The organism is Pleurocapsa sp. PCC 7327, assembly GCF_000317025.1.
Lineage (GTDB): Bacteria > Cyanobacteriota > Cyanobacteriia > Cyanobacteriales > Microcystaceae > Hydrococcus.
Window position 1 is genome coordinate 346,030 of sequence record NC_019689.1, and the last position, 96,471, is coordinate 442,500.

Genomic DNA, 96,471 nt, shown 5'->3' on the forward strand with positions numbered 1-96,471 from the left:
TCTTCAGCAATGACACAACTCACCTTTACCTCGGAAGTCGAAATCATCTCGATATTGACGTTTGCTTCGGCTAAGGCTTTGAACATCCGGGCGGCAATCCCCGGACGGCCGATCATGCCTGCCCCCGCGATGGAAATTTTGGCAATGCGTTTTTCTACCATGACTTCGGCTTCTTCAGAATTTGTCGGATGGGAGCGCAAAGCGGGGGCGATCGCTTCTGCTACGGCTTCGGCTTTGACGAGCATGTCTTTGACGACGGTAAAGGCAATGTCGTTGCTATTGCCTTCGTGAATTGACTGGATGATGAGATCGACATCGACGTTTTGACGGGCAATTTCGCCAAATAACCGCGCTGCAATGCCGGGGCGATCGGGCACTCGTAGGAGCGCGACTTTTGCCTGATCTGCGTCGAACCCGACTGCATCGACTGTCTTGGTAATTTCTAATCCGACTAAGGGACGAGGTTTTGGTATGGGCGAGATAACTTTCGTTCCCGGTTCGTCACTCCAACTCGAACGGACGACTAGGGGCACGCCGTAATTTTTGGCTATCTCAACTGCCCTCGGATGGAGAACTTTTGCGCCCAAGCTGGCCAACTCCAGCATTTCGTCGCAGGTAATTTCGTCCATTAACTTCGCCTGTGGTACGATGCGAGGATCGGTGGTGAGAATGCCGGGAACGTCGGTATAAATTTCGCACAGATTGGCTTTTAAAGCGGCAGCCAAAGCAACGGCTGACGTGTCCGATCCCCCGCGTCCCAGGGTCGTGATTTCTAGGTCGTCAATGCTGCTAATGCCCTGAAAACCAGCTACGACGACGACTTTTCCTCGTTCGAGATGGTGCTGGAGACGTTTTGTCTTGATTTCTAAGATTCTGGCACGGCTGTGTTCGGCTTCGGTGACGATGCCAACTTGGGCACCCGTTAGCGAAATGGCAGGCTGTCCCAATTCCTGCAATGCCATACTCATCAGCGCGATGGATACCTGTTCCCCAGTCGAGAGAAGCATGTCCATCTCCCGGCGACAGGGATTAGGGGAAATTTGCTTGGCTAAGTTGACCAAACCATCGGTGGTTTTTCCCATTGCAGAAACGACAACGACGACTGCGTTGCCGTCTTGGACGCTTTGCCGTACCCGTCGGGCTACTGCTTGAATGCGATCGACCGAACCAACGGAAGTTCCACCGTATTTTTGGACAATGAGTGCCATGCGTTTTCCTTTTTAGACCCAGGGTAGTCTATCCTATCAATTTTCTAAATTATCAAACTTGTGGAAACAAGTAGAAAAGGACAAAATAAGAAATCAAGCGATCGCCCGACTCAATTATTCCAACTTTTCTCTCCTGTTAGCTATTTGCATCTACTAACCGAGAAGTCTTGAAGCGATTCATCCATCTTTCTAGATAAGCCCGATTGGCTTTTTTCTTTTCTGGATCGGTAGTATCTAATGGATAGGGTGCCAATCCCTTAATGGCTGCTGTCGTCACGCAAAACATAGCCTTTTGGAAACTTTGACAAATTTGCACTAATAAGTCATCTTCTTTACGGAAACTCTGGCGGTAGATTTCATGGAGATATTCCGGCAGAAAATGACGCATATCCTGCATTAGCAAGGTTGGCGGGATGCCTGCACCTCCGGTTGGCAAAGGATCGGCATACAGTGCCCCATAAGCAAACATCTCTTGGTCGTAGGGAATTTGATAAGCTTGAGCATTGTAAGAAATCGTGCCGGGGAAGGGCGTTCCCCTAAAAAATACTGACTCTACATAAGGAACTGCCGTATCGGGAAGAAATGTTAAGCCTGCCGATTTGGGAATCAGATCGTAAACCTGACCTTTAAGTTTAACTTGATAAGTAATCGGTTTATTGGCAGCGGCGACTAAACCATCCAAGATGTGTTGTACTACTTGCGGGATAGATTGAATTTCGCCGCGATCGTAGCGATCTGATAGATTGAGAAAAATATCGGCCATCACTCGCCAAAATTGTCCCAATCCGCTATAATAAGCCATCTGCCGCATTTGTTCGGGCAAAAACTCCGGGAAGATTTTGTGTAGTCCTAGCATCGCTACATTGCCCCTGAATTTAGCTTGGATGACTTTTTCTGCGGCTTTCCTAAAGGCTGGCGTATCGCAATAGGCATCTAATCCGCCGCCGCCGTGCCAGAACATCACTTTCATGCAGTATTCGGCATACTCGAAGTTAATGCGATCGTGCCACCAATGACGCAGTAACTTGGCAAACGTGATTTCTCCATTGAAATATTTGAAAAAAGGAAATAGTACCAAAAACTGATTTTCGGCAATATAAATTAAATTGCGCGAATAGGCATCTAGCACGACCCCGTAACTTTTGAGAATGCCGACCACTTCGGTGACGTTTTCAGGAGAGTCTTTCAATAGCGCGTCTCCTGACTCTAGGCGATAGATATATTTGGCTAGGGGATGTTTGGATGGCTCTAGTTGAGTGCTAACCATGACAGGCTCTTATTTTAGGGATGGGGATCGAATTTTGTTATCAATTACTGTTATTATTGCCGATTATCTGAGTGGCGATCGCGTCTTCAGTACCAGTCAACAAGATCGCTGCCTGGGGTTCGCTCCAACGCACCATCCAATTTGGCTGAACGCCTAAAATAACGATAAATAAGGCGAGAACGATCGCAGGCATCCGTTCCGACCACAAAACTTGCGGTAATTGAGATAATTCTGGGGTAAGGCGACCAAAAAAGACGCGGTTAACCATCAGCAAGAAATAAACTGCCGTCAACCCGCTACCTATCAGGCAGAGCAAAGTTTGTAGGGGAAAAATGGGGAAACTGCCTCGAAAGACCAGAAATTCTGCAATAAATCCTGCCATTCCCGGAATTCCCGCACTCGCCATCACGCCCAAAATCATCAGACTTCCAGCGATGGGCAACCCCCGTTCGGGGTTAAGCAATCCTTTTAAGAAATAGACATCGCGACTTCCAGTTTTTTTATACACTACCCCTACCAGCAAGAACAGCAAAGCAGAAATCAAACCGTGACTGACCATTTGGAAAATTGCAGCGGTGATGCTGAGGCGAGTAGTAGCTGCCGCCGCCAAAAGAATATACGCCATGTGAGCGATGGAGGAGTAGGCAACCACTTTTTTCATGTCTTGTTGAGCGATCGCGCAGGAAGCCCCATATAATGCACTAATTGCAGCTAAAGTTGCCATAGCGGGTGCTAAAATCGCCCAAGCATCTAAGAATAACCCTACGCCAAACCGCAGCAAGCTATAGGTTCCCAGCTTCAACAATACCCCGGCTAACAGCACAGAAACCGGAGTAGAGGCCTCCACGTGAGCATCTGGCAGCCAAGTATGGAACGGGAAAATCGGAATCTTGATCGCTAAACCAACCAGAAGTGGGGCGAGTAAGAGGAGTTGCGTCCCTACGGGTAAAGTATGCGATCGCAACGGTGCATAATCAAAACTAGAAGCTCCCGTCAGCCATACCAGTCCTAAGAAAGAGACTAGCACCAAAAAACCCGAAATCGCCGTATACAGAAGAAATTTCATCGCTGCATAGCCTCGGCGTTCTCCTCCCCAAATGGCAATTAAGAAGTATAAGGGAATAATTTCTAGTTCGTAGAACAGGAAAAATAGCAGTAAATCCTGTGCCAAGAAAGCGCCAGCAATGCCGCTACTGAGGAGAAGTAACAGAGAATAGTAAAATCGGGGTCGATGGATGGACTGACTCGTGCTGTAGATAGCAATTAAGCTCAGCAGGCTATTCAAGAAAATCAAAGGAAATGACAGCCCATCAATTCCCAAATGGTAACTCAAACCGAGCCAGCTAATCCAAGGAAGATATTCGGATAGTTGAATGTCGGGGTTGGTTGGATCGAACTCAAATCCCAAAACTAAATTCAGAAATAATACGCAACTGGCAATCGCCAAAGCTATCGTCCTGGTATGAAAAGCCTCTAGCTTCCCCGGATAAAATGCAATTAGTACTGCTCCTAATAAAGGCACCCAGATTAAGGCACTGAGCATTGTCTTTTAACTTATCTCCTTATAAAAATGATGGTTTGATTGGTTGCTAGTCGTTAGTAGTTAATCGCTCCTTGACTTATTAACTACTATCCACTAACCGCTAATTATTGACTGAGAAGCGACGACCAATAATTTGTTACGATCGTCCACTGACCGCTAAGCACCGACCATAGCAAGAAACTTACGCCTAGCACAATGGTCAGCAGATAAAACTGAGACTGACCGGAAACGTTGTATTTAAGGGCATTGCCGCCAAAAATGGTAGCCAGACTGACAAAGTTAACGACTCCGTCGATAACGTAGCGATCGAACCAAGATGCTAATTTCGATAGCGACGCTACTAGCCAAACTACAGTGAAATTATAAATTTTATCGACGTAAAAGTCGTAAGCAAACAAATCTTGGAAAAACCGCAGGTAAAGTTGCGTCGGTCTTGCCCATGACCTACGCAGTTCCATGGTAGCTCCCATAATACAGCCAAATAAACCCGATGCCACCAATAAGGGGATTGCATATTGAAAAATAGCGCGATCGCTATTGGCTAGGGGAGTTGTCGGACTCAACCACAACGGCCATCGAATCGGAGCTAAGGGAGTCAGTAGGACAATAACCGTCAAAACGACCATTGGTAATGCCATCGGCCAAGGCACTTCTGGCGCTCTGCGGGTTTTGCTTTGCGCTTGAGAGAGAAACACTAAACGAAAGACGCGAGTCAAATTCAATGCACTCAGGAAATTAACGAATAGCAGTACCCCTAACAACCACCAATCCACTTTCCAAGAGCCATTCAACCAACGCTGCCACGTCCAAAACATCCCCATCGGCATCAGCGCGATTAAACCAGAAGCTCCCACGACGAAAGCAGAGGTTGTAGCGGGCATCCGCGACCACAGACCGCCAAGTTCTGTAATATTTTGGTTGCTGGTAGTCATAATAATCGACCCCGCACTCATAAATAAGAGGGCTTTAGCAACCCCATGGGTTAATAGCAGCAAAAAGGCAATGTCTACGTGCCCCAACCCTACCGCAATAAAGACCAACCCCAAATAAGCGCTCGTAGAATGGCAGAGCGTTCGCTTGATATCGATTTGTGCGAGAGCAATTAACGACGTGCCAATCGCCGTGATCGTACCGATCGCGATTAAGGCATCTGAGGCAATGGGCGATAAAGTAAATACAGGCTGGAGTTTAATCAATACATATGCTCCAGCAGATACGACGATCGAATTTCGCATAATCCCTGCGGGGTTCGGTCCCTCCATTGCCTCATCCAGCCAAAGATTAAGGGGAAATTGAGCGCATTTCCCCGTCGGTCCTGCAATCAGAGATAGTCCTACCAGCGCTGCTGTCAGTGGCGCTAACGGCGAAGTAGACGCCCAATTTTCGAGTTGGGAGAAAGAAAGCCCAGCGCCGTAACTAGAAAGTGCCACTAATCCCATCAGCAAAATAATGTCTCCGACTCGTTTGGTTAAAAAGGCATCTCTGGCGGCAGTGACGACTAAAGGTTGTGCATACCAGAAGCCCACTAACAAGTATGTAGACAAGGTGAGCATTTCCAGGAGAGCATAACTGAGAAAGAGAGAGTCGCTTAAAGCAATGCCCCCTAGTGCCGCTTCAAAGAAGCCCATCAGACTATAGAATCTAGCCAACGACCAGTCTTTTTCCATATAGCCGAGAGCATAGATTTGCGCTAGCAAGCTGATACCCGTGACTACTTCTAATGCTCCCAGACTGACGGGAGACAGCTCTATCGACAAGGTCAGATTTAAGTCTGCAACTTGAAGCCAGTGAAAAACTAATTGTTCTGTCTGTCGTTGCCAAATGAAATAAAAGGCTATCGAGCCGTGCACAAAGCCGATAGCTGTCATCAATAAATTGAGGTAGGCTGCTGGTCGGGGTCCCGTCTGACGAACGATTCTCATCGACCATGGCAGCGTTAAAAAAGAGCCTATCAAGCTGTAAAAAGGAATAAACCAACAATGTTCGAGAAGGAAATCGCTCATTAAAATTGCCCTTGGACTCAAAGCGAGAAAAACACCCGCTTAAGCGGTTTTTTGATTCGATCTGTATTGCCGTTCTAAAAAGTGTTACGTCAATTGAGTTGCTTAATTTAGCCTAACCTTAGAGATTAAGCCATAAACTTTTTAACTCAATAGATAATCTTATGAGAATGGTAATTTTTTCTAATCATACCGAATCAGTTCGGTATGATTACCTAGCAAATCTGAAGAAACTCTCTTTGGGATAGAAGAATCGTCTCTCTAGATAAATTTTGCGAAAATAGACTTATTGCTTCGCCCGATCGAGACAATAGTCAAACCCTTATCCTGCATTACTTTTGCCGATCTAAGTCCTGTTTTCTAAATCGATTAGTATAAAAAGATTATAAAACAGTCTTAACCCCTCAAGGAGTTTTCTGCTTGCGATGGCTTGATAGAGTCCAATCAATCCTTAGGATTAACTTTTATTAACTATAATATTAAAAAATATCATCGCGATTTATATTGTCAAAGGGAACAAGGTTTCCTATGCTTGATTTTAAGGGCTGATAAGTTAGCCAATCCCGTCAAGTTTTTCAACCAGCTAAGTGGAGTGGGATAGTTCAGACGTAAGGCATATCAGCGATCGGAGCTAGTAGCGGCTCGGTCCGCCGCAGCCCTAAAAGAAGCCGGAGTCGATCGTTGTCCTTCCCAAGTTGGAAAAGAAGCAAGGTAGGAATTTGTTTTTGCTTACTTATTTCAGTTTGTAAATCGGTTTAATTTGGCTTGATAAGCGAGGAAATCAAAAATGCCAATTGCAGTAGGAATGATTGAAACTCTAGGTTTTCCAGCCGTTGTAGAAGCAGCCGACGCGATGGTTAAAGCTGCCCGCGTGACTTTAGTGGGTTATGAAAAAATTGGTAGCGGTCGCGTGACGGTTATCGTTCGCGGAGATGTTTCTGAGGTGCAAGCTTCAGTCTCCGCAGGAATCGATGCAGCTAATCGCGTTAATGGCGGTCAAGTTCTCTCTACTCACATTATCGCTCGTCCCCACGAAAACCTAGAGTACGTGCTGCCAATTCGCTATACAGAAGAAGTGGAGCAGTTCCGAACGTATTAGATTTAGTCATTAGTCATTAATTATTGGTCATTCGTCCTTAGTCAAAGGATAAATGACAAACAACAAAGATTCTGGAGTAGAGATTTATGTCAATTGCAGTTGGAATGGTGGAAACCTTGGGTTTCCCAGCCGTCGTAGAAGCAGCCGACGCGATGGTTAAAGCTGCCCGCGTCACCTTAGTCGGTTATGAAAAAATCGGCAGCGGTCGGGTTACGGTAATTGTTCGAGGCGACGTTTCTGAAGTGCAGGCTTCTGTATCCGCAGGCATCCAAAATGCTAAGCGAGTCAGGGGCGGAGAAGTTCTTTCTCACCATATCATTGCTCGTCCTCATGAAAACTTGGAATACGTGCTGCCAATTCGCTATACCGAAGCAGTAGAGCAGTTTCGTGAGAGTGTTAATCCCCAACCGCTGAGAAGAGTATAGAGCAACTGAACTAGGAATGCAAATTGCTAAAGTTCGGGGCACGGTTGTTAGCACCCAAAAAACCCGCAGTCTGACGGGAATGAAGCTCTTGCTGTTGCAGTTTATCGATGCCGACGGACAACTTCTCCCTAAATATGAGGTCGCCGGAGATACGGTAGGCGCAGGGATTGATGAATGGGTGCTAGTTTCCAGAGGCGGCGCAGCCCGCATTGAGAGTGACTGCGAAAGTCGTCCGCTAGATGCAATGGTGGTTGGAATTATCGATACGATAACGGTAGAAAATCGCCTACTTTACAGCAAAAAAGACGAATATAGAAGACTGGCACTCGGCGCTCAGTGACCAATACAAGCTTGGAGTTATCGTTCTTAATTGGGAACTCCAAATCCTAACAACTGGTAATTGACAATGGGCAACTAATGTACAGACACGGACGCGATAAGAGCGCGTCTTTACCACTGATAAGTGACATTGGGAGGAATGAGTAAAAATGGTAGTCCGCACTAAGGCGGCTCCCCCGACTCCTTGGTCGAAAAGTTTAGCTGAACCGCAAATAGATGAAAGCGCCTACGTACATTCCTTCTCGAATTTGATCGGGGATGTCAAGGTCAATGCCAACGTGTTAATCGCTCCCGGAACGTCCATTCGCGCCGATGAAGGAACGCCATTTTATATCGGCGAAGGCACAAATATTCAAGATGGTGTCGTCATTCACGGTTTAGAAAAAGGACGGGTTGTCGGGGATGATGGCAGAGAGTATTCGGTCTGGATTGGCAAACAGGCATGTATTACTCACATGGCATTGATTCACGGACCAGCTTACGTCGGCGATCGCTGTTTTATCGGCTTTCGCTCGACGGTGTTTAATGCCAGAGTAGGCGAAGGCTGTATCGTTATGATGCACGCCTTGATTCAAGATGTGGAAATTCCGCCAGGAAAATACGTTCCATCGGGGGCGACGATTGTCAACCAGCAACAGGCAGATCGACTGCCGGACGTGCAGGAGAGCGATCGCGCTTTTGTCTATCACGTGGTGGAAGTTAACGACGCCCTGCGAGAAGGGTATCAATGTGCGGAAAGTGCTGCTTGTATTGCTCCCATTCGGCAACAGCTAAAGCGATCTGAACAAGACACTAATGAAACTAACTATATAAATTCAATGGAGAGTATGGGTTTAAGTTCGGATATCAGAGCACAGGTACGTTCCTTGTTGTCTCAAGGCTATACCATCGGTGCGGAACACGCAGACAAGCGCCGCTTCAAGACTAGCTCTTGGCTCACCTGCGGCACGATTTCAGGTAAGCGCGAAGACCAAGTTATGCAAGAGTTGAATGCTTACCTAAACGAGTATGAAGACGAGTACGTGCGCTTGATCGGTATCGATCCCAAAGCCAAGCGGCGCGTATTAGAGATGATTATTCAACGCCCTGGAGATGCGCCCGCTCCCGTTGCTAGCGCTAAAACAACCAGTTACAAGGCGGCAACTAACGGAACGGCCGTCAGATCGGGGGACGGCAACGGAAGTATCAGCGGCGATATAGCGTCTCACGTGCGATCGCTACTTAACCAAGGCTACAAAATCGGCACTGAATTTGCCGACCAACGTCGTTTCAAGACTGGCTCTTGGCTGACGGGTTCTACCATCGATGCCAGACAGGAATCGGAGGCTATCCGTGCCTTACAAGCAACGATGAGCGAGCATGAAGGAGAATACGTGCGTCTGGTAGGAATCGACCCCAATGCCAAACGGCGCGTTTTAGAATTAATTATTCAAAGACCCGGCGAAACAGCAAGCATTAGCTCAAATGGCTCGTCAGTCAGGGGAGCTAGCAACGGCACTAAAGCTGGTGTTGCCACCAGTAACGGCGGCTTGAGTGCCGAAGCAATTGCCCAAATTCGCTCCCTTTTGATGCAAGGCTATAAAATCGGCACCGAACACGCCGATAAACGCCGCTTCAGAACAAGTTCTTGGCAGAGTTGCGCTCCCATCGAGAGCAATCGCGAATCTGAGGTCATTGCTGCTCTGGAAGCTTGTCTGAGCGAACACCAAGGCGAATACGTCCGCTTGCTGGGCATCGATCCAAAGGCAAAACGGCGCGTACTGGAAACTATCATTCAACGCCCAGGAGATAGCGCTCAAAACGGTTACAACTCTACAACAGCAGCCTCAACTTCTAGCGACTCCAGCTACAGCACATCAAATAGTGCGAATGTAAAAGTTAGCAGTAGCTTAGATGCCGAAACCATCTCCCAAGTGCGCTCCCTTTTGATGCAAGGCTATAAAATCGGCACCGAACACGCCGATAAACGCCGCTTCAGAACAAGTTCTTGGCAGAGTTGCGCTCCCATCGAGAGCAATCGCGAATCTGAGGTCGTTGCTGCTCTGGAAGCTTGCCTGAGCGAACACCAAGGCGAATACGTCCGCTTAATTGGCATCGACCCCAAAGCTAAGCGGCGTGTACTGGAAACCGTTATTCAACGCCCATAACAAAGTAAAAGGGCAAAAGGAAAAAGGCAAAAGTATTTCTTTTTTCCTTTTTCCTTATTCCTTTTTCCTTTACCAAGTATGCATTTACCGCCCTTACAACCTGTCAGTTATTCAGAATTTTATGTGAGTGGGGATGTCACTATTCACGAGAGTGCGGTAGTTGCTCCAGGCGTTATCCTCAACGCCGCTCCCAATAGCCGGATTGTCATTGGAGCCGGAGTCTGCGTTGGTATGGGCACTGTTCTTAATGCTTGCCATGGCGAGATCGAAGTGGGAGAGGGTGCCGTTTTGGGAGCGGGAGTGTTGACGATCGGTCGAGTTAAAATTGGCAGCAACGCCTGTATTGGTTCGGCAACAACTATCTTTAACGCCTCCGTAGATAAGATGGCTGTGATTCCAGCGGGTTCCTTAATTGGAGATCCTTCTCGTCAGGTCGCTATTGTTGTAGAAGCCCAGACAGATAACTTGAAAACGTCAGTAGCTGATAACAACTCCTCTACTTCAGTACAGGAATCCAAGAAATCTCCCCTCAAACCGAAAAGGAAATTGGAGAGCGAGGAACGTCCAGAGAAAACTAAATCGCCTTCTGAAGTAGAAAGTGGTAAGTCCGCTGTAGAATCAACCGTTGAAGTCGATACTCACCAGACTAAGCCCGAATCGTCTTCCCAGACCTCAAAGCCTCCCGTTATCGGTCAAGTATATATCAACCAGCTATTGGTATCGCTTTTTCCAGAACGCAACTCTTTTAAGCGCTCTCAACCAGATAAAGATTAGAGAGATTTATAGCCATTTTTTGCAAAAATTCTGGAGCTATTCCAAGAACTTCTCTAAAGCTAGATTTTGAGAGACAATTAGTGTTATTTTTAGTTAACTTTACCCATAAAGATAATTGAAGAATAAAAAAGTTTTTCTTCAAAAAATCAACAAAGTTAAAGAGCGAGAAAATTATCAAAACTGTGAGTGAGTAATTAAACTAAAGGAAACAATTGAATAAAGCTTTTTGCGCTCTGAACAGTAGCTTGAGAGCGATAGGGCTTCTATTGTCGATCAGTTTTTAGACAAAAATCTTAATGCTCAAGTATTGATAGATAACGTTTTATTAATTTTTTTAACAAAGAAAAATTGCGATTAGCTGAATTAATAGACCTGAAAAAATTTTCTAATCAGAAATTTAAAAAAATCAGAAAAAATTTTGTCTGAATAATCTAAAATTTATGTTAAGATGAGAACTCGAAAAACAGATAGTCAAACTGGATGGTTGGCTTCAGAATTTTCTAGAAGCTTAAGAGTTTACTATAAAGAATTTCTCAGAGAGACCGTGGCGATCGCACCCCGGCGCTCGACCTTAAAGAGTGAGAAATACAAATGACATTTATGGAGGAATGACCTAATGGTACAAGCCAAATCAAAAGGGTTCCAGGCTGGTGTAAAGGATTACCGCCTGACTTACTATACTCCCGACTACACCCCTAAAGATACTGATGTTCTTGCCTGTTTCCGCGTAACGCCCCAACCTGGCGTTCCTCCTGAAGAAGCAGGAGCGGCAGTAGCGGCAGAATCTTCCACCGGAACTTGGACGACGGTTTGGACGGACAACTTGACCGACCTCGATCGCTATAAAGGTCGTTGCTACGACATCGAGCCAGTTCCCAACGAAGATAATCAGTATTTTTGCTTTGTCGCCTATCCTTTAGATCTATTTGAAGAAGGGTCAGTCACCAACATGCTGACCTCTATCGTTGGTAACGTTTTCGGATTCAAAGCGCTACGTGCCTTGCGCCTAGAAGACCTGCGCATTCCCGTTGCCTATCTGAAAACCTTCCAAGGTCCTCCTCATGGTATTACTGTAGAGCGAGATAAGTTGAACAAATACGGTCGCCCTCTACTCGGCTGTACCATTAAACCCAAACTGGGTCTATCGGCTAAAAACTACGGTCGTGCCGTTTACGAGTGTCTGCGCGGCGGCTTAGACTTAACCAAAGACGACGAAAACATCAACTCTCAACCCTTCATGCGCTGGCGCGATCGCTTCCTCTTCGTACAAGAGGCGATCGAAAAAGCCCAAGCCGAAACCAACGAAATCAAGGGTCACTACCTCAACGTAACGGCTCCTACAGTCGAAGAAATGCTCAAGCGGGCGCAATTCGCCAAGGAAATCGGCACGCCCATTATCATGCACGACTATCTCACGGGTGGTTTCACCGCTAATACTACCCTGGCGAAGTTCTGCCGCGATAACGGTTTGTTGCTTCATATCCACCGTGCGATGCACGCCGTAATCGACCGTCAGAAAAACCATGGCATTCACTTCCGCGTATTGGCGAAGTGCTTGCGCATGTCTGGTGGCGATCACCTGCACTCCGGTACTGTCGTTGGTAAACTCGAAGGCGAACGCGGTATCACGATGGGCTTCGTCGATCTGATGCGCGAAGACTACATCGAAGAAGATCGCGCTCGCGGGATCTTCTTCACCCAAGACTGGGCTTCCATGCCTGGAGTATTCCCCGTCGCTTCTGGCGGTATTCACGTATGGCATATGCCTGCGCTGGTAGAAATCTTCGGCGATGATGCTTGCTTCCAATTCGGCGGCGGTACGCTCGGACACCCCTGGGGGAACGCACCTGGTGCAACGGCTAACCGCGTGGCTTTGGAGGCTTGTATTCAAGCTCGTAATGAAGGTCGTTCGCTAGCTCGCGAAGGTAACGACGTGATCCGCGAAGCCGCTCGCTGGTCTCCCGAACTCGCTGCTGCTTGCGAACTGTGGAAGGAAATCAAGTTCGAGTTTGAGGCAGTGGATACACTCTAATCCTTAGATGATTGTTAGTTTTGAAGGAAAACAAATCTTTCATAACTAACAACACAGCCCTGTTGGGACAGGTAGGCATTAATGTATCCTAAAAAAATTGCTCGCGATACGGCAAAAGTTTTACAGAGTTACCTGACTTACCAAGCAGTTCGTACCATCATCGATCAGTTATCGGAAACGAATCCGACTCAGGCAATTTGGCTCTCGCAGTATTCCTCTACTAATAACATTCAGGATAGCGAGGCTTACCTTGAAGGCTTGATGGCAGAAAACAAGGAATTAGTCTTGCGGATCATGACGGTAAGAGAACACCTTGCTGAAACCGTATTAGACTTCCTGCCAGAAATGGTACGTACGGGTATTAGTCAGGCGAATATGGAACGCCGTCGCCAGTTATTGGAACGCCTTACTCAGACCCAATCTACCACTTCAAGGCCTCATTCAGAATCCCCCGATTCGGAGCCAAACGAATCTTCAGACTCACAACCATAGATTTTAGATTGATAGAAAGACAGAACCCATGAAAACATTACCCAAAGAGCGCCGTTACGAAACTCTCTCCTATTTGCCTCCCATGACGGATCAGCAAATTGCCAAGCAGATCCAGTACATGTTAGACCAGGGATATATTCCTGCGGTTGAGTTTGAAGAAAATCCCCAACCTAGCGATCACCACTGGACTTTGTGGAAGTTGCCGCTATTTAGTGCGACTTCTCCCCAAGAAGTTCTTAATGAAGTGCGCGAATGCCGTGCTGAGTATTCCAACTGCTACATTCGCGTCATTGGCTTTGACAACATTAAGCAGTGCCAAACGATGAGCTTTATCGTTCACAAGCCTAATTCCAGCCGTTACTAAAACGAAAAAGCTATAGTGTAAGCACGACGAGCGAGGTGATGCGTTTCTGCGTCACCTCTTTTATTTGATAGGCGATGTAATCTTAGCGGATATGCAACTCGACTACGCTATCTCTAATCGTTACATCGTGACCGCCAAAGAAATTTTGTCCCAGAAGTCCTATGGGAAGATGGGGAGAAACTAGGACATCTAAGTCTCTAATAACCATTCCGCCAGCTTGAACTGAAGCAACGCGTCCTATACCCGCTTGAACGACTCCACCAGCAGTTGCTACGGGGATTTCTCTATCTATGTTAACGCCAAGTGCTTTAGCCATTTCGGGACTAATTGTCGTCGCGCTTGCCCCGGTATCTAAGAGCATCTCGAAGCGTTGTTTTCCATTAAATGTCACGTCAATAACGGGAATTCCAGCATCTCGGCGTTTAATTGGGACGCGAAACGTTCCCGATGCAGAGGTTTGAGGTTGAACGGTAGTGTCTGCGCAGACATATCCGAGGTCAACTAACTGACCATTGGAACCGCGCATGAAACAGCCTGAATGTTCTTGAGGACGGACAGCTAGGGGAGTCAGAACAACCCCCGATACAACAACTAAGGCACTTAGAATCGTCTTCATCGGAGTAGCTATCGATCGATAAGGGAGTTTAATGTTACACTTATAGATTGCCCGAAAAAGCTCGTCAAGTTAACATCTTCTGCCCGATGCCTTTCTCAACCGGGGGGCCATTTCATCTGGCGATCGCCTAAAATATGTAAATGGAGATGAGAGACGGTTTGACCGCCATCATGACCATTGTTGATGACCACTCGATAGCCGTTACCCAGTCCTACTTGCTCTGCAACTTTTTTAACAGTTAGCAGTAAATGACCCAGTAAATCTCGATCCTCTGGAGTAGCGGCATCTAGCTGAGGAATCGGCTTTTTAGGAATAACAAGGATATGTGTTGGGGCTTGAGGGTTTATATCTCGGATAGCCAAAGATAATTCATCCTCGTAGACAATATCTGCTGGAAGCTCTCTTCTTATAATCTTACCGAAGACTGTATCGCTCATAGCTTACATTAAAGATCGTTTAGCTATTTTTTTCTGCTCGATCCTATTATCATCGATCGACAAACACTCACAAGTTTTTAACGAGCCAATCGGTTTATGTAACAGACGATGCAAATTAAGAGCAAATTAAGACATTATTGCTCGGCTGGCGATCGCCGTCTGCGACAACGTTCCGAACAATATTTGACATTATCCCAACATTTTGCCCACTTTTTGCGCCAAGTAAAAGATAGCCCGCAGACGGGGCAAATCTTTGTAGGAAGATCGAATTTGGAGCGCTGACGTGCCATCTTCGAGCGGCGATCGGTTAATAGGAGCTAAAATTTACTATATTAATCGCTATGCTGGATCGACTTGTCTGACTCTATCTTAGTAACAATCGCTCAAACGCAAGAAAAGCTGCGCCAACTAACACAGATTGACGTACAGACTAGCTGGCGTTATGCTAGCGAAGATTTATCGGTTGAGGCGATCGATCCCTCCAATTGGCAACTCGCTCAGCCTAACGAAAAAGGATACCTCTGCTGGTCGTCGGGTCGTCAAGTACAATGGTTAGTGCAGCAATTTATTATTCCCCAAGACCTACAAGGCTATCCGCTAGAAGGACTGGTATTGCGACTAGTTTTGACTTGGTGGGCAGAACAAGCGCAAATTTTCATTAACGGCAAATTAGTACAAGAAGGCGATTTATTCGATTCCTCTGTACGACTTCTCCTTACCCCTTCAGCCAAACCCGGAGAAAAAATCACTGTTGCTTTGCGCTTAGTCAGTCCCGGACACGATATTGGGGCATTAATGCGATCGCAATTAATCTATGAAAAAAACCAAAATCCCATCGAACCCGGTTTTGTTGCCGACGAATTGACGGTACTGCATAAATATTTAGAAACATTTGAACCTGAAAAATTAAACGCTCTTGCAACAGCCATACAACAGATTGACTGGAATGTTGTCTGTGATGCAGAAAAATTCGATCGCTGTTTGTCAACTCTGCGTCAAACCCTTCAACCCCTTGCCGCATCCATAAAAAAACGTTGCTTCCATCTACTCGGTCACGCCCATCTTGACATGGCTTGGCTGTGGACGACTAGCGAAACCTGGGAAGTTGCCCAACGCACCTTTGAATCGGTTCTCAATTTACAACAAGATTTTCCCGAACTCACGTTTTGCCACACTAGCCCCGCTCTTTATGCCTGGATAGAAAAACATCGTCCAGACCTCTTTAAAGCGATTCAAGAGGCTGCTAAAGCTAAATCCTGGGAAGTTTTAGGAGGGATGTGGGTCGAACCGGAAGTCACCATAACCTCTGGAGAATCTATCGTTCGCCAACTTCTGTACGGTCAACGCTACATCAGAGAAAAATTTGGGGCAATTACTCAAGTCGCATGGTTGCCAGATAGTTTTGGTTTTTCTTGGCAACTCCCACAAATCTTTAAGCAAAGCGGGATTGAATATTTTGTTACTGGAAAATTGCACTGGAATGATACGACTAAGTTTCCCCATGGCGTTTTTTGGTGGCAATCTCCCGACGGAACTCAGTTATTAACGCTGATGTCTCCTCCCAACGTGATGGGAGTGATGGATACCAATCCGATTGCGATGGCGAACTATGCCATTGATTGGGAACGTCAAACAGGATTAAAAGATACTTTTTGGCTTCCTGGCGTAGGCGATCGCGGCGGAGGTCCAAGTCGAGATATGTTAGAAGTGCAGCGGCGCTGGCGGCAATCTCCTTTTTTCCCTCAGATAAAGTTTGCGAAAGCAGTTGAGTATTTGTCATTGGTTATTGGTCATTTGTCATTTAAAAAACAATCAATGACAAAGGACAAAGGACAAAGGACAATCCCCATTTGGAACGACGAACTATATCTAGAATTCCATCGAGGTTGTTATACGACTCATGCGGATCAAAAATCCTACAATCGTCGTTGTGAGGGATTGTTATATCAAGCAGAACTTTGGGCTTCTTTAGCAACAATTATTCTGGGTCAAGCTTATTCCAAAACCGAACTAGAAGACGCTTGGAAAAAAGTACTTTTTAATCAATTTCACGATATTCTACCCGGAACGTCTATTCCAGAAGTATTTGTCGAAGCGAATGAAACTTGGCAAGAAGTAAAAAGAGTCGGGCAGAAAATATTAGATGGATCATTGAGTGCGATCGCCTCCCAGATTACCTTACCTCCACCGCCTCACCCAAACGCTCGACCTATTATCATCTTTAACTCTCTCAATTGGCAACGATCTGAAGTTGTTGTTTGTTCCATTCCTTCAGGTAACTGGGAAATCTACGATTTAGCAGGACAAAAACTTCTATCCCAGTTATCGGCAGACGGTCAACTTCTCTTTCTAGCCAAAAATATTCCCTCAGTTGGTTATCGTCTCTTCTGGCTATGTCCGTGCCAACAACCAACCACCGCTCGCCAACCCCTAACCTCACATCAAAACTTTATTTTAGAAAACGAGAAGCTTAGAGTAACTATCAACCCCGAAACCGGAGACTTAAATAGCATCTTTGATAAAATCGCTCGACGGGAAATTCTCAAAGGAGCAGGAAATCAACTACAAGCGTTTGAAGACAAAGGTCAATACTGGGATGCTTGGAATATCGACCCCAACTATGCTCAACATCCCTTACCGCCCGCACGATTAAAATCTATTGAGTATTTGGAATGCGGCCCCTTGCAGTGGCGAATACGGGTTATCAAACAACTCAATAACTCAGAATTTTGTCAGGATTATGTTCTTCATGCCAACTCGCCTATTCTAAAAATCGCCACAATGGTAAACTGGCAAGAAACCCACGTCCTGGTAAAAGCGGCTTTTCCTTTAAACGTAGAAAGTGACTTCGCAACCTATGAAATTCCCTGTGGGGCTATCAAACGTCCCACCAAGCCTCAAACCCCAGCCGAAAAAGCCAAATGGGAAGTTTATGCCCTGCGCTGGGCAGATTTAGGCGATCGCGAATACGGTGTTAGTCTTCTCAACGATTGTAAATACGGCTACGATAGCCAACCGGTTCAGTTACGCCTCACCTTACTTCGCAGTCCTCAATGGCCCGATCCTAACGCAGATAAAGGCACTCATCAATTTACCTACGCTATCTATCCTCACCAGGGAAGTTGGCAAGCAGCAAAGACAGTTCGTTACGGATATGAGTTGAATGTTCCGCTAACAGTTCTCTCATGCGAACTAGATAACAGGGAAAAGACTCATTCTTTGCCTGCTACGAGTCAGTTATTAGATTTGGATTCAGAAAATCTGATTTTAATGGCATTCAAACAGTCTGAAGACGATCCAAATGCTTGGATTTTACGCTGTTACGAATGCCATGGAAAAACGGTGAAATATTCCCTCAAGGGCGATCTGCAATGGGCAAGCGAGACTCCCGTCGATTTATTAGAACAGCCATTAAAGAAAATATCTGAGATTAATCCTTGGAAGATTGTCAGCTTCAAGCTAAGGCCATCTAAAACCTAACGATCTACTCTGATAGTTGCTTTCTCAACGCTTCTAGGGATGCCCAGCGAGTATCTATGCTAGGTTCGTTTTGAGAATAGGTGGGGACGGCTGGCTGACAATCTTGACTGCATAATTGTCGCAGTGGCAGCAGCAGGGATAGCTGTTCGTACAACCAGGTATCCGGTTCAAAGTAGCCATCAAACGGCAGTGTTTCTGACAAATCTTCCATCGAAATTTCCCGTTCCAAGGGGATAGCTTTATCCTGGTCGGCATTTTTATCAAGCCAGATAATTTCGGAAGTATCGAGAGACAGGCGATGGTTGTACTGCTTCAAACAGCGATCGCAAGTCAACGTCACAATCGTCTCTGCCTTAGCAAAAACTTCTAGAAAATTTCCTCGATGGTTGACTGTCATGCTTCCCCGCACGGGCGTTAAAGTCTCTAAACCGGGAATAAATTCCTGGATCTGTAGCGTCTCTTTTCTCTCTAGCGCTTTGAGGAGTTGCGGAATATAAATAGCTTCCATGGCAAATGAAGGGCAACTATACTCCTATCATAGAAATTTTTCCACCATTATGATAAGTCTTGCTCGATTACTAATAACCAAACGCAGACAAATTCATCCTGATGTTACAGCTGATGTTACAGGTTATCCCAAAAGTATAGAATGTCATGTTGAGCGGAGCGATCGCGAAGCGAAACATCTTCTACCAATTCGCCGATGCTCCTCCACTTCGTGGAAGTCCGCGTCGGTTGGCAATTATCAGTTCGCAATTAGTCAGCAGTTCTGTGTGCGGAGAGTTTTTGACAGTAACTGTACTTGAAGTCCCTTCTCTCCTTGTGGGAGAAGGGATGAGGGGATAAAGATTTATCAGTCAACCAGGATTCTTCGTTACGTTCTCCTGCACTGGGAGTGACAAAATGGACTTTTGGGATGTCCTCTTAGCCGCGCTTGAGCGCCAACGTTAATCCATCGGCAATAGGAACTAGACTCATCGTAACGCGATCGTCTTGATGGATCTTTTGATTTAACCGTCGAATCACTTGGGTTCGATTATCTGTCGCGTTGGGATCGGCTACTTTTCCTCCCCAGAAAACGTTATCGATCGCGATTAGCCCTCCCGGACGCACTAATTGCAAAGCTTGTTCATAATAGTTATCATAATTGCTTTTATCCGCATCAATAAAGGCAAAATCAAAGGTGTTAACTTGTCCTTGAGCGATTAATTGCTCTAAAGTTTCTATCGCGGGAGCAATACGAAGATCGATTTTATGAATTACGCCTGCTTTTTCCCAATAGCGGCGAGCGATCGCCGTGTATTCTTCGCTGATATCGCAGGCAACGATCGTTCCCTCTGGTGGCAGTGCCAAGGCAACTGCTAAAGTACTGTACCCCGTAAATACGCCAACTTCTAAAGTTTTTTTCGCTTCCATCAATTGGACGAGCAATGCCATAAATTGACCTTGTTCGGGAGCGATTTGCATGTTCGCCATTGGATGTTTGGCGGTTTCTTGGCGAAGCTGAGTTAAAATTTCTGGCTCTCGCAAAGCAATCGATCGGAAATATTCATAAAGATTGCGTTCGATTCCAAGAGTTTTATTAGCCATTTTTCATTTCTCAATCGACAAGTAATAGAATCAAGGTCCAATCCCGGTCAATCCAATTTGCAATTCCCAATTATTAATTCACTCAATTCACAATTACCATCAGTTTAATATGAAATCGATGCTCTGACGGTGGAACGACTTCACAGAAAACGAAATTGGAGCGAGCGATCGACTTAGTTGAGAACACCGAAGTCACGTACAAACAAAGTCATTTTGGCTTGGTTTGGGCAGCCGATTTTTTTGGATTGGAGTCTCGTTCGGGATTTTAGAGAAAATCTCAGCATAAACACTGAGATCGTAAAGTTGCATTCTCAAGATTTCAGTGAAATGCCGATAGTACCAAGGGGGTCAGATGCGGACAATAAGGATTAGTTAAATAAATCAATTGCTGCATCTCAAACACTAGGACTCATGACCACTCAGTCTTCTACTATTCGTAACATTGAACTTTTGAGCGCCTACTCTCGCAACCCTTCCTTAAAACTTCGCAACAAACTGGTAGAGTTAAACGCCGGACTGGTACGCCAAGTTGCCCACCGTCTCAGCAAGCAATGCACCGAATCTTACGAAGATTTAGTCCAAATTGGTTTTATCGGTCTCATTCGTGCGATCGAGCGGTTTAATCCCCAACAAGGTTGCGCGTTCAGTTCTTTTGCCATTCCTTACATAAGAGGCGAAATTCTTCACTATCTGCGGGATAAAGGTCATATCATGCGCATTCCTCGCCGCTGGCAAGAGCTTTATGCTAAAGGAAAAACCTTGCGCAAGGAATTGACGCTTTCTCTGGGACGCTCGCCTAGAGAAAGCGAAGTAGCCAAAGCTCTCGGCGTTTCTCTCCAAGAGTGGCATGAGTGTCAGCTAGCCCAACAAAATCGCTTGCTGGTTAGTTTAGATGCTACTATCGGTCAATCGACAGATTCCCAAATTACCTTCGGCGATACTTTACCCGATCCTCGCTGTCAAGCTGAGGCAGCGATCGCAGAAGAACGCCTGCAACTGCAAAGAGCGATGAATCAGCTTGAGGACAAAACCAAAGCAGCAATCGAATGTGTGTTTTTACGGGATTTACCTCGCAAAGAAGCAGCCAAGCAAATTGGGATCAGTCCCATGACGGTAACGCGCCACTTACAAAAAGGAATCGATCGGTTGGGAGTCCTATTACAACCTCAAGCAGCATAGATTTATCCTCTAGAGCCGATAATCTATAAGCAGCAATATTTCGGGCGAGCAAAGACCAAAGATTTTGCTCGCCTTTTATTATTTGTATAAAAGTACCAGTCTAGGAAGAAGTTTTTAATCGAACTGGAGAATATCTATGTCTGGAAAACGAATCCTTATGGTCGTCGGCGATTTTGTCGAAGACTACGAAGTTATGGTTCCCTTCCAAGCCTTACAAATGGTCGGTCATACCGTCCATGCCATTTGTCCTGGCAAGAAAGCCGGCGAAAAAGTTCGCACTGCCGTCCACGACTTTGAAGGCGATCAAACCTACTCTGAAAAACCCGGTCATTACTTTACCCTCAATGCCACCTTTGATGAGGTGCGAGCCGAAGATTACGATGCACTGGTCATTCCCGGCGGACGAGCGCCAGAATACATTCGCTTGAATGCAACGGTTATCGAAATGGTGCAACATTTTGCTCGCGCTAATAAACCGATTGCCGCGATTTGTCATGGCGCTCAACTTCTTGCGGCAGCCGACGTGCTGCAAGGAAAGCGATGCTCTGCTTATCCTGCTTGCAGTCCAGATGTCGTCCGCGCGGGGGGACAATACATAAATATCCCAGTCGATGAAGCCATTGTCGATGGTAACTTGGTTACGGCTCCAGCTTGGCCCGCTCATCCTCGCTGGCTGGCAGAATTTCTCAAGCTATTGGGAACGAAAATCGAGCATTTAGCTATGGCTGGTGTTTAAAGGAGTCAATCATCCGATCGATCGCCTTGATTAAAAACCCTCTGTTTTTGTAGGGAGAGTTCGCGAATTCTCCCTACAGAGTTAGAATTAAGGTGGTATCGGCGATCGCCGTTTGTTGATTTAGTTTTGTAAATAAAAATCCCGATCTAGATACAATTTTAAGCTTTATTCCAGAGTGTCGTAGGATACATCTGACTCTTGTTAAGATGAAGAATCTATCAATATAGCTCTTGAAGTTGTTATGAATCAATCAGTTGTTGCTGTTATTGACGGTACTAAAGCTCGTTTCTTTATCCTAGAACAAGCAGAAGTACCAGAATATCAGTCGGGTCCCAACTTGGTAGAAAAAGATAGCCTTGCCAATACAGCTAACGAATTGCACGGGAAAGACCTCTGGTCAACGACTAAGACGGGACGCAATCGCGGTGCTGCCGGACAAGCTCACGGCTACGACGACCACCGTCAAAATCATTTGAATGAGTTCGAGCGCAGCTTTGCTAAGGAGATTGTGAATAAGATAGTCGAATTGACGCAAGCTTATCACGCTCAAAAGCTTCTTTTGGTTGCCGAGCCTCAAATTTTAGGACTGTTACGAGAAGCTATTGCGCCGCACCTCCCCAAACACCTCAAGATTCAAGAATTGGCGAAAGATTTGTGCAAATTGAAACCCTTAGAACTTCACCAATATCTGGCAGATAAAGAATTGCTCCCAGCCCGCAAAATTGTGTCCCGATAATTAAATCGTAGGAGTCAGAATTCAGAAAAAATTGCTTTTATCTTCTCTTCAGATTTTCTGGCTCCCGTAATCTGAGGAAAAAACACGACAAACATTGCCAAAATAGTTTTTAGCGTCGGCGATCGCTCGCCCAAACTAAAGAAGGGATAGGTTAGCTTATCCGACGTTCCCGATTAAGTGATAATCTAAAAGATGGCAAATTTCACATTTCGTAAAACTCTTGCCCATAGCCTAAATTATAAGCTAACCACCAAGTAGACATAAGCATGGTAGCCACAACAGAAAAAACCGTAGGCAAAATCACCCAAATTATCGGTCCGGTCATTGATGCCGAGTTTCCTAGCGGCAAGCTTCCCCGGATTTACAATGCTTTAAAAGTTCAAGGGAAAAACTCAGCAGGACAAGATGTTTCCGTCACTTGCGAAGTCCAGCAATTATTGGGCGATAATCAAGTTCGAGCCGTTGCAATGAGCAGTACCGACGGCTTGGTGCGAGGTATGGACATTAGCGATACGGGCGCTCCCATTAGCGTTCCAGTCGGAAAAGCTACTCTGGGTCGAATTTTCAACGTTTTAGGCGAACCCGTCGATGAAAAGGGTCCCGTTGAAGTTACCGAAACTTTCCCCATCCATCGACCCGCTCCCAAATTAGTCGATCTGGAGACTAAGCCCAAAGTTTTCGAGACTGGGATCAAGGTGATCGACTTGCTCACTCCCTATCGTCAGGGTGGCAAAATCGGTCTGTTTGGCGGTGCTGGCGTAGGTAAAACCGTCATCATGATGGAGTTGATCAACAACATCGCCATTCAACACGGCGGCGTATCCGTATTCGGCGGGGTAGGCGAGCGCACCCGCGAGGGAAATGACCTATACAACGAAATGATCGAATCTAAGGTCATCAACCCCGACAACCCCAGCGAGTCCAAAATTGCTCTGGTGTACGGTCAGATGAACGAGCCGCCAGGAGCAAGAATGCGCGTTGGTCTATCAGCGCTGACCATGGCGGAATATTTCCGCGATGTCAACAAGCAAGACGTATTGCTTTTCATTGACAATATTTTCCGCTTCGTCCAAGCCGGTTCCGAGGTATCGGCGCTGTTGGGTCGCATGCCTTCTGCAGTAGGATATCAGCCTACCCTAGGAACTGACGTAGGAGATCTGCAAGAGCGCATTACTTCTACCAAGGAAGGTTCGATCACCTCGATCCAAGCCGTTTACGTGCCGGCTGACGACTTGACCGACCCCGCTCCGGCAACCACTTTTGCTCACTTGGATGGAACGACGGTATTGTCTCGCGGTCTAGCGGCTAAGGGAATCTATCCCGCTGTCGATCCCCTCGATTCTACTAGCACGATGTTACAGCCCGGTATTGTCGGTGAAGATCACTATAATACTGCTCGCGCCGTACAAGCCACCCTACAGCGTTACAAAGAGCTACAGGATATTATCGCGATCCTCGGTTTAGACGAACTGTCTGAAGACGATCGCTTGACGGTAGACCGCGCCCGCAAGATCGAGCGTTTCCTGTCTCAGCCCTTCTTCGTGGCAGAAGTATTCACTGGTTCTCCAGGAAAGTACGTCACTTTGGCAGATACTATCAAAGGATTTAAGATGATTCTGGCTGGAGAACTCGACGAGTTGCCAGAGCAAGCTTTTTACATGGTGGGCAACATCGAAGAGGCGATCGCCAAAGGCGAAAAACTCAAGAAAGGCTAATTGCAGTTAGTTGGTAGTTAGTGGTTGTTGGTTAGCGGATAATATTCTTCCCTAACGACTACCGACTAACTACTAACGACCTAATGACTAACGACTAACCTTAATAAAAATATGACCTTAACAGTACGAGTAATTACCCCAGACAAAATTGTTTGGGACGATGCAGCTCAAGAAATTATTTTGCCTAGCACGACGGGGCAATTAGGAATTCTCACAGGACACGCTCCGCTGTTGACGGCTTTGGACATTGGCGTGATGCGAGTTCGTCCCGGTAAAGATTGGCGAGCGATCGCGCTGATGGGGGGATTTGCTGAAGTCGAAAACAACGAGGTCAAAGTTCTTGTCAATGCTGCCGAACTGGGCGACAAAATCGATCGCGAAGCGGCGCGTGCCGAATATACGCAGGCACAAGCAAATTTAGAAGAAGCTACTAAAAGTGGCGATCGCGCCAAACTCATCCAAGCCGAGCGAGCCTTTAAACGAGCCAGAGCGCGTTTTCAAGCTGCAGGCGGCATGGTTCAAGTCTAGAATATCCGATTCTAGGCTTGCAATTTAAAAATGACCAGGGCAGACAAACGCCTGCCCTTTTTGTCAATCGTACAAATATGTGAAGTGCCATCCCGATGGGCTGGCTTCCTGGACTCAGCTTTCCATGGTTTAGGCTGATGTCCTAGTCTTGCAACTAGCTTCTCAGGCGTTAATTCCGGCACTTCCTGCCGTACTAATGTATAGCGTAACACAACGATCGATCTTCAGCTACCGTGGAACTGTAACAATCCACTCGTGAAGCTCGAATTCAACGCAGCTATTTTGAATGAGGGGATCTCGTGCCGCAATTTCTTTCGCTTCCTCTATTGAAGCTGCTTCTATTAGTCTTTATCCCTCTGTCGATCGCAGCCAAATGGTTGGATTGGGGAACTCTAGCCGTTTTTCTCACCTCAGCCTTAGCCATCGTGCCCCTGTCTCTTTGGTTGGGCACCGCTACCGAAAAAGTTGCTATTGTTACGGGACCTTCTGTAGGCGGTTTAGTCAATGCCATCTTTGGCAACGCAACGGTATTGATTATCACCCTTATCGCTTTGAGAGAGGGATTGGTCGATCTAGTTAAAGCTAGCATTACCGGCAGTATTCTCAGCGATTTGCTCCTGTTTTTAGGGGCAGGAATGCTAGCGGGTGGATTGCGCTACAAAGAATTAGAATTTCAGCCGATCCTGGCACGGGTCAATGGTTCGTCGATGACGCTGGCAGCCTGCGCGATCGCTCTCCCGACTATGGTAATCTATACCTCAAATGTAGTCGATGCTATCGCCATTACAAACCTCTCGATTATTGTGGCTACAGTGCTAGCGATCGTCTACGGTTTGACGCTTCTCTTTTCCCTAAAAACTCACAGCTATCTCTATGATGTCGGTTTAGCGGATGAAGAAAATTCTGACTTATCCGACACCGATAAGGCTAAAATGCCTTCTCTGAAAGTTTGGCTGTCAGTTTTGCTAGTATCGACTGTCGCGGTTGCCTACGAGTCAGAACTCTTCGTTGAAGTCGTCGAATCGGCCATACAGGGATTGGGACTAACTCCCTTATTTACCGGAGTCATTCTCCTGCCTCTCATTAGCGATGTTTCGGGAGTTGTTACCGTCGTTCGGCTAGCCCTCAAAAATAAGATGGATCTGACGGTTTCTGTAGCGATGGGAGATAGCCTGTTAATTTCCCTCTTTGTTGCGCCCTGTTTGGTGCTGGTGGGACAACTAATGGGTCAAGATATGGATCTCAATTTTAATCCCTTTGAAGTCGTCGCCCTCGCTGTTGCGGTCACGGTGTCGAATCTGATTAGCTTTAGCGGACGTTCTAACTGGTTAAATGGCATTTTGTTACTGGCAACTTATATTATCTTAGGGGTCGCTTTCTACTACCATCCAGCCTAAATACGATTGGCACTCGATTTCCATTCAGCCCCTACGAACAATCTTGCGCTGTCCTTCGTCAATTTATCAATCCTCAACTCGGCGCGATCGCGCCGAGTTAACTATCTCTCCTAGTTTCATGCTAACTTTACACCTGGAGGGAGGAGATTTTGACCTTGAAGCTAGCTGATACGATTAAAGACTGGTGGCAATCGTTTGAGAAATCCCCTAAGAGTGCTTGGGTATTTTCGATTATCTGGTTAGCGTTTGTTTGCTGGCTGGCATTTTTGTGGAATCTTGGCAGGATCGGATTGATTGACGAAACCGAACCCCTATTTGCTGAAGCTGCCCGCCAGATGATTGTTAGGGGAGATTGGATTACGCCCTATTTTAATGAGGTGACGCGCTTCGATAAGCCACCTCTCGTTTATTGGCTGATGGCGATAGGCTACAAGCTAATCGGAGTCAATGAATGGGCTGTTAGATTACCTTCGGCACTAGCCGCGAGCGCGATCGCAATTCTCTGCTTCTTTACCTTACGCTATTTTGGCTTCGCTACGCCTGCGGCAGCTCAAACGCACCAACTCAGAAGAACTCAGCGTCAATTATGGCTTTCTGCTTGGCTTGGGGTTGCGCTAGTGGCTCTCAACGCCCATACGATCGCTTGGTCGCGCCTAGGCGTTTCTGATATGCTGCTGAGCGGGTGTATGGGAACGTCTCTGCTGTGCTTTTTTTGGGGCTATGCAGAAGAAGGAAAAAAGACGAATGCTTTATTTTTCCTTCCCAATCGCTGGTATTTGGGTTTTTATATATTAAGTGCGTTGGCGGTTTTGACAAAAGGCCCGGTTGGGATTGTTTTACCCGGACTAATTATCGTGACTTTCCTGCTTTATGTGGGGAAGTTGCGGGAAGTTTTGCAAGAGATACGCTTGATTGGGGGAGGACTAATTTTTCTGGCTGTCTGCTTGCCCTGGTACATTTTAGTAACGATAAAAAATGGAGAGGCTTTTCTTAATTCTTTCTTTGGCTATCATAATTTCGATCGCTTTACCAGCGTCGTTAACAATCATTCGGCTCCCTGGTATTTTTATTTTTTAATCGTACTGGCTTTATTTGCTCCCTGGTCGATCTATTTACCTCTGGCTATTACGCGCCTTCGTTTTTGGCAGCGTTCTTTTTGGACTCAGCAGCCCCGTCGCGCTCATCTGAGTTTATTTGCGCTTTTTTGGTTTGTCGATATTTTTGTCTTCTTTACTATTTCGGTGACTAAACTACCCAGCTATGTTTTGCCCTTGATTCCCGCTGCGGCGATCTTGGTTGCGTTAGTTTGGAGTGAAGAACTATCTCGCGATTCGCAATGCAATTGGGCAGAAAATAGCTTCTTAAAAATTAATTATGGCTTGTTAATTAGTGCGAGTTTGAATATTTTTTTGTTGTTTCTTTTGGCTATGGTTTCTTTACAAATTCCTAGCTTAGTTGGCAGCGATGCCGCTATGGAGAATTTATCTGAGTTAATTCAGCGATCGGGAGTTTATTTACGCGGGGGAATTATTTGGGCGATCGCGGGTATTGTCAGTCTTCTTTTTCTCAGAAAAAGAGCTTCTTGGCGTTGGATAATTGGCGCTAATCTCGTCGGTTTTATTGCCTTTACGATTTTCTTTATCAGTCCGGGCTATGCTTTGATGGATGCAACTCGTCAACTTCCCCTGCGGCAACTTTCTGAGGCGGTCACTCAGGTAAGACAACCGGGAGAAAGGTTAATGATGGTCGGTTTCAAAAAGCCAAGCGTTGTTTTCTACACTCAACAGTCGGTTGGCTTTTTCTGGACGTGCGATCGCTCAGCTACCAGTTTTCTCCAAAATCTTGTCAATACCTCTCCTGATGACTCTACCGTTTTGATAATCGGGCAACCTGACGACATTGAAGAGACTGGTTTGCAACCTCAAGATTATCGAGTGCTTGAGGAAAAAGCACCTTATCAACTGATTCGGGTAGCAACGCGAAGAGCGCTGCATTATTGCTTAAGGGACAATAATGCAAATTAAGTTTGTGATTTGTTGCCAACATTGTAACGGAGACAAATTTTCAAAAATTTGCAATTCTTATTTTTTTCGCCTCTTTTCCCCCATGGATTCCCCACTATTTCCACAAGGAATTCTACTTTTTCCACAATTTACCCAGACTTTTCCACAGGCAACAATGGCAAATTAAGTGTTTGCGATTGAGTGGGAAATTTCGCTTTTTGAATTATGTTAAATTGACAATACTGAGTTCTTGTAAAGATATGTAAAAAAAAGAGATTACAAATCCTATTTTTTCGTAAATCTTGATTTTTTCTAAAGATTTTTGTAACATTTCGTAGCATTGACAAGCCTACCCCATCTGAGCAGAAAATAGTGCCTACACCAAATAATTTTGTTTGAGGCTGGCTTAACTTTAGGTGAATAGAAAAGCCAAAAAAATTCTTTGTATTTATCTTTGAGGGATCTATGAGTATATCCGTTAGCATTGTGGCAGAAATTCCTGAAGAACTACACGAATCACTACAAAACTATCTAGAGACTCATCCAGCTTGGGATCAAGATCGAGTCTTTGCCGCAGCGCTTTCGCTATTTTTGTTAGAAAATGAGAAGGGTCAAACCAATCCCCATTCTCAGGACTACTTTACCTGCGCCCGCGTTTACTTAGAAACGCTCCTCGGACAATCGAATTATTAGCGATTAGCGGTCAGTAGCGCTCGTCATGACTCAAGAAAACACCAGTCTTGTCATTCCCGAATTAATTGTTGGTTTGGGCAATCCCGAATCAAAGTACGACAGAACGCGACACAATATCGGCTTTGAAGTTGTCGATCTCCTGGCGCGGTTCTGGCAACTTGCTTGGCAGCCTAACGGTCGCTTTCACGGGCTGTTTGCGGAAGGAATCGCTCCTGGCGGCAAAAAGATTCGCTTGCTCAAACCCCTGACCTATATGAATCGTTCCGGACAGTCAGTTCGAGCAGTAATAGATTGGTACAAATTGGATCCTGAGTCCGTGCTAGTCATTTACGATGATATGGACTTACCCTTGGGACGATTGCGGCTGCGCCTATCGGGTTCTGCTGGCGGACATAACGGCATGAAATCGATTATCTCCCATCTCGGAAGCCAAAATTTTCCTCGCCTGCGCGTTGGGATCGGAAAATCTAATGGTAAGGTCGAAACGATTTCTCACGTTTTGGGGCGATTTTCTCCCCAAGAAGCCCCCATCGTTTCTGAGGTACTCAATCTAGCCGTCAAAGCCGTAGAAACTTCTCTCAAAGAAGGCATCGCCAAAGCCATGAGCCTCTACAACAATCGTAGTGTGGCACCCTTGCCACCTTCAGTCACTCAAAAGGAGCCACTGATAACTGATAACTGAAGGCACTCAAGGGCGATGCCTTCAGAAAGGTAAAGCATGCGGTAGAATGGTCTATTGTACATTTAACGACATTAGATTGAGATATTTTTTTTGGAGGGGTCATTGGAGTCACGATTTATTTTAAAAGTGCTTTGGTTGGATCAAAATGTGGCGATCGCAGTTGACCAAGTTGTGGGTAAAGGGACAAGTCCTCTGACTGTATATTATTTTTGGCCGCGCAATGATGCTTGGCAACAGCTAAAAGAAGAGTTAGAAGCCAAGCACTGGATCGCTGAAAACGAGCGGATCGAGATCCTCAACAAAGCCACAGAAGTGATTAATTTCTGGCAAGATCTCCGCAACCAAGGCAAGCATATAAGCATGGCTGAGGCGCAGGCTAAATTTCCAGAAGTCATCTTTACAGCTAGTAATTAATGCTTAGGAAAAAAGATTAAAGTTGGTTGATTCCACCGTGCAGGGCTGTCGTGGTTCGCCGCCGAATTTTTTTTAGTAGTAGAGTGCGCTTGCTAGCATCCTACTACTATTCTGAGCCTACCGAACCATCAAAAATTCTGTTTAGAATTCTTCTTATCGAAGAGAAACGTATTGACCAAGTAACCGATTCCTATTCCCGCTACTAAAATCCCCATTACCAGTAACATTAATCTAGAAAGCGGAATAGAAAAAGAAGAAGCATGGGAAACCGAAGAAATCAACGAAACTGAAGAGATAGCTCCCACTGCATCGATATCAGCACCTCCCCAGCCAACCCATTCTCCGTTGTTCCAGATGCCGTCGTGTTCTCCCTCTTCGGGATCGTCAGTTAGACGAACATAGGCAAAGTAGTCTTCCGGTCCCCATCCAAAAGCATCGATATCTATCCCACTGCGTTTTTTATCCGTCCGACCGACTGCATGCCAGGTCTTCCCGTCCTTGCTAATTTCGACAAAGACCGATTCGGTTCTCTCACCTGCTTCAAAAATCCATAGATCTAAATCACTATTGCCGCTTCCTGTCAAGGCGTTGTTAGTAAATCGTAATGTAAGGCTGCCGCCGAGTCCCAGAGATACGTCGTGACGAGCCGATAGAGAAGCAAAAGGATGTTGCGGGTCAGTCGAATTGGGAGCGCCTAAAGCGCTTACGGCATTGTTAAATGGTTCTTGAACGTTGGGGAGGCGATCGTCGTTAAGATAAATAATTGGCTCGTAGGAGACAATGGTATCGGCGAAAGAAACTTCCCCTGCCGGAAAGTCAACCCCATAAAACGTTGTCACTGGGGCAACCATCTCTTTGACGAACCCGACTGCCGCAGCGCCAAATGCCGCCAATAGCGCTAAAATAACGAGCCGACGTGCTAAGGTTGGCTTGGCGACTTTTGATAGCGTATTTACTGTCATAACCGAATCTGCCTATGGTTGGTTATATTTTACTTGCTCGTTTGCATTGACTGAGCGCGAACTCCCTCAAGCGGCAATTCTCGCCGCTGTCCAGCAGGAAGGGAAGAGGTGGCGGCAGCATTCAAAGGCAAATATACGGTAAAGCAGCTCCCTACTTTCAACTGACTGTTGACCGTAATTTTTCCGCCATGACGCTGGGCGATCGCGACGGCAATAGACAGTCCTAACCCCGTACCCCCTTCGCGGCGAGAGCGAGCTTTGTCCGCTCTCCAGAAGCGATCGAACACGAACGGCAGTTCTTCGGGAGCGATCCCGATCCCGGTGTCTTTCACGTCAATGATGGCAAAGCGATTGTTTCTCGTGAGGCGAAGCATCACCCGACCGCCGGAAGGCGTGTATTGAATGCCATTGCGCAGCAGATTAGAAAATAAACGACTCAATTGAGAGCGCTCGCCGTCGATCGATACCGCAGCGAGTTCTTGATAGTCAATCTGCACCCCCTTTTCTTGGGCAAAGGGGACGAACAAATCCACTAACTCTTGCAAAATAGTATTGAGAGCGATTGGCGATCGCCCCGTCTCCAATGACGAACTCGGCGTATCGGTGCGAGCGAGAAACAGCAAATCTTCCGTCAGCTCGATCATCTGGCTGGTAGCAGAGGCGATCGCCGATAGCTTTTTGGCATCCTTGGGATGAATGCGTTCGGGATGGTTGCGCATTACGTCCACAGAGGCTTTAATCGCCGTCAGAGGACCGCGCAACTCGTGGGAAGCATCCGCCGTAAACTGTTTTAAGCGCTGAAAACTTTGCTCGACTGGCTCGATCGCTCGCTGACTCAGCCAGAAACCAGCCAAACCCACCAATCCCAAAGTCGTTACCGCCCCCATTCCCATTCCCCACAGCAGTTGGCTTTGGATCGTTTCGATTTCCTCTGTCGATTGACTGACCCGAATATAGCCTTCTAGGGAGGGAGAATTCGCCTCCGTGTCCCCTCCGGTGACGGGGATGGTGAAAGTCCGAATTTGTGACGGTCTTTGCATCCGCTCGATCGTCCAAAAACCGGGTCTTGGCGGTAGAGCTAAATTCAGCGTCCCTTTAGAGACGAGCGGCTGACCGTCTGCATCGAACCACTCTACGCTCTGTCGTTCTCGATAGAGAATCTCGCCCCAACTGACGCGATCGACATCCTTTAAATACTGCTCTTTTTTGGCTTTGACTTCGCTAAGAGACGGAACGGCAGATTCAGCTAGCGTTTGCAATTTCTTATCTAATTCGCGATAGAGGCTACGACTAAAAAAAACATAGACCCCTGCCCCAAAGAGACTCAAAATGGTAGCCATTACGGTTAGATAGGACAATAAAAGTCGCCAGCGCAAATATTGAAACATCGGTCATAAGCTATTCAAAATAAAACTGTTATAACTAAAGCGAAAGCGTTTGCATTAAGGTTTTTGCTTAAGCCGATAGCCCAGACCATATACTGTCTCGATAAAATCGGCAGGCGCTCCTGCTGCTTCTAGTTTTTGTCGCAAACTTCTGATGTGCGCTTTCACTGTCGATTCTTCGGGAATTTGATCGAACGACCAAAGTTGTTCGAGGATTTGCGCCCGACTGAATACCCGACGACCGTGACGCAGGAAAAACTCTAACAAGCGGTACTCTGTGGGGCTGAGGGTTAAGGAACGGTTTTCATAGGAAACTTCGCAGGTACTCGGATCGAGACGCAACTCTCCCCACTCCAGCACGGGTGGAAGCGGCGAACTTCCCCGGCGCATCAAGGCGCGAATTCGAGCCGATAATTCTTGTAGGTCAAAGGGCTTAACTAAGTAGTCATCGGCTCCCGCATCGAGTCCCAAAACGCGATCGCTAACTGTATCTCTGGCTGTTAGCATCAGGATTGGCGTAGTGCATCCTTGAGCGCGCAACCGTCGGCATAGATTGATTCCATCTATTTTAGGCAGCATCACGTCCAACAGGATCAGATCGTAGGTAAAGCTATCGACGAGATCCCAAGCTGCTTGTCCGTCATGGGCCACTTCTACAACATAGTGCTGGTCGGTCAGATCTTCTAGGAGTGCGTCGGTGATACGCTCGTCATCCTCTACGAGTAGAATCTTCATCTAAACTTCATAATGAATTATTTTTTCTTTACCTATAGTCATCCTATCTGAAACGCGGAAAAATCTAGATTAGGGCTTGATGAATTTAAAGTAAACGACAGTCGCTCGTACCCATCATAGGAAACGATTTGGGCGATCGCGCGCGTCTTGGTTTGCTGAAAAACTTCTCTGCAAAAGGCTCTAATCTCTCAATTGATAGAGTTTGTGTCAGTAAACCCCGTCGGAGGAAAGAGCGGGGTTGGTTATAATCTCCCAGCAAGCAGAAAAGTTCAATTAAATTTCCCTAATCTCAAAAATTTCAGAAAATTTTAACCAGTAAAAGCACTTATGAAGTTTAATTGCAATCTCAAGACCGTAGGTAGAGTCGCGATCGCTCTAACTACTTTATCTGCATTACCAGCCGGAGCGACAGTCCCCCATTACGACTCGCTCTTTATCTTCGGGGATAGTCTTTCCGACCCTGGCAATTTCTACAATCTCAGTGGCTCTGAGTTTCCACCCCAACCGTTTTATTTTCAAGGACGGGCTTCCAACGGTTCTGTTTGGGTAGAATATCTCGCTGATGATTTGGGATTCAACCCGGCACCGATTACTACGCTGCCTGCCAATAGTGGCATTCCCGCTGATGGCATTAACTTTGCCTTTATTGGTGCAACTACAGGAAGCTCTAACATCGCTCCTCCGCCTTTTCCAGGCATGGCAACGCAGGTCGATACATTCCTCAACTTGCTTAACGGACAGCTTGCCGACGAAAACGGGCTATACATCCTCTGGGGTGGCGCTAATGACTATTTAGGCGGTTTGACAACCAACCCTCAAGAACCAGTTAATAATTTATCAGCCGCGATCGCAGCTCTTGCTAATGCTGGCACTCATAACATTGTCGCGCTCAACTTGCCGAATCTGGGCAAGACTCCTTTAGGTCGCGCTCAGGGTTCCGTAGTTGCGAACAGCTCGATCTATTAACTCAAGCGCATAACGATCTCCTAGCGCAGAGCCTCGATCGATTAAGTCGCTCGTTCCCTCAGACTAACATTATCTCGGTAGCTCTTAACAGTCTATTCGCGCGGATCGCGTCCGACCCAGGTTCGGTCGGTTACAAGAAGATCGCCGATAACTGCACGGGAATAAACTTTCCGACCGTCGATTCCGATAACCTTCCAGGTTGGCTGGCCTGTAGCTCGGCTCTGGCAAATGACCCCAAAGCATTCTCATACTACGATAATCAGCACCCAACCACTGCTACTCATCGGATAATAGCAGATACGGTTCGCCAAAGAGTTACCCAAACCGTACCAGAACCTACCGCGCTCTCGGCTATAGCATTATTGGGTTGGTGCTTTCTTGGAGGAGCGATAAAAAAGTACACTTCATGGGAGATGCGATTAGCGCGACTTAACGATCTCAGTTTCTTCTGACTGTTCCTCGATGGCGGTTTCTGAATCGGGATGCGTTTGCGAAATCTCTTCTCGAGAGAGATGCGGCTGCGATCCATTTGCTGTAGAGCGTACTATTGTCAGCGCCTCTTTAATCATTACTGCCGTCGGCACGGCAACAATAACCCCCAACAATCCTCCAATTCTCGCTCCGGTTAGGAGAGCCAACAAAACCCAAAAGGGATTTAAACCCGTTACGCTGCCTAACACTCTCGGAGCGATTCCGTTTTCGACGATTTGCTGTACGACAACCGCAACGGCAAGTAATTGGAGTGCCGAGCCAATGTTTTGCAGAGCTACCAGCAGAGTGACTAAAGCAATTCCCACGGAGCCGCCAAAAGGAATTAGTGCCATCAAACCAATGGTTAAGCCAAAGAGCAGACCAAATGGTATTTTCAGAAGCAGAAAGCTAGAAACTAAACCTGAAGCCATTAAAGTTGCGCTAACGATCTGCGCCAGAAAGTAGTTTTGGAAACTCAATCGCAGGGTTTCAGTAAAAGGCTTCTGTATACTTTTGGGCAACCATTCGATTAAGCTTCGCCAGATATCCTGACTGTGCAGGAGCAAATAAAAGGTTAAGATGACGGTCAAAAGAACGTCTAACGATCGCACGACCGTAAAAACTGTCAGGCTTAAGGCTAAATTGAGAATTTTTCCAGCGAGACTTTGTAGTTCTCCTGCCAGTCGGCTGTTAATTTGAGCGATCAAGCCGTCAAAGCTAATCGGTAAGCCTAAATTCTGAACCCGCTCGTCTAGCATCATTAATTGACGTTGCCCGGAATCGAGCCATTCGGGTAAGCGAGCGACGAGTTGTTGTGCCTGCGAGAAAGCTAGTGGCAATAAGGTTAAGCCCAGTCCCAGGAAAATAAATAAAGTGAGGAGAAAAACCAGGATAGCTGCGTGTTCTCGCCTCACTCCTCTACTTTCTAAGAAATTGACAGGATAATTCAGCAGGAATGCTAGGACAGAGGCTAGCAATAAAATGACAATCAGCGATCGAAAGTAACCAAAGATGGCAGAAAATGCCCTAGCATTGAGGACGGTTAGCGGAGCTGCCAGAGCGATCGCTAGTAGGCGCGATAGGGGATTAAGAGATGCCCACCAGTTTTGTAGCCAGTTGCGTTGAGGTTTAGATAAGCCAGAATCGACCATGAAACCCTCTTAGAATAGAGCCTGTTATTAGTTATTCTGACAGGAAGCAACCCAAGTCGAGCAAGACTGTAAATTTTCCGGTCTTTACTATAGGTCTAGCATTTTTTACGGGGGCTGATAGGAGACTAAAGATAGAGGACGGAGAATCGCTTTTGAACTCCTAAAAATTAAGAGCTAATAGCGAGTAGCTATTAGCCGATGCTAGGAATTGAATTTTGACGCTTCCAAATTTCTAGAAAGATTGTTGATTTCCGTCATAGGGTTCGCCTTCAAAAGGCTGAACTCCGGTTTCTGGATAGTCGTCATCTCTAGGGCTGAAAATCCTTAAAATACTAAGCCAGATATTTTGAATGACTTGTTGCAGGTCTTTTAACAATTTCATGATTACTAACCCTCCACTTGCTAAGTCTGTTTAGATTGTCTAAAAAAATTTACTATCTTACTGTTGATTTGCTAAGTCTTATTCTTTATTTCTATTATAATAGAGTTTCTCTAGATCGTTTTATTTCTTAATTAAAATTTGCAGATCGCCGACAAAATCAATTAAAACAACCTATACGCTCTATGCGCTATTCGATTAAAAAATTTTCAATTATCGTATAGTTTTCAGAAAAATTTATTAAAAAATGATAGTCACAGATCAACCTTGACTTATAAGTCAAGTGTAAAGCGATCGATTTACCAAGCTTAACGTTGAGTTGTTTCTGGCTTAAACTCTAGATTCCAGCAATGTTCTAAAAATTGAGCGCATTCCAGATTCCAACAGCGTTCCAGCAACTGGAGCTGTAAAAAATGTTTTTTAAACTCTTGAAAATTGAAGATAAATTTATAATTCGGATCTCCAATTGGTTGACTTAAATATCTACAAATTAAATTGAGACATTCTCTAAAAGTCAACCGATTTTCATCTTTTTGATTATTAGCAGACATAGCATCAAAACCCTCTTGAAAAAAGTTAGAGGAGTAGTCAAATCAATTCACAATTTCCAGGAGCTTGATGTTGACTTCATCAAGATTAATAGTCGAGTTTAGCAATTGACTTGACGAAACGAAATATTTTCCGGTACTCCTCCATAGTTTTAATGGTTTGTGCCGAAGAGAGGTTTTCTCTTCAAAATTAGTCCTTAGAAGCTTGTATTTCAGCTTCTGCTCGGCTAAGCATGGACTCTTCTACATGTTCTTCCTGTTGGCGTTGCTGTGCCATCAGTTCTCTTGCTTGTTCCTCTATCTCAGTGGTGTTAGCAGTTTCTAGTTCCTCTTGCGAGCGATTCAACATCGTTTCATGTCGATGCTCTTCCTGCTGACGCTTTTGGGTCATTAGTTCTCTAGCTGATTCTTTTGCGTTCATGCTCACTTTTCCCTCCGGTTAATAGGTTTGCGATCGATTGCTTTAAAAACGGCTATCTGGAAGCTAGATTGACTTAGATTGACTTGGCTCTAGTTTGAGATTAGAAAAACAATTTGAGGAAATTGTGAGGATTGAGAATTGCTAACCTGCTACGAGTGACTAGGCTGGAAATAAAGCCAATATTTCTTGTATATTTTCCTGATTTTTAGGGTTGTCCCATGTTTGAGCTTTGGGCATGATAACCGTTAGAACGCCATCGACTAATTCTGCTTCGACACGATGGTTTTGAATCGGTACTGGTAACTCGATAAGACACTCAATCTGTCCGTAATGTAGTTGCGAACAAATCAGTTCTTTTTCATTGGCAAAATGTTGCTCGTGACGCTTTCCAGTAATGGAAATCAAACTTTTAGTTGTGCGAACGTCCAAGTCGCGGATCTTCACCCCTGGAATTTCTGCTCTCAAGATTAAAGCTGTATCTGTTTCTATTAGTTCAATAGGAGGATACCAGACCTGATTTTCGTTTAATAACATAAAAATTCCCTCCCACTCTCTCTATTGCTTATTGATTTTTTGAATTTTTACTCGTTCCTACTTGGAGATTTCATCATTCGAGTTGGAATCTTAACTTTAAGAATAAAGAAACAATTTGAGGAAATTGTGAGGATTTGGGATCGTTACATTTAAATTAATTTTTTTAGAAGAGTTAGTCAGTCCAGCCAAGAATTTCTGAAATTTGATTGGCTAGCTCCAGAGGATTAAACGGCTTGGGGATCGCTGTTAAAGTATTAAGGGCTACACTGGAATCACCGAAAGCTATTACTTTTGCTGTTAAGAAAATTACAGGAATTTGACGAGTAAGAGGATTTTCTTGCAATTTTTTAAAAGTTGTCAGTCCGTCCATCTCTGGCATGATCAGATCTAACAAAATGGCATCTGGTTGTTCGCTTTCTGCTTTGCTCAACCCCTCTAAACCAGAACTAGCCGTTATTACCTGCCATCCGGCTACGGTTTCCAGACAAATCTGGGTTACTTCCTGAATATACTGTTCGTTGTCAATGACTAAAATTCGCTTAGTTGTCATAGTTATTTCTTTAGAGAATTAATAATTTGGCGCGATCGCACTTGGCTTTTTGAAAATATTTTCTCTCTAAAAATATGGCAGAATAAACCGACTAAAATTGAAAGACTAGCTCGCGAACGAGAAGCTTAAATTCCAGTTGATTAGCAGAAGTAATAGAGAATTACACTTTCTAGCAAACCAATCAATCGCGAAGGGTTTACTGATGCGGTTACAGCCACTTATGCTTGTTTTGGGAAAAACTAAAGTGTTTTTTGTCGTTCTGCCTCGCTCGGCTTTTGTCGATCGAGATTTGGTTAACTTTTTTCTAAATCAAATCTTCTTTGTTTAATTTAAATGTTTTCTTTTCTAAGTTAACATATTTCAACTCTTCTTGGCAGTTTATTATTTTACTACGTTTGTTTTCAAAAACAATTCTTAAACATCCTGTAAGAGAGGTAATTAACTGAGTAAATTGGAATATAGATCCAGAAAAATTTTCTAGGTAAACTGAAGCGATGAAAGAAACTCCCGGCAGTAAAATAAAATCTCAAGTCTGGGTTGTAGAAAATAGTAAAATCCGTTCTCGTTCGGATTATCTTGCAACAGAAGAACCCCTAGAAATCCGTCTGATTGAACCCAAACAAACCGTTGCCATAACTATGCGAACGCCGGGAGCAGATTTCGATTTAGCTATTGGATTTCTTTATAGTGAGGGAATCATTCATCGACAAGAAGATGTTGAAAAGATTGCTTATTGCGTCGATCCAGGTTTAGATGGCGAACAACGCTATAACATTATTAACGTCTCTTTAAGAAAAGGATTGCAACCCAATTTAGCACCTCTGGAGCGTCATTTTTTTACAACGAGTGCCTGTGGAGTTTGTGGAAAAGCGAGTATTGATTCGATAAAAATTCGCGATTGTCCGATGATTTCCATCGGACGAAAGGTTACGCCTGAAATCATTTATAGTCTACCGGATAAATTGCGTTCTGCCCAAGGAATTTTTACGGCAACGGGGGGATTACATGCATCCGCTCTATTTGACTTTCAAGGACAACTAGTAAAATTGCGAGAAGATGTAGGAAAGCATAATGCACTCGATAAATTAATTGGTTCGGCTTTTTTAGCCGATGAATTACCTCTAAACGAACATATTGTTATGGTTAGCGGACGAGCGAGTTTTGAAATTCTGCAAAAGTGCATTGCTGCTGGCGTTTCAATCGTTTGCGCCGTTTCTGCACCGAGTAGTTTGGCTGTTGCCGTCGCTAAAGAATTTGGGATTACTTTAATCGGTTTTCTGCGCGGACAAAAATTTAATATTTATTCGGGATTTGAGAGAATTTCTCTTAAAAGTTAAACTAGATATCCTACTCAGGCATCTGTTGCTAACATTTATTAAATTGCGATCGCATTTAGTTCCGAATGCGTCCGACGACACAACTATTGTTCTGATGGACTTTAGTGTCTGAAGCAATTGCCTTCTCAGAAAAAGTTTCTTCCTCTTGAGACAGAGCAAAATTTGCCCCTGAAACGGGTGCAGTAGTCATCCTAAATCTTAAAATTTGTAAATTTATGCATAAATATCAGATTGTACTTCTAAGTTTTTGATAAAAAGTTATGAAAAGCTGTGCTAATTTAAGGTGCGATCGCACAAAGCAAAGAGAATAACTCTTGTTCGCAGACGCTTATTTGAAGCGATCGCATTAATGGCGGAGCAGGCATTGACACCGTAGATTACAGTCGTTTGGGAGTACCCATTATCCTATTTCCTAAAGGTGTAGTCGGGAATGGAGACCCGCAGACAAGCTTAATTCAGAACCTAGAAACAATTATTGGTGCCCAGGGCCAACCAAATACCTCAAATCTTACATTCTTGGCAACAACCGCCGGGGAATCAATTCCCCGGCTCATATATCAAGTCCATTAAAATGGACTGAAATATTTATCTAGTCGTCTTACGAGGATGTTTGGAAAGTCCAAGAGCGGTAGAATTTGTCATTGCGAGCGCAATGAAATGGAGCGAACAATCTCAATTTTTTGTTGAGGCGAGATGCTTCAAGGAGCGGAGTTTACCCTCGAACGAAGTGAAATTATAAATTTTTAACTGGTAAGGTGACGAACGGGAATTTTTTTTTACGCGATCGCTCGTAGAGAATCTCAATAAATTCCACCCCTTTGAGACGGGAACCTATTTCTTGAACTTTTTGTATCAAATGCAGAACTAATAAGCGATCGCCATAGCAACCAGAAATCGAATAATCTTCTTTGACTGCAAGATGAATAATCGCTAAACAATCGATGCACTCGCGAATGTAAACGACTGCACCAATTAACTCTCCATCTACGGGGCGATCGAAGCCAAAGAGAGTTTGAGCGATGGACGGCGAACCAATCTGAAGGCGCAGTATACCTTTCTCTTCAACAATTTTAGGGTTGCCGTAGCGATCGACTAACTGGCTTACTGCGTTTCTAAATTTCCCCTGTTGCGGATTAAAAAACATCAGCGCTTCTAAATCGTCGTAATAACGACGGTTTAAGACTGACGAAAAAAAGATTTGGCTAGCTTCCTCGCTTACATTAGCGATTGGCGATTTTAGTTGAGAAGGAAGAAGTACCATGACTAGCTCTAACCATAAGAATAGCAAAGACTTCTATTATCAGTTTTAGCTTGCTGTTGGATAGGAAGCCCACAAAAGCCTTTGTCTGTTAATACTTTTCTGTGTTAAAGCTTTCTAGCGATCGCTGCTAGTAATTTCCTTGTATTTTTGATAGGCAATCTTACTATTTTGTTCTCCAAACCAAAAGAAGGAGAGATAAAAAAGCTATTCTTACTCACTTTTCGAGATTTTAGACATAGTACCTAAATTAAATTTCTCTACCTATAGAGGTATTTAATTGAAATTTTTCATCATCTTATTATCCAACTGTGGATCGATTTAATTACGGATGTCTTTACGCTAAAAATAGCTTATAAGAACCAATAAGGAGTTTTTCGGTGAAAAACAATTTTATTGTTAATAATCTCTGGAAAAATGGTCGTAAATTGCTTTTAGCTTTTAGCTGTTTGCTGGCATTAGCATTTGGATGGCAAGGGAGCTTCATTTTTGCCAATAATTTTGCCAATGCAACAGCCTTAGAAAGCAATTATCGATCTCTTGCCGACTTAGGAAGTTCCGGTCTCAAAAACCAGGTTGAGGGTCGCGCCCAGCAAGAACTTGGCAAAACCCAAAGCGCGATCGACGAGGCAGGAAAAAAGGTTGAAAAAGCAGCTAAAAGAACAGCCGGACAAGCCGATGCAACTGCCAAGCAGATTAAGGGTCGCGCCCAGCAAAATATAGGCAAGACTCAAAGCGAATTACAGAAGGCAGAAAATCGGGTTGAAGACACAACAGAAAATGTAATGAATAAAGTAAAAACTTTCTTTGGACAGTAAAATTCGGAAATTTGCTGACCGATCTTTCGGTTGAGTAGCTGTTTCGCACAAACAACGAAGTTAGTCTTATTAACCATAAATGATTTCGGAGGGTATATGAATTTTGTTCTGCATACAATACGTTTTCTAGTGACAGCTTTTGCTTGCGCTTTATTGTTCTTCTCTAGTGCCTATCCTGCTGCTGCTATTGGAAGTACCAAAAGCAGTCCTTCAGAAGGCGAGGTAAATTTAAACAAAATCCAACAAAAGACAGATGAAACCATTCAAGCACCTCCGACAACACTCAGAGAAGTTCAGGAGCGATCGCAAGGAGGTTTGAATGAAGTTCAGGGAGCTGCTGACGCTAACAAAATGAAAAATCCTGAAAATTCTCAAAAAGCGACTTCTTTTATCGATGAAGTCAAGGGAACACTGAAGGATATTACTCAATAGAGTTGCTAAAAATCGAACAAAAACCGCTTTATTTTCCTAAAGATAAGCTGCACGGGCATTGACTAGGCTTAAGTTGCTCGTGTAGCTTTTATTAATCTTTTTTTAATCTGACTTAGGCGGTCTTACAGGTTGTCCCAAAAGTATAAAATGTGCAAGATACTCCGCCGTCTCACGGCGGAGCGCCTGAAAAGCACTTCGTCATATTGAGCGTAGCGATAGCGAAGCGAAACATCTGAGTATACCAACTCCAAACAGGGATTCTTCGTTACATTCTACTGCACTGAGAATGACAAAATGAAATTTTCAGATGTCCTCTTATCTAACTTATTTTTTTACTAAAATTAGAGTAAAAAATTTTCTATAAATCTAACTTCAGAAAGATAAAAAATCGATCCTATTTTTATAGAATTAAAAAAGCAGGATTAAGAATAGTTTTACCCCTGCTAAATTGAATTTATTCTGTTATCAAAAAACGGAGCAGTCAAATGAGTTTAGAAGAAAAAGCAAAAGCTACCGCCAAAAATATTGAAGGTAAAGTGCAAGATGCAGTTGGACAAACAACTGGCGATCCCAAAGACCAAGCTGAAGGAAAAGCCAAGCAAGTCGAAGCCGAAGCACGTCATGCTAAAGAAGATATCAAAGATGATGTGAAGCGCAGTGTTGATAGAAGCTAAGGCTAACTGAAGCAGATCTAGGTAGAGCCAAAACTATCTGGATCTGCTTCTTTTTTGAGAATTTCAATCAAAAAAATCGTTATTAGTTTGCAATTGAAGGAGGTCAGCGTGAATTTACTCGCACGGCTTCGCAGAAGTTTGGTTGCTGTTTGCTTAATTCTCTTTTTGGTGACAACGACTGCTTGTACGACAACCGCTCCAAGCGATCGCGCAGCTTACCGATTGGAGGGCGATCGCACTACTTACAGCCAAATCAAACGCGGTAATACCGCACAAGGTCAAGAGTTTGGCGACTGGGTAGTTCAAGCGAGCAAAGGCTTAATTAAAGATGCCTATGTACGCGGCAATGACATTTTAGGAGCGGTCATTTCGCCACAAGTTCGCCCTACGGAAGTTCGTAGTCTTGCTAAGTCTCTCATGCAAGGGTTTGAGAAAAACTTCCCCAATCGCAATTTAACGGTGTTGATGTATGCACCAGATAAGAAGCTGATTTTAACCGCTCGATACGACAAACAGACACGCCAGATTGAATACGAAGCAGCTTCTTAGTTGATGATTTTTAGTTTCTGCCAGTAATGAGGTTGCAATCATGCCTAGTAGTGAAGAATATAAACGCCAGATTATGAACGATCTGGCTCGCGGGAATGTCGAGTCTCTCGACGACGAATCAGAAGCAGATATCTCGTCAAAATACGAAAATTTCGATGATTTTGCCCAGCGTTCCTCTAGAGACGAGCGCCGTCGGTTATTCGGTCGGTCTTTCCATCCCGATCGCATTCCTGCCAACCAAATGGAACCCGAACTGCAACAGGCGATCGCTCAGATTAAACCCAACGAGCGAGATGATGTCGCGCGGGAATTCTTCAAGCATTTCAAACACAGGGGGTTGAGCGATCGCGACCTAGAAAGACAACTCGGATTATCGACTCATCATCCCAACCGCATGAGTGCCGATGATGTCAGCAAATTAGCTGCCTTTGCCTATCACAACCACCCCGACATTTTCCAAGAAGTTTTGGCAGATCGGCCAGCGATTCTCAAGTTTCTTAGCAATCCCTTAGTAGGAGCAGCTCTAGGCGCGATCGCCGCCAAATGGTTAAAAGGTCGCAAATAGTATAATAAGGCTTGATATTGCCAAGCCTTAAGAGTAAATCGAGCTGTTGCCGCTCAGCAACAAAATGATATTAGAGTATTCGGTATGCACTTTTTGGCGCTAGCCACTGACTATGACGGCACGTTAGCTGCCGATGGGCGCGTAACCGAGGCAACTGTAGCAGCATTAGAACGGCTGCGCGAGTCGGGAAGAAAACTCATACTCGTGACAGGAAGGCTACTTGACGACTTATGTCGAGTTTTTCCCAACGTCGATCTCTTTGAGAGTGTAGTAGCCGAAAATGGAGCATTGCTGTACTTTCCAGCGACAAAAGAAGAGCAATTATTAGGCGATCGCCCGCCAGAAGCCTTTATCGAAAGGTTGCGATCGCTCGATGTTCGCCCCCTCTCCGTCGGCAAAGTAATCGTTGCGACCTGGAAACCCAACGAAATGACCGTTCTTGCTGCTATTCGAGATTTAGGGTTAGAGTTGCAGATTATCTTCAACAAAGGCGCTGTTATGATTTTGCCTTCTGGCATCGATAAAGCTGCCGGACTGAACGCTGCCTTAAATCGCATGGGGTTGTCCGCGGATAACGTCATCGCCGTTGGAGATGCCGAAAACGATTTAAGCTTTCTTAAGCTTTGTGGATTTTCCGTTGCCGTTGCTAATGCGCTACCGATGGTCAAGCAAGCAGCGGATTGGGTAACGCAAGGAAGCAGAGGAGAAGGAATAATCGAATTAATCGAGCGACTGCTCGCGAGATAGCGAGCTATTTGTAGCAGGTATTTAGATGGATAAAATAGGGGTCGCCAATTGAGGTTTAGAGGCTTACACTCGATAAGTAACCTTCTTTCCTACTATCGATAGTTATTTTTTGAGTGATGAAGCTAGCGATCGCGTTTCCATCTACCATTCGAGGCGGTGCAGAAGAACATGCTTTAACCCTAGCCTCAGCCGCAGTGAAAGAAGGTTGGCAAGTCTATGCGGCTTTTCCCAATACCCAAGAGACGGCTTCTTTAATTGAAGCTTTTCAAGCAGTAGGAGTAGATTATCGCGAGCTAAATATTGCCGACACAAACGTCCGCGAATTAAAAAAAGTAGGCGACTATTTGCCTCAATTAGCTCGAACCCTTGCCTTACTCGTCAAAATCAAGCCTGACGTCGTACAACTCAATCTTCCCTATCCGGATCGCTGTTTCGGTTCCCTGCTTGCCTGCGGACTTTTAAAAATACCGACAGCAGTAGTATTTCAATTAGTTCCTCCCCAATTTTCATTGACCCCGACAATTTTAAAAGTACATGCTTGGGCTAGAAAAAGAAATCAGCAGTGGATTGCAATTTCTCAAAACAATCGCCGCTTGCTTTGTGATTATTTTCAGCTTTCCCAAGACCAATTAACGCTAATTTATAACGGCACTAAAATTGCCTCGGATGCGAACGATGATTCCCCTCAAGAAATTGTGAAATTGCGCGATCGCGTCCGGGAGGAACTCGGCTTATCTAAGACTAGCAAGCTTTTACTGACAGTGGGCCGCTTGAGCGCCCAAAAAGGTTATCACGATCTCATCCCAATCGTAGCTCCAATTGTGAGCGAGTTTCCCGAAGTCAAATTTATTTGGGTTGGCGAGGGAGAGAAAAAGGAATCCCTAGTCAAACAAGCCAAACTATGTGGCGTTGCAGAGCATATATTATTTTTAGGGTATCGTTCTGACGTTGCTAGGTTACTAAAAGCTGCCGATTTGTTCGTTTTTCCAACTTATTTTGAAGGACTTCCTTTTGCACCGATTGAAGCCTTGGCAAACGGCTTGCCGATTGTTGCCTCAAATGCAAGCAGCCTTCCAGAGATCGTTGAGGATAAGGTTAGCGGTCTTCTCTTTCCGGTGGGAGATAAAGAAAAATTACTCGAATCCATTCTTTGGGCGCTCAGAAATCCCGAAGCCATGCAAGAAATGGCTTGTAAGGCAAAATTGCGTGCTAGGAATTTCTCGCAAGAAAAGATGATAAAAGACTATATTGAGGTTTGGCAGGCGTTGAGCGGAAAATCTCTCTCTTTTCATTACCCGTCCAAGCTAAATAATGAGGGTTAAGATCGCAACGTTGGTAGGGGCAGGTTTGAAAATCTTCTCCTACAAGTTTCATGGTTATTTAATCTGGAAGCGTGAGAATCTCCGCGCCATCTTCAGTAATTGCAATGGTATGCTCGAACTGTGCCGAAAGCTTGCCATCTTTTGTTACAGCCGTCCATCCATCATCAAGAACGACTGCTTCCCAAGTCCCTTCATTAATCATCGGCTCGATGGTAAATACCATACCGGGGCGTAGGCGCTTGCCTTTTCCTCGCGTACCGTAATGAGGAATTTGCGGCGCTGTATGGAAAACGGTACTAACTCCGTGTCCGACAAAATCTCTCACCACAGAAAAGCCGTTGGCTTCGGCATATTCCTGGATAGCAGCACCGATGTCGCCAATTCTGCCATCGGGTTTGACGGCGGCAATGCCTCGCCTTAAACATTCTTCGGTCACTTCAACTAATTTCTTGGCAATTGGAGAGGGAGTTCCCACGAAAAAAGTTCTTGATGTATCGCCGTGATATCCATCTAAAATTGGAGTCACGTCAATATTGATAATGTCGCCTTCTTTGAGAATTTGTTTGGGGCTGGGAATGCCATGACAGATTACTTCATTAACGCTGGTACAAATCGACTTGGGAAAGTTAATTTTTACCCCAGGATAGCCTAGAGGAGCGCTTTTAGCTCCGTGCGCCTGCGTCCAGCGCTCTGCTTCATCGTTAAGTTCTTGCGTGCTTATACCGGGTTTGACCATTGTGGCGAGATGATCCAAAAGTTGGGCAGCCAAACGTCCAGCCCGACGCATTTTTTCTATTTCTCGTTTTGATAGCAGAGTAATCGTTTCGCTTCCCATTCGTTTTTCAGTAGCTAATTTAGAAACAGGTGAAATATTTAGCGCGATCTAATGTCAGCAGCTTTTTATCGTTGTCTTTTGAGTCGATCTTAACAAATTGCTTTTATCTATTGAAAATTAGATTAGATTGTCGTAGCGATCGCTTGCTTCTCGGACTACTGAGATATGTGTCTGTGACCATTCGGCAGGGCATCCTAGCGGCTCGCTCGAGGTTTCGCCTAAAGGCATGAGAGAATATTCTACCCTGGAAGGGAAGGCTAGATATACCTTTCTCTCTACTATTCCATGCCGTTCTAAATTTCGCAGGGCTGGTTGAGTGACAAAACTCAAATCGCCCTCACCCCAACCCCTCTCCCGCTCTGGAAGAGAGGCTTTCAACTTAAGACTTTTACCTGAAGTCTCTTCGCCCCTTGTGGGAGAAGGGATTTAGGGATGAGGGGACAAAGATTTGTCACTCAACCAGTTTGCAGGGTTTGCGTCAACATTTTTTGAGAGATTCCTTCAATTTGTATATATAACGATATTATTCGGAATTTTCTCGAATAATTGCTTGCAATTTCAGGGCATCTCGAGCAGCGTAGCCACATTCATCGTTATCAAAATAACAATAAATTTCTTTTCCCAATCTCGTCAAATTTGAGAAAATATTTGCCAACTCGATTAACTTTTGAATGCTATATTGACCTTGATAGGCACCATCAGAACCATGGAATCGCCAATAAGTAAAGTTGGCAGTAATTTCTTTAGGGGAAAGTTGCTCGGCTAATTCATAAATGCAAAAAGCTACTTTCTGAGTTGATAGCATTTCGTAAACTTGAGGATTAAACCAACTGCGATCGCGAAATTCAAAAGCATAGCGATAATCTTTAGGCAGTGCCAGAAGAAACTCGTTCAACCGCTCGCGATCGCAGTGCCAATACGGTGGTAACTGAAACAGAATGGGTCCTAATTTGTCCCCTAATATCGTTAAGCGCTCTAGCAAATTATGCAGCGTTTGTTGGGGATCTTTGAGCTTTTTTTGATGCGTAATGTAACGGCTGGCTTTAACTGAAAAAGTAAAATCGGCAGGAACCGTATCTCGCCATTTTTTCAATGTTTCTTCTGATGGTAGTTTATAGAATGAGTTGTTAATTTCTACTGTACGAAAATGTTGAGCATAATATTTGAGCCAGTCCTTCTTAACCAGTTCTTTGGGATAAAAAACATCGCGCCAGTGTTGGTAATGCCAACCAGAAGTTCCAATATGGACGAGTTTAGACACTTGCATGGCATTTCTTTTTTAGGTTTCCTTTCCTGCGGCTTGACTGTAGTCAGTAACCATTTTATTCTTAAAATCCAAATGATAATTTTTTTCAAAAAGTGATGGGTTCTTTAGCTTGAGGAGACAAAAAATTGAGGTAAGAATTGGGAAAAACGAGAAAAAATCGGTTAGTGTTGCAGCTAGCGAGTCGAGCAAGTCGCGATCGTCCTCTAAAAAAAGCTGATATGAAAACTGTTATCAAAATATCTCTAATTGCTTTGCTGTGGATAATAGCAGTCAGCCCAGGAACGATTTATGGAGATACATTAATCAGACTGGAAATGGCTCATGCTTGGTGGACGGGGAGAGAAGAAGTTACACTGACACTGAATAATAAACCCAAGTCTCGACTGGACAGCCCTGGAGTCTCAGGCGTGGGGGGCAAGCGTTATACGACCTATGATGCGGGGCAATCTTTATTAATGCTTCCTGGCGATTGGTTGGGTAGCCAACTCCATCGCCTCTTGCCTCAACAAAATGAAAACTTTTTGCGCCGCTTAGTCGTCAGTTTGGTGATTTTTATCCCGCTCAATTTGGCAGTGGTCTTGGCTTGTTTTTGGCTGCTAAGGCTGTTTAACTTTGAAGAAAGAATCGCTGGTTTGGCAAGTCTAACCTGGCTGTTGGGCACTACCGTCTTAGCCTATGCCCAAAATCCCCAGCAGAACAATCAAATCTTACTATTCGTCATCATTGGTTATGCTGCTGCTCTCGCCTGCGTTCGGCACGGCAAGCTTCATTTTGCTTTTCTGAGCGGCTTGGCTCTGGGCGCCGTCATTTTGATTCGCTCTAGCAGCGTCATTCACGTTTTGACCGTATTTCTTTTTTTAGTCGGCTGTCTCGTCTATCAAAACCGAGACAAACTCAAGAGTATGCAAGTGGCAGGGTTGTGGATAATCGGTTTGCTTCCTTTGAGTATGCTCGGACGAGTTATCGATTACCTTCGCTTTGGCAGTTTTTGGACTACGGGACAGAGCTTGTGGGCAAAGCAAGTGAAAACCGATCCAATTTTTGCGGGTTTGCCACAACTGCCTGATAATTATCCTTTTATTAATCCTCCTCAGTTCGGGATTTGGGGGGTGCTATTCTCGCCTGCCAAAAGTATTTTTATCTACGACCCCTTACTGTTACCTTGCTTGCTGCTGGGCGCGTTCTTGTGGAAAAAACTCTCGCCTTACATGCAGTGGTATTTGCTGTGCGGAATTTTCAATCTTGCCTTACATATAGCTTTGACCAGCAAACTTGATTTTTGGCATGGAGATGCTGGTTGGGGAGCAAGGTATCACGTCACCTCGGTTCATCTGCTACTGATTCCTCTAATCGCTCTGTTTGTAAAGCGTCTCTCATCGGTTAAAGGATTAAGCCGTTGGCTGATGCGAGGTCTTTTGATTCTAGCGATTATGATGCAGATGACTTCAGTTGTTCTGCGACCCGTTGCAGAGGGAAATCAGATTTATTTTGCTAACCCTCAAAGTTTTCTAGAATTTCGCTGGGGAGAGCGCATAACCAACATCGGTTGCTTAATCGATCGCTCTTTCTCCCCAGAGTGTCCTAGCAAGCTAAACTCAAATTTGAGTAATAAACTATCTCTCCTTCCTTTTAACTTTACTAGAGGTCGAAATTTTATCTTTATCGTCTGGGGATCGATCTTGATTGTGGCGATCGCGAGTACTATGCGATTCTATTTTCAAGGTTGATAGCTAGACACGACTCTGCCAAAACCCCACAATTTTTGAGAATAAGATCGACTGACTTCGTCTCCTTCTCCTGAAAGGCGATCGAGCGCAATGCCATTGCGTCCCATTTCTTTGCCCGAACTGTGAATGTAATATCCATCTCCCAGATAAAGGGCGACGTGATCGACTTTTTGGATGCCGAAGAAAATTAAATCTCCCGCAAGAAGTTCCTCTAAGGCAATTCTTTTCGTAAAGGCTTCTTGTTGGTAGGAATCTCGTGGCAACCAAATTCCCGAAGCGGCAAAAGCTGCTTGCATCAGTCCCGAACAATCATAGTTGGGCGCTAGCGTTCCTCCCCAAAGATAATAGTTAGGTACTTCCATTGCAGCTTTGGCAAAGGCGATAATCTCTGGGAGACGGGATTCAATATAAGATCGGGAACGCGCGATCGCAACATAAACTGTCTTAGCAGGTTCTATTTCAGTCAATTTATCTACAGGCAACCAAGCCATGTAGCCGTCTTCGCACAAACGGACTTCTACTGCATTATTAATAGGACGATCGCATAATAGTTTCAAATGTCTTCCCGCAGCCGCTTGAGTAGCTAAGCGATCGCAATTAGAAGAATCGTAAAGATCGAGATCGCTCCGACAGCAATATTCTCCGGTAGGCGATTGAAGTAATTGTTCGAGAGAAGTCATCTGATTTTAGATTGTCGATGCAGATTTTATTTTCTCATTGACCGAAAAAATTAGAGCGATCGCAATTTAGCAATTCTCCAACTCAAGAAAATTACGGGAATAATCCCCACTAGAACGATTGCTAACGCAGGCGCAGAAGCTTCCACCAGTCTCTCGTCGGAGGCATACTGATAAACGCGCACTGCTAGGGTATCGAAGTTAAACGGACGAATCACCAAAGTCGCGGATAATTCCTTCATCACATCCACAAATACCAAGATCGCTGCCGTTAACATTCCTCCCGACATCAAGGGAACGTGAATTTTAACGAGCGTGCTAGTGGCATCGTAACCCAAACTGCGAGCGGCATCGTCTAAAGATGGCTTAATTTTATTGAGGCTAGACTCGACTGCGCCCAGGGCAACCGCTAAAAAACGCACTAGATAAGCATATATCAGAGCAACAATGGTTCCGCTCAACAGTAAACCCGTAGAGATCCCAAACAGAGAACGCATCCAGCTATCGAGAGCATTATCAAAGTGTCCCATAGGAATGAGTACGCCAACGGCAATAACAGAACCTGGTATGGCGTATCCCATCGAGGCGATTCGGATCGCCATGCGCATTCCCAAATTGGGTTGCAAGCGCTCTCCGTAAACCATTAACAGAGAAAATACCATTCCTATAGCAGCACTGAGAATTGCCAAAATAAAACTGTGGGTAGCAAGCTCAAAAAAACTATCGTTGAGAGTTTCCTCGGCATTGCTGACAGTCATATTTAGTAAGTGGATTCCTGGAATGAGAAAGCCTAAAGCGCAGGGGAGAAAACAAGCTACCCAAGCTAAGAATCCTCGCCCTAAACCCAGTTGGTACTTGGGCAATCGATGTTGATGGCTAATAGTTTGGTAATAACGGGCTTGACGGCGCGACCATTTTTCTAGCAGAATTAACGCGAGAATAAAGAGCATCAAACAAGCCGCCAACTGAGCTGCCGCTATCCGTTCCCCCATGCCAAACCAGGTGCTGTAAATGCCCGTAGTAAAGGTATTCACGCCAAAATACTGGACGGTTCCAAAGTCGTTGAGGGTTTCCATCTCTGCCAGTGCCAGCCCTGCGACAATTGCGGGTCGAGCTAAAGGCAATGCAATAGTGAAAAAACTACTCCAGGGATTGCAACCGAGAGAGCGACTGGCTTCCAAGGTACAAATCGACTGCTCTAGAAAGGCAACCCGCGCCAGTAAATAGACGTAGGGATACAATACTAGGATTAACATGGCGATCGCGCCCCACAGGGTACGAATGCTAGGAAACCAATAATCTCCCGCGCTACTCCAACCAACAAGCATTCTCAGCCACGTTTGCACGGGACCGTAAAATTCCAGCATATCGGTATAAGTATAGGCGAGCAGATAGGCTGGAGCCGCCAGAGGTAACAGTAATACCCATTCAAACAGCCGACTTCCCCAAAAGCGGCACATGGTAACTAACCACGCCGTCCCCACGCCAATGACCACAACCCCGATGCCAACGCCAATCATCAGCCAAAGCGAGTTGAGGATGTAGTCGCCTAAAACCGTAGAGGCTAACTGCTGCCAGATTTGCCCGAAGGGATAAAAAACGCTGCCCAGCACGAAGAGAACGGGCGTGGCAATGAGAGCTGCGATCGCGATTACCAATACCGTCCAGCCATTAAAGTATAGGCGGTTGAAGAGTCGGCGGTCTTTCAATTTGGCTGAGTTAGTTTCTGTCATTTGTCTACGAGCGGGCGATGAGGAAATCTAGTACCTATTTAGTTTAGGACTTACAAACAACTCATAAAATTAGATATCTTATTTTTATTTTTTGTAATAACTTTCTATGAGAGCTTCGATCGCGCCGACTAACCGTTCGTTTATCCAATTTTGGTAAAGATAAGCCGCGATCGCGCATCCTCCCGCACCGACTCCTTCTTTAACATAGCCGCGTTCGTATGCCTGTAACTGCGGATAGGAAGAATTGGCAAAGCTCAATTGAGTCGCTAGGAGAGGAGCATTAGCGATCGCAACTGCCAAACCCACTGTATCTCCCGTCGGATCTTCTGCCACCCAGCGAGTCGTCCCGACGACGATTTGTTCGAGATTAACAGGTTTGTCTAAATGTTGGATAATTGCCTGCATTAGAGCATAAACCGCCAGCATTTGCGTTCCTCCTGCTAGCATGACTCCTACTTGACGACTAGCTGCGATCGCCATTCCTGCAACCACAATTTGCATGGGATCGCCGACAGCAGCAACTAAAGTAAAAGGATCGATCCTACTAGAGCATCCTGCTTTCTCCAATCCTTCTCGCACAACCGACCATTTTTGAGCGTGGTTGCACTGGGGGTGACTGCTATTGACTTTACCTGCTGCTTCGATTCCCAATCCCGTTAAAATCGCTAAAGCCGTTGTCGTTCCTCCTACCACGCATTCGCCGAGAATGAGATAACTGTCAAGTACCTCTGTTGCTAGTTTCTCTCCCCATTTCATCCCTTGAGCAAACAAATGTCGGACAGTTTCCAATGGTAATGCTTTGCCGGAAGTGAGGCAGTTAGCAGGAATTCCGCCTAGATCGATGAAGGGAACGGCTGGTGGATAGGGTAAACCAGCATTAAATAAATAAACGGGAATATTCAGGGTTTCTACGACAGCACGAGAAATGAAGACGGGAGACGCGCCAACCGTTAGAGGCGGTAAAGGATATTTGGGAGGAAATTGAGAACCGTTAATTAAAAATTCTGCATCTGCGATCGCGGTATGCTTGCGATCGTTTGGCGTTGCTCCTGCCGCAGAAATCCCCGATATCAGTCCCGTTGCCGTAAATCCCAACATGCAAGCAAAGACTGGACGACATTTCTGATATTTCTCTATCCATTTCTGTCCGCGTTCTATTTCTGTATAAATTTGAATCATTCAATTCTTAACGTCTTCTCCAACAATTTGACGCTAGCGTAGATAGCATCGATGTATGGGGTAGGAGTTTGGGTGAGTCGCCCCAGTTCGGCGACAGCTCCAACGATCGCGTCTGCTTCTGTGGGACGATGTGCTTCAATATCCTGCAACATCGAGGTTTTATGCGCTCCTACTCGTTCGGCTCCCGCGATGCGCTTTTCTAGAGAAATGCCGAAGTCTACGCCCAGTTTTGCCGCGATCGCTTGCGCTTCTAACATCATATTTCGTGCCAGTTCGCGAGTGAGAGGATACTGGCAAATTTGCGCCAATGTGGCGCGAGTGAGAGCGCTGATAGGATTAAACGCCAAATTTCCCCATAATTTCACCCACAGTTCGTTGCGGATTTGGTTGCGAATGCGAGATATGAGTCCGGCACTATTGAAAAGTTGCGAGAGTTTTTGAATGCGCTCGGTTTTAGCGCCATCTAGTTCGCCCAAGGAAAAGCGATCGCCCTTGATGTGACGTATGATACCGGGAGCAACGATTTCTGCCGCCGGATACACGACGCAACCGATAACGCGATCGACGGGAATATTGGCTTCCACGATGCCATCGCGATCGACGGCTTGAATGCGGTAGTCGGCGTAGGGACTGTCTAACTTGCGGAAGTACCACCAAGGAATGCCGTTTTGAGCTGTTACGACCATCGTTTCCTCTTTGTACAAAGCGGGTAGCGACGGAGCCACAGAGGGAACGCTTTGGGCTTTCAGTGCCACGATAACGACATCTTGTACGCCTGCCGCCTTCAAGTCCTGGGTGGCAACGACATCTTGCACCCAATCTTCCCTGCCGTCTGCCAACCTCAAGCACAGACCTTTTTCCTGAATTACTTGCAGATGTGCGCCTCTAGCGATTAACGTGACTTGAGCGCCTACTTGAGCTAATTTTGCTCCCATATAGCCGCCGATCGCACCCGCACCGACAATACAAACTTTCATTGGATGAAAGGATTTTAGATTTTGGATTGAAGTTTAACAGTTACCAAAAATCAACGACCAATAACTAATAACTAGCGATTTGCTTAGTCTATCAAGTTTAACAGTTTTGCCATGTTTAATCGCTGCAATTTACCCGTTGCGCCTCTGGGCAGTTCGTCTAGGATATGAAACTGACGCGGTACTTTAAATTCTGCCAATAGCGCCGAGCAATGTGCTCTTAATTCTTGCTCGCTTACGGATTTATCTTTTAGAACTAGGGCAGCATGGATATCTTCACCTAACATTTTATGGGGAACGGCAAACGCGATCGCTTCGGCAACGGCCCGATGGCGCAACAATACATCGTCCACCTCCAGCGGAGAAATCTTCTCGCCGCCTCGATTAATTAGTTCCTTCAATCGTCCCGTCAGGCGCAGGTAGCCATCTTCATCGAGCATCCCTTGGTCGCCAGTGCGGAACCAACCATTCGTAAATGCTTTTGCATTAGCTTCCGGGTTATTTTCATATCCATCGACTACGTTGGCACCTTTGACGACAACTTCGCCTAACTGTCCTTTTTCGAGCAGGTTTCCGGCTTCGTCCATAATGCCAACGTCTACGCCGAAGCCATAGCCAACCGTTCCCGGTTTCCGTACCTTGGGCGGCAGGGGATTGGTTGTCATTAAGTGAGCCGCTTCCGTCATGCTATAGGATTCCAGTACGGGAGAATTCATGGTTGCTTCCATTTGTTCGATGATGACTGGCGGCAGAGGGGCGCTACTAGAACGAATGAAGCGGAAGGAATGGGATTTAACGATTTCTTGGTTGCGGGATGCGCGAGCCAGGATTGCTTGATGCATCGTCGGTGCAGCCGAATACCAAGTCGGTTTGTAGGCGGCTACCAGCTTCCAGAATTCTAGGGCATTGAACCCGTTGGGACAAACTAGCGTTCCTCCCGATGCAAAGGTAGATAGCATCGCTCCTACCAGTCCGTGGATGTGGAACAGTGGCATCAAGCAGAGGGTGGTATCGACTGGCGACAATTGGTATGCCTCGATAATATTTCCAGCAGAAGCCGTAAGATTGCGATGGCGAATCGGCACGCGTTTGGGACGGCTAGTCGTACCGCTCGTGTGGAGAATCATGGCAATATCGTCCGTTTCTGCAAGTTCTTGAGGACGGGGAGGGCGATCTGCTCCTCCGATTTTCTCAAACGTTAGCGTCCCATTGGCATTGGAAGTTGCCCGGAGGATGGTCATATTGGGCGTTGCAGCTGCTAGGGCTGCTTCAATGCCTTCGTCTAGAACGATTAAAGCCGCTGCATTGGTGTCTTCAAAGTAGAATGAGAATTCTTCTTGCTTGTACTTGGGGTTGAGGGGAGCTGCTGTCGCACAGGTTACTATTGCGAGGTAGATAATTACCATTTCGGGGCTGTTGGGAATGGCGATGGAGACGCGATCCGCAAAGTGCTCCCGTAGGGAATCGCCCCGTCCGATCCCAAAACCGTTCAGCTTGGCAGCTAGTTCGATAACGTTCTGTCGCAGTTGCTTGTAAGTTAAGGTTGGTTTATCGGGAGCAACGAGGGCTGGACGGTTATCTTCTCCAGCTAATAAATCTAGTACTGTACCTTTGTTCTTTGTCATTTGTCCTTTGTTTTCGGAGTTCATCAACTTGGTATCACATTAAATTTTGGATAAAAAATGAGCGCTAGGATATAGCGCTCGTGAATCTTGCTTAGAAGTATTTAGGAAGTCAGAGGAGGCTCCGTCGTTGCACGGCGGAGTATGTCTGACTTGGTTACTTAGTTTCTGAGAATTCAGCATCGATGACATCATCGCCGCCAGTCGAAGACCCCGTACCGGCGCCGCTAGTTCCGTCGGTGCTGTAGCCGCCGCTCGTTGCGCCGCCACCAGCTTGTTGATAGACGCTCGTACCGATGCTATAGAGGGTTTGTTGCAACTCAGGCATCAGAGTCTTGATCTTATCGTCATTGTCCTGAGCGATCGCCTCTTTGAGTTCTGCGATCAGCCCTTCTGCTTTGCTCTTATCGGCAGCAGCAACTTTGTCGCCGAGTTCTTTAAGTTGCTTGTCGGCTTGGTAGACCAAGGAATCGGCTTGGTTCTTGCGATCGATTCTCTCGCGACGCTCTCTGTCAGCTGCCGCATTCGCTTCGGCTTCCTTGACCATGCGATCGACTTCATCGCTAGGCAGGGTAGAAGCGCCCGTAATACTGATAGACTGTTCCTTGCCCGTGCCTTTATCCTTAGCAGTAACGTTGAGGATCCCGTTAGCGTCGATATCAAAGGTCACTTCGATTTGGGGTACGCCGCGAGGAGCGGGAGGAATTCCATCGAGGCGGAAGGTTCCCAAGCTCTTGTTATCTTTTGCCAATTGGCGCTCGCCCTGGAGAACGTGGATTTCCACGTTGGTTTGACCGTCAACGGCAGTCGAGAAGACTTCTGACTTCTTGGTAGGAATAGTTGTATTGCGGGGAATAATCGGAGTCATTACGCCGCCCAAAGTTTCCACGCCGAGAGACAGAGGAGTAACGTCTAACAGCAGGATATCTTTAACTTCACCTTTGAGAACGCCACCTTGAATCGCCGCACCAACGGCAACTACTTCGTCTGGGTTAACGCCTTGGTTTGGTTCTTTGCCCAGAAGTTTTTTAACCAATTCTTGAACGGCAGGAATGCGGGTAGAGCCTCCTACCAGGACGACTTCGTCGATCGCGTCTCTAACGATTTTGGCGTCGCGCAGCGCATTTTCTACGGGAATGCGGCAGCGATCGATGAGATCGGCGCATAGTTCTTCAAATTTCGCCCTAGTTAGGGTCATATCTAAGTGCTTGGGACCTTCTTGGGTTGCAGTGATAAAGGGCAGGTTGATTTCCGTCTGAGTAACGCTAGAAAGTTCGATTTTTGCCTTTTCTGCCGCTTCGGTCAGGCGTTGTAGCGCTTGCTTGTCTTGACGCAGGTCGATGCCTTCAACTTTCTTAAATTCTTCTGCTAAATAATCAACGATTTTCTTGTCGAAGTCGTCGCCACCCAGGTGAGTATCGCCAGAAGTTGCTAGTACTTCAAAAACACCGTCGCCCACTTCCAGAATCGAAACATCGAACGTACCGCCGCCCAAGTCAAAAACAATGATCGTTTCGTTGCTCTTCTTGTCTAGACCATAAGCAAGCGATGCCGCCGTTGGCTCGTTAATAATCCGCAACACTTCCAAACCCGCGATTTTTCCAGCATCTTTGGTCGCTTGACGCTGGGAGTCGTTAAAGTACGCAGGCACGGTAATGACTGCCTGAGTGACGGGTTCGCCGAGATATTTGCTGGCATCTTCTACCAACTTGCGCAGCACTTGGGCAGAAATTTCTTCGGGGGCAAATTGTTTGCCTAGCGCCGGACAGTCTAGCTTAACGTTACCAGTACTATCTCTCAAGACTTTATAAGAAACTTCTGTAGCTTCATTAGTGATCTCGTCATATTTCCGTCCGATGAAGCGCTTGACGGAGTAAAAAGTATTTTGCGGATTCATTACCGCCTGACGCTTAGCAATTTGCCCCACCAAGCGATCGCCATTTTTGGCGTAAGCGACCACAGAGGGCGTTGTCCTAAATCCTTCGGCGTTGGCAATGACGGTTGGTTTTCCCCCTTCCATTACTGCGATACAAGAGTTTGTTGTTCCTAAGTCAATTCCAACAACTTTTCCCATGAGAGTGCTGCTCCGGTATAACTACTATAAGGACTACTAGAGGCTGAACTATATGCAGACCGATTTCTATATTTTTTATGGCGCAGTCACTTTAGTTCAGTTGCTCATCTTCATTTAATTTCTATGGTGCCGGAGCCAGTATATTTACGGTAGTGTAGTTTCCCGAACCTATTTGGACGGGTGTTGGCAAGGAAGGAGTAAAGATTATTCTGATTTGTGTCTGGTGTTTTTGACGCAAGTGACTAAAATTGCAGTAAGTTCCTGAGCTTCGCCCATAAGAGAATTCAATTTTTCTGCTAAAACCATCCCAGATTCAATCAAAAGCTCTAACCAATAAACGGTTTCTTCCAGTTCTTGTAGTCCTACTTCAATTTTGCTAATGTAATCTGCATCAGAACGACTTCGGTAAGCTTCTCGATAATGTGCTCCTACAGAAGTTCCAGAACGCAAAATTTGCTTTCCGATCGCTTGCGCTTCAGTTGATTTGGGCAAAGCCGAATAAAGCTTAATAATTCGTAAAGCAAACTGTTTTGTCCTTTTTCTCAAATCTTGTCTCAACTTTTCTCCTCCGTCCTCCGCCCTCCGCCCTCATCCCTTCCCTTTACGATCGCCAACTGCCAGCGCTACCTTTGAAGGGTCCTACAATATCGCTTGTAATCCAACCGCCGTAAAAATCTCCTGGTTGTGGCGTTACTTGTTCTCCATCAACGTAACAAGCATCCATGGGACTGGGATAGAAGGCAACATAGCCTTTCAGAGACGCAAAAGCAGGCGTAGGATTGGGATAATACCAAGCAGCATTAACTGCCTGTTTGTCGCCAACAACAACTTTAAGGATTGTATGTCTCGTTACTATCTCCATCGATAATTTTAAAGGTAAGCTATTAGTAATGCGGCTTAGTAGCGATCGCATATGAAATGATTTTTCACCTCCGTTCGGTAGGGGACAGTTTGTCAACAGCCCCTACTCCTGTATTCTCTATTCTTGGGTGACTTGCATCAATCTTTCTTTGTCTTGTCTGCGCTTTTTGGCATAAAGCTGAATCGAGGCCGCCATTGCTATTACTAGCGCAACTATCAGCCAGGTAGTAGCATCCAAAGGAAGGTTGTTTTTGAAGACAGCAAGTAGGACAATAATTACTAACAAAACGGTAGGGGCTTCATTGAGGGCGCGAAACTGTTGCCCCGTCCACTTGCATTCATCCTTTTCTAGCTGCTTCATAATCCGCTTGCAGTAGTGATGATAAACGAGTAGAAGCCCAACAAAAGCTAGCTTGATATGTAGCCAACCCGATTTTAAAACCTCTGGCTCTGTCCAAATAAGTCCGAGCGCCATTGCTACCGTTACCAACATACCAGGCGTGGTAATAATATTGTAGAGGCGCTTCTCCATGATTTGATACTGATTTTTAAGAATGGTGCGGGCAGGTTCTGGCATCTCCGATGCTTCTGCATGATAGACGAACAAACGCACTAGATAGAATAACCCCGCAAACCAAACGACAACGCCAATCAAATGAAACGCTTTGAACCAGTAATAACTCATAAAATTTGTTTTCTAAAGTTGCTAGCCACTTTTAGTGAGTTTAAGGGGTCAATGGGAATTGCATCCCGCCCCTAAATAAAAATTTAAATAACTTATATCTTGCACCAGAACCAATAAACCTTAAAATCTCGCCAAAAAATAAAATTGAGAGATCGCAGCAGTTGCGTTAGTTGCCCCCGAAATTAATTTTCCCCTTTCCCCCAATCAACCAATTTGGTGTCTCATCTAACTGAAAAGTGCTATAAGACCATCTCTAAACAAGAATACTACAGATGCTTGAGGAAAAAGCCTTACACCCAGAGCTGCTGACTAATTGATAATTCGCAATTGAAATATAAAAACATAAAAACATTGAATTTCTAGCTAGAATCTATCTCTATTTCCCAATTGCGAACTGATAATTACCAATTGCGAATTGCTATAAGATGTTTTGCTTCGCGATCGCGACGCTCAACATGACATTCTATACTTGTAAAGTCCATCTTCATGGACTGAAATCTTGATAGAGTCGTCTTTAGACGACTTTCTGGATGAGGTAGCGATAGAACATCGCTGACTTGTGGGGTGAAGCATAGGTGCAAAATTTGAGAATAACCTTTGTTCTTTGTCATTGGTTCGCTAGTTACTCTTTAAGACAAAATAATGAATAACAAAGTAGTAAAATAGTCTCTGCGTGAGATTGAACCAATAAATTTATAAAACTATACTAATGCATAAAATTCCCGTTACCATCATTACTGGCTTCCTTGGTGCTGGCAAAACCACTCTCATTCGCCACTTACTGCAAAACAATCAAGGACGACGCATTGCTGTATTGGTCAATGAATTTGGCGAAGTGGGAATTGATGGGGAATTATTGCGAGATTGCCAAATTTGCGATGAACAAGACAATCCCACAGATAACATCGTCGAACTGACTAACGGTTGCTTATGCTGTACGGTACAAGAAGAATTCTACCCGACGATGCAGCAATTGCTCGAACGACGCGATCGCATCGATTGCATGTTAATCGAAACCTCTGGATTAGCGCTTCCCAAACCATTAGTACAAGCATTTCGATGGCAAGAAATTCGTAACGGTGCCACAGTCGATGGAGTGATAACGGTGGTCGATTGTCAGGCTGTGGCTGCTGGAACGTTAGTCGGGGATCTGGAGGCACTAGAAGCGCAACGACAAGCCGATCCTAACTTGGAACACGAAACCCCGATTGAAGAATTATTTGAAGATCAATTAGCCTGCGCGGATCTCGTCTTGCTGACGAAAACCGATTTAGTCGATGAACCAACTTTATCTAAGGTACAAGCTTGGTTGCACAAAGAATTGCGATCGGGGGTAAAAGTTGTTGCTTGTCAAGAAGGAAAAATTAAGCCAGATGTTTTGTTAGGTTTTAATGCGGCAGTTGAAGATAATTTAGCAAGTCGTCCCAGCCATCACGACTCTGAAGAAGAACACGACCATGACGATGAGATTAATTCAATTCAATTAATTAGCGATCGCGCTTTCGAGCCAACCTTGCTCATTAAAAAGTTAAAAACTATCGTCGAAACAGAAGAAATTTATCGAATTAAAGGCTTTGTCAATGTTGCCAATAAACCCATGCGAATGGTATTACAAGGAGTCGGCGATCGCTTTGATTCTTTTTACGATCGCCCTTGGAAAAGGGACGAATTCCGCCAGACTAAATTAGTATTTATCGGTCGTTCTCTCAAACAAGAGCAACTCGAAGCAGCTATTTATAGTTAATCTTCTGCGATCGTAAGCTCGGCCTGTTTCGCCTAATAAATTTTTAATTGAATAACGTCAGTTCAATGTGAACCCGATTAACAGCACTGGCAGAGTGCTGATAGCGCTCGCTAAGGAGGTCGCCTTGAGTTTAAGATTAAATTCAAAATTTTCAATCGATTGTTAATAAGATCTATATTGATTTAGTACTGATGTTCTAAAATAGACACAGTTCGGCTAAGAAAATCTACTGAAGCTGACTGTAATTTCGGAACTTATTGGTTTGGTATTGTCTTATGGAACCTCTCACACAAGCTCAACAAGAACTCTATGACTGGCTAGTAGAATACATTACTAGCACCCAACACGCCCCCTCAATTCGACAAATGATGCGGGCGATGAATTTGCGATCGCCAGCCCCAATTCAAAGCCGTTTAGAGCGTTTGCGCACCAAAGGCTATATTGATTGGACGGAAGGAAAAGCTCGCACGATTCGCATCCTCCATCGTCCCTCTCAAGGTATACCCGTTTTAGGGGCAATCGCTGCTGGAGGATTAGTAGAACCTTTCACTGAAGTGCAAGAAAAATTGGATTTATCTAGCGTATTTGGGCATCCCAATTGTTTTGCTTTGCGGGTTGTTGGAGACAGTATGATTGAAGATTCAATCGTCGAAGGAGATCTGGCGATTATGCGTTCTGTTTCTCCTCATGAAACTATCAAAAATGGGGAAATTGTTGCAGCTAGAGTTGAAGGAGTTGGCACGACTTTGAAGCGTTTTTATCAACAGAAAGAAAAAATTACCCTCAAACCTTCTAATCGTAAATATTCGCCAATCCAAGTTTCAGCCGATCGAGTAGACGTCCAGGGAATCTTGATCGGTGTTTGGAGGGGATACTAATCAGTTGTCAGCGATCGGTATTTCGATCGCTGCTGACTGAATTTCTTGCAATTAGCAATTGTCAATTAGTTTAACCCCTTGCTAATACAATTCGTACTTTAATAACGTGCAAGGCAGGGAGCCATTATAGACGGGAATGCGCCGGGATGCTCTTAGTCCTACTTGCTTTGCCAACTCTTTATTCCCTGTCAAAACATATGCCGTCCATCCTTGAAAACGCTGTTTGAATATATCTCCCAATAATTTGTAAAATCCTCCTAATTCTTGAATATCTCCTATTCGCTTTCCATAGGGAGGATTACAAATAATCATTCCACTCTTTGCTGGTGCTTCAATTTCAGACAAGTCTTTTTGAGTCAATTGAATATGTTTTTCTATGCCACAAGATTGGGCATTAATGCAAGCTTGTTGTAAAATATCGGAATCGCGATCGCTCCCCAAAATTGGGGCTAAAAGTTCGGATAATTGGCGTTCTTTCGCTTCTGTTAAAATTTTCTCCCAAAGAGCGCGATCGAAATCTTTCCAAGTCTGAAATCCAAATTGCTTTCGATACAATCCAGGGGCAATATTTAAACTTTTTAATGCTGCTTCGATTGGTAAAATTCCCGAACCACATAAAGGATCTAAAAAGGGAATATTCGGCTTCCACTCTGCTATTTCTAATAGTGCAGCCGCCAATGTTTCTTTTAAGGGAGCTATTCCCATTGCTGGACGATAGCCGCGACGATGCAAACTCGAACCCGAACTATCTAAACTTAAAAGACAGCGATCGCCTTCGATGTGAGCGTTAATTAATACATCAGGATTTTCTATATTAATATTAGAACGCTTTCCTATTTGTTTGCGCTGGCGATCGACGATAGCATTTTTAATTTGGAGTGCGGTAAAGTAAGTATGATTGAGATTTTTATTTCCTCCAGTACAGACAACTGCAAAAGTGTCTTGAGTCTGAAGATATTCTTCCCAATCTAGCTTGTATACATTTCTATATAATTGCTCTGCGTTATAGCTTTTTACCTCATAAATAGGCATCAATACTCGAAAAATAACTCTCGACCAAAGATTAACTCTGTAGAGTAGGGCGTTATCTCCTCTAAAATGCACGCCAGTAAAATCGGTACGAATGTCTATTGCTCCCAAATTTTCTAATTCTTTTGCAGCAATTTCTTCTAATCCACGAGCAACTTTAGCAAAGTAATTCTTAGTCATTAGTCATTGGTTATGCTTGATTAGTAAACAGAAATTCTTTACTTATCTCCCAGCATTTTCCATTATGAATTAGTAAAGTTAACTGAGAAATGAGAAATTCAAAATGTACTTTTTGTTGCTTACATTCATCCCAAGCTTTATAAAAATTTGGCTTAGTCAGATCGCGATAAGCAACTGTTAAATGAGGAGCAAAGGGACGATTTTTAAACTTCTCATCAACAATTCCTAACGACGATTCTAGATAGTCCATTAAAGCTTTTTGTACTGCCAAAAGTTCTGGTGTTTTCAAGACATTAATAAAAATCACGCGAGGTTTAAATGCCGCAAAACCATCGAGAATCATTGGAATGGGAGCTTGCGTTCGGGCAAATTCTGTTAATATTTGTTCTAATTTTGGGAAATCCTGCATTTCCCATTCAAAAGGAGGCTGTAACGTAATGTGAGGTGGTGATTTCTGTGCGGCACGGCTGTTGTAAACTTCTGCAAAGTGCTGCTGAATTTTTCTGGTATATTGTTGTATTTCGTGGGGAGGTAACAAAGCAATAAAAAATCGTCGTTTAAATTGAACCATGCAAAAACTCCTGGTAATAAATTGAACCTCCGCATGTTCTTTTTAATCCTTTAATAGAGAAATATTTATAGCTCACTGATTATTAGCAATTGCGATCGTTCCGGTCATTCCCGCCTCGGCGTGTCCGGGAATAGAACAATAGAGTTTATAGGTTCCCGGTTTTTCGGGAACTAATACCCATTCAGCTTCTGCGCCCGGTTTTAATTCTAGTTCGTGAATGGCTCCCTTGATTTCTACTTTGCCTGCTTCTACTTTTTGCGTCCAACTCGCATCGGCAAAATCTTTGGCAGTGAAATAATGTTTTGTGGGGCTGGGGTTGTCTAATACGAGTTTATATTTTTGTCCCGCCATAAATTTGAGATCGCTGGGAAAAAACTTTAATTCGCCCGCACTATTTCCCAAGCTAATCTTAACTTCAGTAACCGATCGCGCAGCTAAAGATGGTGCGGTTACAATCGTCGTCCAGCAGAAAATTACCCCCAAAGTAACGGCGAGAAATCGCCCCAAGAAACCAAGTTTTTTAAACGGCATCATGACTTCACCTACAAATATTTCTGTAACAATAATGATAATTTTTCTTTCGTCGGCGCTGGCACTTTGTCGAGAGGCGTAAGAATGGCATACTTGAGGGCAGAATGTGCCGCAGAGGTTGGCGGATTTTCGCTCAAACGCCTTACCGTTTCTTGGATGACTTTTTGGGCATTGATGGCATTGCGATGCAAATTGCCGATGACCATCTCTACCGTCACGTGGTCGTGGTCTGGATGCCAACAATCGTAATCGGTGACTAAGGCTAGAGTAGCATAGGCAATTTCTGCTTCTCTAGCGAGTTTGGCTTCCTGCAAATTGGTCATTCCAATAACCGTCGCGCCCCAGCTACGATATAGATTAGATTCGGCTTTGGTAGAAAAGGCGGGTCCTTCCATGCAGAGGTAAGTTCCGCCGCGATGGAGGGCAACATCTGGCAAATTCAAACTTGCTACTGCATCCGCTAAGACTTTGGCTAGATTGGGGCACACGGGGTCGCCAAAGGCAATGTGAGCGACAATTCCATCGCCAAAAAAGGTAGAAATTCGGTTTTTCGTGCGATCGATGAATTGATCGGGAACCACCAGATCTAATGGTTTGACTTCTTCTTTGAGAGAACCGACGGCTGAAGCAGAGATAATATATTCTACCCCCAGCTTTTTCATGGCATAAATATTCGCCCGAAAAGGTAATTCTGTCGGCAACAGGTGATGATTGCGTCCGTGACGCGCCAGAAAAGCAACGGTTGTTCCTTCTAAGTTGCCAACGATAAACGCATCCGAAGGCGAACCAAAAGGAGTGGAGACTGTCACTTCTTTTACATCTTTAAGGGCATCCATTTTATAAAGACCGCTACCGCCGATGATGCCAATTTTTACCTGTGTCATAATGTTATGTTCGGGTTTGGTTTAGTGCGATGCATAGTTATTGTATCGATAAATTTACGCTTCGATTTTTCTAATTTTTTCAACTGTTGCTCGATCGAGTAATATAATCTTCTATTCCTTAAGTTTTTTTTCTTTCACATATCGATCGCGTTAGTAATTTTACTATTCATTTTTCTTGGAATTTAACGATTAAACTTCTCGTTAGTCCGTCGTCTTGACATTGATTTTTATGATTGATACCCATAGCATTATTTCTAACCCAAAACCATGGGGCTATTTTCTAATCCAGCTTGCCCTAGAGTTTGGAAAAATAATTTATTCAGTTTTGCCTTGGTGATTTTGTAAAAAACTGAGAAGAAAACTATCAGGATAAAAATCAATCATGCGATCGCAACTCCCGCCTATAGGTTCTATGTTTTAATATAAATTCAAAGAACGCTTTTTTAAAACAATATCTGCTGTAGTCGCAGGCAGAGGAGAACCCTTTTAATTATGCTGGATACTAAATCGGTTTTAGAAGTATTACGCCCCGTACAAGACCCCGAACTGCGAAAGAGTTTGGTAGAGTTGAATATGATCCGCAATGTTCAAATCGACGGGGGAGAGGTCAGTTTTACGCTCGTTTTAACTACTCCTGCCTGTCCGTTGCGAGAGTTTATCGTCGAAGATTGTCAAAAAGCTGTCAAGCAGCTACCTGGGGTTAAAGATGTAAAAGTAGAAGTCACCGCAGAAACGCCCCAACAGAAATCGTTGCCAGATCGCCAGACCGTCCCCGGCATAAAAAATATTATCGCCATCTCTAGCGGTAAAGGCGGCGTTGGCAAAAGCACGGTAGCAGTAAACGTAGCCGTTGCCCTCGCCCAAGCAGGCGCAAAAGTCGGTCTTTTGGATGCAGATATTTACGGACCAAACGCGCCCACCATGTTAGGATTAGCTAACGCGCAAGTGATGGTACAGAAAGGCTCCCAAGGAGACGTATTAGAACCTGCCTTTAACTACGGCGTGAAGATGGTATCCATGGGTTTTTTGATCGACCCCGATCAGCCCGTCATTTGGCGCGGTCCCATGCTCAACGGCATTATCCGCCAGTTTCTCTACCAGGTAGACTGGGGCGATCTCGATTATCTGATTGTCGATATGCCACCAGGGACGGGAGATGCCCAGCTAACACTCGTTCAAGCCGTGCCTATGGCGGGAGCAGTTATCGTCACGACTCCCCAAACCGTCTCTCTGTTAGATGCTCGTCGCGGTTTAAAAATGTTCCAGCAATTGGGCGTAAACGTTCTGGGAATTGTCGAAAATATGAGCTACTTCATCCCGCCAGACATGCCCGATCGCAGCTACGATCTATTTGGCTCTGGCGGCGGAGAAAAAGCCTCGAAAGAATTAAGCGTGCCTCTGTTGGGTTGCATTCCCCTAGAAATTGCCTTGCGCGAAGGAGGCGATACGGGCGTTCCCATCGTTATGGAAGCTCCCGACTCGGCTTCTGCCAAAGCGCTAACCGCGATCGCTCAACAAATTGCAGCTAAAGTCTCTATGGCAGCTTTTGCTTAAAATAAAGGAAAGAGGTAAAAGGCAAAAAATATTTTTTACTTTTACCTTTTTCCCTTTTACTTTTTTGGCAATGTTACAAAAATCCCTAGCCAAAATTAACTGGAAGTTATGGCTTGCCTCCTGGTCGCAGATTGACTGGCTGCTATTAATCTTGGCAGTCGGTTTAACGGTCTTAGGAGGATTAGCGATTCAAACGACCCAAGTCCGCGAGGGAGCGGTAGATTGGTGGCAACACTGGCTGATAGGCGCGTTGGGGTTGAGCTTTACCCCGATCCTTGCCCGCTTGCGGTACGAAGGTTTGATCCAGTGGCATTGGGTAACTTATGCCATCACTAATCTCTCGCTATTAGCCGTAATTTTCATGGGCGTAGCGGCGAATGGAGCGCAGAGTTGGATTAATATTGGCAGTTTTAACGTACAACCCTCGGAATTTGCCAAAGTTGGCTTGATTATTACCCTAGCAGCCTTGCTGCACGAGCGTCCTGCCTCAACGCTGCCCGCCCTATTTCGCGTTCTGGCAGCTACAGCATTACCTTGGGTATTAATTATGCTGCAACCAGACTTGGGAACGGGCTTGGTTTTTGGGGCGATTACTCTGGGAATGCTCTACTGGGCAGATGCCAATCCCGGCTGGCTGGTTTTGATGCTGTCTCCCTTGGTTTCTGCGATTCTCTACAACGTCTTTTTCCCCGGCTGGTTAATCTGGGCGCTGGCAATGGGAATCATCGCTTGGTTGACGCTTCCGCTTAGATTCGTTGTAACTATTGGCGCGATCGCGGGCAATTTTGCGGCGGGAAAATTAAGCGGCATTCTCTGGGGACTCTTAAAGGACTATCAAAAAGACAGGCTGACGCTCTTTTTGCACCCGGAGAAAAATCCTTTGGGCGGCGGCTACCAACTGATTCAATCTCGAATCGCGATCGGTTCGGGAGAATTTTGGGGACGAGGACTCTACCAGGGAACGCAAACGCAACTGAATTTCATTCCCGAACAACATACCGACTTTATTTTTTCAGCGATTGGAGAACAATTGGGATTCATTGGTTGTATCGGCGTCCTAATTGCCTTTTGGTTAATCTGCTTTCGCTTGGTATACATTGCTTGCAATGCTAAAGAAAATTTTGGCTCTTTGCTAGCAATTGGAATGCTGTCAATGATTGCCTTCCAAGTCATTATCAATATCAGCATGACCGTAGGACTTGCTCCAATTACTGGTATTCCTCTCCCTTGGCTGAGTTACGGGCGATCGGCTCTCTTAACTAACTTCATTGCTTTGGGACTGGTGGAATCGGTGGCAAATTATCGACCGCGAAAGCGATTTTAACTTTTTAACTAATAAGGAGTTCGGGGAGCGATAAGTCCCGCGCTGTACCTGAAAGGTCAGAGTTGGGATACATGGACACAAGAGCGCTTGTCGATTCGGAGCGATGGCGATGGGACAAGCACTTACCAGCAACTATAGCTTATGGTAAACTATAGCGATGCTGACGATGAATTACACCTACCGAATCTATCCAGATGTCACTCAGCAAACTGAATTGCTTGAGTAGCTTGAAACGTGCAGAGGCGTGTATAACTACGCTTGGCGCCAACTCAAAGACTGGATGGCTTCGCGAGCTGGCTCTGTAGACAGGTGTTCGCTGGAGAAGGAATACATCATTCCCGCCGATGAACCGTTCCCGTCCTATCATCGTCAGCAAAACAATCTGCTCAAAGCCAAGAAGCAATTCCCGCATTTGGGCAAGGTGCATTCTCAGGTATGGCAAACTACGATTCGTAGATTGCACCACACATGGGAAGCCTTTTTGAAACGGGGACATGGTTTCCCACGTTTCAAAAAGTTCGGTCAGTTCAAATCCTTTGTGTTTCCCCAGTTCAAGGACAATCCCATCAACGGCTTCACCATCAAGCTGCCGAAGATAGGAGAAGTGCCCATCAACCTGCATCGTCCTATTCCCTATGGCTTCAGGGTGAATCAGGTCAGGGTGTTGTCCAAGGTGAGTGGAATACAATGGTATGTAGTCGTCACCATTGAATCGGATGTATCGGTTCCCGATGCCCCGGTTCATGGTCGGGCTATCGGGATTGACCTTGGGTTGGAGCGATTCTTGACGGTTTCGGATGGCAGCTTCCGGGATCGCCCTAAGTTTTTCAAGTCGATGCAAAGCCAGCTGAAATTGCTGCAACGCTCTTCGGCACGAAAACAAAAAGGTTCTCAGAACTGGGAGAAAGCGCAAACGAAAGTAGCTAGAATGCATCACCGTATTGCTAACCGTCGCAAAGACTTCCACCTGAAAACGGCACATCAGCTTTGCGACCAGGCGCCAACCATCTTTGCAGAAGACCTCAGCGCTAAGGGTCTGACGCGAGGAATGTTGCGAAAAGATTGTGTAGATGCCGCCTTTGGACAATTCCTCTCTCTGATAGAATGGGTATGCTGGAAGCGTGGGGTGTACTTTGCCAAAGTCAATCCCAACGGCACCAGTCAAGTCTGTCCCCACTGCTTGGCGACTGTCAGCAAAGGATTGGAAATCAGAGAGCATCATTGCCTTGAGTGTGGATATCAGACTCATCGCGACCATGCAGCAGCAGAGATGGTATGGCGTCGTGGACTAGAGAATGTAGTAGCCCAGGGACTCTGGGGAACGGAAACAGCCTGTCAAGTCGGTCTGTCGGGGGTATATGACCTAGATAAGTGGCGTGGGGCAGGAATGCCTAACTGTGAGGTTGGGAGAGCTATCGCTGTACCCGTAGGGTCAGCGTCGGGAGGATGTCACGCGATATCCTAAAAGCTGTAGTCAAACTGGGGTAGGCATTGGATATTCGCTTATTGGTTCTTGATATTGATGGGACGATCTCCGGTCGCTCTAACGAGATTAGCCAACCCGTCAAACAGGCAATTCAAGCCGTTCAAACTCAAGGAATTCAGGTGGCACTTGCTACTGGTCGGATGTTTCGCTCGGCAATGCGATTTCATAGTTGCATTGGCTCCCAATTGCCGCTGCTTGCCTACAATGGGGCTTGGATTCAAGATCCGTTTACGGGAGAGATGCATCAACATTTACCCGTTGCACCAGTCCTAGCACGGCAGTTGTTAGACGAGCTAGAACAACCCGAATTGATAGACCGCCTTGGCATTCATTTTTACATTGGCGATTGCCTTTACGTCCGGCAAATTACTGCTATCACAGAAAATTATGCCCAACGATCTGGGATCGAGCCAATTGCCGTTGGCGATCTCCGCTCCATTGTAGACAAACATCCTACTAAAGTTTTGGCACTCAGTCGCGAAGTTTCCTTAATCGAAAAACTTTTGAGCCATTTACAACAGCGTTATGCTGCTAGCGAACTTTATCTAACCCAATCGACGATAAATTTTTTGGAAGCAACCCATCCCCATGCTAATAAAGGATCTGCCGTTCGTTATCTGAGCGAACAGATTTTGGGTTTGGAGGCAAAAAATGTTATGGCAGTTGGGGATAATTTTAATGACGCTCAAATGCTGCAATATGCTGGCACGAGCATAGCGATGGGAAACGCTCCCACAGCTTTACAGGAATTGGCGGATTGGGTTGCGCCTAGCGTAGAAGAAGATGGCGTAGCGGTTGCGATTGAAAAATTTCTTCTCTAGATTACAAAGTACCGATCTAGGTTAATCTGGGTTTTGAATCGATTTGTAAATGCGAAGGAGAGAACCGTGGAACGCACATTCATAATGGTCAAACCCGATGGCGTACAGCGCAATTTAGTTGGGGAAGTGATCCGGCGTTTTGAAGCTAAAGGCTTTACCCTAGTCGGACTAAAAATGATGAAAGTTTCGCGGGAACTTGCCGAACAACACTATGATGTCCACAGAGAAAGACCCTTTTTCGGCAGCTTAGTCGAGTTTATCTGTTCTGCCCCCGTAGTTGCCATGGTCTGGGAAGGCGATGGCGTTGTCGCTTCTGCTAGAAAACTGATTGGGGCAACGAATCCCCTAGCGTCCGAACCGGGAACGATTCGTGGCGATTTTGGAGTCAGTATCGGGCGCAACCTGATTCATGGTTCTGATGCGATTGAAACGGCACAGCGCGAAATCAGTCTCTGGTTTGCTCCAGAAGAATTGGTTAGCTGGGAACCTGCAAATAAATCTTGGCTCTATGAATAGTAGCAGTTGGCGAGCAAGTAACTGACGTAGAGACGCGATCGCATCGCGTCTTTACCAATTAAGAAAAATAGCCAGCAAAATTTTTAACAAAATCTTTAAGTCGAAATGAAAGCCAATCTTGATGAGTTGGAGACTGGATCGATTGAGCGGTGTCGCGTTCTGCGAGGGGCAACCCGAACTAATTCGCAAGTTTACTCATTCCTATTGGTAACCGGACAACCGCAATTAATTATGGGCGAGCGACTGGATTTGAGATCGGGAATTGGCGCAGTTGCTAAGATGGCATAGAAACAAGAATCGGTGTATGTTCGAGATTATACAAAAAGGCATCGGCTCGAACTCTTCCATGCTCCATCAGTTCGGTAATAAACTCACGAGATCGCTCTAGCTTGGAGGCATAGTCGAGGCTATTAGCGAATTGGTTATCCATGCTAATCCAGCGTATACTAATCTTCTTAAACAACCCGGCGTATTCGGGATTAAGATATCCTTGGTCGAGCCATTTATTGACGGCTTCCAAAAACCGGACTTCTTGGAACAGAGAGAGGTTGCCTGCCAATTCATTACGGCGATCGATAATCGATTGGGCGGTTGATGGTTCTTCGTCACAGGTTTTGGGATTAATCTGGACGATCCAAATTTCTTCAGGTCGTTCTTCAACGGTCGTTTGAATGAGTCCGCTAACGGGAGGATTTTCCGAAAATAAACCGTCCCAATAAGCTCCGTTGCCAATTCTGATGGCTCTAAAGATAGTAGGAATGCTCGCAGAAGCCATAATCGCTTCTACTGTAATTTCACCCTTGTCAGAGTCGAAGGTCTTGAATTCTCCTGAGAGAACATCGACTGCCCCTAGCAATAACCGAGGACTCGAAGGGACGACCAATTGCTCGAATTGGGCAAAGTCGATGTGGTTTTCCAAGAGCATTTTAAAGTCGAGGTATTCAGGGCGCGGAGAAATCGTTTCCAACCAATCGACGAACCATTGGGTTGAATAAGGGTTGGCTGCCAGGGCAGGTATCATGCCTCTGTCTTGCAGGCGCACTGTCGCAACGGTCAACGAATTGAGATATTTTTCCCAGGGCAGAATGGCGGAATTGTCCTCCCAGAACTTGACTAGCCAGTGGTCGGGCTTTTCCGAGGCTCCTTGGGCTAGCTTTAACAAGCCATACCAGACAGCAGTGGCGCAGATAGCACCGCCAGAGGTGCCGCTGAGTCCCACGATATTAAAATGCTCGTGTACGCCTCGTTCGAGAAGTCTTTTGAGCACTCCGGCAGTAAAGGCAGTATGACTGCCCCCACCCTGGCAGGCGATCGCAATCTTTTTCCGTTCATTCATGATTAACCTTGAGGATTTTAGAAGTTATCAAATTGCAACTGAAAATAGATTTTTCTACCTATGGTTTAATCCAAAACCGACAACACTTCGTTCGGATTCAAGGTTTTCTTAAAAGTCTTACTTGCTTGCTTCTGCGACATCCGTCCAAACTCCCGACAGTGCAAGAAGATTTTCTCGTCCTCAACAGCAACTACAGTACCAGAGAAAAAGATAAGAAGAGGAGAGTCCCTAAAGGTCGAATCCTCATTTTCTGTAGTATTTAAAATTACGACAAAATAACAGCTAAGAGGGCTAACCCGGCATTAATTAGATAAAAAGCTCCCACAATCTGAGTTTCCGACCAGCCGCTCAGTTCTAAATGATGGTGAATCGGTGCCATTTTTAATAACCGTTTGCCTTTGCCATCGGGTCCTTTGGTAGCCTTGTAATAGCTCACCTGAGCAATGACGGAGAGGGATTCGACGAAGAAAATCCCACTGACAACAAATAGCCCCCACAATTTGCCGCCGAGAATGCCTACAGCAGCGAGAGCAGCACCGAGAGCGAGGGAACCCGTATCTCCCATAAAAACAGTAGCGGGATTGCGGTTGTGGACGACAAACCCCAAACAGCCTCCGCTCATGCAGGCGCAGAAAATCGTTAATTCCGGCGAAGTTGGTGCAACTAAAGCCGCCAGTCCCAAAAACGCGATCGCGACCGTTCCAGCAGCCAGTCCATCGACTCCATCGGTGAGATTGGTAGCATTACTTTCAGCAACCAGGACAAATCCGGCTAAAGCCCAAAAGAGGACTCCCAATGGCAACACGAGATTTCCAGGGAGAGTAATGTCAGTAATACTCTCTGGTTGACTCCAGAGCGTCCACAGACAAAAAAGAACCGCTACGAGAATTTGTAGCGCTAGCTTCATGCGCGGGGAAATCCCTTTATTAGACTTTTGGCGAAGGATTTGCCAATCGTCAAACCAACCAATACCCAGATAAGCGAGGGTGAGTGCAGAAGTGGCGATCGCATTGGGTGCAAATCCCGACCAAACCATAGCAACGATAACGGCTACTGGCACAAAAAACACGCCTCCCATAGTTGGCGTTCCTGATTTTTTGAGGTGAGTTGGCGGACCGTCTTCTTGGATGACTTGACCCGTTTTGAGCCTTCGCAGTACGGGGACAACGCCATAGCCGAGTCCGGCACTGATGAGAGCGCTGATGCCCATGGGAATGAGGATCTCAAAGCTGGCTTCGGGAAACCGATCTGCCATGCAAGCAAAAAGGATCGCAAGCAGGATCGAGAGAAGGATCAGGAGAATTAACAAGCTTGTTCCTGAAGGCTTTTTTAGGCTTGTCGATAAAGATAATTTTGCGTCCACAACTGACTCACACAACAATTAATAGAGTAAGAGTTGTCATTCGTCCTTTGTCCTTTGCGCTTTCCTAATGACTAATGACAAATAACGAAATTTAGTCTTCATCGATGTCAAGTTCGATCTCGTCGTCATCGTCGTCGTAAATACTGTCATCGACATCGATGAAATCTTCAATTCCGATCTCGTCTTCTGCCGGAGACACTTCTGTCTCTTCAACGGTTTCGCGCTCGATCAAGCGGCCCGTGGCTTTTAGCCAATCGATCAAAGAAGAGTCTTTCTTAAGAGGAATGACGGATGCGGGTTCGTAACGAGGTTCTTGGCGCAATGAAGGATTGTGCATGATTAACCGAGATATTTGAGTCTAGACATTTAGAGTTTAGCAGTCAAGACCTCCTCTTCGATAGACGAAAAAAAAGCCAAGAAGTTCGCCAACCGAGAACTTTAAAAAACTTATCGAACGGGAGCTAGGTTTAAGGTTATTAAAGACGTAGGTAGTAGCGATAGGGAAAAACCGATGAACGAGAAGGCTAAATTACTAGAAGCGATCGCTGGGAAAAATCGCGGTTTGCTAGCTACTGAAAGGGACAAAGTCAAAGTTCTCTCAGCTATAGAGCAACTCGAAGATCGCAATCCCACTCCCAAACCAGTCGAGGCAAAAAATTTACTCGAAGGAGACTGGCGCTTGCTCTATACTACCAGTCCCGGAATTCTGGGACTCAATCGAATTCCCGTCTTTCAACTCGGTCAAGTTTATCAATGCATTCGCACCATCGAAGCCAAACTCTATAATATTGCCGAGATTATTGGCTTGCCTTTTCTGGAAGGGATCATCAGCGTCGCCGCTCGCTTTGAACCCGTTAGCGATCGCCGAGTTAATGTTAAATTCGAGCGATCGATTCTTGGTTTGCAACGCTTAATCGGGTATGTTTCTCCCGATCGCCTGATTCAGGAAATCGAGTCAGGCAAAAAGTTTTTCCCTCTCGACTTCAGTATCGAAAGTCGCGAGCAGCAAGGTTGGCTGGAAATTACCTATTTGGATGAAGATTTGCGCGTCGGACGCGGCAATGAGGGAAACGTTTTCGTTCTAGCTAAGGAAAAAGGGTAGCCAGAGTTCAGAATTATCCGAACTTACACTGGCTGCTATTGTCCGAAACGGCGATCGATATCGTCTGCCGTCGAACCGCCACCGCGACGGTTGATTCGCAAAGACATTCTATCGCTAGACAAACTGTAGCTTAAGGGAGTTCCTGTAAGCCTTATCTTTCCTTCTTCTGCTAGCGTTTGAGCGGGATATTGCGTCATTAACGCTTTAAGCTGCTCGACGCGCTTGGGAACGGATGGGTGCGACGTATCAAATTCTGCTCCTGGCGTTCGTCCCAAAACCTCCATAACGCGCAAGCAGCCTTCTGGCTCGAAACCCGCTCTTGCCATGTAGGTGTAGCCTACCTCGTCGGCTTCAGATTCTTGTCTGCGGAAGGTTTCTGCCAATTCTTGTTCTTTTTGCTTGACAATTTCCCGTACCCGCTCCTCGGCATCGGCAACGCGCTGGAGACTCGCTCCTTCTAGAGCCGCTTGACCGACGTTACTCGCTGCACCGACTGCACCGCCTAAGATACCGCCAACCGTGCCGAGAATGGCTCCGCCAACGGCATTTCCTTCAACATCATCCCGAGCATCCTCTGCTTCTGCCATCACTTCTGCTTCTGCCTCTTTTCGGATTCTATCTTTTTCGGCTTCACCTATGGCAATATGGCGCTTGACATGGTGTCCCATTTCGTGGGCGATTACGCAGGCAAGGGCTGAGGAATCTCCGGCTAGCTGATCCATGATGCCGCTGTAGATAGCGATGAGGTTAACGTCTGTTGCGAAGGCATTGGTTTGATATTCGGGGACAACGACTACGCGCCAAGGAGAGGTATCCTGTCCGTTAGCTCTAGCAATTCTCTCGGTTATGCGATAAACGACATACCATTCTTCTGGTAACTCGGCTTTGGCTTTTTTATAGACAGCTTCTGCATTTTGGGTTTGAGTTGGCTGAGTGGGTCTAGCCTGGGCTGGCAGCGACGTTTGCAGCAAGAGGCTGCTAAGGGCAGTAAAAATAGCGAATTTCGCAGGAGTTCTGAGCATATTAAATCCTGACTTGAATTTAGGCTAAACGTGGATACTCAATAATTTAGCGCGAACTACCGCGATCGCATAACATACTTATCCAAAACTTAAGGTGGTTGACTTTCTCCCTCGCTTACTTCACTTTTCACTGGTTGCCGAACCAATCCGCTGTCCTCCATTAAAGGTTAAGGTTGATGGAAACGGAATTGCCTCGGAAAGTTGACCCGTCAGCAGCCATTCATCCATCTCTGGCGTTTTTTGGACGCGCTTGAGTCGCTCTTTCAATTCTTCTCCCTCTAGAATTTCTTTTTCTAGCAAGGCTTGCGCCGTCTCTTCTAACAAGTCCCGATTCTTATCTAAAATAGCTAAGGCAATGCGATGCGCTCCCTCGACGATTTCTTTAACTTCGCGATCGATTTCTTCGGCAATTTTGGGACTGACGGCACGACGAGGGTTAGTTAATCCTTCGAGGAATTGTTGTTGTGCTTTCTCGAAAGCAATGGGACCCAATTTATCGCTCATGCCGTAGAGCGTCACAAACCGTTCGGCGAGATCGGTGGCTTTTTGAATATCGTCGCTCGCGCCAGTCGATACTCTGCCAAAGACTAATTCTTCGGCAGACCGTCCGCCTAAAAGGGTAACAATGCGACCGCGAATTTCATCTTCGAGCATCAGGAAGCGGTCTTCTTCTGGCAATTGCAACGTATAGCCCAACGCTCCGATGCCGCGAGGCACTATTGAGATTTTTTCCACTGCCCCCGCGCCGGGCATATTCGCCCCGATGATGGCGTGACCGACTTCGTGATAGGCAACGGTTTTTTTCTCAATTTCATTGAGAACGCGAGATTTTTTCTCCAATCCCGTTAATACTCGCTCGATCGCTTCGTTAAAATCTTCCATCGTCACTGCATTGCGATTTTTGCGAGCAGCGAGCAAGGCGGCTTCGTTGACCAAGTTCGCCAAATCTGCTCCGGCAAATCCCGGCGTTCGCGCTGCCAGTTTATCTAACTCTACGTCTGGAGCAAGCGTCACATTTTTGGCATGAACCCTCAGAATGGCTTCTCGTCCGATTTTATCGGGTCTGTCTACGAGGATCTGGCGATCGAAGCGTCCGGGACGCAATAGTGCAGGATCTAACACCTCCGGGCGGTTGGTTGCGGCGAGGAGAATGACTCCCGTATTCGTATCGAAGCCATCCATCTCGGCGAGTAATTGGTTGAGGGTTTGTTCGCGTTCGTCATTGCCGCCCAAAATTCCACCCGCATTTGCCCTCGATTTGCCGAGCGCATCTAATTCGTCGATAAACACGATGCAGGGCGCTTGTCTTTTCGCCTGCTCGAATAAATCTCGCACTCGCGATGCGCCGATGCCGACGAATAACTCGATAAATTCCGAGCCGGAGATACTGAAGAAAGGCACTCCTGCTTCGCCAGCAATCGCTTTTGCCAATAGAGTCTTACCCGTTCCCGGCGGTCCGATCAAGAGAACGCCTTTAGGAATTTTTGCTCCTAAACGGGTATATTTACCAGCATTTGCCAGAAAATCGACGATTTCTTGCAATTCTGCCTTAGCTTCGTCAACTCCCGCTACGTCATCGAAAGATACGCCAGTATTGCCTTCTGAATAGATGCGGGCTTTACTCTTGCCTACCGTCAGAGCAGCCGCTCCATTGGCTTGAGAGCGAGCCATCAGCCATCCCCAAAGTCCGACAAAGATCAGGGGTGGAACAACCCAACTCAGCAGCGTTCCAATCCAGCCAGCATTGCTAGGAGGCAGTGCGGAAAATTCGACATCATGCTGACGCAGCAGTTTGGGCAAGTCGGAATCGCCCGCAACCGGAATAGTTACTAACTCCTGCGATTTTTGGGATTGAGCGTTTGCGCCTTCGGGTTTAAGAACGTATATGATTCGATCGGAACCAATTTTGGCGCTGGCAACTTTACCGGCTTCTACTTGGTCGATAAATTGACTGTAGGATGCGGTTGACTCCTGCGTCCCTCGCAGGACAAATAAATTGATGAAGACCAGCCACATCAGCAGGATAATTAGGCTGCGACCCAATCCGCTCGGTTCTGGGGTTTTTTGTTTGCTATCGCGATCGATGGGCATAATTTCAGTAATCAGTAATCAGTTAATCAGTGGTACAGACGCGCCCTTATTCAGAAGGCGGATATTGTCTGTACATCAGTTGTTGGGGAACCGATCGCTGCTGAGGTAGCGATCGAACCATTGACTGGCTAGTCGGGCTACCTCTTCTAAGGTGCCTGGTTCTTCAAAGAGGTGGGTGGCGCCAGGAATAATTTCCAGTTTTTTTTCTGTCTGGAGATGCTTCATCGCTTCTCGGTTCATGTCGATGACTAAGAGATCTTTTCCACCAACGATGAGTAAGGTTGGGGCTTTGACGCGCGCTAGCGCCACACCTGCCAAGTCCGGTCGTCCGCCGCGAGAAACGATCGCGCTCGTTAGTTCGGGACGTTCTGCGGCTGCAACTAGAGCTGCACCAGCTCCCGTACTAGCGCCAAAATAACCGATTTTTAGATGTTGAGCGATCGGATTTTGAAGGAGCCATTCCGCCGCTCCAATAACTCTTTTGGCAAGCAAGTCGATGTCAAAGCGGATTTGTCGGGTTTGTCGGTCGATCGCTTCTTCTGTTTGCGTCAGCAGGTCGATCAACAGCGTTGCCAGTCCCGCTTGACGCAGCACTCGCGCCACATATTGATTGCGCGGGCTGTGTCGGCTGCTGCCGCTGCCATGAGCGAACAATACGATTCCTTTGGCGTTTTTGGGGATGCCCAGCGTCCCTTTGAGAAAGACTCCGCCCGCCGTGACGGAAACTGCGCATTCTCGGCAGTCTATCGTGGATTTTTCGTTCATTTTTAACCTTGTGTTTTTATCGTTGGTTGTTGATAAGCTCTTGGCGATCGCTGAGTAACTGGTCGCGGTTATTTCATTGCCATGAGTTCGCATTCTGCTCTCTCTAGTAAATCGCGTACTTCTTCGTCGGTGGTTTGGGAAAAATCCTCGTACCAGAGGCTAATAGAATGGAGGGGTTCTGGTTTTCTGAGGCAAATTAGTTTGTCTACTTCGGTTCTTAACTCTTGACAAACCGATGGGGCAGCAACGGGAACGGCGACGACGATTTCTTTGGGTTGCTGCTGTCGCAAGGCGGCGATCGCCGCTCGCATGGTTGCTCCCGTAGCAATGCCATCATCGACGAGGATAACGGTGCGATCGCGAATTTCCGGATAGGGGCGATTGCCTCGATAAGCGCGATCGCGTCGTGCTAGTTCCTTTTTTTCCTGCTCGGCAACTTGCTCGATGGTTTCGGGCGAAATGTGCAGCCAGTTGACGACATCGCGGTTGACGATCGTTACGTCATTGCTTGCGATCGCTCCCATTGCCAGCTCTTTGTGTCCCGGCACGCCTAATTTGCGTACCAAGCACACGTCTAACGGAAGCTGCAATTTTCTAGCAATTTCGAAGGCAACAGGAACCCCACCGCGAGGTAATGCCAAGACGATTCCATACGGGCAATTGGCATAACCTGTTAGCCTGGATGCAAGCAGTTGACCCGCTTCAATTCTATTGTGTAATAGTGTAGTCATGATTTTTCCCTTGTCCGAATTCTCGATTTAAAATTCGGAATTTATACTTCAGTACGCCATCGTTTCTATCCAATAAAGTAGTCCTAAGGCTTCCCTTACGTTTTCTGCAAGTTTTTTCGCCTGCTCTTTCCCCAGCTTCAGCCAATCTTGCAATAGGAGTTCGATCGAGTTGATTTTAGGACTCGGTAGTTGTAAAGCTGTTGGATTTCCTCCCGCACTAATTAAGGGGTGCAACTCTATAGCAGGTTGCCACGCTTGAGCCGATTCGTTTTCCAACTCAGGGTTTGGTAATTCCCAAGGATCGGGAATGAGTTGTAAATTGTTTTTTGATGTCGAGCGACTGATTGGCTCTCTCGATCTTTCTTTTAACATAGCTACTGCCTCCTTATTTTTTGCTTGTAGCGCTTATAAAAGTTCGGCAACTGTAGCGATGAAGCCCCACTCTTTATCTAATACTAGATTAACAATTTTTTTAAACTCTCTATGTTAAAAAATACGATCGAGACTTCTGGCGAGCAAACTCAATTAAATTTCCTAATTTTAGTTTTAGGGTTTCTTTTTTTTCTCGTTCTTTCTCCATTCGTTAATTTCAAACAACTTTTAAAATATCCAACATGTAATTTGATTGGCTAAGATGAATAAAGACTCCAAACTATTTAAAACTAACCAAAATTTTATAAAATGAAAGATAAAAGCGACTTAGCCGCAACGGAAGGGTTTGAAGAGATCGAACATACGGCTGATTGGGCATATCGAGTTTGGGGAAAAAGCTTAGAAGCCTTATTTATCCAAGCAGCCAAAGGACTCTATCACTTAGCAGGCACTCGACTGAGCGATCGCCCAGAGACGATCCGAGAAATTCGCTTGCAGGGAATCGACAGCGAAAGTTTACTCATTGCCTGGTTAAACGAACTACTTCACCTTCACGAAAGTGAAAATCTCGGCTGCGATCGCATAGAAATCCTACAGCTCGACGAGCACAATTTGCAGGCAACCGTCACTGGTTTGCCCGTCCAACAATGGCTCAAAGATATCAAAGCAGCCACTTACCACAACCTAGCAATTCGTTCTACAGAAACGGGTTTTGAGGCGACGATAGTCTTAGACGTATAATACAAGTTGTAGTATATTGAGTATAGGGCGAGCAATACTCTCCTTCTCCTGGAGTTGTCACTCGCACAAAACATGCATCTTAAGCATTACCCCTCAAAACTTTTAGCGTTAATTACTTGTATTCGCTGATAGAAAAAACCAAATTAATACGAGGATTTATGATGATTACCAAACAGGATTTTCGTCGAATTAACGATTACATTTGGGAAATTCCTACCTCCTTTCATCCGCAAATGAAAGTTCCCGTTTGGGTGTTCGCCGATGAGGAACTTCTAGAGGATGCCTTAGGGGATTTATCCATTACCCAAGCAGTCAATGTTGCCTGCTTGCCCGGTTTAGTCGGTCATGTCGCCATTATGCCCGACGTGCACCAGGGCTATGGCATGCCGATTGGCGGCGTGATGGCCTCTCTTGTACCCGGAGGCATTATTTCTCCTGGGGCAGTTGGATACGATATCAACTGCGGCGTTCGCGTTTTAGCCTCGCCCATCGACTATCAAAGCGCCAAACCCTATTTGAGCGACTTAGCAAGCACTCTCTACCGCAACTGCCCCAGTGGAGTTGGCGAAAAGGGAAGCATCCCTCTTACGACAGAAGAATTAGACAACGTATGTCGAAAGGGCGCTCGCTGGGCGCTAGAGCATGGCTATGCCCTTGAAGAAGACTTACCGCGCACCGAGGAATTTGGCTGCTTAGAAGGAGCCGATCCCAGCAAGGCGAGCAAACGCGCTAAAGAACGCGGTAGAGGTCAATTAGGTACGCTGGGAGCGGGTAATCACTTTCTAGAAGTCGATGTCATCGAGGAAATCTACGATCGCGAAGCGGCTGAAATCATGGGATTGCACAAAGGATGTCTCGCCTTGCAAATTCACTGCGGTTCTCGCGGTTTCGGACACCAAATTTGTACCGATTACGTCCAAGATTTTCAATGGGCAGTCATCAACTACGGCATCCAACTACCCGATCGCGAATTGGTCTGCGCGCCCATCGATTCAACCGAAGGACAAGCCTATCTAGCGGCAATGAAAGCGGCTGCCAACTATGCGTTTGCCAACCGTCAAACGTTGGCATATCACGCTCGGCGCAGTTTCAAAGAGATATTCGGTTCGCAAGCCGGAGAAAATCCCCTGCGCCAAGTCTACGATATCGCCCATAATATGGCGAAGATAGAAAAACACCGCATTGAAGGGAAAGATATGACCGTCTGCGTCCACCGCAAGGGTGCAACGCGGGCGTTTGGTCCTGGATTTGCAGGACTGCCAAGCGAGTATCGCCCTATCGGTCAACCCGTTCTCGTACCCGGTTCGATGGGAACGGAGAGTTGGATTTTGTTGGGAACGAACACCAATGAAGAATTGTCTTTCGGTTCTACCTGTCACGGTGCAGGACGGGTGATGAGCCGCCATAAAGCAAAAAGGGAAATTCGGGGCGATCTCTTACGGCAAGAGTTAGAAAATGAAGGAATCAGCGTTCGCGCGGGTTCGATGCCGGGACTTGCCGAAGAAGCGCCCAAGGCATACAAAGATGTCAGCCGCGTTGTGGAAGCGGTTAGCAAAGCTGGCATCGCTCATAAAGTAGCTCGTCTGCATCCCATTGCCGTAGTAAAAGGATAATTGAGACAAGCGCGCGCTTCAATAGGGAATGGTGGGTCAATGACGCACCATCCCCTATTTTTTTATAAATAGGCTCCGTATAAGTCTATAGATAGAGTTTTATAAAGCTAAAATTCTATCAAAAGAATAGGGTTCAACTTAGCTATTTACCTCTTGAAATAGATCGAGAATTAGTTAGATTTTTGCTAGGCTAATAAGAGACAAATTCTCTTAGTAGTAAAGTCATAGTTATTGACTATAAATAACTTTAAAAACCTAACTAAATTTAATTGTGAATTAGGAGAAAAAATGCAATTTTCACATTTAATCAAGAATTGGCTAAGTGCAGGGATAATCGCAGTTACGAGCCTGTCATTGAATCCAAATTTATCTGCTAAGGCTGCTAATTGTAAGGCTTTACCAGTCGTTGGCGGGGAAGGAACAAGCGTTCAAAAAACCGTTAGTCCTCCAGGTGCTTCTGTAATATATAGAAATAACTGGAATACCGATTTTGCTGTAGAACCGACGGCTTTTTATAACCGTTATGTTGCAACAATAAGAGCCAAAGATCCGGGCGAATATACAATTAGAATGAATCTCAAATACAGTGACGATACATCTGGCGAGGTTTATAATCAAACAGTTTCTCTTAAAAAGGGAGAATCAATAAGTATTACAGGAAATCCTCGCAGAGGAGTTATTCCGTATCAAGTTAATCTCTATGTTGGCGAGCTTAATGCAGTTGGCAAAACTTACAGAGCTTCGGTGGTAGGATGCCGCTAAAGTCTTCCTTAAATCCGCTTAACCGTTTCCGAGTTTTTTACGGCAAATGATAAAGAATAATTTTAGGAGCTTGACTTTTGAGGAACTTTTGTTAATTTGAGCATATCTTGGACTTAGAGGAACTCAAATCTATCGAGCTTCGCTGAGTGTGCGTGTGAGGAGTATTCTACCGTGCTGGGTTCGGAAACGCTGCGTTCTATTCCTGAAAGTCGCTACAGTTATCAATTGTCTGAAATTATTCGCCATCGAGCTTGGGTAGAAATCGATCGCGCTGCTTTGGCACATAATGTCAGGCAGATTAAACAAGTTTTGTCGCCGCAAACCCAATTGATGGCAGTAGTCAAAGCGGATGCCTACGGTCATGGAGCGGTAAGAGTTGCCCAGACAGCATTGCAGGCGGGCGCGAGTTGGCTGGCAACTGCGACGTTGGGCGAAGGAATCGAACTGCGGGAAGCGGGAATTGTTGCCCCGATTTTGCTTTTAGGCGCTATCAATACCCCAGAAGAAGTCGCTGCGATCGCCAACTGGAAATTACAACCGACTCTCTGCAATCCCTGGCAAGCCTTAATCTTTTCGGAAACGATGGTAGAATTAAGTAAAGTCATCCCCGTGCATTTGAAGTTAGATACGGGAATGTCTCGTTTGGGAATGCGCTGGGAACAAGCGTTGGAGTTCGTGCAATTAGTCCAGCAGTTGCCCGGTTTGAAAATAGCCAGTATTTATTCTCACTTTGCCACGGCTGACGATCCCGATCCCACTACCATGCAGCTACAGCACCAACGGTTTCAAGAAGCGATCGGACAACTCAAAGCAGCCGGAATCGTACCGCCGCGCCTGCACCTGTCTAATTCTGCCGCTACTCTGAGCGATCGCAACCTACACTACGATCTAGTGCGAGTTGGTTTGGCACTCTATGGACTTTATCCTGCCCCTCATTTGCGATCGCGAGTCGATCTTCAACCCGTTTTGCAAGTTAAAGCGAGAATTACCCAAGTGAAAACCATTCCCCCGGGAACGGGAGTGAGTTACGGACATCAATTTATTAGCGATCGCGAAATGCGTATAGCCGTCGTGGGAATCGGTTATGCCGATGGCGTGCCTCGCAATCTGTCTAACCGCATGCAGGTGTTAATTCGAGGGCAACGAGTCCCACAAATTGGCGCGATTACGATGGATCAATTAATGCTAGACGTAAGCAGCATTCCTGACTTACAAGTGGGAGAGGTTGTGACTTTAATTGGTAAAGATGGCGATCGAGAAATATCTGCCGATGATTGGGCAGATATTTTAGGAACGATTTCTTGGGAAATTCTCTGCGGTTTTAAGCATCGACTGCCGCGAGTTAGCAGCGATCGACGTCAGGAACAGTTAATCCAAACTATTCTGTAGATGCTTCCTTGGCTTGCTTATAAATTTTGATTTAAGGAGGCTGAAGATTATGACTTCAGTTAGAGAATTTGATGCTAAAACATTTGTTAAAGTCCGTGCTTCTCTTGAGCCTAGCGAACAATCATGGCTGACTTGGAGTGGTTCACTCTATGCTTTTGTTCCCGGACAGAAACGGAAACGCCTCTTTAATATAGTTGGCATGAGCGTGAGTCGCTGCATTCCTTCCAAAGATGGAGGCTGGGAGTTTACATCCAGGGAACTAACCTACTACCTCGATCCGAGTACGAATGGAGTTTTGCAACAATGGGAAAATCCCTGGACGGGAGAAGCTGTTCCGGTCATGCATGTTGCCAACAACCCAGTACAAAGTTATTTCGAGGGACAATTTCCAGCTTATGTAGATCGCGACTTCGCTACCTTTGTCTTTGACATTTTTCCCACCTACCCAAATCCCCTAGCTGAAGACGAAAGGTTTGTCGGTTACAGTCCCAACCCAACCTATCAAGCTGTCGAATTATTTAAGCTGACCGTACCTCTGGCAGACTTATTAAATCCCGCCATTAACTCAGTTTCTCAGTTGTATCTCAGTTGGGACAGAATCGGTCCTTGGTTGCCTTGGATGAAAATGGGCGATCGCCCCGGTCATCTTATTTATAGCGCTTGGGGCAGCAAAGTGAGTGACTTCACTCAATTGCCACAACTCCTTCAGGATGAAATTAACACCAGAGTTCCCCTTTATCGCAATGCACCCCAATCTCTCTTAGACCGGGAAGATATGACCTCTTGGCGCTATTTCCAACAACACTTTGACGCTTATCTGACCGGGGAAATCTTTCCGCTTCCGGCACTAGAGAGTCACGAATCCGGGAGCGATCCTAAATCCGATTCATAGAAGCAGTTTATTTATTTTGATAACTGCTCTAAAATTTCTTGCAACTGTTCTTGATAGCGTCCGTACTCAGCCCAGTTTCCCCGCTTCAATGCCTCTTGTGCGTTTTGATAAGTCTCTAGGGCAGATTGGGCTAATCTGGAACTTCCCTCATTTCGGAGGGCAGGCAATCCCGTCTCGGATTCGACCCTGCCGAAAATTGCCGCCAAGGATTTTGAAAGAGAATCTTCCATCACGACCGCTTGGTCATAAACAACGATCGCGCGTTTGAGTTGAGGCAATTCGCCTTGTTCTGCCCGCAAATAAACGGGTTCGACGTAGAGCAAAGATTGCTCGATAGGGATTACTAACAAATCGCCGCGTATGACCCTAGATCCTGCCTGATTCCAAAGACTAAACTGCTGGGAAATCTGCGGTTCTTGGTCGATGCGGGCTTCAATTTGTCGGGGGCCATAAACTAATTTTTGTTTGGGAAACTCGTACAGCAGCAGTTTGCCGTAGTCTTTGCCGTTGGAACGCGCTGCCATCCAAGCGATCGCGTTGTCTTTGTTGGCAGGAGTGAAGGGCAAAATGAGCAGGAATTCAGCTTCTTCCCGTCCCGGCAGGCGCACGAGAACGTAATAAGGTTCCATGCGAACTGGATTGCCCTCATAGATTTGCATGGGAAAATTCCAAAGGTCTTCGCGATTGTAAAATACCTCTGGATCGGTCATATGATAGGCTAGATATACCTGTGCCTGGATGACGAACAGGTCTTGTGGATAGCGAAAATGGGCTTTAACTGCTTCGGGAATCGCCGTACTCGCTTCAAACAAGTTGGGAAAGATTTTGCGGTAGGTTGCGAGTAAGGGATCGGTTTCATCGACGGCAAAAAATCTCACAGTGCCGTCATAGGCATCCACTAGGATTTTAACCGAATTGCGGATGTAGTTGACGCGATCGCGCAGGATCTCCGTCAGTTTTCCCCCGTCGCCTTGACTGGGGTTAACGGGTTTGGAATAGGGATAGCGATCGCTAACCGTATAAGCATCCAAAATCCACTGCAATCTACCGTCGATAACCACTAAATAGGGATCGCTGTCATAGCGCAAAAACGGCGCGATGTGGCTGATTCGTTCCTGAATTTGTCGGTAGTAGTGGATGCGACTTTGGTTGGTAAAGTAGTTAGAAATCAAAATTTGCAGGCTGCCCAGGTCGTAGGCATAAGCTAACCTGTGCCACAATGAGGGAATGGCTACGCCGCCTTGCCCCCGATAGCGAGTCAAGGCATTGCCATCGCCTTGGGGATAATCAAACTCATCGGTTGTCGTCCCTGTAAAGATATAATTATCTGTCTGTTCGCCATAATAAATCGCAGGTTGGCTTACTTGTAGATCGATTTGAGAGACGGGCGGAATATCTTTGATATATAGTTCGGGCAAGCCATCGGCAGTCGCGCGATTGACCGGACTCATCACCAACCCGTAACCATGGGTGTATTTCAGCCGTTGGTTAACCCAGGTTCGGGCTTCCTGGGGGATCTGATTAAAGGCGAGTTCCCGCGCCGACAGCATGACCTGTTGGTAATTGTCATCGATACGATAGCGATCGACATCGACATCCCTAAATTCGTAATAAAGCCGAATCTCCTGAAGCTGGCGGTAGGTACTGAGTAGGGGACGATAGTCCCACAGGCGAATGTTGCGGATGGTAGTTTGATGATTTTGTAATACTTGGCGGTTCAGTCTCGCCTCGGCAGCATAACTTTCTCGCTGCACGTCGTCAAGGCGATAAGCCGCTTGGGTAAATTTGATATTATTTGCGATGTAAGGCTTTTCTTTGACGAGTTCGTTGGGGTTGACGATTGATTGCTGGACAAACCAAGGAAAGATAACCCCAAGTAGTACCCAGGCGATCGCGACAATTCCCAGTCCGCGCAAAGGAAGTAGAAAATTTCGCCGCCACATCGAAAGCAGGAAGGTTACGGCTATTCCCAGCGCCAGAAGCGCCATGACCTTGTAAGCAAACAACCGAACGTTAACATCGGTATAGCCAGCCCCAAAGACGACTCCATCGGCACTGTAGAGAAGGCGATAGCGTGCTAGCCAGAACATCCCAGCAAGCGGGAGCGCGATCGCGGCTAAAAGACAGCTTAAGTGAGTTTTGGCTTGTCCTGCTAGGCTAATGTTCCAACCTCGTCCCGGCGCGATTTTGCTGTTGAGAGCGTAGGTTAGTCCCGACAGGAGCAGTCCTGCCAGCAAAAGTCCTAAAAGCCAGTAGCAGATGCCTTCATAGAAAGGCAGTTTGAAGACGTAAAAGCTGATGTCCTGCCTGAAAATGGGATCGCGGTTGCCAAACTCGGTGGGATGCAGAAACTTGAGAACGGTTTCCCAGGCAGGGAGACTGGCAATAGCTACAACGAAAGCTGCTAGTGCGATCGCTACGAACGCGATAAAATTGGCGCTTGTCTCGGCAGAGGCTAACCAGTTATCTCCCTCAAAAAAGCGAAAGGCACGATGGCGCGTTCCGCGCATGGCAAGTCGATAGTTTCCCCATAAAAATAGGGCATAGACAGCAAAGGTGCCTACCCAGACGAAAATTTGCCAAGTTAATCTCGTCCAAAAAACTCCAAAAAAACCAACTCCCTCAAACCACCAGGCTTCTGTCAACAGATGAGTCAGGGTTTTAGAAAACAAAAGACCCACGATCGCAACTATGAGAATAGGTTTGAGAAGTTTCCTACCGTTCATTAATTGAATTGGTTAATTGTTGTTGACGCTTCCGTGTCCTGTCAACGATTTACTTTGGCGCGTCCGCTACGGATGCCCCGATCGCGATGTCTAAATTGCTCTCTCGATGGAGACAGGGGTTTAGGCAGTCGCGTTTTGAGAGATTTAGGATTATATTGCTGGCGATTCCGTTTCATAAAGCTGCCTCCTGACCTAGAGGCTACACTTTTATTGTCGCTTGTTTGGAAGGTAGATGATACTTCGTTTTAAAAAGTTTACCGATCTCAACATACAAGAGCTTGCCTGAAATATAGATATTAATCAAGCTCATAATTATCTATGAAGGATGCAAGATCTTTCGTCACGCCAGCGAGAACAGTTGCTTGAATTGGCAGTTGACTTTCAGCAAACGATCGCGGTTCGAGCGATCGTTCAGTCTAATCCCAATCATAAGCGACTAAAAACTCACAAATTCCTCAAAATCTTTAGATAAATTCTATTTTATAGAGAAAACAAAGGTCTAGATCGTAACGATTAAGCTCTGTTAGTAGCCAGAAAATGTGCTTTTCGGCATCAGTTAGTTTTATCCTGAGTGCTGTATTAATTCCAAGAGGAATTTATTGTATCAAAACAGCCATTGCCAAGAATATCGAGTACTTGCCAATGGCGTGTTCTCCATTGGCCTTTGGGATACAACAGGGATTGGAAGGAATTTTGTGGCTGGGAATCGGCGCGGGCAACCCCAATTTCGTCGCGATTGGTTCTTTAGGTTTTCTCTTCTTCTCTCATTGGTTTTGGCTTTTTTGGATTCCTTTTTTAGCCTTTGTTCTAGAACGCGATCGCGTCCTCAAAAATATTAGTTTGCTATTTGTCATTGTAGGGCTTCTCTATGGCGCATCGCTATATTTCCTACTGTTAATCCACGAGAACTGGTTATCTATTCAAACCATTCATCACTCGATTGATTATCAAACGAGATTAATCTTCGATCCTTTTGTGTCAAGGGAATTGGTTCGCCTACTTTACGCCTCCCTCATTTTGTTGCCTTTACTAATTTCTTCTCACCAAAGCGTTAAAGTTTTTGGGTTTCTGATTTTGCTTTCAGTAATTGTTGCTGTCCTAAGATTTTACTATGCCTTTATTTCAGTGTGGTGTTTTTTTGCTGCACTGTTGTCCCTCTATCTCGCCTACGTTATGTACCGAATAGACGCTATCGCCATGAGTAGTTGCTATAAAGCTAGTGAATTAAACCTGTAAGTCTTTCGCACTCATATCAGTGATTTTTTCCTCAAGATTCTCGGAGGCAGCTATGACTATTTATGTTACTCGTCAGGGAACTAAGTTTAACGCTGACTCAGCGACTGAGTTAGTAGAAAAACTTCAGCACCAAGAGTCAATTTCTTCAAACAGTCTCCAAGATTTTATGAACCAGATGGCAAAGCGTTGTCAAACTGAAGATGGTGTTGCCATCAGAACTCTAGATCCGGAAATCTTCATTGCCGATCTAATTCAAAACGATTATCTTTCTGTCATTGATGTTATTGACGGTTAAAAAACTGCTACCGTCTAAAAAATAGTAGTTCGCCGAACTACTGCAAGTCCTTCAACCAATCTGCCAACCCGTTGAGGATGAACTGAACGCCCACCGCCATGGTAATGAATCCCAGAATACGGCTAGATGCCATAATACCCGTTTCTCCGAAGAAATTCAGCAGCCAGCACGAAGCCCGCAGACAGAGACAGATTGCGACCCCTAGCAACGCAATCGCCAACAGCGTTGCCAAGAGATTGAGCAAGGTTGTTAAGGTCAAGGTTCGCCCCGCCTGGGCAGCAAGTCCGAGGATAGTAGCGATCGCTCCAGGACCCGCTAGCATCGGCATTGTCATGGGAGTGAAGGCAATATCCTCATACTGCTCGTTTTGATGCCGATGGATCGCTTTCTCATTTTCCCGTTTGCTGAGGCGAGACCTAGCACCCATCATCTGCCAAGCCGAATGAACTACCACCATTCCCCCAGCAATCCGAATTACCTCTAGGGAGATCCCAAAAAAGCGCAGAATCCCGCTCCCTACCAGGAGAAACAGCGCCAAGACCAAGACAGTGTACACAGCAATGCGATCGGCAGTCTGTTGACGGAGACGCGGGGGGTCTTTCGCCGTCAGCACTAGAAAAATCGGCACGCTACCGAGGGGATCGACGATCGGGAATAGAGACGCAAAACTCCCGATGGCGAATTCAACAAACTGCTGAAGGTTCATTTAGTTCATTTATAAGTCTTATCAATCGTCAAGAGAATTTATTCTCTGGCTACTAGAATGAAATAGCCTCGTGCTTGACCGCTGACAACCGCTCGTTTAGCAATTCGCGCACTTCTTCATCGGTCGTCTGAGCAAAGTTCTCGTACCAAAGACCGATCGCGTAGAACGGTTCTGGTGTCATGAGACACACTACCTCCTCTACTTCAGCACTTAAAGTTTTGCAGGTGTCTGGCGGTGCCACTGGAACGGCAACGACAATTGACTTGGGCTGTTGTTCTCTCAGTACAGCAACCGCCGCCCGCATGGTAGAGCCAGTTGCTAGACCATCATCGACTAGAATGACGGTGCGATCGCGCGCGTCGGCTGGGGGGCGATCGCCTCGATAAGCGCGATCGCGTCGCTGCAATTCCCGTAGTTCTTTTTGAGCTACCTTGTCAATCGTCTTCCCGGAAATGTTTAACCAACTCACGACATCGTAATTGAGTACCCGAACGCCACCCGATGCGATTGCTCCCATTGCCAGTTCTTTATGTCCCGGTACGCCAAGCTTACGCACCAAGCAGATATCCAATGGGGCATTCAATGCTTTTGCCACCTCATAAGCAACGGGAACTCCTCCACGGGGAAGTCCTAACACTAGCACATCTTTGCGATTGGCGTAGGCAGTTAGTTTTTTTGCCAGTAGCTGTCCGGCTTCCGTTCGATTGCGAAATCTTGTCGTCATAACGCTTACCTTTTGCCAGCGATCTGTTTCCAAGCAGAATCGAGAGCAGATTTTGCCCGACTGCTCGCGCGACTGATGCTTTGTTGCAAATGTTGCCATTGTTCTTGCAAAAAGTCCGTGGCTTCTTGCAAGGCATGGCGATCGTGTTCGTCAGAGTTGGCAAGTTCGTCACTCACTGTCTCGATCTTGACGCGCACAACTTCGGGTTTGTCGTGGGGAGAAATGAGATCGTGAAGGCGATCGCTAATTATTTTAACGAGGTGTCTTACCCGATCGGATTTCTCGCTCAAGAAACCTTTTAGCCCTTCTGCTTCGCTCTTGAGTCGATCTTTGGCTCCTTCTCGGATAACAATTCTTTCGCTAACAATCTCTAGTACATCTTCGGGATAGAGGACTGCCCTTCCCCCGAAAGATTCGGCGATATCTCCAGCCAGAATATAAGCCACGATCTCGCCAGTATGCCAATCGAAGAGGAAATCTTCTATCCAGCCTAACGGTTCGTCTAGGGTCGATCGCATCACTAGCCGATGTAGGCGACGGAGATTCATTGGCGCGGCGCGGTCGTAAATACGCCCATAGATCGATATGGCAGTGGTTCCCACTCCAGAAACCTGCTCTAATGACAGATATCCTTCCGCGCTTGACAAATAGGCAATTCGTCCGAACTCGTCGAGCCAAACTTCTTCTACTTCGCCCAAACGCGAGGCAGTAGAGCTATCTACCGCTATCAGACCGATAATTTGACTGTAACGCACAACGCTAAACATCAGCTTTATTCCTCTCTTAGTCTACTTTTAGCTGCGATCGCAGTCGGGCAATTATCAATTCACAATTCGCAATTGACAATTCGCAATTACTGGTTCAACCTAGCAGATGGTGCTTGCCAATTAGTCTGACGGTAATGGTTTGGAGACCTTTGTTGCCTTCCTCTTTGGTGAAGCGAACCTCGTCTCCCACCTGTAACTGGCTGAAAGCACCATTGAGGACGCTGTTCTGGTGAAAATAAACTTCGCGACCATCGGATGTCTCAATGAAGCCATAGCCCTCGTCTGGAAACAATGTAGCAATCCAGCCATGGGGCGGAACTTCGTGAGTCTTGGTTTTATGCCGCTGAAGGCGATCATAGTCTTGCAGTTTGCGCTTGGCTGCATCGAAGGCATCCCGAATTACTACAGAGATATTTTCGTGAGTTTGATGCTCAGGTGGATCGCGTTTCACAACCAATTCCCCATTGGGCGCGGTCAGGTCGATTCGCACGCGATCGAGTCTGTCCTTGTAGTGATGTCGATGCGGAGACTCCGCGACGACCGGACAGCTCATGATTCGGTCATAGAAACACTCTAGTTTAGCAGCATCCTTGCGAATTTTCGCCTCAATTGCTTCAAATGGCGGGATGTGGCGAAAAGTGATTGACGCTGGCAATTGCATAATCTTTCCTTCAAAATCACAGTGCGATCGCGCTCAAAAACTCTTTCAACCTTTGCACAATAATGGAATTAATTCCTAATTGATTCCTAGGAATCAAGTCAGGAGCTAGGAGAGGAAATTTTTTTAATCTATATTATTCGAACTTTAAAATCCAAATGTGAGGAATTTGTGAGGAATATGGTGGGAAAAAATCTGCCAAGTCCCAGCGATTGAGGTTTGATGGCGAAAAGCTGCCCCACTTTTGTTGTATTTTTATAAAATTGTGATTTTTCTTGAAGTTGACAGTTTTTTCCTATCAGTCTCTGTTTGCGAGTCTACTCTAGATTTACTAGGAATTTTTCGGAAAGTAGCGAAACTCTAAAAAATCTCTTCTATAGCCACCCCGATCGCTGGAAATAAATTATGAAGCCGATCGTTCGCCCTTTGACTGCGATGCCCATTGAATTACAGCCAGTAGAAATTGTCGAGCGCAAGGGATTGGGACACCCAGATACGATTTGCGATGCGCTAGCCGAGCAGGTCAGTATTGCCTTGTGCAAATTCTATTACGAACGCTTTGGCTGCCTTTTGCATCACAACGTAGATAAGGCTCTCCTCTGGGGCGGGAGCGCTCGCCCAGCTTTTGGCGGCGGACGGGTGCTAGCACCAAGCGAAATCTTTCTAGCTGGAAGGGCAACCCAAGAATTCAAGGGAGTTAAGGTTCCTGTAGAAGAGTTGGCGATCGCAAGCTGTCGGGATTGGCTGCGCCAAAACTTCCACGCCCTCGATCCCGAACGACACGTTAAGATTCACTGTCTCGTCCGCCCTGGTTCCATGGATCTCGCTGAGTTGTACGATCGCGCTTCGGCAACGGGAAACTGGCTAGCAAACGATACATCCTGCGGGGTTGGCTATGCACCGCTAAGTCCTCTCGAACAAGTTGTCTATCGAATCGAAAAATCTCTCAACGCTCCAAAATTTAAGCGCTCTTGTCCAGAAATCGGCGAAGACATTAAGGTGATGGGGATCAGACAGGGAAAAGAAATCCAACTGACCGTTGCTTGTGCTTTTGTCGATCGCTATGTTCGCGACCTCGACGACTACTGCTACAAAAAAGCCCGTCTCCAGGAAATCGTTCGAGATCTCGCCCGACGAGTGACTGACCTACCCGTCACTGTCGAGATTAATACAGGGGATGATGTGAAGCGCTTAAGCGCTTACTTGACGGTAACCGGAACTTCGGCTGAAGCGGGAGATGACGGTCAGGTCGGTCGGGGCAACCGGACTAACGGATTGATTACGCCGTGTCGTCCCATGACTCTGGAGGCGGCAGCCGGAAAGAATCCAGTTACCCACGTAGGTAAGCTTTACAATGTGGTTGCCAGTCAAATCGCCGCCGTTATTGTCGAGGAAATTCCCGATATAACAACTGCCTACTGCTACCTCGTCAGCCAGATTGGCAAACCGATTAGTAAGCCGCAACTCATTGACGTGCAGATCCAAACCCGACAAGGTATGCTAGTTGAGGGGGTTCGCGCTCGCGTCGAGGAGATCGTCCGCGAGCGCTTGTTGCAGATAAGTACCCTTTGGCAAGCGTTGATTCGGGGAGAGATCCCTGTTTATTAAATTGTAAATTTCACATTCCCCTTCTTAGTACAATTGTCCTCTTTACTGCGCTAAAATATTAGTAAGAGAGTGTCGAGGGAGTACCAAGACACGCCGAACCTAGACAAATTAATAGTTTAAAAGCCAATCGAACATCCAATCCTCGTTAAAAGCATTGATTCTTTGGGAACCTCCCAAGATATCGAAACAATTTAAGGATTCCGGAACAGTTAGTTCTCGGAGCCAAAAACTCTAATCGTAACATGGAGAGTTTGATCCTGGCTCAGGATGAACGCTGGCGGCGTGCCTAACACATGCAAGTCGAACGGGGTGGAAACACCTAGTGGCGGACGGGTGAGTAACGCGTGAGAATCTGCCTTCAGGACGGGGACAACAGCGGGAAACTGCTGCTAATACCCGATGTGCCGCAAGGTGAAAGAAATTCGCCTGAAGAAGAGCTCGCGTCAGATTAGCTAGTTGGTAGGGTAAAAGCCTACCAAGGCGACGATCTGTAGCTGGTCTGAGAGGATGAGCAGCCACACTGGGACTGAGACACGGCCCAGACTCCTACGGGAGGCAGCAGTGGGGAATTTTCCGCAATGGGCGAAAGCCTGACGGAGCAACGCCGCGTGAGGGAGGAAGGCCTTTGGGTTGTAAACCTCTTTTGCTCGGGAAGAAGAAAGTGACGGTACCGAGCGAATCAGCCTCGGCTAACTCCGTGCCAGCAGCCGCGGTAAGACGGAGGAGGCAAGCGTTATCCGGAATCATTGGGCGTAAAGAGTCCGTAGGTGGCAACGCAAGTCGGCGGTCAAAGACCGGAGCTTAACTCCGGAGCGGCCGTGGAAACTGCGCAGCTAGAGTCCGGTAGGGGTAGCGGGAATTCCCAGTGTAGCGGTGAAATGCGTAGAGATTGGGAAGAACATCGGTGGCGAAAGCGCGCTACTGGGCCGGAACTGACACTGAGGGACGAAAGCTAGGGGAGCGAAAGGGATTAGATACCCCTGTAGTCCTAGCTGTAAACGATGGAAACTAGGCGTGGCTTGTATCGACCCGAGCCGTGCCGAAGCTAACGCGTTAAGTTTCCCGCCTGGGGAGTACGCACGCAAGTGTGAAACTCAAAGGAATTGACGGGGGCCCGCACAAGCGGTGGAGTATGTGGTTTAATTCGATGCAACGCGAAGAACCTTACCAGGGCTTGACATGTCCGGAACCCTGCCGAAAGGCGGGGGTGCCTTCGGGAGCCGGAACACAGGTGCTGCATGGCTGTCGTCAGCTCGTGTCGTGAGATGTTGGGTTAAGTCCCGCAACGAGCGCAACCCTCGTTCTTAGTTGCCAGCAGGTGAAGCTGGGCACTCTAGGGAGACTGCCGGTGACAAACCGGAGGAAGGTGAGGATGACGTCAAGTCAGCATGGCCCTTACGTCCTGGGCGACACACGTACTACAATGGTAGGGACAAAGGGCAGCGACCCCGCGAGGGCGAGCGAATCTCAGCAAACCCTACCTCAGTTCAGATTGCAGGCTGCAACTCGCCTGCATGAAGGAGGAATCGCTAGTAATCGCCGGTCAGCATACGGCGGTGAATCCGTTCCCGGGCCTTGTACACACCGCCCGTCACACCATGGGAGCTGGCCACGCCCGAAGTCGTTACTCCAACCGATGAGGAGGAGGATGCCGAAGGCAGGGCTAGTGACTGGGGTGAAGTCGTAACAAGGTAGCCGTACCGGAAGGTGTGGCTGGATCACCTCCTTTTTAGGGAGATCCTTTTCAGTGACTAGTTAAATTCAGTGACTAGTTAAAAGAAACTCGTAGCACTGATAACTGATAATTGTTCGCTGAAAACATTCCCAGGTCGAGCGAGAGTGGATGCAAGGCTTTTAAACTAGGTTTGGTTCGAGTCTCCTTCGGTGGCGGAATCTGACCTGACAGGGTTTGCATCTGTCCACTGATTTTGTGAGATCGCTGAACCTTGAAAACTGCATAGTAACTTGTCAGGTAGAAACTGGTTAGTTATTAGTAGTGAATCAAACAACTAACAACTAACAATTGATATCACATGATATCACAGACACCAATGTAAAAATTGCGATCGCTGTTCCTCGACGCTCAGGTCGTCGAGGAACAGCGACCAGGTCAAGCTAGAAAGAGCTAACGGTGGATACCTAGGCACGCAGAGGCGAAGAAGGACGTAGCGACCGACGAAACGCTCCGGGGAGCTGGAAGCAAGCATCGAGCCGGAGGTCTCCGAATGAGGCAACTCTAGATACGGTTGGTTGAATCCATAGACCAACACGAGCGAACCTGGCCAATTGAAACATCTTAGTAGCCAGCGGAAAAGAAAGCAAAAGCGATTCCCTCAGTAGCGGCGAGCGAAAGGGGAGCAGCCCAAACCAGCTACTGCGGTAGCTGGGGTAGTGGGACAGCCATCAGTGACTGAGAAGATTAGACGAAGTAGCTGAATCCTACACCAGAGAAGGTGAAAGTCCTGTAGTCGAAAATTGAGTGCAGTCCGGCTGAATCCCGAGTAGCAAGGGGCACGTGAAATCCCTTGCGAATCAGCGAGGACCACCTCGTAAGGCTAAATACTCCTGCGTGACCGATAGCGAAACAGTACCGCGAGGGAAAGGTGAAAAGAACCCCGGCGAGGGGAGTGAAACAGAACATGAAACCGTTAGCTTACAAGCAGTGGGAGGACGATTCAACGTCTGACCGCGTGCCTGTTGAAGAATGAGCCGGCGACTTG

The 96,471-nt window shown here is 46.0% G+C and carries 97 protein-coding genes, 2 rRNA genes and 1 pseudogene (2 of these 100 cut by a window edge); 49 read left to right on the forward strand and 51 right to left on the reverse strand.

Going from position 1 to position 96,471, the window contains the following annotated elements; all coding sequences use genetic code 11:
- The 4 genes from PLE7327_RS01435 to PLE7327_RS01450 all read right to left on the reverse strand — a co-directional run.
- A protein-coding gene (locus PLE7327_RS01435; RefSeq protein ID WP_015142076.1) for an aspartate kinase crosses the window boundary here: on the reverse strand, positions 1 to 1,208 show its 5' portion. 604 nt of this gene lie to the left of the window's left edge; 1,208 of the gene's 1,812 nt are visible here — the first part of the coding sequence; the start codon lies at positions 1,206 to 1,208; its stop codon lies beyond the left edge, outside the window.
- Between the two features lie 136 nt (positions 1,209 to 1,344).
- Positions 1,345 to 2,475: a CO2 hydration protein gene (locus tag PLE7327_RS01440; protein ID WP_015142077.1), complete on the reverse strand. Its 1,131-nt coding sequence runs from the start codon at positions 2,473 to 2,475 to the stop codon at positions 1,345 to 1,347.
- 40 nt (positions 2,476 to 2,515) lie between these two features.
- Entirely contained in the window at positions 2,516 to 4,018 is a 1,503-nt protein-coding gene (locus tag PLE7327_RS01445; protein WP_015142078.1) for an NADH-quinone oxidoreductase subunit M, read from the reverse strand.
- A 104-nt stretch (positions 4,019 to 4,122) separates the two neighbouring features.
- A complete protein-coding gene (locus PLE7327_RS01450; RefSeq protein WP_015142079.1) occupies positions 4,123 to 6,021 on the reverse strand; it encodes an NAD(P)H-quinone oxidoreductase subunit F in 1,899 nt (632 codons plus the stop codon).
- Positions 6,022 to 6,805: 784 nt separating this feature from the next.
- Here PLE7327_RS01450 and PLE7327_RS01455 point away from each other — a divergent pair.
- The 8 genes from PLE7327_RS01455 to PLE7327_RS01490 all read left to right on the forward strand — a co-directional run bounded on the left by PLE7327_RS01455 (position 6,806) and on the right by PLE7327_RS01490 (position 13,690).
- Positions 6,806 to 7,117 carry a carbon dioxide-concentrating mechanism protein CcmK gene (locus tag PLE7327_RS01455; protein ID WP_015142080.1) on the forward strand — a complete coding sequence of 104 codons (312 nt, stop codon included), beginning with the start codon at positions 6,806 to 6,808 and terminating at the stop codon, positions 7,115 to 7,117.
- An 86-nt stretch (positions 7,118 to 7,203) separates the two neighbouring features.
- Positions 7,204 to 7,542: a carbon dioxide-concentrating mechanism protein CcmK gene (locus PLE7327_RS01460; RefSeq protein ID WP_015142081.1), complete on the forward strand. Its 339-nt coding sequence runs from the start codon at positions 7,204 to 7,206 to the stop codon at positions 7,540 to 7,542.
- A 16-nt stretch (positions 7,543 to 7,558) separates the two neighbouring features.
- Entirely contained in the window at positions 7,559 to 7,882 is a 324-nt protein-coding gene (locus PLE7327_RS01465) for a EutN/CcmL family microcompartment protein (protein WP_015142082.1), read from the forward strand.
- A gap of 148 nt (positions 7,883 to 8,030) precedes the next feature.
- The gene (locus PLE7327_RS01470) at positions 8,031 to 10,028 is read left to right on the forward strand and encodes a ribulose bisphosphate carboxylase small subunit (RefSeq protein ID WP_015142083.1); all 1,998 of its coding nucleotides are present in this window, start codon (positions 8,031 to 8,033) and stop codon (positions 10,026 to 10,028) included.
- Positions 10,029 to 10,106: 78 nt separating this feature from the next.
- The gene (locus PLE7327_RS01475; protein ID WP_015142084.1) at positions 10,107 to 10,802 is read left to right on the forward strand and encodes a hypothetical protein; all 696 of its coding nucleotides are present in this window, start codon (positions 10,107 to 10,109) and stop codon (positions 10,800 to 10,802) included.
- Between the two features lie 616 nt (positions 10,803 to 11,418).
- Positions 11,419 to 12,834 carry a form I ribulose bisphosphate carboxylase large subunit gene (locus PLE7327_RS01480; protein WP_015142085.1) on the forward strand — a complete coding sequence of 472 codons (1,416 nt, stop codon included), beginning with the start codon at positions 11,419 to 11,421 and terminating at the stop codon, positions 12,832 to 12,834.
- A gap of 81 nt (positions 12,835 to 12,915) precedes the next feature.
- The gene (locus PLE7327_RS01485; protein ID WP_015142086.1) at positions 12,916 to 13,326 is read left to right on the forward strand and encodes a chaperonin family protein RbcX; all 411 of its coding nucleotides are present in this window, start codon (positions 12,916 to 12,918) and stop codon (positions 13,324 to 13,326) included.
- Between the two features lie 28 nt (positions 13,327 to 13,354).
- Positions 13,355 to 13,690 carry a ribulose bisphosphate carboxylase small subunit gene (locus PLE7327_RS01490; RefSeq protein WP_015142087.1) on the forward strand — a complete coding sequence of 112 codons (336 nt, stop codon included), beginning with the start codon at positions 13,355 to 13,357 and terminating at the stop codon, positions 13,688 to 13,690.
- A gap of 82 nt (positions 13,691 to 13,772) precedes the next feature.
- Here the strand turns inward: PLE7327_RS01490 and PLE7327_RS01495 are convergent, their stop codons facing one another.
- The 3 genes from PLE7327_RS01495 to PLE7327_RS23055 all read right to left on the reverse strand — a co-directional run bounded on the left by PLE7327_RS01495 (position 13,773) and on the right by PLE7327_RS23055 (position 15,033).
- Complete coding sequence (locus PLE7327_RS01495) at positions 13,773 to 14,306, reverse strand: TIGR02281 family clan AA aspartic protease (protein WP_015142088.1); 534 nt, start codon at positions 14,304 to 14,306, stop codon at positions 13,773 to 13,775.
- Positions 14,307 to 14,401: 95 nt separating this feature from the next.
- Positions 14,402 to 14,743, reverse strand: coding sequence for a histidine triad nucleotide-binding protein (locus PLE7327_RS01500; protein WP_015142089.1), 342 nt, complete (start codon positions 14,741 to 14,743; stop codon positions 14,402 to 14,404).
- 134 nt (positions 14,744 to 14,877) lie between these two features.
- A complete protein-coding gene (locus tag PLE7327_RS23055) occupies positions 14,878 to 15,033 on the reverse strand; it encodes a DUF2256 domain-containing protein (RefSeq protein ID WP_015142090.1) in 156 nt (51 codons plus the stop codon).
- A gap of 64 nt (positions 15,034 to 15,097) precedes the next feature.
- On the opposite strand from PLE7327_RS23055, the gene PLE7327_RS01505 reads away from it, so the two are divergent.
- Positions 15,098 to 18,223 carry an alpha-mannosidase gene (locus tag PLE7327_RS01505; protein WP_015142091.1) on the forward strand — a complete coding sequence of 1,042 codons (3,126 nt, stop codon included), beginning with the start codon at positions 15,098 to 15,100 and terminating at the stop codon, positions 18,221 to 18,223.
- Between the two features lie 4 nt (positions 18,224 to 18,227).
- Here the strand turns inward: PLE7327_RS01505 and PLE7327_RS01510 are convergent, their stop codons facing one another.
- Together PLE7327_RS01510 and PLE7327_RS01515 are read right to left on the reverse strand one after the other, a co-directional pair.
- A complete protein-coding gene (locus PLE7327_RS01510) occupies positions 18,228 to 18,731 on the reverse strand; it encodes a DUF177 domain-containing protein (protein ID WP_015142092.1) in 504 nt (167 codons plus the stop codon).
- Between the two features lie 416 nt (positions 18,732 to 19,147).
- Complete coding sequence (locus tag PLE7327_RS01515; protein ID WP_015142093.1) at positions 19,148 to 19,813, reverse strand: class I SAM-dependent methyltransferase; 666 nt, start codon at positions 19,811 to 19,813, stop codon at positions 19,148 to 19,150.
- A 411-nt stretch (positions 19,814 to 20,224) separates the two neighbouring features.
- On the opposite strand from PLE7327_RS01515, the gene PLE7327_RS01520 reads away from it, so the two are divergent.
- From PLE7327_RS01520 to atpC, 5 genes are all read left to right on the forward strand, one after another.
- Positions 20,225 to 20,992, forward strand: a complete 768-nt coding sequence (locus PLE7327_RS01520) for an RNA polymerase sigma factor SigF (protein ID WP_015142094.1) — start codon at positions 20,225 to 20,227, stop codon at positions 20,990 to 20,992.
- 136 nt (positions 20,993 to 21,128) lie between these two features.
- A complete protein-coding gene (locus PLE7327_RS01525; RefSeq protein WP_015142095.1) occupies positions 21,129 to 21,728 on the forward strand; it encodes a DJ-1/PfpI family protein in 600 nt (199 codons plus the stop codon).
- Positions 21,729 to 21,969: 241 nt separating this feature from the next.
- Positions 21,970 to 22,464 carry a host attachment protein gene (locus tag PLE7327_RS01530; RefSeq protein WP_015142096.1) on the forward strand — a complete coding sequence of 165 codons (495 nt, stop codon included), beginning with the start codon at positions 21,970 to 21,972 and terminating at the stop codon, positions 22,462 to 22,464.
- A gap of 266 nt (positions 22,465 to 22,730) precedes the next feature.
- Positions 22,731 to 24,179: a F0F1 ATP synthase subunit beta gene (gene atpD / locus PLE7327_RS01535; RefSeq protein WP_015142097.1), complete on the forward strand. Its 1,449-nt coding sequence runs from the start codon at positions 22,731 to 22,733 to the stop codon at positions 24,177 to 24,179.
- Between the two features lie 111 nt (positions 24,180 to 24,290).
- A complete protein-coding gene (atpC, locus tag PLE7327_RS01540) occupies positions 24,291 to 24,707 on the forward strand; it encodes an ATP synthase F1 subunit epsilon (RefSeq protein ID WP_015142098.1) in 417 nt (138 codons plus the stop codon).
- 11 nt (positions 24,708 to 24,718) lie between these two features.
- Here the strand turns inward: atpC and PLE7327_RS24190 are convergent, their stop codons facing one another.
- Positions 24,719 to 24,919 carry a hypothetical protein gene (locus PLE7327_RS24190; protein ID WP_144266074.1) on the reverse strand — a complete coding sequence of 67 codons (201 nt, stop codon included), beginning with the start codon at positions 24,917 to 24,919 and terminating at the stop codon, positions 24,719 to 24,721.
- Between the two features lie 87 nt (positions 24,920 to 25,006).
- Here PLE7327_RS24190 and cax point away from each other — a divergent pair, with 87 nt between their 5' ends.
- The 5 genes from cax to PLE7327_RS01565 all read left to right on the forward strand — a co-directional run bounded on the left by cax (position 25,007) and on the right by PLE7327_RS01565 (position 29,896).
- The gene (cax, locus tag PLE7327_RS01545) at positions 25,007 to 26,104 is read left to right on the forward strand and encodes a calcium/proton exchanger (RefSeq protein ID WP_015142099.1); all 1,098 of its coding nucleotides are present in this window, start codon (positions 25,007 to 25,009) and stop codon (positions 26,102 to 26,104) included.
- A 155-nt stretch (positions 26,105 to 26,259) separates the two neighbouring features.
- Positions 26,260 to 28,128, forward strand: coding sequence for a glycosyltransferase family 39 protein (locus tag PLE7327_RS01550; protein WP_015142100.1), 1,869 nt, complete (start codon positions 26,260 to 26,262; stop codon positions 28,126 to 28,128).
- A 444-nt stretch (positions 28,129 to 28,572) separates the two neighbouring features.
- Positions 28,573 to 28,800, forward strand: a complete 228-nt coding sequence (locus PLE7327_RS01555; RefSeq protein WP_015142101.1) for a DUF2811 domain-containing protein — start codon at positions 28,573 to 28,575, stop codon at positions 28,798 to 28,800.
- Positions 28,801 to 28,825: 25 nt separating this feature from the next.
- Complete coding sequence (gene pth, locus PLE7327_RS01560; protein WP_015142102.1) at positions 28,826 to 29,482, forward strand: aminoacyl-tRNA hydrolase; 657 nt, start codon at positions 28,826 to 28,828, stop codon at positions 29,480 to 29,482.
- A 90-nt stretch (positions 29,483 to 29,572) separates the two neighbouring features.
- Positions 29,573 to 29,896: a 30S ribosomal protein PSRP-3 gene (locus tag PLE7327_RS01565; RefSeq protein WP_175561174.1), complete on the forward strand. Its 324-nt coding sequence runs from the start codon at positions 29,573 to 29,575 to the stop codon at positions 29,894 to 29,896.
- Positions 29,897 to 30,024: 128 nt separating this feature from the next.
- Here PLE7327_RS01565 and PLE7327_RS01570 read toward each other — a convergent pair whose 3' ends face one another.
- Genes PLE7327_RS01570 through PLE7327_RS01580 form a run of 3 tightly spaced genes read right to left on the reverse strand, consistent with a single transcriptional unit; the run spans position 30,025 to position 32,978 of the window.
- Positions 30,025 to 30,858 carry a hypothetical protein gene (locus PLE7327_RS01570; RefSeq protein WP_015142104.1) on the reverse strand — a complete coding sequence of 278 codons (834 nt, stop codon included), beginning with the start codon at positions 30,856 to 30,858 and terminating at the stop codon, positions 30,025 to 30,027.
- 29 nt (positions 30,859 to 30,887) lie between these two features.
- Positions 30,888 to 32,246: a cell wall metabolism sensor histidine kinase WalK gene (locus PLE7327_RS01575; RefSeq protein ID WP_015142105.1), complete on the reverse strand. Its 1,359-nt coding sequence runs from the start codon at positions 32,244 to 32,246 to the stop codon at positions 30,888 to 30,890.
- Positions 32,247 to 32,300: 54 nt separating this feature from the next.
- Entirely contained in the window at positions 32,301 to 32,978 is a 678-nt protein-coding gene (locus PLE7327_RS01580; protein ID WP_015142106.1) for a response regulator transcription factor, read from the reverse strand.
- A gap of 327 nt (positions 32,979 to 33,305) precedes the next feature.
- Between PLE7327_RS01580 and PLE7327_RS01585 the strand changes: the two genes are divergently transcribed.
- Positions 33,306 to 33,944: an SGNH/GDSL hydrolase family protein gene (locus tag PLE7327_RS01585; RefSeq protein WP_051036367.1), complete on the forward strand. Its 639-nt coding sequence runs from the start codon at positions 33,306 to 33,308 to the stop codon at positions 33,942 to 33,944.
- A 419-nt stretch (positions 33,945 to 34,363) separates the two neighbouring features.
- Here the strand turns inward: PLE7327_RS01585 and PLE7327_RS01590 are convergent, their stop codons facing one another.
- From PLE7327_RS01590 to PLE7327_RS01610, 5 genes are all read right to left on the reverse strand, one after another.
- A complete protein-coding gene (locus PLE7327_RS01590; protein WP_015142107.1) occupies positions 34,364 to 35,566 on the reverse strand; it encodes an AI-2E family transporter in 1,203 nt (400 codons plus the stop codon).
- 232 nt (positions 35,567 to 35,798) lie between these two features.
- A complete protein-coding gene (locus tag PLE7327_RS24660; RefSeq protein WP_015142108.1) occupies positions 35,799 to 35,948 on the reverse strand; it encodes a hypothetical protein in 150 nt (49 codons plus the stop codon).
- A 735-nt stretch (positions 35,949 to 36,683) separates the two neighbouring features.
- Positions 36,684 to 36,914: a hypothetical protein gene (locus PLE7327_RS01600; protein ID WP_015142110.1), complete on the reverse strand. Its 231-nt coding sequence runs from the start codon at positions 36,912 to 36,914 to the stop codon at positions 36,684 to 36,686.
- Between the two features lie 159 nt (positions 36,915 to 37,073).
- Positions 37,074 to 37,448: an Hsp20/alpha crystallin family protein gene (locus tag PLE7327_RS01605; protein WP_015142111.1), complete on the reverse strand. Its 375-nt coding sequence runs from the start codon at positions 37,446 to 37,448 to the stop codon at positions 37,074 to 37,076.
- A gap of 172 nt (positions 37,449 to 37,620) precedes the next feature.
- Positions 37,621 to 37,998, reverse strand: a complete 378-nt coding sequence (locus tag PLE7327_RS01610; protein ID WP_015142112.1) for a response regulator — start codon at positions 37,996 to 37,998, stop codon at positions 37,621 to 37,623.
- Between the two features lie 494 nt (positions 37,999 to 38,492).
- On the opposite strand from PLE7327_RS01610, the gene fdhD reads away from it, so the two are divergent.
- Positions 38,493 to 39,335 carry a formate dehydrogenase accessory sulfurtransferase FdhD gene (fdhD, locus tag PLE7327_RS01615; RefSeq protein WP_015142113.1) on the forward strand — a complete coding sequence of 281 codons (843 nt, stop codon included), beginning with the start codon at positions 38,493 to 38,495 and terminating at the stop codon, positions 39,333 to 39,335.
- Positions 39,336 to 39,390: 55 nt separating this feature from the next.
- On the opposite strand, the gene PLE7327_RS26080 is transcribed toward fdhD, so the two are convergent.
- Both PLE7327_RS26080 and PLE7327_RS01620 read right to left on the reverse strand, forming a co-directional pair.
- Positions 39,391 to 39,525 (reverse strand): hypothetical protein, encoded by a 135-nt coding sequence (locus tag PLE7327_RS26080; protein ID WP_015142114.1) that lies wholly within the window; start codon positions 39,523 to 39,525, stop codon positions 39,391 to 39,393.
- A 543-nt stretch (positions 39,526 to 40,068) separates the two neighbouring features.
- Entirely contained in the window at positions 40,069 to 40,596 is a 528-nt protein-coding gene (locus tag PLE7327_RS01620; RefSeq protein WP_015142115.1) for a hypothetical protein, read from the reverse strand.
- A 377-nt stretch (positions 40,597 to 40,973) separates the two neighbouring features.
- Between PLE7327_RS01620 and PLE7327_RS01625 the strand changes: the two genes are divergently transcribed.
- The 7 genes from PLE7327_RS01625 (at position 40,974) to PLE7327_RS01655 (ending at position 45,700) form a co-directional block, all read left to right on the forward strand.
- Complete coding sequence (locus PLE7327_RS01625; RefSeq protein ID WP_015142116.1) at positions 40,974 to 41,411, forward strand: hypothetical protein; 438 nt, start codon at positions 40,974 to 40,976, stop codon at positions 41,409 to 41,411.
- A gap of 96 nt (positions 41,412 to 41,507) precedes the next feature.
- Complete coding sequence (locus PLE7327_RS01630) at positions 41,508 to 41,843, forward strand: hypothetical protein (protein WP_015142117.1); 336 nt, start codon at positions 41,508 to 41,510, stop codon at positions 41,841 to 41,843.
- A 485-nt stretch (positions 41,844 to 42,328) separates the two neighbouring features.
- Positions 42,329 to 42,517, forward strand: a complete 189-nt coding sequence (locus tag PLE7327_RS01635; protein WP_015142118.1) for a CsbD family protein — start codon at positions 42,329 to 42,331, stop codon at positions 42,515 to 42,517.
- Between the two features lie 108 nt (positions 42,518 to 42,625).
- On the forward strand, positions 42,626 to 43,066 hold the full coding sequence (locus PLE7327_RS01640; protein WP_015142119.1) for a hypothetical protein: 441 nt from the start codon (positions 42,626 to 42,628) through the stop codon (positions 43,064 to 43,066).
- 40 nt (positions 43,067 to 43,106) lie between these two features.
- On the forward strand, positions 43,107 to 43,631 hold the full coding sequence (locus tag PLE7327_RS01645; RefSeq protein WP_015142120.1) for a hypothetical protein: 525 nt from the start codon (positions 43,107 to 43,109) through the stop codon (positions 43,629 to 43,631).
- Between the two features lie 84 nt (positions 43,632 to 43,715).
- Complete coding sequence (locus tag PLE7327_RS01650) at positions 43,716 to 44,378, forward strand: HAD family hydrolase (RefSeq protein ID WP_015142121.1); 663 nt, start codon at positions 43,716 to 43,718, stop codon at positions 44,376 to 44,378.
- Positions 44,379 to 44,494: 116 nt separating this feature from the next.
- Positions 44,495 to 45,700 (forward strand): glycosyltransferase family 4 protein, encoded by a 1,206-nt coding sequence (locus tag PLE7327_RS01655; RefSeq protein ID WP_015142122.1) that lies wholly within the window; start codon positions 44,495 to 44,497, stop codon positions 45,698 to 45,700.
- A gap of 58 nt (positions 45,701 to 45,758) precedes the next feature.
- On the opposite strand, the gene map is transcribed toward PLE7327_RS01655, so the two are convergent.
- From map to PLE7327_RS01665, 3 genes are all read right to left on the reverse strand, one after another.
- Complete coding sequence (map, locus tag PLE7327_RS01660) at positions 45,759 to 46,535, reverse strand: type I methionyl aminopeptidase (protein ID WP_015142123.1); 777 nt, start codon at positions 46,533 to 46,535, stop codon at positions 45,759 to 45,761.
- A 117-nt stretch (positions 46,536 to 46,652) separates the two neighbouring features.
- Positions 46,653 to 46,913, reverse strand: coding sequence for a helix-turn-helix domain-containing protein (locus PLE7327_RS23060; RefSeq protein WP_071880589.1), 261 nt, complete (start codon positions 46,911 to 46,913; stop codon positions 46,653 to 46,655).
- Positions 46,914 to 47,058: 145 nt separating this feature from the next.
- Positions 47,059 to 47,802 (reverse strand): DUF72 domain-containing protein, encoded by a 744-nt coding sequence (locus tag PLE7327_RS01665; RefSeq protein WP_015142124.1) that lies wholly within the window; start codon positions 47,800 to 47,802, stop codon positions 47,059 to 47,061.
- Positions 47,803 to 48,020: 218 nt separating this feature from the next.
- On the opposite strand from PLE7327_RS01665, the gene PLE7327_RS01670 reads away from it, so the two are divergent.
- Entirely contained in the window at positions 48,021 to 49,529 is a 1,509-nt protein-coding gene (locus PLE7327_RS01670; RefSeq protein WP_041392624.1) for a hypothetical protein, read from the forward strand.
- Here PLE7327_RS01670 and PLE7327_RS01675 read toward each other — a convergent pair.
- The 10 genes and pseudogenes from PLE7327_RS01675 to PLE7327_RS24205 form a co-directional block, all read right to left on the reverse strand.
- Complete coding sequence (locus PLE7327_RS01675; RefSeq protein ID WP_015142126.1) at positions 49,520 to 50,209, reverse strand: C40 family peptidase; 690 nt, start codon at positions 50,207 to 50,209, stop codon at positions 49,520 to 49,522. The two genes, PLE7327_RS01670 and PLE7327_RS01675, sit on opposite strands and share 10 nt — an antisense overlap.
- Positions 50,210 to 50,259: 50 nt before the next feature.
- Positions 50,260 to 51,939: an iron ABC transporter permease gene (locus tag PLE7327_RS01680; protein WP_015142127.1), complete on the reverse strand. Its 1,680-nt coding sequence runs from the start codon at positions 51,937 to 51,939 to the stop codon at positions 50,260 to 50,262.
- Positions 51,940 to 52,023: 84 nt separating this feature from the next.
- Entirely contained in the window at positions 52,024 to 53,118 is a 1,095-nt protein-coding gene (gene cobT, locus PLE7327_RS01685; RefSeq protein WP_015142128.1) for a nicotinate mononucleotide-dependent phosphoribosyltransferase CobT, read from the reverse strand.
- Entirely contained in the window at positions 53,115 to 54,095 is a 981-nt protein-coding gene (locus PLE7327_RS01690) for a 2-dehydropantoate 2-reductase (protein ID WP_015142129.1), read from the reverse strand. Before PLE7327_RS01690 ends, cobT begins: the two co-directional genes overlap by 4 nt.
- 83 nt (positions 54,096 to 54,178) lie before the next feature.
- Positions 54,179 to 55,717 carry an acyl--CoA ligase gene (locus PLE7327_RS01695; protein ID WP_041392626.1) on the reverse strand — a complete coding sequence of 513 codons (1,539 nt, stop codon included), beginning with the start codon at positions 55,715 to 55,717 and terminating at the stop codon, positions 54,179 to 54,181.
- A gap of 154 nt (positions 55,718 to 55,871) precedes the next feature.
- On the reverse strand, positions 55,872 to 57,788 hold the full coding sequence (dnaK, locus tag PLE7327_RS01700) for a molecular chaperone DnaK (RefSeq protein WP_015142131.1): 1,917 nt from the start codon (positions 57,786 to 57,788) through the stop codon (positions 55,872 to 55,874).
- Between the two features lie 204 nt (positions 57,789 to 57,992).
- A complete protein-coding gene (locus tag PLE7327_RS01705) occupies positions 57,993 to 58,346 on the reverse strand; it encodes a four helix bundle protein (protein ID WP_015142132.1) in 354 nt (117 codons plus the stop codon).
- Positions 58,347 to 58,389: 43 nt separating this feature from the next.
- A pseudogene (locus PLE7327_RS26305) lies at positions 58,390 to 58,617 on the reverse strand (DUF427 domain-containing protein); the annotation flags it as partial.
- Positions 58,618 to 58,767: 150 nt separating this feature from the next.
- A complete protein-coding gene (gene hemJ, locus PLE7327_RS01715; RefSeq protein WP_015142134.1) occupies positions 58,768 to 59,334 on the reverse strand; it encodes a protoporphyrinogen oxidase HemJ in 567 nt (188 codons plus the stop codon).
- 401 nt (positions 59,335 to 59,735) lie between these two features.
- On the reverse strand, positions 59,736 to 59,945 hold the full coding sequence (locus PLE7327_RS24205; RefSeq protein WP_144266076.1) for a hypothetical protein: 210 nt from the start codon (positions 59,943 to 59,945) through the stop codon (positions 59,736 to 59,738).
- A 98-nt stretch (positions 59,946 to 60,043) separates the two neighbouring features.
- Between PLE7327_RS24205 and cobW the strand changes: the two genes are divergently transcribed.
- Positions 60,044 to 61,078 carry a cobalamin biosynthesis protein CobW gene (gene cobW, locus PLE7327_RS01720; protein WP_015142135.1) on the forward strand — a complete coding sequence of 345 codons (1,035 nt, stop codon included), beginning with the start codon at positions 60,044 to 60,046 and terminating at the stop codon, positions 61,076 to 61,078.
- A 275-nt stretch (positions 61,079 to 61,353) separates the two neighbouring features.
- The gene (gene lexA / locus PLE7327_RS01725; protein WP_015142136.1) at positions 61,354 to 61,956 is read left to right on the forward strand and encodes a transcriptional repressor LexA; all 603 of its coding nucleotides are present in this window, start codon (positions 61,354 to 61,356) and stop codon (positions 61,954 to 61,956) included.
- A gap of 81 nt (positions 61,957 to 62,037) precedes the next feature.
- Here lexA and PLE7327_RS01730 read toward each other — a convergent pair whose 3' ends face one another.
- The 4 genes from PLE7327_RS01730 to PLE7327_RS01745 form a co-directional block, all read right to left on the reverse strand.
- The gene (locus tag PLE7327_RS01730) at positions 62,038 to 63,165 is read right to left on the reverse strand and encodes a class I SAM-dependent RNA methyltransferase (protein WP_015142137.1); all 1,128 of its coding nucleotides are present in this window, start codon (positions 63,163 to 63,165) and stop codon (positions 62,038 to 62,040) included.
- A 10-nt stretch (positions 63,166 to 63,175) separates the two neighbouring features.
- A complete protein-coding gene (locus tag PLE7327_RS01735) occupies positions 63,176 to 63,736 on the reverse strand; it encodes a 2'-5' RNA ligase family protein (protein WP_015142138.1) in 561 nt (186 codons plus the stop codon).
- Between the two features lie 72 nt (positions 63,737 to 63,808).
- Positions 63,809 to 64,270: a cupredoxin domain-containing protein gene (locus PLE7327_RS01740; protein WP_015142139.1), complete on the reverse strand. Its 462-nt coding sequence runs from the start codon at positions 64,268 to 64,270 to the stop codon at positions 63,809 to 63,811.
- A gap of 8 nt (positions 64,271 to 64,278) precedes the next feature.
- Entirely contained in the window at positions 64,279 to 65,151 is an 873-nt protein-coding gene (locus tag PLE7327_RS01745) for an S-methyl-5'-thioadenosine phosphorylase (RefSeq protein WP_015142140.1), read from the reverse strand.
- Positions 65,152 to 65,643: 492 nt separating this feature from the next.
- On the opposite strand from PLE7327_RS01745, the gene PLE7327_RS01750 reads away from it, so the two are divergent.
- From PLE7327_RS01750 to PLE7327_RS01775, 6 genes are all read left to right on the forward strand, one after another.
- Positions 65,644 to 66,705 (forward strand): Mrp/NBP35 family ATP-binding protein, encoded by a 1,062-nt coding sequence (locus PLE7327_RS01750; protein WP_015142141.1) that lies wholly within the window; start codon positions 65,644 to 65,646, stop codon positions 66,703 to 66,705.
- A gap of 70 nt (positions 66,706 to 66,775) precedes the next feature.
- On the forward strand, positions 66,776 to 68,029 hold the full coding sequence (gene rodA, locus PLE7327_RS01755; RefSeq protein WP_015142142.1) for a rod shape-determining protein RodA: 1,254 nt from the start codon (positions 66,776 to 66,778) through the stop codon (positions 68,027 to 68,029).
- Between the two features lie 280 nt (positions 68,030 to 68,309).
- Positions 68,310 to 69,494: a transposase gene (locus PLE7327_RS01760; protein ID WP_254658071.1), complete on the forward strand. Its 1,185-nt coding sequence runs from the start codon at positions 68,310 to 68,312 to the stop codon at positions 69,492 to 69,494.
- A 41-nt stretch (positions 69,495 to 69,535) separates the two neighbouring features.
- A complete protein-coding gene (locus tag PLE7327_RS01765) occupies positions 69,536 to 70,336 on the forward strand; it encodes a Cof-type HAD-IIB family hydrolase (RefSeq protein WP_217523308.1) in 801 nt (266 codons plus the stop codon).
- A 66-nt stretch (positions 70,337 to 70,402) separates the two neighbouring features.
- Entirely contained in the window at positions 70,403 to 70,852 is a 450-nt protein-coding gene (gene ndk / locus PLE7327_RS01770; RefSeq protein WP_015142144.1) for a nucleoside-diphosphate kinase, read from the forward strand.
- A 105-nt stretch (positions 70,853 to 70,957) separates the two neighbouring features.
- On the forward strand, positions 70,958 to 71,140 hold the full coding sequence (locus PLE7327_RS01775; protein WP_015142145.1) for a hypothetical protein: 183 nt from the start codon (positions 70,958 to 70,960) through the stop codon (positions 71,138 to 71,140).
- Here PLE7327_RS01775 and PLE7327_RS01780 read toward each other — a convergent pair.
- The 3 genes from PLE7327_RS01780 to PLE7327_RS01795 all read right to left on the reverse strand — a co-directional run bounded on the left by PLE7327_RS01780 (position 71,127) and on the right by PLE7327_RS01795 (position 73,888).
- A complete protein-coding gene (locus tag PLE7327_RS01780) occupies positions 71,127 to 72,188 on the reverse strand; it encodes a patatin-like phospholipase family protein (RefSeq protein ID WP_015142146.1) in 1,062 nt (353 codons plus the stop codon). The genes PLE7327_RS01775 and PLE7327_RS01780 overlap by 14 nt on opposite strands.
- A 265-nt stretch (positions 72,189 to 72,453) precedes the next feature.
- A complete protein-coding gene (gene mraY, locus PLE7327_RS01790; protein WP_015142147.1) occupies positions 72,454 to 73,551 on the reverse strand; it encodes a phospho-N-acetylmuramoyl-pentapeptide-transferase in 1,098 nt (365 codons plus the stop codon).
- A gap of 91 nt (positions 73,552 to 73,642) precedes the next feature.
- Positions 73,643 to 73,888 carry a DUF3134 domain-containing protein gene (locus PLE7327_RS01795; RefSeq protein ID WP_015142148.1) on the reverse strand — a complete coding sequence of 82 codons (246 nt, stop codon included), beginning with the start codon at positions 73,886 to 73,888 and terminating at the stop codon, positions 73,643 to 73,645.
- Positions 73,889 to 74,062: 174 nt separating this feature from the next.
- Between PLE7327_RS01795 and PLE7327_RS01800 the strand changes: the two genes are divergently transcribed.
- Positions 74,063 to 74,653, forward strand: coding sequence for a PAP/fibrillin family protein (locus tag PLE7327_RS01800; RefSeq protein ID WP_015142149.1), 591 nt, complete (start codon positions 74,063 to 74,065; stop codon positions 74,651 to 74,653).
- A gap of 35 nt (positions 74,654 to 74,688) precedes the next feature.
- On the opposite strand, the gene PLE7327_RS01805 is transcribed toward PLE7327_RS01800, so the two are convergent.
- The 5 genes from PLE7327_RS01805 to PLE7327_RS01825 all read right to left on the reverse strand — a co-directional run bounded on the left by PLE7327_RS01805 (position 74,689) and on the right by PLE7327_RS01825 (position 79,634).
- Entirely contained in the window at positions 74,689 to 75,675 is a 987-nt protein-coding gene (locus tag PLE7327_RS01805) for a M48 family metalloprotease (RefSeq protein ID WP_015142150.1), read from the reverse strand.
- A 120-nt stretch (positions 75,676 to 75,795) separates the two neighbouring features.
- Positions 75,796 to 77,766, reverse strand: coding sequence for an ATP-dependent zinc metalloprotease FtsH (gene ftsH, locus PLE7327_RS01810; RefSeq protein ID WP_015142151.1), 1,971 nt, complete (start codon positions 77,764 to 77,766; stop codon positions 75,796 to 75,798).
- Between the two features lie 75 nt (positions 77,767 to 77,841).
- A complete protein-coding gene (locus PLE7327_RS01815; protein ID WP_015142152.1) occupies positions 77,842 to 78,531 on the reverse strand; it encodes a dienelactone hydrolase family protein in 690 nt (229 codons plus the stop codon).
- A gap of 68 nt (positions 78,532 to 78,599) precedes the next feature.
- Positions 78,600 to 79,262 carry a phosphoribosyltransferase gene (locus tag PLE7327_RS01820; RefSeq protein WP_015142153.1) on the reverse strand — a complete coding sequence of 221 codons (663 nt, stop codon included), beginning with the start codon at positions 79,260 to 79,262 and terminating at the stop codon, positions 78,600 to 78,602.
- 48 nt (positions 79,263 to 79,310) lie between these two features.
- A complete protein-coding gene (locus tag PLE7327_RS01825; RefSeq protein WP_015142154.1) occupies positions 79,311 to 79,634 on the reverse strand; it encodes a hypothetical protein in 324 nt (107 codons plus the stop codon).
- 309 nt (positions 79,635 to 79,943) lie between these two features.
- On the opposite strand from PLE7327_RS01825, the gene PLE7327_RS01830 reads away from it, so the two are divergent.
- From PLE7327_RS01830 to PLE7327_RS01850, 5 genes are all read left to right on the forward strand, one after another.
- Entirely contained in the window at positions 79,944 to 80,375 is a 432-nt protein-coding gene (locus PLE7327_RS01830) for an archease (protein ID WP_015142155.1), read from the forward strand.
- Positions 80,376 to 80,536: 161 nt separating this feature from the next.
- On the forward strand, positions 80,537 to 81,988 hold the full coding sequence (locus PLE7327_RS01835) for an RtcB family protein (RefSeq protein WP_015142156.1): 1,452 nt from the start codon (positions 80,537 to 80,539) through the stop codon (positions 81,986 to 81,988).
- Between the two features lie 231 nt (positions 81,989 to 82,219).
- Entirely contained in the window at positions 82,220 to 82,750 is a 531-nt protein-coding gene (locus PLE7327_RS01840; RefSeq protein WP_254658073.1) for a hypothetical protein, read from the forward strand.
- Positions 82,751 to 82,921: 171 nt separating this feature from the next.
- Complete coding sequence (gene alr, locus PLE7327_RS01845) at positions 82,922 to 84,139, forward strand: alanine racemase (protein WP_015142158.1); 1,218 nt, start codon at positions 82,922 to 82,924, stop codon at positions 84,137 to 84,139.
- A 49-nt stretch (positions 84,140 to 84,188) separates the two neighbouring features.
- Positions 84,189 to 85,031, forward strand: coding sequence for a DUF1838 domain-containing protein (locus tag PLE7327_RS01850; protein ID WP_015142159.1), 843 nt, complete (start codon positions 84,189 to 84,191; stop codon positions 85,029 to 85,031).
- Between the two features lie 11 nt (positions 85,032 to 85,042).
- On the opposite strand, the gene PLE7327_RS01855 is transcribed toward PLE7327_RS01850, so the two are convergent.
- Both PLE7327_RS01855 and PLE7327_RS26085 read right to left on the reverse strand, forming a co-directional pair.
- Positions 85,043 to 87,757, reverse strand: coding sequence for a UPF0182 family protein (locus PLE7327_RS01855; RefSeq protein ID WP_015142160.1), 2,715 nt, complete (start codon positions 87,755 to 87,757; stop codon positions 85,043 to 85,045).
- A 41-nt stretch (positions 87,758 to 87,798) separates the two neighbouring features.
- Positions 87,799 to 87,933 carry a hypothetical protein gene (locus PLE7327_RS26085; RefSeq protein WP_015142161.1) on the reverse strand — a complete coding sequence of 45 codons (135 nt, stop codon included), beginning with the start codon at positions 87,931 to 87,933 and terminating at the stop codon, positions 87,799 to 87,801.
- 149 nt (positions 87,934 to 88,082) lie between these two features.
- Here PLE7327_RS26085 and PLE7327_RS24665 point away from each other — a divergent pair, with 149 nt between their 5' ends.
- The 3 genes from PLE7327_RS24665 to PLE7327_RS01865 all read left to right on the forward strand — a co-directional run bounded on the left by PLE7327_RS24665 (position 88,083) and on the right by PLE7327_RS01865 (position 89,288).
- The gene (locus PLE7327_RS24665) at positions 88,083 to 88,229 is read left to right on the forward strand and encodes a hypothetical protein (protein WP_015142162.1); all 147 of its coding nucleotides are present in this window, start codon (positions 88,083 to 88,085) and stop codon (positions 88,227 to 88,229) included.
- Between the two features lie 65 nt (positions 88,230 to 88,294).
- Positions 88,295 to 88,993, forward strand: a complete 699-nt coding sequence (locus PLE7327_RS01860; protein WP_015142163.1) for a DUF6629 family protein — start codon at positions 88,295 to 88,297, stop codon at positions 88,991 to 88,993.
- Between the two features lie 52 nt (positions 88,994 to 89,045).
- Entirely contained in the window at positions 89,046 to 89,288 is a 243-nt protein-coding gene (locus tag PLE7327_RS01865; protein WP_015142164.1) for a hypothetical protein, read from the forward strand.
- 37 nt (positions 89,289 to 89,325) lie between these two features.
- Here the strand turns inward: PLE7327_RS01865 and PLE7327_RS01870 are convergent, their stop codons facing one another.
- From PLE7327_RS01870 to PLE7327_RS01885, 4 genes are all read right to left on the reverse strand, one after another.
- Entirely contained in the window at positions 89,326 to 89,994 is a 669-nt protein-coding gene (locus tag PLE7327_RS01870) for a MarC family NAAT transporter (protein WP_015142165.1), read from the reverse strand.
- A gap of 52 nt (positions 89,995 to 90,046) precedes the next feature.
- The gene (locus tag PLE7327_RS01875) at positions 90,047 to 90,718 is read right to left on the reverse strand and encodes a phosphoribosyltransferase (RefSeq protein WP_015142166.1); all 672 of its coding nucleotides are present in this window, start codon (positions 90,716 to 90,718) and stop codon (positions 90,047 to 90,049) included.
- 5 nt (positions 90,719 to 90,723) lie between these two features.
- Positions 90,724 to 91,485 carry a PRC-barrel domain-containing protein gene (locus tag PLE7327_RS01880; protein WP_015142167.1) on the reverse strand — a complete coding sequence of 254 codons (762 nt, stop codon included), beginning with the start codon at positions 91,483 to 91,485 and terminating at the stop codon, positions 90,724 to 90,726.
- A gap of 94 nt (positions 91,486 to 91,579) precedes the next feature.
- The gene (locus PLE7327_RS01885) at positions 91,580 to 92,146 is read right to left on the reverse strand and encodes an HPF/RaiA family ribosome-associated protein (RefSeq protein ID WP_015142168.1); all 567 of its coding nucleotides are present in this window, start codon (positions 92,144 to 92,146) and stop codon (positions 91,580 to 91,582) included.
- Between the two features lie 402 nt (positions 92,147 to 92,548).
- Between PLE7327_RS01885 and PLE7327_RS01890 the strand changes: the two genes are divergently transcribed.
- The 3 genes from PLE7327_RS01890 to PLE7327_RS01900 form a co-directional block, all read left to right on the forward strand.
- A complete protein-coding gene (locus PLE7327_RS01890; RefSeq protein WP_015142169.1) occupies positions 92,549 to 93,751 on the forward strand; it encodes a methionine adenosyltransferase in 1,203 nt (400 codons plus the stop codon).
- Between the two features lie 239 nt (positions 93,752 to 93,990).
- Positions 93,991 to 95,480: ribosomal RNA gene (locus PLE7327_RS01895) — 16S ribosomal RNA — on the forward strand.
- 379 nt (positions 95,481 to 95,859) lie between these two features.
- Positions 95,860 to 96,471: ribosomal RNA gene (locus tag PLE7327_RS01900) — 23S ribosomal RNA — on the forward strand (it continues 2,270 nt past the right edge of the window).
- Together the 16S and 23S rRNA genes form the textbook arrangement of a ribosomal RNA operon.

Coding starts and splice junctions, on each gene's coding strand:
- ftsH (WP_015142151.1), bottom strand. CDS start 77,766: ATGCCCATCGATCGCGATAGCAAACAAAAAACCCCAGAACCGAGCGGA.
- PLE7327_RS01480 (WP_015142085.1), top strand. CDS start 11,419: ATGGTACAAGCCAAATCAAAAGGGTTCCAGGCTGGTGTAAAGGATTAC.
- PLE7327_RS01825 (WP_015142154.1), bottom strand. CDS start 79,634: ATGTTAAAAGAAAGATCGAGAGAGCCAATCAGTCGCTCGACATCAAAA.
- PLE7327_RS01495 (WP_015142088.1), bottom strand. CDS start 14,306: ATGAAGACGATTCTAAGTGCCTTAGTTGTTGTATCGGGGGTTGTTCTG.
- cobT (WP_015142128.1), bottom strand. CDS start 53,118: ATGATTCAAATTTATACAGAAATAGAACGCGGACAGAAATGGATAGAG.
- PLE7327_RS24660 (WP_015142108.1), bottom strand. CDS start 35,948: ATGAAATTGTTAAAAGACCTGCAACAAGTCATTCAAAATATCTGGCTT.
- PLE7327_RS26080 (WP_015142114.1), bottom strand. CDS start 39,525: ATGACTACTGCACCCGTTTCAGGGGCAAATTTTGCTCTGTCTCAAGAG.
- PLE7327_RS01630 (WP_015142117.1), top strand. CDS start 41,508: ATGAATTTTGTTCTGCATACAATACGTTTTCTAGTGACAGCTTTTGCT.
- PLE7327_RS01800 (WP_015142149.1), top strand. CDS start 74,063: ATGAACGAGAAGGCTAAATTACTAGAAGCGATCGCTGGGAAAAATCGC.
- PLE7327_RS26085 (WP_015142161.1), bottom strand. CDS start 87,933: ATGAAACGGAATCGCCAGCAATATAATCCTAAATCTCTCAAAACGCGA.
- PLE7327_RS01655 (WP_015142122.1), top strand. CDS start 44,495: ATGAAGCTAGCGATCGCGTTTCCATCTACCATTCGAGGCGGTGCAGAA.
- dnaK (WP_015142131.1), bottom strand. CDS start 57,788: ATGGGAAAAGTTGTTGGAATTGACTTAGGAACAACAAACTCTTGTATC.
- PLE7327_RS01460 (WP_015142081.1), top strand. CDS start 7,204: ATGTCAATTGCAGTTGGAATGGTGGAAACCTTGGGTTTCCCAGCCGTC.
- PLE7327_RS01850 (WP_015142159.1), top strand. CDS start 84,189: ATGACTTCAGTTAGAGAATTTGATGCTAAAACATTTGTTAAAGTCCGT.
- PLE7327_RS01890 (WP_015142169.1), top strand. CDS start 92,549: ATGAAGCCGATCGTTCGCCCTTTGACTGCGATGCCCATTGAATTACAG.
- PLE7327_RS01880 (WP_015142167.1), bottom strand. CDS start 91,485: ATGTTTAGCGTTGTGCGTTACAGTCAAATTATCGGTCTGATAGCGGTA.
- PLE7327_RS01690 (WP_015142129.1), bottom strand. CDS start 54,095: ATGAAAGTTTGTATTGTCGGTGCGGGTGCGATCGGCGGCTATATGGGA.
- PLE7327_RS01620 (WP_015142115.1), bottom strand. CDS start 40,596: ATGGTACTTCTTCCTTCTCAACTAAAATCGCCAATCGCTAATGTAAGC.
- PLE7327_RS01665 (WP_015142124.1), bottom strand. CDS start 47,802: ATGCAAGTGTCTAAACTCGTCCATATTGGAACTTCTGGTTGGCATTAC.
- PLE7327_RS01675 (WP_015142126.1), bottom strand. CDS start 50,209: ATGACTTCTCTCGAACAATTACTTCAATCGCCTACCGGAGAATATTGC.
- PLE7327_RS01730 (WP_015142137.1), bottom strand. CDS start 63,165: ATGACTAAGAATTACTTTGCTAAAGTTGCTCGTGGATTAGAAGAAATT.
- PLE7327_RS01865 (WP_015142164.1), top strand. CDS start 89,046: ATGACTATTTATGTTACTCGTCAGGGAACTAAGTTTAACGCTGACTCA.
- PLE7327_RS01645 (WP_015142120.1), top strand. CDS start 43,107: ATGCCTAGTAGTGAAGAATATAAACGCCAGATTATGAACGATCTGGCT.
- pth (WP_015142102.1), top strand. CDS start 28,826: ATGACTCAAGAAAACACCAGTCTTGTCATTCCCGAATTAATTGTTGGT.
- PLE7327_RS01490 (WP_015142087.1), top strand. CDS start 13,355: ATGAAAACATTACCCAAAGAGCGCCGTTACGAAACTCTCTCCTATTTG.
- PLE7327_RS01515 (WP_015142093.1), bottom strand. CDS start 19,813: ATGGCTAATAAAACTCTTGGAATCGAACGCAATCTTTATGAATATTTC.
- rodA (WP_015142142.1), top strand. CDS start 66,776: ATGTTACAAAAATCCCTAGCCAAAATTAACTGGAAGTTATGGCTTGCC.
- lexA (WP_015142136.1), top strand. CDS start 61,354: ATGGAACCTCTCACACAAGCTCAACAAGAACTCTATGACTGGCTAGTA.
- PLE7327_RS01590 (WP_015142107.1), bottom strand. CDS start 35,566: ATGGTCGATTCTGGCTTATCTAAACCTCAACGCAACTGGCTACAAAAC.
- PLE7327_RS01465 (WP_015142082.1), top strand. CDS start 7,559: ATGCAAATTGCTAAAGTTCGGGGCACGGTTGTTAGCACCCAAAAAACC.
- PLE7327_RS01830 (WP_015142155.1), top strand. CDS start 79,944: ATGAAAGATAAAAGCGACTTAGCCGCAACGGAAGGGTTTGAAGAGATC.
- PLE7327_RS01570 (WP_015142104.1), bottom strand. CDS start 30,858: ATGACAGTAAATACGCTATCAAAAGTCGCCAAGCCAACCTTAGCACGT.
- PLE7327_RS01860 (WP_015142163.1), top strand. CDS start 88,295: ATGTGCTTTTCGGCATCAGTTAGTTTTATCCTGAGTGCTGTATTAATT.
- PLE7327_RS01475 (WP_015142084.1), top strand. CDS start 10,107: ATGCATTTACCGCCCTTACAACCTGTCAGTTATTCAGAATTTTATGTG.
- PLE7327_RS01740 (WP_015142139.1), bottom strand. CDS start 64,270: ATGATGCCGTTTAAAAAACTTGGTTTCTTGGGGCGATTTCTCGCCGTT.
- PLE7327_RS01530 (WP_015142096.1), top strand. CDS start 21,970: ATGAATCAATCAGTTGTTGCTGTTATTGACGGTACTAAAGCTCGTTTC.
- PLE7327_RS01735 (WP_015142138.1), bottom strand. CDS start 63,736: ATGGTTCAATTTAAACGACGATTTTTTATTGCTTTGTTACCTCCCCAC.
- PLE7327_RS01610 (WP_015142112.1), bottom strand. CDS start 37,998: ATGACAACTAAGCGAATTTTAGTCATTGACAACGAACAGTATATTCAG.
- map (WP_015142123.1), bottom strand. CDS start 46,535: ATGGGAAGCGAAACGATTACTCTGCTATCAAAACGAGAAATAGAAAAA.
- PLE7327_RS24205 (WP_144266076.1), bottom strand. CDS start 59,945: ATGACAAAGAACAAAGGTTATTCTCAAATTTTGCACCTATGCTTCACC.
- PLE7327_RS01760 (WP_254658071.1), top strand. CDS start 68,310: ATGGCTTCGCGAGCTGGCTCTGTAGACAGGTGTTCGCTGGAGAAGGAA.
- PLE7327_RS01450 (WP_015142079.1), bottom strand. CDS start 6,021: ATGAGCGATTTCCTTCTCGAACATTGTTGGTTTATTCCTTTTTACAGC.
- atpC (WP_015142098.1), top strand. CDS start 24,291: ATGACCTTAACAGTACGAGTAATTACCCCAGACAAAATTGTTTGGGAC.
- PLE7327_RS01815 (WP_015142152.1), bottom strand. CDS start 78,531: ATGAACGAAAAATCCACGATAGACTGCCGAGAATGCGCAGTTTCCGTC.
- PLE7327_RS01500 (WP_015142089.1), bottom strand. CDS start 14,743: ATGAGCGATACAGTCTTCGGTAAGATTATAAGAAGAGAGCTTCCAGCA.
- PLE7327_RS01795 (WP_015142148.1), bottom strand. CDS start 73,888: ATGCACAATCCTTCATTGCGCCAAGAACCTCGTTACGAACCCGCATCC.
- PLE7327_RS01870 (WP_015142165.1), bottom strand. CDS start 89,994: ATGAACCTTCAGCAGTTTGTTGAATTCGCCATCGGGAGTTTTGCGTCT.
- PLE7327_RS01805 (WP_015142150.1), bottom strand. CDS start 75,675: ATGCTCAGAACTCCTGCGAAATTCGCTATTTTTACTGCCCTTAGCAGC.
- PLE7327_RS01650 (WP_015142121.1), top strand. CDS start 43,716: ATGCACTTTTTGGCGCTAGCCACTGACTATGACGGCACGTTAGCTGCC.
- PLE7327_RS01885 (WP_015142168.1), bottom strand. CDS start 92,146: ATGCAATTGCCAGCGTCAATCACTTTTCGCCACATCCCGCCATTTGAA.
- PLE7327_RS01445 (WP_015142078.1), bottom strand. CDS start 4,018: ATGCTCAGTGCCTTAATCTGGGTGCCTTTATTAGGAGCAGTACTAATT.
- PLE7327_RS01775 (WP_015142145.1), top strand. CDS start 70,958: ATGAAAGCCAATCTTGATGAGTTGGAGACTGGATCGATTGAGCGGTGT.
- PLE7327_RS01525 (WP_015142095.1), top strand. CDS start 21,129: ATGTCTGGAAAACGAATCCTTATGGTCGTCGGCGATTTTGTCGAAGAC.
- PLE7327_RS01635 (WP_015142118.1), top strand. CDS start 42,329: ATGAGTTTAGAAGAAAAAGCAAAAGCTACCGCCAAAAATATTGAAGGT.
- PLE7327_RS01575 (WP_015142105.1), bottom strand. CDS start 32,246: ATGTTTCAATATTTGCGCTGGCGACTTTTATTGTCCTATCTAACCGTA.
- atpD (WP_015142097.1), top strand. CDS start 22,731: ATGGTAGCCACAACAGAAAAAACCGTAGGCAAAATCACCCAAATTATC.
- fdhD (WP_015142113.1), top strand. CDS start 38,493: ATGAAAGAAACTCCCGGCAGTAAAATAAAATCTCAAGTCTGGGTTGTA.
- PLE7327_RS01585 (WP_051036367.1), top strand. CDS start 33,306: ATGAAGTTTAATTGCAATCTCAAGACCGTAGGTAGAGTCGCGATCGCT.
- PLE7327_RS01745 (WP_015142140.1), bottom strand. CDS start 65,151: ATGACACAGGTAAAAATTGGCATCATCGGCGGTAGCGGTCTTTATAAA.
- PLE7327_RS01510 (WP_015142092.1), bottom strand. CDS start 18,731: ATGGAAGCTATTTATATTCCGCAACTCCTCAAAGCGCTAGAGAGAAAA.
- PLE7327_RS01555 (WP_015142101.1), top strand. CDS start 28,573: ATGAGTATATCCGTTAGCATTGTGGCAGAAATTCCTGAAGAACTACAC.
- PLE7327_RS01875 (WP_015142166.1), bottom strand. CDS start 90,718: ATGACGACAAGATTTCGCAATCGAACGGAAGCCGGACAGCTACTGGCA.
- hemJ (WP_015142134.1), bottom strand. CDS start 59,334: ATGAGTTATTACTGGTTCAAAGCGTTTCATTTGATTGGCGTTGTCGTT.
- PLE7327_RS23055 (WP_015142090.1), bottom strand. CDS start 15,033: ATGGCACGTCAGCGCTCCAAATTCGATCTTCCTACAAAGATTTGCCCC.
- PLE7327_RS01855 (WP_015142160.1), bottom strand. CDS start 87,757: ATGAACGGTAGGAAACTTCTCAAACCTATTCTCATAGTTGCGATCGTG.
- PLE7327_RS01670 (WP_041392624.1), top strand. CDS start 48,021: ATGAAAACTGTTATCAAAATATCTCTAATTGCTTTGCTGTGGATAATA.
- cobW (WP_015142135.1), top strand. CDS start 60,044: ATGCATAAAATTCCCGTTACCATCATTACTGGCTTCCTTGGTGCTGGC.
- PLE7327_RS01750 (WP_015142141.1), top strand. CDS start 65,644: ATGCTGGATACTAAATCGGTTTTAGAAGTATTACGCCCCGTACAAGAC.
- PLE7327_RS01695 (WP_041392626.1), bottom strand. CDS start 55,717: ATGACAAAGAACAAAGGTACAGTACTAGATTTATTAGCTGGAGAAGAT.
- PLE7327_RS01835 (WP_015142156.1), top strand. CDS start 80,537: ATGATTACCAAACAGGATTTTCGTCGAATTAACGATTACATTTGGGAA.
- PLE7327_RS01455 (WP_015142080.1), top strand. CDS start 6,806: ATGCCAATTGCAGTAGGAATGATTGAAACTCTAGGTTTTCCAGCCGTT.
- PLE7327_RS01605 (WP_015142111.1), bottom strand. CDS start 37,448: ATGTTATTAAACGAAAATCAGGTCTGGTATCCTCCTATTGAACTAATA.
- PLE7327_RS01470 (WP_015142083.1), top strand. CDS start 8,031: ATGGTAGTCCGCACTAAGGCGGCTCCCCCGACTCCTTGGTCGAAAAGT.
- PLE7327_RS01600 (WP_015142110.1), bottom strand. CDS start 36,914: ATGAACGCAAAAGAATCAGCTAGAGAACTAATGACCCAAAAGCGTCAG.
- PLE7327_RS01820 (WP_015142153.1), bottom strand. CDS start 79,262: ATGACTACACTATTACACAATAGAATTGAAGCGGGTCAACTGCTTGCA.
- PLE7327_RS01485 (WP_015142086.1), top strand. CDS start 12,916: ATGTATCCTAAAAAAATTGCTCGCGATACGGCAAAAGTTTTACAGAGT.
- PLE7327_RS01580 (WP_015142106.1), bottom strand. CDS start 32,978: ATGAAGATTCTACTCGTAGAGGATGACGAGCGTATCACCGACGCACTC.
- PLE7327_RS01440 (WP_015142077.1), bottom strand. CDS start 2,475: ATGGTTAGCACTCAACTAGAGCCATCCAAACATCCCCTAGCCAAATAT.
- PLE7327_RS01780 (WP_015142146.1), bottom strand. CDS start 72,188: ATGAATGAACGGAAAAAGATTGCGATCGCCTGCCAGGGTGGGGGCAGT.
- PLE7327_RS01680 (WP_015142127.1), bottom strand. CDS start 51,939: ATGACAGAAACTAACTCAGCCAAATTGAAAGACCGCCGACTCTTCAAC.
- PLE7327_RS24665 (WP_015142162.1), top strand. CDS start 88,083: ATGCAAGATCTTTCGTCACGCCAGCGAGAACAGTTGCTTGAATTGGCA.
- PLE7327_RS01520 (WP_015142094.1), top strand. CDS start 20,225: ATGACCACTCAGTCTTCTACTATTCGTAACATTGAACTTTTGAGCGCC.